The organism is Streptomyces sp. NPDC005017, from assembly GCF_042873115.1.
In the GTDB taxonomy this organism is placed as follows: Bacteria; Actinomycetota; Actinomycetes; order Streptomycetales; family Streptomycetaceae; genus Streptomyces.
Genome location: NZ_JBIALD010000009.1, coordinates 115,343 through 226,395, shown reverse-complemented (window position 1 = coordinate 226,395; position 111,053 = coordinate 115,343). Strand labels below are relative to the sequence as shown.

Below are 111,053 nucleotides of genomic sequence, written 5' to 3'. Positions count from 1 at the left end.
TCCTGCCCATGCAGGACGAGGTGTTCCCGGACCGGGAGCACTTCGGGCGGATCTTCTACAACCAGGCCCGGATGTCCGGCGCCGGCATCCCGCAGATCGCCGCCGTCCTCGGCTCGTGCACGGCCGGCGGGGCGTACGTCCCGGCCATGAGCGACGAAGCCGTCATCGTGCGCAACCAGGGCACGATCTTCCTCGGCGGTCCCCCGCTGGTGAAGGCCGCCACCGGTGAGGTCGTCACGGCCGAGGAGCTGGGCGGCGGCGAGGTGCACTCGCGCGTGTCGGGTGTCACCGACCATCTCGCGGAGGACGACGCGCACGCGCTGCGGATCGTGCGCGACATCGTCGGCACGCTCCCCGCGCGCGGGGCCCTGCCCTGGCAGGTGCGCCCGTCCGCCGAGCCCAAGGTGGACCCCGCCGGTCTGTACGGCGCGGTCCCGGTCGACTCCCGCACCCCCTACGACGTGCGCGAGATCATCGCCCGGATCACCGACGGCTCGCGCTTCGCCGAGTTCAAGGCCGAGTTCGGGCAGACCCTGGTCACCGGCTTCGCCCGGATCCACGGCCACCCGGTCGGGATCATCGGCAACAACGGCATCCTGTTCGCGGAGTCCGCCCAGAAGGGCGCGCACTTCATCGAGCTGTGCGACCAGCGCGGCATCCCGCTGCTGTTCCTCCAGAACATCTCCGGCTTCATGGTGGGCCGGGACTACGAGGCGGGCGGCATCGCCAAGCACGGCGCCAAGATGGTGACGGCCGTGGCCTGCGCCCGGGTGCCCAAGCTGACCGTCGTCGTCGGCGGCTCCTACGGCGCCGGGAACTACTCCATGTGCGGCCGCGCCTACTCCCCCCGCTTCCTGTGGATGTGGCCCAACGCCAAGATCTCCGTGATGGGCGGCGAGCAGGCCGCCTCGGTGCTCGCCACCGTCAAGCGGGACCAGATCGAGGCTCGCGGCGAGGACTGGCCCGCCGAGCAGGAGGAGTCCTTCAAGGCTCCGGTGCGCGAGCAGTACGAACGCCAGGGCAACGCGTACTACGCGACCGCCCGGCTGTGGGACGACGGGGTCATCGACCCGATGGAGACCCGGCAGGTGCTGGGCCTGGCACTGACCGCCTGTGCGAACGCCCCGCTGGGAGACCCCCAGTTCGGCGTCTTCCGGATGTGAAGGGCTTGACGACGATGTTCGACACCGTGCTCGTGGCCAACCGCGGCGAGATCGCCGTCCGGGTCATCCGTACGCTGCGCAGGCTGGGCGTGCGCTCGGTGGCGGTCTTCTCCGACGCCGACGCCGACGCGCGGCACGTCCGGGAGGCCGACACCGCCGTACGGATCGGCCCGGCGCCCGCCGCCGAGAGCTATCTGTCCGTCGAGCGGCTGCTCGAGGCGGCCGCCCGCACCGGCGCGCAGGCCGTCCACCCGGGCTACGGCTTCCTCGCGGAGAACGCCGGCTTCGCGCGGGCCTGCGCCGAGGCCGGGCTGGTGTTCATCGGCCCGCCCGCGGACGCCATCTCCCTGATGGGCGACAAGATCCGCGCCAAGGAGACCGTGAAGGCGGCCGGGGTGCCCGTGGTCCCCGGCGGCCGCGACCCCGAACTGGCCGAGGCCGCGCGGGAGCTGGGCGCCCCCGTGCTGCTCAAGCCCAGCGCGGGCGGCGGCGGCAAGGGCATGCGTCTGGTGCGCGACCTGGGCGTGCTGGAGGAGGAGATCGCGGCCGCCCGCCGCGAGGCCCGCGCCTCCTTCGGCGACGACACCCTGCTGGTGGAGCGCTGGATCGACCGGCCCCGGCACATCGAGATCCAGGTCCTCGCGGACGGCCACGGCAACGTCGTGCACCTCGGCGAGCGCGAGTGCTCCCTCCAGCGCCGCCACCAGAAGATCATCGAGGAGGCGCCCTCGGTCCTCCTGGACGAGGCCACGCGCGCCGCGATGGGCGAGGCGGCCGTGCAGGCCGCCCGCTCCTGCGGCTACCGGGGCGCGGGCACGGTGGAGTTCATCGTCCCCGGCGGCGACCCCTCCGCGTACTACTTCATGGAGATGAACACCCGCCTCCAGGTGGAGCACCCGGTCACCGAGCTGATCACCGGCCTGGACCTGGTGGAGTGGCAGCTGCGGGTGGCGGCCGGTGAGCCGCTCGGCTTCGCGCAGGAGGACGTCTCCCTGACCGGGCACGCGATCGAGGCCCGGATCTGCGCCGAGGACCCCGCGCGCGGCTTCCTCCCCTCCGGCGGGCGCGTGCTCCGGCTCGACGAGCCGCAGGGCGACGGCGTGCGCACCGACTCCGGGCTCAGCGAGGGCACCGAGGTCGGCAGCCTCTACGACCCGATGCTGTCCAAGGTCATCGCGTACGGTCCCGACCGGGCCACCGCCCTGCGCAAGCTGCGCGCGGCCCTCGCCGGGACCGTCACCCTGGGCGTGCAGACGAACGCCGGGTTCCTGCGCCGGCTGCTGGCCCACCCGGACGTGGTGGCGGGCGAGCTGGACACGGGGCTGGTCGAGCGCGAGGTCGACGGGCTCGTGCCCGGCACCGTCCCGGAGGAGGTCTACGAGGCGGCCGCCGCCGTACGCCTGGAGCGGCTGCGGCCCTCCGGCGAGGGCTGGACCGACCCGTTCTCGGTGCCGAGCGGCTGGCGGCTCGGGGGCGAGCCCAGGAAGCAGGGGTTCCCGCTGCGCGTACCGGGACTCGAACCCGTCACTCATGAGCTGCGCGGCGGTCACACCGTCACCGCCGACCGGGTCTCGGTGACCCTGGACGGCGTGCGGCACACCTTCCACCGCGCCGGGGACTGGATCGGCCGCGACGGCGACGCCTGGCAGGTGCGCGACCACGACCCGGTCGAGGCCGCGCTGGACCGGGCCGCCCACGGGGGCTCCGACTCGCTGACCGCGCCCATGCCCGGCACGGTCACGGTGGTGAAGGTCGCCGTCGGCGACGAGGTGATCGCCGGTCAGAGCCTGCTGGTCGTGGAGGCGATGAAGATGGAGCACGTCATCTCAGCCCCGCACGCCGGCACGGTCACCGAGCTGGACGTCACGCCCGGCACGACGGTCGCCATGGACCAGGTGCTCGCGGTCATCGCGCCCCACGAGGAGACGGAACAGTGACCGCCCGGGAACTGCCCATGCCCGTCCCGGCCGCGGGTCTGCCCGCCCGGGTGCGCATCCACGAGGTCGGTGCGCGCGACGGACTGCAGAACGAGAAGGCGACCGTCCCGACCGAGGTCAAGGCCGAGTTCGTCCGCCGCCTCGCGGACGCGGGCCTGACCACGATCGAGGCCACCAGTTTCGTGCACCCCGACTGGGTGCCCCAACTGGCCGACGCCGAGCGGCTGTACCCGCTGGTGAGTGATCTCGAAGGGGTCCGGCTGCCGGTCCTGGTGCCCAACAGGCGGGGACTGGACCGCGCGCTGGCGCTCGGCGCCCGGCGGCTCGCGGTGTTCGCCAGCGCCACCGAGACCTTCGCCAAGGCCAACCTCAACCGCACGCTGGAGGAGTCGCTGGCCGTCTTCGAGCCGGTCGTGAGCCGGGCCAAGGACGAACAGGCCCATGTGCGCGGCTATGTCTCCATGTGCTTCGGCGACCCCTGGGAGGGCGCGGTCCCGGTCCACCAGGTCGTGCACGTCTGCAAGGCGCTGCTGGACATGGGCTGCGACGAGCTGAGCCTCGGCGACACCATCGGCGTCGGCACACCGGGTCATGTGCGCGCGCTGCTCGCCGCGCTCAACGAGAACGGCGTGCCCACCGACGTGATCGGCGTCCACTTCCACGACACCTACGGCCAGGCCCTGGCCAACACCTTCGCCGCCCTGGAACACGGCGTCACCACGGTCGACGCCTCCGCCGGTGGCCTGGGCGGCTGCCCCTACGCCAAGTCCGCCACCGGGAACCTCGCCACCGAGGACCTGGTGTGGATGCTGCGGGGGCTCGGCATCGACACCGGCGTCGACCTCGGCCGCCTCGTCGCCACGAGCGAGTGGATGGCCGGACAACTGGGCCGACCCAGCCCGTCCCGCACCGTCAGAGCCCTCTCCCACCAGGAGCAGTGAACGACATGGACTACCGACTCTCCCCCGAACTGGAAGAACTGCGCCGCACGGTCGAGGAGTTCGCCCACGACGTGGTCGCCCCCAAGATCGGCGACTTCTACGAGCGGCACGAGTTCCCCTACGAGATCGTCCGCGAGATGGGCCGTATGGGCCTGTTCGGGCTGCCGTTCCCGGAGGAGTACGGCGGCATGGGCGGCGACTACCTCGCCCTCGGCATCGCCCTGGAGGAACTGGCCCGCGTCGACTCCTCGGTCGCCATCACCCTGGAGGCGGGCGTCTCGCTGGGCGCCATGCCGATCCATCTGTTCGGCACCGAGGAGCAGAAGCGCGAGTGGCTGCCCCGGCTGTGCTCGGGCGAGATGCTGGGCGCGTTCGGGCTGACCGAGCCGGACGGCGGCTCCGACGCCGGGGCGACCCGGACGACGGCCCGGCTGGACGCCGGGACGAACGAATGGGTGATCAACGGCACCAAGTGCTTCATCACCAACTCAGGCACCGACATCACCGGCCTGGTCACGGTCACCGCGGTCACCGGCCGCAAGCCGGACGGCAAGCCGCTGATCTCGGCGATCATCGTCCCCTCGGGCACGCCCGGTTTCACGGTCGCGGCCCCGTACTCCAAGGTCGGCTGGAACGCCTCGGACACCCGTGAACTCTCCTTCCAGGACGTGCGCGTGCCCGCGGCGAACCTGGTCGGCGAGGAGGGCCGCGGCTACGCCCAGTTCCTGCGCATCCTGGACGAGGGCCGCATCGCCATCGCCGCGCTGGCGACGGGTCTGGCGCAGGGCTGTGTGGACGAGTCGGTCAAGTACGCCAAGGAGCGCCACGCGTTCGGCCGTCCGATCGGGGCGAACCAGGCGATCCAGTTCAAGATCGCCGACATGGAGATGAAGGCCCACACGGCCCGGCTCGCCTGGCGCGACGCGGCCGTCCGGCTGGTGTCCGGCGCCCCGTTCAAGAAGGAGGCGGCGCTGGCGAAGCTGTACTCCTCCACCATCGCGGTCGACAACGCCCGTGAGGCCACCCAGGTCCACGGCGGCTACGGCTTCATGAACGAGTATCCGGTCGCCCGCATGTGGCGCGACTCCAAGATCCTGGAGATCGGCGAGGGCACCAGCGAGGTCCAGCGGATGCTGATCGCAAGGGAGTTGGGCCTCGTGGGCTGATCCGCCCCGGCCCGCGAGGACAGTGCGGGAAGGCCCCGGGAAGGCGGCGCGACGGCGTCGCGCCCGACCCGCCGCCTGGACAAGATCTGAGGTTAGGCTAACCTACCTTTCGACTTGTCCGGCGGGCCTTCCGCCCTGTTCGAAAGCAGCCACAGCCATGTCCAATGCCCGTGCCACCCTCCTGTCCCGCCGCGGCATTCTCGCCGCCGGTGGCGCCCTCGGCCTCGGTGCCGTCCTCACGGCCTGCGGCGACGACAAGAAGAAAAGCCGTGGCTCGGACAGCAAGTCGGCGGCGAAGTCCTCGGGACCCTGGAGCTTCCAGGACGACCGCGGCACGACCGTGAAGCTGGACAAGGTCCCGGCGAACATCGTCGCCTTCACCGGTGTCGCCGCCGCCCTCCACGACTACGGCGTCTCCGTCAAGGGCGTCTTCGGCCCGACCAAGACCCAGGACGGCAAGCCGGACGTCCAGGCCGGCGACATGGACATCACCAAGGTGAAGGTCCTCGGCAACGTCTGGGGCCAGTTCAACGTCGAGCAGTACGCGGCGCTCGCCCCCGACGTCCTGCTCACCACCACCTTCGACGCCACGGGCACCCTCTGGTACGTCCCCGAGGAGTCCAAGGACAAGATCGCCAAGCTCGCCCCGAGCGTCGCCATCTCCGCCTACGACCGCAAGCTCGACGTCTCCCTCGCCCGGATGCTGGAGCTCGCCAAGTCCCTCGGCGGCGACGTCACCTCCGCGAAGGTCACCGACGCCAAGAAGCGCTTCGAGGAGGCCTCCGCGCGGCTGCGCGCCGCCGCCAAGGCCAAGCCGGACATCAAGGTGATGGCCGGCTCCGCGAGCCAGGACCTGTTCTACGTCTCCGGCTCCAACCTCTCCCTGGACCTGGAGTACTTCAAGGCGCTCGGCGTGAACTTCATCGAGCCGTCGGAGAAGGCGAAGGCCGAGGGCGGCGGCTGGTACGAGGGCCTCAGCTGGGAGAACGTCGACAAGTACGGCGCGGACGTCATCATCATGGACGACCGCTCCGCGACGATCCAGCCGGCCGACATCACCGAGGGCACCTGGAAGAAGCTGCCCGCGGTGAAGGCGGGGCAGGTCATCCCGCGCTCGCCGGAGCCGATCCTCTCCTACGACAAGTGTGTCGCCCTGGTCGAGAACCTGGCCGCCGCGCTGGAGACGGCGAAGAAGGTCGCCTGACCCGGTCGCTTCCACCGTGGGGGGTGCGGGCCGGTCGTGGCTGGTCGCGCCCCGCGGCGGTAGCCGCAAAGAGACACAGCCCCGCGCCCCTCAGGTGTTCCCGCCGCCCTCTGATTGATCGGTTCTGGAGTTTTCGTGAGTGACGACGCGCTCGCCTTCCGCTTCTTCTCACTGCATGTCGTGCGGACCGCTTCGCTCGGGCCCTCTCTCGTCCGGGTCACCTTCGGCGGGGAGGATCTCGCGCACTTCGAGTCCGACGGGCTCGACCAGTCGCTGTCCCTCTTCGTTCCGGCGCCCGGGTGTACCGAGCCCGGGGTGCCGGTGGAGGAGGGGGAGAACTGGTACCAGGCCTGGCGGGAGCAGCCCGACGAGACGCGGGCGGTGATGCGGTCGTACACGCTGCGCGCGCTGCGGCGGGAGCCGGACGAGATCGACATCGACTTCGTGCTGCACGGCGTGGAGCCGGGGGCGGCCGTCCCGGCCGGGCCCGCCTCGCGCTGGGCGGCCGACGCGAAGCCGGGCGACAGGGTCCAGCTGATCGGCCCGGCCGTCGCCGACAACCGCGCGATCCGGTTCCGCCCCGCCGAGGACACCGACCTGGTGCTGATGTGGGGCGACGAGACGGCGCTGCCCGCGCTGCTCGCCTGTCTGGAGAGCCTGCCCGCCGGGATGCCGGTCAGGGCCTGGCTGGAGGTCGAGGACGCCGGGAACATCCAGGACGTCGAGACCAAGGCCGACGCCGAGGTGACCTGGCTGGTGCGGGACACCCACCACACCGAGGTCCCCCACGGCCTAGACGGCGTGGGGGATGCCCCCGCCCCCATGGCCCTCGGTCCCATCGCGGCGGCCGAACTCCCGCCCGCCGAGCGGCCGTACGTGTGGCTCGCGGGCGAGTCGGGCTCCATGAGGGAACTGCGCCGCCACTTCGTGGGCGAGCGGGGCGTGGACCGCCGCCGGGTCACCTTCGTGGGCTACTGGCGGCGCGGCCTGACGGAGGAACAGCTGCGTGAACAGGGTGAGTGAACCGCCTTGTTCCGCAGGGCGGTCACGGCCCGAAGCGGAGTGATCGCAGTCACTTGAGGGGCGGAGTATTCCGACTCGAACTTAGGTTAGGCTAACCTAAGTTGGAAGCCGGGGCTCCGCCCCTCTTCTTGTACGTCCCCACGGATTTCCTCACGGTCCATCCCCACCCGGAGGCCCCCCGCATGCGCTCGCACCTGCTCAATGACACGACCGCGGAGCTCTACCGCCGCTCCGTGACCGACGGAGTCGAGCGGGTGGCGGCCAAACTCGCCACCACCGACCGCCCGTTCACCGGTGTGACGGTGGACGCCCTCGCCCCCCGGATCGAGGGGATCGACCTGGACCGGCCGCTGCACGACACCACGGCCGTCCTGGACGAGCTGGAGGACGTCTACCTCCGTGACGCGATCTACTTCCACCACCCCCGCTACCTCGCCCACCTCAACTGCCCGGTGGTCATCCCCGCGGTGCTGGGCGAGGCCATCCTCTCCGCCGTCAACTCCTCCCTGGACACCTGGGACCAGTCGGCCGGCGGCACCCTGATCGAGCGCAAGCTGATCGACTGGACCGCCGAGCGCATCGGCCTCGGCCCCGCCGCCGACGGCGTGTTCACCTCCGGCGGCTCCCAGTCCAACCTCCAGGCGCTGCTGCTGGCCCGCGAGGAGGCCAAGCCGGGGCGGGCAGGGTGGGAGGGAGGGGCCGACCTGGCGAAACTGCGGATCTTCGCCTCCGAGGTCAGCCACTTCAGCGTCAAGAAGTCCGCCAAACTGCTCGGCCTCGGCCCGGACGCGGTCGTCTCCGTCCCCGTCGACCACGACAAGCGCCTGCAGACCGTCGCGCTCGCCCGCGAGCTGGAGCGCTGCCGGGAGGCCGGACTGGTCCCCATGGCCGTCGTCGCCACCGCCGGCACCACCGACTTCGGCTCCATCGACCCGCTCCCCGAGATCGCCGAGCTGTGCGCCCAGTACGGCACCTGGATGCACGTCGACGCCGCCTACGGCTGCGGACTGCTCACCTCGCTCCGGCGCCGCGAGCTCCTCGACGGCATCGAGCGCGCCGACTCCGTCACCGTGGACTACCACAAGTCCTTCTTCCAGCCGGTGAGTTCCTCCGCGCTGCTGGTCCGCGACGCCGCGACCCTGGCCCACGCCACGTACCACGCCGAGTACCTCAACCCGCGCCGCGCGGTGGCCGAGCGCATCCCCAACCAGGTCGACAAGTCCCTCCAGACCACGCGCCGCTTCGACGCGCTCAAGCTGTGGGTGACCCTGCGCGTGATGGGCGCCGACGGCATCGGACAGCTCTTCGACGAGGTCTGCGACCTGGCCGGGGAGGGCTGGCGGCTGCTCGCCGCCGACCCGCGCTACGACGTGGTGACCGAGCCCTCGCTGTCCACCCTGGTCTTCCGCTACATCCCGGCGGCCGTCACCGACCCGGCCGAGATCGACCGCGCCAACCTCTACGCCCGCAAGGCCCTGTTCGCCTCCGGCGAGGCCATCGTCGCGGGCACCAAGGTCGGCGGCCGCCACTACCTGAAGTTCACCCTGCTGAACCCCGAGACGAAGGCGTCCGACATCGCCGCCGTCCTCGACCTGATCGCCGGCCACGCCGAGCAGTACCTGGGAGAGTCCCTTGACCGCGCTTGCTGAATCCACGAACAGGACCTACGACTTCGTGGGTGTCGGGCTCGGCCCCTTCAACCTCGGGCTGGCCTGTCTGACCGAGCCGATCGCCGAACTGGACGGCGTCTTCCTGGAGTCCAAGCCGGACTTCGAGTGGCACGCCGGCATGTTCCTGGACGGCGCCCACCTCCAGACGCCGTTCATGTCGGACCTGGTCACCCTGGCCGACCCGACCTCGCCGTACTCCTTCCTGAACTACCTGAAGGAGAAGGGCCGGCTGTACTCGTTCTACATCCGCGAGAACTTCTACCCGCTGCGCGTCGAGTACGACGACTACTGCCGCTGGGCGGCCGGGAAGCTGGGCAGCGTCCGCTTCGGCACGACCGTCACCGAGGTGACGTACGACGAGAGCGAGGAGCTGTACGCCGTCCGGACGCGGGACGGCGAGGTCTACCGCGGCCGCAGGCTCGTCCTCGGCACCGGCACCGTCCCCTTCGTCCCCGAGGCCTGCCAGGACCTCGGCGGCGACTTCTTCCACAACGCGCAGTACATGCACCGCAAGGCGGAGCTGGCCGGGAAGAAGTCGATCACGATCGTGGGCAGCGGCCAGAGCGCCGCGGAGATCTACCACGAGCTGCTGTCCGAGATCGACGTCCACGGCTACCAGCTCAACTGGGTCACCCGCTCCCCGCGGTTCTTCCCGCTGGAGTACACCAAGCTGACCCTGGAGATGACGTCCCCGGACTACATCGACTACTTCAGCGCGCTGCCCGAGGACACCCGCTACCGGCTGGAGAAGCAGCAGAAGGGCCTGTTCAAGGGCATCAACGGCGACCTCATCGACTCCATCTTCGACCTGCTCTACCAGAAGAACGTCGAGAGCGGCGACCGCCCCGTGCCCACCCGGCTGCTCACCAACTCCACCCTGCACAGCGCCCGTCACGAGGACGGCACCTACAAGCTGGGCCTGCGCCAGGACGAGCAGGGCAAGGACTACGAGATCGACACCGAGGGCCTGATCCTGGCCACCGGCTACCACTACAGGGCCCCGGCCTTCCTGGAGCCGGTCAAGGACCGCATCCGCCTGGACGGCCACGGCCGCTACGACGTGGCCCGCAACTACTCCATCGACACCACCGGCCGCGGCATCTTCCTCCAGAACGCCGGCGTGCACACCCACAGCATCACGTCCCCGGACCTGGGCATGGGCGCGTACCGCAACAGCCTCATCATCAGCGAGCTGCTCGGCTCCGAGTACTACCCGGTCGAGAAGACCATCGCGTTCCAGGAGTTCGCCGTATGAGCGTCATCACCTTCACCTTCCGCCCCCTCGACCCGCTCGGCGACGCCGAGCTGCTGCACGGCTGGGTCACCCATCCCAAGGCCGCGTTCTGGATGATGCGGGACGCCCGGCTGGAGGACGTCGAGCGGGCGTACATGGAGATCGCCGCCGACGAGCACCACCACGCCCTGCTGGGGCTCCAGGACGGCGTACCCGCCTTCCTGATGGAGTACTACGACCCGCGCCACCGTGAGCTGGCCGGGCTGTACGAGCCGCTGCCGGGCGATGTCGGTATGCACTTCCTGACCCCGCCGACGGACACGCCGGTGCGCGGGTTCACCCGGGCCGTGATCACCGCGGTGATGGCCCGCCTCTTCGAGGACCCGGCCGTCGAGCGGGTGGTCGTCGAGCCCGACGTGGACAACAAGGCGGTGCACGCGCTCAACGAGGCCGTCGGGTTCGTGCCCGAGCGCGAGATCGACAAGCCAGAGAAAAGGGCTCTGCTGAGCTTCTGCACCCGCGCGCAGTTCGAGAAGGCGGTGTCCGCGTGAGCCTCGCCGACTCCGTCGCCCACCTCACCCCCGAGCACTGGGACCTGGCCAACCGCCGGCTGATCCGCAAGGCCCTCGCCGAGTTCGCGCACGAGCGGCTGCTCACGCCCGAGCCGGACGGGGAGACGTACACCGTCCGCGGCGACGACGGGCTGACGAGCTACCGCTTCACCGCCGTCCGCCGCGCGCTCGACCACTGGCAGATCGACGCGGACTCCATATCCCGCCACCGCGACGGGACCGAACTCCCGCTCGCGGCGCTGGACTTCTTCATCGAGTTCAAGGACGCGCTGGGGCTCAGCGACGAGGTCCTGCCGGTCTACCTGGAGGAGATCTCCTCCACCCTCTCCGGCACCTGCTACAAGCTCACCAAGCCGCAGCTACCGTCCGCCGAACTCGCCCGCGCCGGATTCCAGGCCATCGAGACGGGGATGACCGAGGGCCACCCCTGCTTCGTCGCCAACAACGGCCGCCTCGGCTTCGGCGTCCACGAGTACCTGGCGTACGCGCCGGAGACCGCGAACCCGGTGCGTCTGGTGTGGCTGGCCGCCCACCGCACCCGCGCCGCGTTCACGGCCGGGACCGGCATCGAGTACGAGTCGTTCGTCCGCCAGGAACTGGGCGAGGACACGGTCGAGCGCTTCGGGCGGCAGCTCACCGACCAGGGCCTGGACCCGGCCGAGTACCTGCTCATCCCCGTCCACCCCTGGCAGTGGTGGAACAAGCTCGCCGTCACCTTCGCCGCCGAGGTCGCCCGCCGGCACCTGGTGTGCCTGGGCGAGGGCGAGGACGAGTACCTGGCCCAGCAGTCCATCCGGACCTTCTTCAACATCTCCCAGCCGGAGAAGCACTACGTCAAGACGGCCCTGTCCGTCATCAACATGGGCTTCATGCGCGGGCTCTCGGCCGCCTACATGGAGGCCACCCCGGCGATCAACGACTGGCTCGCCCAGCTGATCGAGAACGACCCGGTGCTGAAGTCGACCGGTCTGACGATCATCCGCGAGCGCGCGGCCGTCGGCTACCGGCACCTGGAGTACGAGCGGGCGACCGACCGCTACTCGCCGTACCGCAAGATGCTGGCCGCGCTGTGGCGCGAGAGCCCCGTCGCCTCCCTCCGGGACGACGAGTCACTCGCCACGATGGCCTCGCTGCTGCACGTCGACCACGAGGGCCGCGGCCTCGCGGCCGCGCTGATCGCACACTCGGGCCTTGCCCCGGTGGAGTGGCTGCGCCGCTACCTGCGCGCCTACTACGTCCCGCTGCTGCACAGCTTCTACGCCTACGACCTGGCGTACATGCCGCACGGCGAGAACACGATCCTGGTCCTCAAGGACGGTGTCGTCCAGCGCGCGGTCTACAAGGACATCGCCGAGGAGATCGTGGTCATGGACCCGGACGCGGTGCTCCCTCCGGAGGTCACCCGCATCCGCGTGGAGGTGCCCGAGGACCAGAAGCTCCTGTCGGTCTTCACGGACGTGTTCGACTGCTTCTTCCGCTTCCTCGCCGCGAACCTCGCCGCCGAGGACGTCCTCGACGAGGACGGCTTCTGGCGCACGGTCGCGGAGGTCACCCGGGAGTACCAGGAGGCGACCCCCGAACTGGCCGACAGGTTCCGCCAGTACGACATCTTCGCCCCCGAGTTCACCCTCTCCTGCCTCAACCGCCTCCAACTGCGCAACAACAAGCAGATGGTCGACCTCTCCGACCCCTCGGCCGCCCTCCAACTGATCGGCACCCTCAAGAACCCCCTCGCCGACTTCTGACCCACCCCTCCTCCCCCGACAGGGCACCCCTCCGGAGCCACCCTCCGAAGGGGTGCCCACCTTTGTCTTTCAGGGGCACGGGAAACCGCGCGAACAACCCCCACCGCCCTCTAGGGGCGCGGGGAACTGCGCGAACAACCCCCACCGGCCCGCACAGAACAAGAGAGCGAGGCCCCCCGCACACAAAGGGGCGCGGGGAACCGCGCAAGACAGGGGCGCGGGGAACTGCGCAAAACAGGGGCGCGGGGAACTGCGCGAACACCCCCACCACCCCACCGTCGAAGTCCCCACCCAGACCCACCCTCCCCGGTGAAACAATCCCCCCATGGCGGAAATCATCCAGAAGGACGGCACGTGGATCTTCGACGGCGACGCCCTGCGCCTGACCCCCGGCCGAGACAAAACCGTCGGCCTGCTCCGCCGGGAACTGGGTGAACTCCTCGTACCGCTGCGCGCCCTGGCCGGGATCTCGTTCGAACAGGGCAAGAAGACCGGCCGCCTCAGACTCCGCCTGCGCGAGGGCGCCGACCCCCTGCTCCAGGCGACCGGCGGTCGCCTGGCGGAACCGCACGACCCGTACCAGCTGACCGTCGAGTCCGACCGCTACGGCGTCGCCGAGTACTTCACGGACGAGGTCCGCAACGCCCTGCTGCTGGACCAGGTGCCGTCCGACCCGGTGGACCGCTATCTGCTGCCCGGCCCGCGGGTCCCGCTGTCGGCGTCCGCCGGGGACGGCACCGCCGCGTTCGACGGCGAGCGGGTGCGCCTGGAGTGGAACTGGAAGACGGAGGAGGCGAAGTCCTCCGCCGGGAGCCGCACCCTCGCCATGTCCGACATAACGGCCGTGGAGTGGCACCCGGCCGCGGGCCTGGAGAACGGCCACCTGCGCTTCACCGTGCGCGACTTCCCCAGCAAGCTGTCGCCGAAGTACGACCCGCACGCGGTCGAGCTGTGGGGCTTCAAGAAGGACCCGCTGATGGCCCTGGTGGCCGCCGCCGTCCAGGCCCGCCTGCCGCACCCGGCCGCACCCGCCGACGACACCGCCGGGACCCGTCAGATCTCCCCAGCGCCCGCCCCGCCCGAGGACGACCACGACGCCCTGCTGCGGCGGCTGCGCGAACTCGGCGAACTGCACCGCTCGGGCGTGCTGACGGACGACGAGTTCGCGGTGGCGAAGCAGGCGATCCTGAAGAGAATGTGACAAAGCAGCCCATTCGCCACCCCTGACGGCCCCCGCCTGCCCGAAATCGGGCAGGATGGTTGCGTGAGACGTTCCGCTAATCCAGGATCTACGGGTGCACGACGAACTTGTTGATCATCTGACGCGGTCCACGCCCCTGAACCGGGGCGAGGCGCTGCGGGTGGTCCAGGACGTGCTCGCCTTTTTCGACGAGACGACCACCGAGTTCGTCCGTCGCCGCCACCGCGAGCTCCAGGCCCAGGGCCTGCTCAACGCGGAGATCTTCGAACGGATCGAGGCGGACCTGAAATACCGGGCGGTGGCACCGCCGGAGCTCTCGCTCCGGCAGCTGCGCCGCATCGTCTACGGCTAGGAATACGTCTGTATGTGCGGAATCGTCGGATACATCGGCAAGCGTGACGTCGCCCCCCTCCTGCTCGAGGGCCTGCAGCGCCTGGAGTACCGCGGCTACGACTCGGCCGGCGTGGTCGTCTCCTCCCCGAAGACGCCCGCCCTGAAGATGGTCAAGGCCAAGGGCCGGGTGCGCGACCTGGAGGCCAAGGTCCCGGCGCGCTTCAAGGGCACGACCGGTATCGCCCACACCCGCTGGGCCACCCACGGCGCCCCGTCCGACGTGAACGCCCACCCGCACCTGGACGCCGAGGGCAAGGTCGCCGTCGTCCACAACGGCATCATCGACAACGCCTCGGACCTGCGCCGCAAGCTGGAGGCCGACGGCGTCGAGTTCCTCTCCGAGACCGACACCGAGGTCCTGGTCCACCTGATCTCCCGCGCCCAGGCGGAGAAGCTGGAGGACCGCGTCCGCGAGACCCTGCGGGTCATCGAGGGCACCTACGGCATCGCCGTCATGCACGCCGACTTCCCGGACCGTATCGTCGTCGCCCGCAACGGCTCGCCGGTCGTCCTCGGCATCGGCGAGAAGGAGATGTTCGTCGCCTCGGACATCGCCGCCCTGGTCGCCCACACCCGCCAGGTCGTCACCCTCGACGACGGCGAGATGGCCACCCTGAAGGCCGACGACTTCCGCACCTACACCACCGAGGGCACGCGCACCACCGCCGAGCCCACCACCGTGGAGTGGGAGGCCGCCTCCTACGACATGGGCGGCCACGACACGTACATGCACAAGGAGATCCACGAGCAGGCAGAGGCGGTCGACCGCGTCCTGCGCGGCCGCATCGACGACCGCTTCTCCACCGTGCACCTGGGCGGCCTCAACCTGGACGCGCGTGAGGCGCGCCGCATCCGCCGCGTGAAGATCCTGGGCTGCGGCACCTCGTACCACGCGGGCCAGATCGGCGCCCAGATGATCGAGGAGCTCGCCCGTATCCCCGCGGACGCCGAGCCCGCCTCGGAGTTCCGCTACCGCAACGCGGTCGTGGACCCCGACACGCTCTACATCGCCGTCTCGCAGTCCGGTGAGACGTACGACGTCCTCGCGGCCGTCCAGGAGCTGAAGCGCAAGGGCGCCCGGGTCCTCGGCATCGTCAACGTCGTCGGCTCGGCCATCGCCCGCGAGGCCGACGGCGGCATCTACGTGCACGCCGGCCCCGAGGTCTGTGTCGTGTCGACCAAGTGCTTCACCAACACCACGGTCGCCTTCGGTCTGCTCGCCCTGCACCTCGGCCGCACCCGTGACCTCTCGGTCCGCGACGGCAAGCGCATCATCGCCGGCCTGCGCAAGCTCCCCGCCCAGATCGCCGAGATCATGGAGCAGGAGGCGGAGATCGAGCAGCTGGCCAAGGCCTACGCCGACGCCCGCTCGATGCTCTTCATCGGCCGTGTGCGCGGCTACCCGGTCGCCCGCGAGGCCTCCCTGAAGCTCAAGGAGGTCTCCTACATCCACGCCGAGGCCTACCCCGCCTCCGAGCTGAAGCACGGCCCGCTGGCCCTCATCGAGCCGGCCCTCCCCACGGTCGCGATCGTCCCCGACGACGACCTGCTGGAGAAGAACCGCGCCGCCATGGAGGAGATCAAGGCCCGCAGCGGCAAGATCCTCGCCGTGGCCCACCAGGTCCAGGAGAAGGCCGACCAGACGATCGTCGTCCCCAAGAACGAGGACGAGCTCGACCCGATCCTCATGGGCATCCCCCTCCAGCTCCTCGCGTACCACACGGCCCTGGCCCTCGGCCGGGACATCGACAAGCCCCGAAACCTCGCCAAGTCCGTCACAGTGGAATAAGCCCACCCCCTTCTCCAAGGGGCGCGGGGAACCGCGCAATCCTTCAAGGGGCGCGAGGAACTGCGCAATCCTCAAGGGGCGCGAGGAACTGCGCAATCTCTAAGCGCCGCGAAAACCACGCACCCCTCGAGACGAACGCAAGGAACCCCGCACCCCCTCAGGGGGTGCGGGGAACTGCGCAATCTCCAAGGGGCGCGGGGAACCGCGCAATCCTCAAGGGGCGCGGGGAACTGCGCAAACCCAGGAGCGCGAGGACCTGAGCATCCTGAGGGACGCCTGGAACACCACGCTCCCCAAGGCCCGCGAGGAACCACGCGACCACCCACAACGCCCCGCCCGGGCAATGGCACAGAACGGCCCCCCACGTACGCCACCGAACACGTGGGGGGCAGTTCCACAAAGGGGGCAAAGCCAGCGCAGCGCCCCCGCGCTGAACTCAGCCGGCAGCCGTCACACCCCGACCAGCAGCGCGCTTGGAGAACACCGTCGGCCAATGCGCCAGCGCGGCGGTCGCGCCGTACCAGGCAACGGCCCCCGCGGCCACGGCGAACCACCCACCCGCCTTGGCCAGCCCCCCGCTCTCGGCGAAGGCGGCGACAGCCATGAGCACCAGCCCGACGAGGAACAGCCCGTACATGCCCTGCGAGAGCTGGTCCCCGCCCGCGACCGCGAGCGAGAGCACCACGAGGGCGAACAGCAGGTAGAACAGCCCCGCCGCGTTCGCGGAACCCGCGTCGGTCACGGCCCAGGTGAACCAGAGCGCACCGAGCACCGAGAAGGCCGTACCGGTACCGGAGTCCTGCTCGCGGAAGGCGAACAGGCCGGCGACGAAGAGTGCTACGCCGCCTATGTAGTGGGCGATGGACACGGCGTCGGCCGCCGTGACGCCGTCGATCACGTCCGTGGACCCCAGCCCGAAGGCCAACAGGGTGATTCCGAGGGCGAGTCGGCCGGCGATCGAGGTCGTGGTGCTTCCCGCTGAGACGTCGTTGGCCACGGCGGGCTCCCTTCTGACAAGCAGTTGCGCGGTGACCGGTATATGCCCTTCACAAGAGCACAAACACCTCTACGCGCGAGTAGATTCGCGCACCGCCGCAAGGGAGTCGGATCGGCGAACGCCGCATCTCACCTGGGACAAGGCCGAGTTACGGAATGACCACGACCGGCCGCTTGGCCCGCTTGGCGAGCCGTCCGGCGACGGAGCCGAAAATGCGCCCCACGATGCCGTGCGTCGAGCCGACGACTATCGCGTCGGCCTCGTACTCCCGCCCCACCTCCTCGAGTTCGTGGCAGATGTCCCCGCCGCGCTCGACGAGGATCCACGGCACTTCGGCGAGGTAGTCGGCGCAGGCGAGTTCCAGCCCGAGCACCTCGGTGCGGTGGTCGGGCACGTCCACGAAGACCGGCGGCTCGCAGCCTGCCCACACGGTGGTCGGCAGCCGGTTGGCGACATGCACGATGATCAGGCCCGAACCGGAGCGGTGGGCCATGCCGATGGCGTACGCGAGGGCGCGCTCGCTGGAGGTCGAGCCGTCGAAACCGACGACGACGCCGTGCTTGAAGGCGGGGTCGCACGGATGACGTGACTCTTCCGCCGCCAGGGGCTCGGCCGCCGTGGGATCGGCGACGGGCCGCTTGCGGTCCGCGGGTTCGAAGAATTCGTGACCGGCCATGGCTGTCTCGGCGTCGTGATCCTTGTATGGGTGGGGACGAAGTGTGCGGCGGAGCTGTGTCCGGGGAACATCTTCCCGACCCCATACCCCCAAGGGTACGGCGGCACGCCTCCTTAGCCCAGATCCCGCGCCAGCAGCGCAGGAGTTCCAGGGAGCATGCACGAGGGGGCGCCCGGAACGCAACGGTTGCTGCTCTGTACAGGCGCTTCGGTCAGGGTTCAAGTAAATTTCAACCGGCCTCCGCCCGGCGGCCCGGGAAGGCCGTCCCACCCCCGTCCAGCAGGCGCGGACCGTCCGGGCGCGCCCCACGGGCGGCGGCACCGGGAGTGACCGACCGGTCGAACAGGCGTTGACCCCGGTGACCGACTGCACAGGGAGAACGCCATGCCCCCACCTCATCCGTCCCCGCCCGGCGCGGCCCGCGAGTCCTCGACCGACGTGGTCCGCTGGGCGGCGTTCAGTTGCGTCCTCGTCCCGGTGGTCCTCGTCGGGTACGGCACCTCGCTCGCGGGAGCCGCCGGCTCCGCGCTCGGCCTCGCGGCGGTCACGGCGGTGTGCCGGGTGCTGCTGCGCCGCTCCGAGCGCTGCGCGGTGCGGCGCACGGTGCCACCCCCGTGCGGGCCGGCCGACGACGCCCGTCCGGCCGGGCACGCTCGGCATTCGCGCGGTGGCACCGTGTCACATCGGGCAGGTCGCCGCACGGGCGGGATTTCACCGGCCGACTGACCGGTTTTGATACCCCTGCCCACCGGTTTTCAGCCAACTTCTCAAACCCGCCCCACCCCCCGCCCGAACACCCCCTACCCCCCGTTCGACCTGCACGGAAAGGGCCGCGGACCCCTCGCGCACCCTACGGGGATCGGCCACTGGCGGCAGGCGCACTTCCCTGCGCGGCCCGCGAGTGCAACCCTTCGTGATCGAATGCTTTACGCCAAGTTGCCAAGTCGACAATGGGCGGTGTGCCGAGAGTGGTCACCGTGGCACGGCGTGACGCAGTAAATTCGATCTTGTCTTACGGCGGGGGACTCGTGCAGGACCGAGGGGAAACGTGCAGGAGCGACACAACCGAGGAGCCGCGACCACCAAGGGGGGCTTAGCAGTATGAGCCACGACTCCACTGCCGCGCCGGAAGCCGCGGCCCGGAAGCTTTCCGGGCGACGCCGCAAGGAGATCGTCGCGGTGCTGCTGTTCAGCGGCGGCCCCATCTTCGAGAGTTCCATTCCGCTGTCGGTGTTCGGGATTGACCGCCAGGACGCCGGCGTGCCGCGCTACCGCCTACTGGTGTGCGGCGGCGAGGACGGCCCGCTGCGGACCACAGGGGGCCTGGAACTCACCGCGCCACACGGCCTGGAGGCGATCTCACGGGCGGGCACGGTCGTCGTGCCGGCCTGGCGTTCGATCACCTCCCCGCCACCGGCGGAGGCGCTCGACGCATTGCGCCGGGCGCACGAAGAGGGAGCCCGCATCGTCGGACTGTGCACCGGGGCCTTCGTGCTCGCGGCCGCAGGTCTGCTGGACGGCCGGCCCGCGACCACACACTGGATGTACGCACCGACGCTGGCCAAGCGCTATCCGTCGGTGCACGTCGATCCCAGAGAACTGTTCGTCGACGACGGCGACGTGCTGACGTCGGCGGGCACGGCGGCCGGGATCGATCTCTGTCTCCACATCGTGCGGACGGACCACGGCAACGAGGCGGCGGGCGCGCTGGCCCGCCGGCTGGTCGTGCCACCGCGCCGGTCGGGCGGCCAGGAGCGCTATCTCGATCGGTCTTTACCGGAGGAGATCGGCGCCGACCCGCTCGCCGAGGTCGTCGCCTGGGCGCTGGAACACCTCCACGAGCAGTTCGACGTGGAGACCCTGGCGGCACGCGCGTACATGAGCCGTCGTACGTTCGACCGCCGTTTCCGCTCGCTGACGGGGTCCGCCCCGCTGCAGTGGCTGATCACCCAGCGGGTGCTCCAGGCACAACGCCTGCTGGAGACGTCGGACTACTCGGTCGACGAGGTCGCGGGGCGCTGCGGCTTCCGCTCGCCGGTGGCTCTGCGCGGCCACTTCCGCCGCCAGCTCGGCTCGTCCCCGGCGGCGTACCGGGCGGCCTACCGGGCGCGCCGGCCGCAGAGCGAGCGCGTGGACTCCGGTGAGAGCGTGCCGAGCCCGGCGACGGCAGGCGCTCCGATGGGCCCGGGCCAGCTGCTGGCCCCGTCCGCGCCGCCGCACATCCTGCACCCGGACGCCCCCGTCCCGATGCAGGCCCGCCGCACCGCCGCGGGAGCGCTGCCACTGGCGACGCTGCCCGGCCAGCGCACCGGAATGTGATCCACCCGGTACGGCACCGCCGCCCCGGTGCCCCGGCCCTCCCGGCCGGGGCACCGGGGCGGTGCGCTCGCGGCACCCGCGTCCCGCCCGCGTCACGGCTCACGGGCACTCCTCACCCCACCCCGGGCCCCGTAAGGTGAGACGCATGAACGACCGCATGGTGTGGATCGACTGTGAGATGACCGGCCTCTCGCTGTCGGACGACGCGCTCATCGAGGTGGCCGCCCTCGTCACGGACTCTGAGCTGAACGTGCTCGGGGAGGGCGTGGACATCGTCATCCGTCCGCCGGACTCCGCACTGGAGCAGATGCCGGAGGTGGTGCGCCAGATGCACACCGCGTCGGGCCTGCTCGCCGAGCTGCCGAACGGCACGACGCTGAAGGACGCCGAGGAGCAGGTCCTGGCGTATGTGAAGGAGCACGTGAAGGAGCCGGGCAAGGCTCCGCTGTGCGGCAACTCCGTCGGCACCGACCGCGGCTTCCTGCTGCGCGACATGGCGACGCTGGAGGCCTACCTCCACTACCGGATCGTCGACGTCTCCTCCGTCAAGGAGCTGGCGCGCCGCTGGTACCCGCGGGCGTACTTCAACAGCCCGGAGAAGAACGGCAACCACCGCGCCCTCGCCGACATCCGCGAGTCGATCGCCGAGCTGCGCTACTACCGCGAGGCCGTCTTCGTCCCGCAGCCCGGCCCGGACTCGGACACCGCCAAGGCCATCGCCGCCAAGCACGTGCTGCCCGCCCACTGACGGCCGCCGCCGGGCCCCTTGTGGGCCTGGGGCGTCTCTGACGGATCTCCGCGGCGTCGCGACGCCCGGCACGCACTCCCCCACCGCCTCAAGGGCGTGGGAGGTACCCCCAGCCGCACGGTGCGAAGGGACAGGTGGCTCCGCCACATGACCCTCCGCACCGCACGCCGATCGCCCGCACCGAACGCCGCTCCTTCTCCCACGGAGATCCACCAGAAGCGCCCTGGGCGAAAAGCCGTGCGCGAGCACCCCTTCGGACCCTGTACACTTTTTCTCGGCCGGTCAGGGAGGCAACTGATCCAAGAACCGGTCATGGTGGGTGTAGCTCAGTTGGTAGAGCACCTGGTTGTGGTCCAGGTGGCCGCGGGTTCGAGTCCCGTCACTCACCCTGATGCGTCAGGCGGTGATCCTCTCACGAGGGTCACCGCCTGATGCGTTTCCGGGCAGCGCGCCACCCGGTGGGCGAAGGGTCCCCGGGCAGCTGCGGACACGACGGCCCCCGGGCCCGTCGCCCCGGGGAACACCGCGTTCCGGTCCCGGCGCCCGCGCTCAGGACGACGTCCGCGCCACCAGCTCCGTCGGCAGCTCCACCTGCCGCCGCTCCAGCCCCCGCGAGGCCGCCGGACGGCGGTCCGCGATCTCGGCGAGCAGCAGGTCGATCATGTGGCGGCCCATCTCCTCGATGGGCTGGCGGACGCTGGTCAGCGGCGGTTCCATGTGCCGGGCGATGGCCGAGTCGTCGTAGCCGACGAGCGCCACGTCCTCCGGGATGCGCAGGCCCGCGGAACGCAGGGCCTGGCGGGCACCGGCCGCGGTCACGTCCGAGGCGGCGAACACCGCGTCCAGGTCGGGGCAGCGCGCCAGCAGGGCCGTCATCGCCCGCACCCCGCCCTCCTCGGTGAAGTCCCCGGCCTCCACGAGCCGTTCGTCCACCTCGCGGCCCGCGTCGCTCAGCGCGTCCCGGTAGCCGTCGGTACGCCGCTGGGCGCCGTAGACGTCGAGCCGGCCGGTGATGTGCGCGATCCGGCCACGGCCCCGGGATATGAGGTGCTCCACCGCCGAGCGGGCCCCGCCGTAGTTGTCGGAGTCCACCGAGGTCAGGGTCTCCGCCGCGGACCGCGGGCCGCTGATCACGGCCGGGATCTCCAGCTGGGCCAGCAGGTCCGGCAGCGGGTCGTCGGCGTGCACGGAGACCAGCAGTACGCCGTCCACCCGGTGCGCGGCCAGGTACTGGGCGAGCCGGCGCCGCTCCCGGTCGCTGCCCGCGAAGATCAGCAGCAGCTGCATCTCGGTGTCGGAGAGCGCCTGGCCGACGCCCTTCAGCATGTCCGAGAAGTAGGGCTCGGAGAAGAACCGGGTCTCGGGTTCGGGCACCACGAGGGCGATCGCGTCGGTGCGGTTGGCGGCCAGCGCGCGGGCCGCCGTGTTCGGGACGTAACCCAGCTCGGCGACCGCCGCCTCCACCACCGCGCGGGTCGCGTCACTGACCCGGGGCGAACCGTTGATCACCCGGGAGACCGTGCCCCGGCCCACGCCGGCCCGCGCGGCGACCTCTTCGAGGGTCGGCCTGCCGCCACTGCGGCCTCGTGCTCCGTGGCTTGCCATGGGATCCGCCCTCCCGAAACATCACGTCGGCCTGGAATCTAACAGCCTCACCGGACACCACGGTCGCCCCGGATTCCGCTTCGGGGTCCGGACAGCCCGGCCAGGCATCTCTTTCACCTGCCCGGAGCCGGAATCCCATACCCTCGCCGAGGCGAGTGTTTCGTTCCGGTCGCGGTTCCGTGAGGAGGCCCGTGGCCGGGCGGGACCGGCCGTTCCACGAGCGCCGCGGCCCCGCCGCCGTCACCGTACGGCCGGCTTCCCGTCACCGTCCGGGCGCCGGTGCCGCGCACCGGCTCCAGTTAACGTCCCGATAACCGAACGCATCTGACCCCGCCCACTGTCTTGACACCCTCGCCCGTAGCCACGAACCTTCAACACATCACCGATGGGAGCGCTCCCACAGTACCTGGCTCATACACATCCCGCACGTTCCCCGCCCGAGCCGCAGTCAAAGCAACAACGGGCCCTAGCAACACTTTCAGGCCGGGGGGTCGGCACGTCAGGGCAACAGGAGGACGCAATGCGTGCACGTATCGGTACCCGCCGCAGGACGGTGGCCCTCGCAGCTGTCGCGGCGCTGGGCGCCGGCCTGCTGGCAGGCTGTGCCGACGACGGCGACGGCGGCGGTTCGGACTCCCCGAACTCCGGCGGCGGCAAGGGCAAGACCACGATCACCCTGGGACTCTTCGGCACGTTCGGCTTCAAGGAGGCCGGTCTGTACGACGAGTACATGAAGCTCAACCCGAACATCGTGATCAAGGAGAACGTGGTCGAGCGGAACGAGAACTACTACCCCGCACTCGTCAATCACCTCACCACCAACAGCGGCCTGATGGACATCCAGGGCGTCGAGGTCGGCAACATCGCCGAGGTCGTCGGCACCCAGTCGTCCAAGTTGCTCGACCTGTCGAAGTACGGCAAGCAGGCGGACTACCTGGAATGGAAGTGGAAGCAGGCGACCACCGCCGACGGGCAGACGGTCGGGCTCGGTACGGACGTCGGCCCGATGGCCATCTGCTACCGCACCGACCTGTTCAAGGCGGCCGGTCTGCCCACCGACCGCGAGGAGGTCGCGAAGCTCTGGGCGGGTGACTGGCAGAAGTTCGTCGAGACCGGCCGCACGTACAAGAAGAAGGCGCCCAAGGGCACGACCTTCATGGACTCGCCCGGCGGACTGATCAACGCGATCCTCAGCAGTGAGACCGAGCGGTTCTACGACGCCTCCGGGAAGGTCGTCTACAAGGAGAACCCCGCGGTCAAGGCTGCCTTCGACCTGACCGCGGCGGCCGCCGAGGACGGACTGGTGGGCAACCAGACCCAGTTCCAGCCCGCCTGGGACACGACGATCGCCAACAGCAAGTTCGCCGCGATGTCCTGCCCGCCGTGGATGCTCGGCTACATCAAGGGCAAGTCCAAGCCCGAGTCGGCCGGCAAGTGGGACGTGGCCCAGGCGCCGAAGTCCGGCAACTGGGGCGGCTCCTTCCTGGCCGTGCCCAAGGCCGGCAAGAACACCGAGGAGGCCGCCAAGCTCGCCGCCTGGCTGACCGCCCCGGCCCAGCAGTCCAAGCTGTTCGCGGTGCAGGGCAGCTTCCCGAGCACCCCGGGCGCGTACACCTCCGCCGAGGTCACCGGCGCGAAGAACGACATGACCGGTGACGCGCCGATCGGCACGATCTTCGCCGAGGCCGCCAAGAACAGCCCGGTCCAGGTGATCGGCCCGAAGGACCAGATCATCCAGCAGGGCCTCACCGACAACGGCGTGATCCTGGTCGCCCAGGGCAAGTCGCCGAAGGAGGCCTGGGAGACGGCCGTGAAGACCATCGACAACAACCTGGACCAGTGACCCGTATGAGCACCGGGCACGACACCGCCGCCGCGTCCCCCGCCAAGGAGGGGGGCGCGGCCCCGGGCCTGCCGCGCACCGCCCAGGAGGACGAGCACGAGTCGCGCCGCAGGGCCCGGCTGTCCCGCCGCTGGCAGCGGGACGTACGCCTCAGCCCGTACGCCTTCGTCTCGCCGTTCTTCCTGCTCTTCCTGGCCTTCGGCCTGTTCCCGCTGGTGTACACCGGCTGGGCCTCGCTGCACCAGGTGGAGCTGACCGCGCCGACGGACATGAACTGGGTGGGGATGCGCAACTACACGCGCATCTTCGACGACGACTTCTTCTGGAACGCGGCGCGCAACACCCTCACCATCGGGATCATCTCCACGGTCCCGCAGCTGCTGATCGCCCTGGGCATCGCCCACATCCTGAACTACAAGCTGCGCGCTTCGACCTTCTACCGGGTCGCGATGCTCGCCCCCTACGCCACCTCGATCGCCGCCGCTTCGCTGGTGTTCGTGCTGCTGTTCGGCCGTGACTACGGCATGATCAACTGGGCGCTGGGGACCGTCGGCATCGACGCCGTCGACTGGCAGAACGACAAGTGGCCCTCGCAGATCGCGGTGTCCACGATCGTCATCTGGCGGTGGACCGGCTACAACGCGCTGATCTACCTGGCGGCGATGCAGGCCATCCCGCAGGACCTCTACGAGTCGGCCGCCCTGGACGGGGCCAGCCGCTGGAAGCAGTTCCTGCACGTCACCCTGCCCTCGCTGCGGCCGACGATCCTGTTCACGGTCGTGGTGTCGACGATCGGCGCCTCGCAGCTGTTCGGCGAGCCGCTGCTGTTCGACGCCAACAAGGGCGCCTCGGGCGGCAGTCAGCACCAGTTCCAGACGCTCGGCCTGTACCTGTACGAGCAGGGCTGGGTGAACCAGCATCTGGGCCGTGCCTCCGCCATCGCCTGGACGATGTTCCTGATCCTCATCGTGATCGGGATCGTCAACTACGTCATCTCGCGCCGGCTGCGCGCCAGTAGTTAGGAGACCGGCCGTGACGACGACACTGACTCCGACGCCCACACCGCCGTCCGAGGGACCGCCCCGGAAGAAGGTGCGCGGGCCCCGGGCGGCCCGGGCGGGCGGCACCCTGCACGCCGGGCCCGTCGCGTACGTGATCCTCGCCCTGTTCACCCTCGTCTCGCTGTTCCCGCTGGTGTGGACGGCGATCGCCGCCTCGCGGGACAACCAGCGGCTGGCGCAGACCCCGCCGCCGTTCTGGTTCGGCTCCAACCTCTTCGACAACCTCGAACTGGCCTGGACCGACGCCAACCTGGGCGAGGCGTTCCTCAACACCACGCTGGTGGCCGGGATCTCCGCCGCGACCATCGTGTTCCTGTCGACGATCGCCGGGTTCGCCTTCGCCAAGCTGCGGTTCAAGGGCCGCAACGCGCTGATGCTGATCGTGATCGGCACGATGATGGTGCCGCCGCAGCTCAGCGTGATCCCGCTGTACATGATGGTCGCCAAGCTGGACTGGACCGACCAGCTGCAGGCGGTGATCCTGCCCTCGATCGTCAGCGCGTTCGGTGTGTTCTTCATGCGGCAGTACCTGATCCAGGCGCTGCCGGACGAGATCATCGAGGCCGCCCGGGTGGACGGCGCGAGCAGCTGGCGCGTGGTGTGGCACGTGGTGTTCCCGACGGCGCGGCCCGCGATGGCCGTGCTGGGCATGCTGATGTTCGTCCAGACCTGGAACGACTTCCTGTGGCCGTTCCTGGTGCTCACCCAGACCGGCAACCCGACCGTCCAGGTCGCGGTGGCGGGCCTGGGCCGGGGCTACACCCCCGACCAGTCCCTCATCATGGCCGGCGCGCTGCTCGGCACGCTGCCGCTGCTGCTGGTCTTCGCGATCTTCGGCAAGCAGATCGTGGGGGGCATCATGCAGGGCGCGGTGAAGGGCTGAGCCCGCCCGCGGCGCACGGGGGCCGGGGCCCTGACCGCCCTGGTCCCCGCCCGGCCCCGCCGCCCCCGCCCCGTCGGGGCCGGGGCACCTGACGCCCCGGCCCGACGGGGGCAGGACCCCCGGGCCTCTCCTCGGGACGGGCCACCGTCGCCCCGGCCCACGGCCCTCCGCCCTCGTTCCGTATCTCTCCTCTTCTCCTCCACAGGTCTCCACGACCACCGATGGGAGCGCTTCCATGTCCGAGCCCGTTGAGCCGGCGACCCCGGTGACCTTTCCTCCCGCCTTCGTCTGGGGCGCGGCCACATCCGCGTACCAGATCGAAGGGGCGGTACGGGAGGACGGCCGCACGCCCTCGATCTGGGACACCTTCAGCCATACGCCCGGCAAGACGGCCGGCGGCGACACCGGTGACATCGCTGTCGACCACTACCACCGCTTCCGTGACGACGTGGCGCTCATGGCCGACCTGGGCCTGAACTCCTACCGCTTCTCCGTCTCCTGGTCCCGGGTGCAGCCCACCGGCCGGGGCCCCGCCGTCCAGGTCGGCCTGGACTTCTACCGCGCGCTGGTCGACGAGCTGCTGGAGAAGGGCATCAAGCCCGCCCTCACCCTCTACCACTGGGACCTGCCGCAGGAGCTGGAGGACGCGGGCGGCTGGCCGGTGCGCGACACGGCCTACCGGTTCGCCGAGTACGCCCAGATCGTCGGCGAGGCCCTCGGCGACCGGGTGGAGCAGTGGATCACCCTCAACGAGCCGTGGTGCACGGCGTTCCTGGGCTACGGCTCCGGGGTGCACGCGCCCGGCCGTACCGACGGGGCGGCCGCGCTGCGCGCCGCGCACCACCTCAACCTGGCGCACGGGCTGGGCGCCACCGCGCTGCGTTCGGTGATGCCGGCCCGCAACCAGCTCGCGGTCAGCCTCAACTCCGCGGTGGTGCGCCCGCTCTCCCAGGACCCGGCCGACCTCGCCGCGGCGCAGCGGATCGACGACCTGGCCAACGGTGTCTTCCACGGCCCGATGCTGCACGGCGCCTACCCCGAGACGCTGCTGTCGGCGACCTCGTCCGTCACCGACTGGTCCTTCGTCCAGGACGGCGACCTGCGCACCGCGCACCAGCCGCTGGACGCGCTGGGCATCAACTACTACACCCCGGCGCTCGTCTCCGACGCCGCGCACGCCCCCCGCGGCCCGCGCGCCGACGGCCACGGCGTGAGCGAGAGCTCGCCCTGGCCGGGTTCGGAGGACGTGGCGTTCCACCAGACGCCGGGCGAGCGCACGGAGATGGGCTGGACCATCGACCCGACCGGTCTGCACGACCTGATCATGCGTTTCTCCCGCGAGGCGCCCGGCGTCCCGCTGTACATCACCGAGAACGGCGCGGCCTACGACGACAAGCCCGACCCCGACGGCCGGGTCCACGACCCCGACCGCATCGCCTATCTGCACGGCCACCTGGCCGCCGTGCGCCGGGCCATCACGGACGGCGCCGACGTGCGCGGCTACTACCTGTGGTCCCTGATGGACAACTTCGAGTGGTCCTACGGCTACGAGAAGCGCTTCGGCGCCGTCTACGTGGACTACGCGACGCTGGCCCGTACGCCGAAGTCGAGCGCGTACTGGTACGGGCGGGCGGCTCGCAGCGGGGTGCTGCCGACGGTGGACGAGGTCTGACGAGCGGGCACGCCCACGCGCCCCGGCCGGATGGGGGGGAAGACCGGCCGGGGCGCGTTCCCCGTTTTCCTGGTGGGCCTGTGGTGGGCCGTCGGACGAGGGCGCTCAGTGGCGGGCTCGTCCGACGGCCGGCTCTCCGGCGGGCCAGAAGGCGGCGCCGGAGAGCGTCAGTTGTAGGCCGCGAAGGCCTTGGTGAAGGCGAACTTGTCCTGGAGGATCGAGCTGCACGTGGCGTCGGCGGAGTTCTTGGTGCCGCCGGGGCACTGCTGGTCGCGGCCGGACGACCACATGGACAGCCAGCCGAGGCCCTTGGACTTGGCGAAGTTCACCAGCTGGGCGGCGTCGTCGACCTTGAAGATCTCGGTGACGACGTCGTTGACGCCGATCATCGGCGTGACGGCGACGGCCTTCCAGGCGGCGCTGTCGCTGAGGCCGAGGACGCCCTTGATCTGGGCCTGGGTGGCGGTGGCCGCCTGCTCGGCGTAGGTGCCCATGTCGCCGCTGTAGGCGGGGCCGTAGTCCATGGCCATGATGTTCACGGCGCTGATCTTCACGCCGTTCGCCCTGGCGTCGGCGAGGAGGCTGACACCGTCCTGGGTGAGGCCCTCGGGCATGACCGGGAGGGTGAAGGAGACGTCCAGGCCGGGGTTCTTCTTCTGGAGCGTGGCGATGGCCTGGGCGCGGCGGGTGTTGGCCGCGGTGTCGGGCAGCGCGCCGCCCTCGACGTCGAAGTCGACCTTGGTCAGCCGGTAGGCGTCGACGACCTTGGTGTAGGCCGCGGCGAGGGCGTCGGCCGAGGTGCAGGCGGTGGCGAGCTCACGGCCAGCCGCGCCGCCGAAGGAGACCCGGACGTCGCCGCCCTTGGCGCGCAGCGCGCTGATCTGTGCCGCCACGGCGTCGCTCGCCAGGTCGGTGACGCCGCCCCACTTCGGGGTGCAGCCGCCGCCGTCGGTGACGAAGGCGAGGTTGTACTGCTTCACACCGGTCGCCTGGGCGCTCGCCACCAGGTCGAAGGCCGGGTAGAGGCTGGTGTCGACGTAGGGGGCGAAGCCCGCGCCCGCCGGGGTGCCGGTGCCGGTGCTGCCGGAGGGGGTCGGCGTCGGGGTGGGGGTCGGCGTGGCGGTGGCCGTCGGGGTGGGGGTCGCGGACTGCGTCGGGGTCGCGGTGGGGGTCGGCGACTGGGTCGGGCGGCCGGTGGGCTCGGGGGTGGCGCCGCCGTCCGCGGAACAGGGGGCGCCGTCGACGCGACAGCCGGTGGGGTCGGCGGTGCCGTTGACGACGAAGCCGACGGTGACGGACTCCCCGGCGGCCAGTCCGTCGGTGTCCCACTTCGGCGGTGTGGCGGTGACGTGCTGTCCGGCGACGCTCGACTCCGCGTTCCACAGCGAGCCGAGTTTGCTGCCGGCCGGGAGGTCGAACTCCAGCTTCCAGTCGGTCTTGCGGGCGCCGCTGTCGTTGGTGACGACGTACTGCGCGGTGTAGCCGGTCGACCAGTCGCTGGTCCTGGTGTACGCGGCGCCGACACCGGCGGCCTGGGCGGTGCCGGTGAACAGGAACGCCCCGCCGCCCGCCACGGCCGCGGCGACCAGCCCGCCTATCGCCTTGGTCCTGCCGCCGATCCTGCGCCGGTGCGTGCTCATCGCGTGCCTGCCTTCTGCTCTGGGGCGGTGCGTCGGGGCCCTCGGCGGGGTCCCGGTGGGGTGGGGGTGCGGCAGCACGCTAGCGATCCGGAATCGGGCAATGCGCCCGATCCGGACGGGCGTTGACGTTCTTATGGCGGGCTTAAGGAAGGGATCGGGGGCGGTTAAAGGTCGAGACCAGTCGGCCCGGCCGACGGCGTCTCACGGTCCCGCGGTGACCGCGCCGGGGCGGGGCTCCGGCGCGCCCGTCGAGCTGGATCCAGAGCCGCACCTCGGTGCCGCCGAGCACCGACGAGCCGATCCGCACGTCCCCGCCGGTGGCCTCCGCGAGGCGCCGCACGATGTCCAGGCCCAGCCCGGTCGAGCCGTCGCTGCCGGAGCCGCGGCCGCGGGCCATCGCGGTCACGGGGTCGGGTATGCCGGGGCCCGCGTCGGAGACCAGGACGATCACCGCGTCCTCGCCGTTGTGCACGTCGACGGCGAAGGCGGTGCCCTCCGGGGTGTGCCGGAAGACGTTGCCGAGCAGGGCGTCGAGGGCGGCGGCCAGGTCGGCGCGGGCCACGGGGATGCGCACCGGCCGGTCCACCCCGGCGACGCGCCACTTGCGGCCCTCGTCCTCGGCCAGCGCCGACCAGAACTCCATGCGCTCGCGCACCACTTCGGCCGCGTCGCAGCCCGCCCCCGGGCCCGCCGCGGTGGTCTGCGGCTTGGCCTCCCGGGCCGTGCGGATGATGGTGTCCACCTCGCGCTCCAGCTGCTCGACCGCGGCCCGGGTCTGCTCGGCGGCGGGTCCGTCGCCGAGCGAGGCGGCGTTCAGCCGCAGCACGGTCAGCGGGGTGCGCAGCCGGTGGGAGAGGTCGGCGGCCAGCTCCCGCTCGTTGGCGAGGAGTTGCACCACCTGGTCGGCCATCGAGTTGAACGCGACCGCGGCCAGCCGCAGTTCGGTCGGCCCCTCCTCCGGCACCCGTGCGCCCAGCTTGCCCTCGCCCAGTTCGCGGGCGCCCTCCACCAGCCGCTGGGCGGGCTGCACCATGCGCACCCCGAGCCGGTCGGCGACCGCCACCGAGCCCACGATCAGGGCGAGTCCGACCCCGGCGAGCACGGCCCAGGCGGTGCCGACGCCCCTGTCGACGGCGGCGTCGGGGACGTACACCTCGACCACGGCTATCTGGCCCGTGCCGAGCGCGACCGGCTGGAGCAGGACCGAGCCGCCGGGTGCCTGCGCGGTGGAGGCGCGGCCCATCTTCCGGGTCGCCGCGATGTCCTCGGCGGCGGCCCGCCGGCGCCCGATCTCGACGGCCGGGGCACCCCCGCCCTCGGGTATGTGCAGCGCGGTGGCGGCGGCGTCGGACCCGGCCGAGGCGACGAACCGCTCCAGCTGGTCGCGGTCGGTGGTGATGGACAGGGCGGGGGCGATCTCCGCCGCGTCCCGCTCGGCGCCCGAGAACGCCCGGTCGCGCGCGATCTCCCGGATGACCAGGCCGAGCGGCACGGCGAAGGCGACCACCACCATGGCGGTGACCGCGAGCGAGACCTTGACCAGTGCCCACCTCATCGCACGGCCCCCGGCGGTTCGAGCTTCACACCGACGCCGCGCAGGGTGTGCAGATAGCGGGGACTGGCCGCCGTCTCGCCCAGTTTCCGGCGCAGCCAGGACAGATGGACGTCGATGGTCTGGTCGTCGCCGTAGGACTGCTGCCAGACCTCGGCGAGCAGTTCTCGGCGCGGGACGACGACGCCGGGGCGGCCGGCGAGGAAGGCGAGCAGATCGAACTCACGGCGGGTGAGGTCGAGTCGCACACCGTCGAGCTCGGCCTGGCGGCGCAGCGGGTCCAGGGTCAGCCCGCCCACCCGCAGCACCGGTGAGGGCGCCGCCTCGCCCGCCCCGGCCCGGGAGCGGCGCAGCACGGCGGCGATCCGGGCCGACAGGTGGTCGACGGAGAACGGCTTGGTCAGATAGTCGTCCGCGCCCGCGTTGAGCAGCCGGACGACCTCCGACTCGTCGTCCCGCGCGGTGGCGATGATCACCGGGACGTCGGTGATCCCGCGCAGCATCTTCAGGGCCTCGGACCCGTCGAGGTCGGGCAGGCCGAGGTCGAGGATGACCACGTCGAAGCGGTGATGGGCGACCTCGCGCAGCGCCTCCAGCGCGGTGCCGACGCTGCGCACCGTGTGGGCCGCGTCGGTGAGATGCCGGATGAGCGCCGAGCGGACGAACTGGTCGTCCTCGACCACGAGCACACTTGCCATGCGCCGCACCGTACGCCATGCGGCCGAGCCGCAAGAGGCCCTGTGGACAACCCCGGCACTGTGGACGAGTGGGCGACACCCGTGGGACGGGTGAGGCACTATGGCGCGATGCGCAGGGGACTCGTACACGCACTGGCCTGGTCGCTCGCCACGGGCGCCGCGGTCACGCTGTCGCTGTGGGGTGTGCGCACGGTGCTGGACAGCACGGCGTACGACCCGCCGCGGGCGCTGCCGGTGACGGCGGAGGCGACCACGCAGGAGTCGAAGCCGCTGGCCACCTCCGCGAGCACGCACCGCCCCGAGGCGTCGCCCAGTGCGTCGCCCTCCCCTTCGGACAGACCGTCGGCGCCGTCCGCCACGCCTTCCGCCGCCGATCCGTCCGCCACCGCGTCAGGACCCGGCGCCGCCCCCTCCCCCACGACCTCCGGCCAGGTCAGGAGCTATGCCACCGAGGGCGGCCGGGCGGTGTTCGACCTGCGCGGGTCCTACGCGACGCTGGTCACGGCGACCCCGGAGACGGGCTGGTCGATGCAGGTGTGGAAGACGGAGTCGTGGATCCGGGTGGAGTTCAGCTCCGGGGCGGACCGGGTGTCGGTGTTCTGCACCTGGCACGACGGGCCCCCGCGGGTCGAGGTCGGCGAGTACTGAGCCGGGCGGACGCTCAGCGGAACACCGAGGGCGGCGGCGCTGGCGAGGCCACCGCCGCGGCGTCCGTGACCGGTACGGCACCGCCCGCGAAGTCGGTGAGCGGCCGCCCGTGTTCGACCCGGCCCGGGTGCGGGTCGGAGGCGGTGCGGCGGGTCAGTTCGGCCAGCGGCAGCGGCTGGTCGGCGGCGACCAGGACGGCGTTGCCGAAGCGGCGGCCGCGCAGCACGGCAGGATCGGCGATCAGCGCCAGTTCCGCGAACCGGGCGGCGGCGGTGGCGATCTGGCCGCGCAGATGCGTGAGCGGCGGACCGTCGGCGAGGTTGGCGGCGTACAGCCCGCCCGGCCTCAGCGCACGGCGTACGTCGTCGAGGAACTCGGTCGAGGTCAGATGCGCCGGGGTACGGGCCCCGCTGAAGACGTCCGCCACGATCAGATCGGCCCAGCCGTCCGGCACCTTGGCCAGGCCCTCGCGGGCGTCGGCGGAGCGCACCCTGACCCGGGCGTTCGACTCCAACGGCAGCTCTCGGCGGACCAGTTGCACGAGGGCTGCGTCGAACTCGACGACCTGCTGGGTGGACCGGGGCCGGGTCGCGGCGACATAGCGGGCCAGGGTGAAGGCGCCGCCGCCGAGGTGCACGGCGTGTACGGGCCGGCCGGGCGGCGCGACGAGGTCGACGACGTGGCCGAGCCGCCGCTGGTACTCGAAGGACAGATGGGCGGGGTCGTCGAGGTCGACGTGGGACTGCGGCGCCCCGTCGATCAGCAGCGTCCAGGCCCGTGCCCGGTCCCGGTCGGGTATCAGCTCCGCGAGCCCGCCGTCGACAGCCTCGACAACGGGCTCGGCCTCCTCCCGCACCCGCCGAGCGCTCCTGGACTTTCCCATCCCCCCATTCTCCCAGCCCCCACCCCGATCAGCGCGCCCCAGGGTTCACGGCACAGGGGGCGCGGGGAACGACGCAGCCCCCCTGACACCCGCCTTCTGAGGAACGCGGGCAACGACGCCCACCCCTGCACCCACCTTCTGAGGGACACGGGAACTGCGCAAACCCACCCAGCTTCCGAGGGGCGCGGGGAACTGCGCAAATCCACAACGATCCCGTACTCACCTCATAGGGGCGCGGGGAACTGCGCGAAAACCCCAACGCTCCCGCACCCACCCCCCACCCGCACCACAGCCACCCCAAGGAGCGCGGGGAACTGCGCAAACCCCCCAACGCACCCGCACTCACCCCTCAGGGGCGCGGGGAACTGCGCAAAAGACCACCACCGCCCCGCACAGGCACACGCACCCCCACGCAAAGGCACCCCCATACCCCCCTCAAAAACAACTGTCCGCCGCCCTGATCAACCGCGCCGCCTCCCCCAGCGCCGCCCGCAACACCCCGGGATCCGTCACGACCTCCGCCTCCCCCGGCGGCAGCAGCCAGTCGGCTCCCTCGACGGGCGGCTCGGGCGCGACAAGGCTCAGCCCCCGCCCGTCCGTCTCGGTACAGACACTGCCCGGCATGTCCCACCCCGCGGCCGTCCCCGGCGGAACCACGAAGCCGAGCGTGCCGCGACCGTCGTCGTGCAGCACGGGCCCGACCCCCTCACAGGACCCCCGGCGCAGAATGTCGACCGCCTCCAGCCCCTGCCGCGCGGGAACCGTCACCAGGTCCCAGGCGGACGGCGACCCCGACATCGAAGCGTTGGTGTGCGTCCCGGCGTCCACTACGAACCTCCTCGTTCGTGCGGGTCGGGAGTCGGGCTGCTCCCGGCCCACCGGGTTCAACGCGGCGCCTTGTCAACGGCTACGGCGGAAGTACGCCGCAAAGGATGGCAGTTCATGGCAGATCATGGATGAGATATCCGGTTTGTAGCCAAACATCGCATGGCGGCCTTGTCCCAACAGGTACGTTCTTGCCCGCCGGAAACAGGGCACCCCACCGACAAATCGGTCAAGTGGTCCGGGATTCGGCATGGTTCGACGGTTCGTACGAGAGGACCCGGCCATGACGTCGTCCGAGGCGACCTCGTCCCAGCCCCAACGGCCGCCCCGGCCGAACCCCGCCTTCCGCCGGCTGCGCGGCGCCCGCTCCCCGGCCGAGTTCGCCGCGGAGGTACGACGGGCCGCCCGCGAGATCGGCGAGCAGGTCAGCTGTGACGCGCGTTACATCGGCCGCGTGGAGGCGGGCGAGATCCGCTGCCCCAACTACGCGTACGAACGGGTGTTCCTGCACATGTTCCCGGGCCGCACGCTCACCGACCTGGGCTTCTCGCCCCGCTCGGCGGTCCGCGGCCGCGGCTCGCGCGGTGCTCCTGGCCCGGACGAGCACACCCGTCTGGCGAGCCCCGCATATGCCACCAGTGAGACTCGTGGGGCGCACGATCCGTATGACACGCAGGACCCCTACGAGAAGCACGACAACTACGAGGAGAGCGACGTGCTGCGTCGCGCATTCATGACCGGCGGGGGCGCCACGATGGCCGCCGCCTCGCTGGTCCCCTTCGGGCTCACCCTCGACGCCGGCGCCGCGCCGCTGCCCGGCCGCCGGGTCGGCGCGGGCGAGGCCGGCGCCCTGGAGGAGGCCGTCCGCAGGATCCGGCTGCTCGACGACCGGCACGGCGCCGACGGCCTCTACCGCCGCGCGGCCGCCCCGCTGCGCGCCGCCTACGCCCTGCTGGACGCCGGTACGACCCGCCGGACGACCGCCGACCGGCTCCACTCCGGCGCGGGCGAACTGGCCATCTCGGTGGGCTGGCTGGCCCACGACTCGGGCCGTTTCGACGACGCCCGCTCGCACTACGCCGAGGCCCTCGCCACCGCGCGGATGGCCGGGGACGCCGCCCTGGAGGCCCACGCGTTCTGCAACACGGCGTTCCTCGCCCGGGACGCGGGCCGCCCGCGCGAAGCGGTGCGCGCCGCCCAGGCCGCCCAGCGCATCGCCCGGCCGCTGGGCTCCGACCGGCTGATGTCCCTGCTGGCGCTGCGCGAGGCGGGCGGCTGGGCCGGGCTCGCCGACCGCACCGGCTGCGAACAGGCCCTCGCCCGCGCGCACGCCCTCTTCGAGCGGGGCCCCTCGGACGCCGACCCCGAGTGGATGAGCTTCTACGGTGCGGCCGAACTGGCGCTGCTGGAGGCCCAGTGCTGGTCGGCCCTCGGCGACTGGCCGCGCGCGGCCCGGCACGCGGCCAGGGCCGCCCACCTCCAGGACCCGCACTTCACCCGGAACATCGCCCTCTGCACGGCCGAACTCGCCGACGACCTCGCGCGCGGGGGCCGTCCGGACGAGGCCGCGGCCGCCGGCCTGCGCGTCCTGGACCTGCTCGGCGAGGTCCAGTCCTCCCGCGTCCAGACGATGCTGGCGGGCACCGCGCGCGTGCTGCTCCCGCACCGGCGGGCGTCGGGGGTCTCGCAGTTCCTGGAGAAGCACGCCTCCACACCGCGCGTCGGGTGACGGCAGCCCCGTCAGGCCCGGGCCAGGTGCCCCAGGTCGTTCCAGGCCTCGATGGCCGGTTCGCCGTAGGCCCAGCCCAGCACCGACAGCGACGTCGGGTTGAGGCGGATACGGGCGGCGAAGTCGATCGGCAGGCCCAGCCAGCGCGCGCCGATCGAGCGCAGTATGTGCCCGTGGGCGAAGACGAGGACGTCCCGGTCGGCGGCGCGCGCCCAGGCGACGACCTCGTCGGCGCGGGCACTCACCTCGGCGAGGCTCTCGCCGTCCGGGACCCCGTCGCGCCAGATCAGCCAGCCCGGACGGATCGCCTGTATCTGGTCCGGGGTCATGCCCTCGTAGGCGCCGTAGTGGAACTCCATCAGGGTGTCCCAGGTGGTCGCTCGGCCCCCGAACCCGGCGAGTTCGCACGTCTCGCGCGCGCGTACGAGCGGGCTGGTGCGCACCTCGACGCCGGGCAGTCCGTCGTAAGGAGCCCGCAGCAGCCGCTCGCCGAGCAGCTTCGCGCCGCGCCGGCCCTCCTCCAGCAGGGGCACGTCCGTGCGGCCGGTGTGCTTGCCGGACAGCGACCACGCGGTCTGTCCGTGCCGGGCCAGCAGGATGCGCGGTGCCATGAGAGGCCTTTCGGGAGAAACCACAGGCGGAACCCCACCATCATCCCGCACCCTGTGCGCAGGCGGTCCGCACGGGCAACCCGGAGGGCCGGGCTTGCGTCTACAGGGCCGGGGGACCGCGCGGGCGCGGCTCACACGTAAGGTGGCACGACCGGCCAACGGCGCCGAGCGACACAGGGGGAGGACGATCGGATGCCGCAGTCCGAGATAGTGCGTGCTCAGGCGGTCCGGCAGCTCCGACCGCGCTGGTGGTCCGAGCTGCCGCTGATCCTGCTGGTGTACGCCTGCTACTCGGCGGGCCGGCTGCTGGCCCGGGGCGACGCCTCCACGGCCGTGGACCACGGCCTGGCGATCCTGCGCGTCGAGAAGGTCCTCCACCTCAACGCCGAGCATCCGCTGAACCGGCTGTTCACGAGCGAGGCCTGGCTCGGGGTCCCCGCGGACTTCTGGTACGCCTCGCTGCACTACCTGGTGACGCCGGTGCTGCTGGTGTGGGTGTTCCGCTCGCGGGCCCTGCACTACCGGGCGGCCCGCACCTGGCTGATGACCTCGACGTTCCTCGGTCTGATCGGCTTCACGCTGATGCCGACCTGCCCGCCCCGGCTGCTCGACGCGGCGCACGGGTTCGTGGACACCATGGCGCAGTACAGCTCCTACGGCTGGTGGGGCGGCGAGGCGAGCGCGCCGCGCGGCCTGGGCGGTCTGACGAACCAGTTCGCGGCGATGCCCAGCCTGCACGTGGGCTGGGCGCTGTGGTGCGGTGTGATGCTGTGGCGCCTGGGCGGCAACCGTCTCGCGAAGACCGCCGCGGTCGTCTACCCGACGGTGACCACGATCGTGGTGATGGGCACCGCGAACCACTACTTCCTCGACGCGGTCGCGGGCGCGGCCGTGATGGGCGTCGGACTGCTGCTGACCCCGCTGGTGATGCGGGCCGCGGACCGGATCTTCCGGCGCGGCGTCTCCGGTTCCGAGCCCTCCGCACCGGCCTCCGGGGACACAGAGGCCCCGATTGTCAGTGGCGGATGCCAGACTTCCCCGGGTGAGCGAATTCCACGGCAGCGCGAGTCCGCCTTTCCCGCGGCAGCCGGACCGGACTCCTCCCCCTCCGACGCGGACGACGGGGCTCCGGCAGCGGCTCGCTGAGCTGCGCGGACCCGAGGTGGCGGCCCGCGCGCTGGACGCGCGTGCCCTCGCCGCCCTGGCCGCCAACCCGGGATGCAGACGGCGCGCCATCCTCGACGGCGCGGGCGTGCACAAGGCCACGCTGGCGAGCGCGCTGGGCTCCCCCTCGGCCTTCGGGCAGTCCCAGTTCGCCCTCACCAGGGGCAACGCCTTCGAGGCGAAGGTCAAGGCCGACGGCGGCGCCGAACTGCTGCGCCTGGCGCACCGCGTCCTCGCCCCCGGCTCCGAACCGCCGCAGGACGCGGCCGTGCCCGACCTGACGGCCGCCGGCCCCGAGGGGCGCACCGCGCGCACGGCACTGGCCTTGCGCGAGGCCGCCGGGGCGCCCGGCACCTGGACCCTGCTCGACCACCCGATGCTCGCGCTGGACGTCGCCGGTTCGCCCGCCTTCCTGGAGCCGGACGCGGTCGTGGTGCACCCCGACGGCTCCTGGTCGGTCGTGGAGATCAAGTCCTTCCCGATGCTGGACGGTTCGGCGGACCCGGCGAAGGTGGGCGCCGCCGCCCGCCAGGCCGCCGTGTACGTGCTGGCGCTCGAGGAGGTCGCCGCGCGCCTTGAGACCAGCCCGCGCGTGCGCCACCACGTGCTGCTGGTGTGCCCCAAGGACTTCTCCAACCAGCCCACCGCCTCGGCGGTCGACGTCCGCAGGCAGCGGGCCGTCACCCGCCGCCAGCTGGCCCGGCTCACCCGCCTCGACGAGATCGCCGACGCCCTGCCCGAGGGGCTCTGCCTCTCCCCCGAGCTGCCCGCCGAGCAGCTGACGGAGGCCGTCGACGCGATCCCGGCCGCCTACGCCCCCGAGTGCCTGTCCGCCTGCGAACTGGCCTTCCACTGCCGGGCCCGCGCCCGTGCCGACGACGCGGTGACCTCGCTGGGCCGCTCGGTGCGTGCCGAGCTGGGCGCCCTGACCACCGTCACCGAGGTGCTGGCCGCCGCCCGGGGCGAGACCGGCGACCCGGACGACCCGGCGGTGGCGGCCCTGAGAAGGGCGGCCCGGCTGCGCGCGCAGGCGCTGGGCAGGACGGAGGCCGCCGTATGTCGCTGATCGCCACCCTCGCCCGTCTGGAGGCCGTCGACCGCGGGGTCGCCCAGCCGCTGGCCACCGTCCGGCACCGGCACCTCTCGCCGCGCCCGCTGGTGTTCGTGCCGCTCACCACGGCCGGTGAGGCGGGCGCCCCGCTGGGCGCGCTGGTCGGCACCGAGCGCGACGCGCCGCGGCTGCTGGTGGTCCCGCAGCCGCGCGACCGTGACCTGCGCTCCGCGTTCCTCGCCGACCTGGCGGACGTCGTGCTGCCGTACGTCGAGTCGTACGCCGACGACGTGGAGGCCGCCGAGCGCGCCGAGACCGACCCGGAGACCGGCAAGCGGGTGAAGGTCGAGGTCGAGCTGTGCGCGGACGCGCCGCAGCTGATCGTGCCGGGCCGGGCGGGCGTCGAGTACGTCCGGCTGCTGGGCCGCTCGACGCGCTTTCGGCGCACGGCCGAGCAGGACCCGGAGACGCCTTACCCGGCACCTACGCGGGTGCCGCTGCTGGGACGCTGGCTGACCCACTTCGGGGAGCGGGCCAGGGTGCCCGGGTCCTCGCTGCTGCTGGCCCTGACCGAGGTGCTCGGCCGGCACTGGGCGACCGGCCAGTCCACCCTGGAGGACCAGCACCTAGGCGCCCTGCTCGCCTGGATCGACCCACCCCGGGGAGCGAGCGGCGCGGAGGCGGCGCTGCGGGCGGAGCTCGCCCGCGACGAGCAGGGCCAGCTGGAGTGCCCGCCGGCCGGCCCGGCCACCGACCCGGCCTTCGACAACAAGCTGCTCGCCCCCGCCTTGGAGCGCTACGACAAGGCCCGCTCGGCGCTCGCCGCCGCCGAGGACGGCCTCCAGGCCGACGCCCGGCTCGCCGAGCTCAGCGCGGCGGAGCGGCACGTCCGCGATCTGGTCCTCAGCCGCACCCGCCCCACCTGGGACGCCGTCTGGCAGGGCCTGGACCTGCTGCGGACGCTGCCCGAGGCGGCGCACGCGCAGGAGCGCTGGACCCGCGACCGCTGGTCGTTCACCGGGCACCGCGACCGTGTCCGCTCGGGCGAGCCCCCGCAGCCGCGCCGCGACGACGCGGTGACGGCGGCGAACAAGCTGGGCGCGCGCGAGCGCGAGCAGGCCCGCCTCGAGGCGCAGGAGGCGCTCGACGACGAGCTGGTGATGGCGGGACGGCGACTGGCCGGGGAGGCCTTCGCCGGGGAGGTCGTCGACGTCGTCATGGCGTACTCCGAGGGCAGGCGCCCGAGCCCGCGCCCGCTGGTCGTGGTCCGCACCGAGGACCGCCCGCAGCTGGCCGAGCGGGCCCGGGTGTACCGCTCGCTGGACGGCAGACCGCAGACCGCGGAGCTCGTCGGCTTCGAGGACGAGGGAGCCCTGGTCGTGCTGCGCGTCCTGGACAAGATGGGCCGCGGCAAGGAGCCGGAGGCCGGTTCGGTGCCGGAGAAGGGCGACGCGCTCTGTTTCACGGCGTTCGAGCACGACCAGCGCGGCGGCGCGAAGCTGCCCGACCCGGAGAACACGCCGTGGACGCACGGCGGACCGCCGGGCGAGGGGGCCGCCGTGCCGGAGACCGCCGACGCCGTGACCGAGGAGGACGTGCTGTGAGCACACGGACCGTTTTCGACCCGGGCGCCGAGGCGGGCCGGGCCACCGAGGCGATCCTGCGCGACACGCTGCACGGCACGGACCGCGGCGTCGTCGTGGACTCCCCGCCGGGCGCCGGCAAGTCCACCCTGGTGGTCCGCGCGGCGCTGGAGCTCGCCGACGCCGGCCGCCCCCTGATGGTGGTCGCGCAGACCAACGCCCAGGTCGACGACCTGGTGGTACGGCTGGCCGAGAAGAGCCCGGAGCTGGCCGTCGGCCGGCTGCACAGCAGCGACGCCGACCCGTACGACAAGGCGCTGGACGACCTGCCGAACGTACGGAAGTCGGCGAAGGCGGCCGAGCTGGCGGGCCTGCCCGTGGTGATCTCCACGGCGGCGAAGTGGGCGCATGTGAAGGTCGACGAGCCGTGGCGGCACGCGATCGTCGACGAGGCGTACCAGATGCGCTCGGACGGGCTGCTGGCGGTGGCCGGGCTGTTCGAGCGGGCGCTGTTCGTGGGCGACCCGGGCCAGCTGGACCCGTTCTCGATCGTCGGCGGCGAACAGTGGGCCGGGCTGTCGTACGACCCGTCGTCGTCGGCGGTCTCGACGCTGCTCGCGCACAACCCGGGCCTGCCGCAGCACCGGCTGCCGGTGTCCTGGCGGCTGCCGGCCTCGGCCGCGCCGCTGGTGTCGGACGCGTTCTACCCGTACACCCCGTTCCGCAGCGGCACGGGCCACGAGGACCGGCGGCTCGCCTTCGCGGTGCCCTCGGACGGCTCGGGCCCCGACCGGGTGATCGACGAGGCGGCGGAGTCCGGCTGGGGTCTGCTGGAGCTGCCCGCGCGGCACACCCCGCGCACGGACCCGGAGGCGGTCCGGGCGGTCGCGGCGGTGGTGCGGCGCCTGCTGGACCGGGGTGGCGCGGCGATCTCGGAGCGCTCCGAGGACCCGGCCCCGCTCACCGCCGACCGGATCGCCGTCGGCACCGCCCATCGCGACCAGGCGGCGGCGGTCCGCGCCGCCCTCGCGGGCCTCGGCGCGGCGGACGTCACGGTCGACACGGCCAACCGTCTCCAGGGCCGGGAGTTCGACGTCACGGTCGTCCTGCACCCCCTGTCCGGCCGCCCCGACGCCACCGCCTTCCACCTGGAGACGGGCCGCCTGTGTGTCCTGGCCTCCCGCCACCGCCACGCCTGCATCGTGGTCTGCCGGGCGGGCGTGACCGACCTCCTGGACGACTACCCGTCCACGGAACCGGTCCAGTTGGGCACGGTGGTGAAGTTCCCCGACGGCTGGGAGGCCAACCACGCGGTCCTCGCCCGCCTCGCCGAACACCGCATCACCTGGCACCCCTGACCAGCACCGACCGGCCCACCCGCCCGCCGAACGGAGTCCGGCACACCGCCGCAGGCGGCCCGACGACACAGCCCCGACGGCCGGGAGGCCAACCACGCGGTCCTAGCCCGCCTCGCCGAGCACCGCATCGTATGGCGTCCCTGACCAGCACCGACCGGCACAACACCCCGAGCGGCCCACCCGTCCCGCCGACGCCCGAGGCCCTCTTGCGCGGCCGCGCGACAATGGAGGGTGGTCCGCCCCGGGCGGGCCGTCCGGAAACGTACGAGGAGGACACGACATGGCGGAGCCCACGCCGCGCCCGAACGAACCGCGGCTACGCCCCGCGCCCCTGCTCTTCGAACCCGCCGAGGCCGCCGGGGACCCGGAGCACTTCTTCGACCTGGAGTCGATCGACGACCCGCGGGCGCTGCTGGCGCGGGCGACGGAGCTGACGCAGGCCTTCCGCGCGGCGGCCGACCGGGCGATGGAGTTCCAGGCGGTCGCGGCGGCTCAGCTCGCCGACCCGCGGCGGTTCGACCGGCTGACGCACGCGGACATCGCGGAGCGGGCCGAGTGGACCGAGGACTATGCCAAGAAGATGGTCGAGTTCGGCCGCGGCCTGCTGCGCGGCGAGAACGGCAGCGGCCACGCCGACCCGGTCTGAGCATCACGCCCGCCCGGCATATGCCAGGTGGGCGGGCAAGATACTCCTCCGCACCCGCCGCTGTCCCGGTTTCCCCCAACCCCGCGAGGCGGCACGCTCCCGCCCGGTACATCTGTCCGGCATGAGCAGCTTTCGGCACGAACCGACCTACGGCCTGTTCGACGAGGGCCGTGGCAGCGCGGGACTCACCCCGGACGGAGCCGCCTGGCTCGCCTCGGCAGGAACGTATCCGCGCAGCACGCTCGCGCTCTGGCGGGAGCATCCCGACGCCCCCGTGGTGCTGCCCTGCGGCTCCGTGTTCGACGTGGTGAGCGCCCCGGCGGTGTTCGGCCGCCGGATGCTGGACCGGCTGTGGGGGGACGGGCCGGGCTCCGGCCCGGTGGCGGTGTTCCGCGGCCGCACCCTGCTGTTCGCCGCGCCCGGCACGGCACAGCGGCTGCCGTCGCTGCTGGAGTGGGAGGAGTTCGGCTCCCGGGACGGCGGGCGTACGGCGGCCGTGCCGCCCCTGCTGTGCCACGGCACCGGCGACGCCGTGACCGTCCCCGCGCCCGTCGCGGACCCCCGTTCCCGGCTGCCCCTGGGGTCCCGCTGGCTGGTCGGCCCGGACACGCGTCAGCCCTGGTTACCGGGCCCGGAGGTGCTGATCTGGGCGGCCGTGCGGGCGGCACGCGAGGCGGTGCGGATATCGATTTTTCCTCCCGCCGATCAGGATGCTAAGGTCTACGACGTCAGCAGGCGCCGCTAGCTCAGTTGGTTAGAGCAGCTGACTCTTAATCAGCGGGTCCGGGGTTCGAGTCCCTGGCGGCGCACAGCTAAAAGGTCGCTGACCTTGACGAGAGCCCCCGGTTTTCCGGGGGCTCTCGTCGTTCTTCCGCCTCGTGGCCGCGCCGCGGCCCACAGGTCAGGCGGGGACGATCCGCACCGTCCAGGCACCCGCCGGGGTCCGTCCCTCCACCTCGACGCGCACGCCGTCACCCGGCACCGTGAAGGTCTCCCCGACGTCGACGGGGGCGTCCGCGAGCGGCGGGTACACGGAGGTCTCCCAGCAGGCATCGGTGTCGGGGTGGGCGTCGATCACCTCGACCGGGCCGCCGCCGGACACGGCCGAGCTGTTCACCCGGTAGACCAGCACCCCGCTGCGGCAGGCGGCGGCGTCGTTGCCGACGGACCCGCGCGCCTCGAAGGCGAGCGCGCTGTCGGCGCCGGTGCGCACCACCGCGAGCTTGGTGCCGCGGCCGAGCCCGAACGAGGGCGCCCCGGCGGCCCCGGTCACCGGCACCCCGGGCCCGGCCCCGAGCGGCTCCAGCGTCAGCCGGACCGGCCCGGTGCCGCGCACACAGGTCACCTGGCGCGGCTCCAGCCAGCCCAGCTTCCACTTGTGCCAGGCGAAGAGGTCCGGGGCGAGCCCGAACTGGCTGCCCATCAGGTCCCAGTCACCCACATGGGTGTCCCAGTCGCCGGCGCCGTCCACGGGCCGGTGGTACAGATCCGGCAGGTCGAACACATGCCCGGTCTCATGGGCCAGCACCAGCCGGTCCGGCGGATGCTTCTCGAACACCGTGACGAACCGCCGGATGTCCGTGCCGTCCGCCCGCAGCGGGACGTCCAGATTGACGACCTTCGTGGCGTCGGAATCCACGCCGGGCGCGTCCGGATCGGCGACGAAGTACACGACGTCGTACGCCGAGAAGTCCACCTCGCGGTCGGCCGCCGCGAGCGCGTCGCGCAGGTAGGCGGCACGGTGGGCGGCGTTCCAGTCACGACGTATGGCGTACGCCGTGGAGGCGCGGGGCATGGTGATCCACTGCCGCAGCGCGTGCGGGCGCAGGGTGAACCTGCCGTAGGAGGCCCGCTGGAAGAAGTCGCTGGTGGCCGGGAAGTGATCGGCGGTCAGCTCCTGGGGCGTGGTGAGCGGCTCGGCGTCCGGGAAGGACAGGAAGACCAGCACCGCGTCCAGCGAGCGGGTGGGCTTCGGATACGCGGCGTTCCAGGTCGAGACGCCCTCGGAGTGGTGGGCGTCGGTGCGTTCCAGGGCGCAGGGCGCGGCCGAGAAGGACTCGGCGACCGAGGGCGCGCCGATGAAGGAGGTGGCGGCGAGCGCCGACATGGTGGTGAGGACGGCCGCGGGCTTGCGCAGTCGGGGGCGCGGGAGCGGACGCGGCACAGGGACCTCCGGATGCGGTGAAGGTGCCCCCACGCCCTGGAGGCGGTGAGGGAGGGACACCGCAACCCAGCCTGTGCGACTTTCACGTCATATGCCCTGTTTGCCTGCACCGGACGAGTGAGAGATGGGACGCCTGAGGCCCCCGGCCACGCCGCCACGCGCGCGACACCCCCGAACCGCTCACGGTCCGTCACAATCGGTCGACAGCCGAAGAAACCGTCCCAGCCGGGGGCAGAAACGATCCACCAGAAAGACGGGTCGCGCGCCGGTACACGGGGGACACTGGAGAACGGCTGGAAGGGTCAAGGGGCAGCCTCTATGATCGGCACACTTTCCTGACACTTCCTGCCCGGACAGAGATCGAGCAGAGACCCAGCAGATCGAGTGCACTGCGGGAGCGAGCGGTGAGCGGAACGCCCGAAGGGCCGACACCCGCGGCAGACCTCATCGGGCCGGCCGTCACAGAGAGTGATTTCCAAGCGTCTCGTCGTACCGGTACCGAGGCTCCGGACTCCTTTCGGTCCGCCTTCGCCTCGGCCCCCCTGGCGATGGCCGTCGTCGACCGGGAAGGACTGGTCTCGACCGCCAACGACAGCTTCACCCATCTGTTCGGCACCGCCGAACGACCGGTCGCCGGACAGGTCGCGGCCGAACTGGTCGACCTCGCCTCCGACGGCCGTACCTGGCACGCCTATCGCGAGGTCCTGCGCGGGCGCCGCGCCCGGCTGCGCTGCACCCGCCGGATCAAACACCCGGACGGGCACGCCGTCTGGGTGCAGGTCACGGTGTCCCCGCTCGACGAGCACACCGAGGGCGTGCTGGTGTCCGTCGCCGACATCAGCGCCCGCCGCGAACTCCAGGCACGGCTAAGGCACTTGCAGATGCACGACCCGGTGACCCGGCTGCCCAACCGCACCCTGTTCTTCGAGCGGCTGACCGCCGCGCTGGAGGCCGTGCCGGAGGAGCGCGGCAGCACCGGCCGGATCGGGCTGTGCTACCTGGACCTCGACGGGTTCAAGGCGATCAACGACACCCTCGGCCACCGCGTCGGTGACCGGCTGCTGGCGGCCGTGGCCGAACGGCTCAACCGCTGCGCCGACGAGGCCGGTTACGCCCGCGCCAGCGCGCCGCTGGTGGCCCGGCTCGGGGGCGACGAGTTCGCCCTGCTGGTCGAGGACTCCACCGGCACCGACCAGGTGGCCGACCTCGCCGAGTCGGTGCTCCTGGCGCTGCGCGCGCCCTTCGACCTGTCCGGCCGGCGGCTGTCGGTCACCGCGTCCGTCGGCGTGGTCGAGCGTCTCGCCGCCGACACCACCGCGACCGGGCTGATGCAGGCCGCCGACACCACGCTGTACTGGGCGAAGGCCGACGGCAAGGACCGCTGGACCCTGTTCGACCCCGAGCGCAACGCGCACCGCATGACCCGTCAGGCCCTCGCCTCCACCCTGCGGCCCGGCATCGAACGCGGCGAGTTCCGGCTGGAGTACCAGCCCCTGGTCGGCATGGCGGACGGCCGGCTGCGCGGGGTGGAGGCCCTGGTGCGCTGGGACCACCCGCAGTTCGGCACGCTGACGCCGAATCGGTTCATCGGACTGGCCGAGGAGGACGGCGCGATCGTCCCGCTCGGCCGCTGGGTGCTGGCCACCGCCTGCCGTCAGGCGCGCCGCTGGCAGCTCGAACACCCCGGCCAGGAACCCCTGTTCGTCAGCGTGAACGTCGCCGTACGGCAGGTGTGGGACTCCGACCTGGTGGCCGACGTCGACCGTGTGCTCGGCGAGACGGGCCTCGATCCGGGGCTGCTCCAGCTCGAACTGACCGAGTCGGCGGTGATGGGCTCCGCGGGCCGGCCCCTCCAGGTGCTCCAGGCGCTCAGCGCCATGGGCGTCCGGATCGCCATCGACGACTTCGGCACCGGCTACTCCAACCTCGCCTATCTCTCCCGGCTGCCGGTCGACGTGCTGAAGCTCGACGGCTCGTTCGTGCGCGGCTTCCAGTACGAGGGCGAGGGCGCGCCGCCGAACCCGGCCGACGAGGTCGTCGTGGAGGCCATGATCCAGCTCGCCCACCGGCTCGGGCTGACCGTCACGGCGGAGTGCGTGGAGACATCCGCGCAGGCGGAACGGCTGCGGCGGATCGGGTGCGACACGGGGCAGGGCTGGCTGTACTCCCGGCCGGTGGCCCCGGACCGCATCTCCGGGCTGCGGGCACCGGCGTCCTACGCGGGCTGAGGCCGACCGGAGGCACCGGCCTCCCACGCGGGCGGAGGCCGGCCGGGGGCACCGGCCTCCCGGTGTCGAGGCGGGGGCCAGCGGCCTCCCGGCGGGCCCCCGCCACGGGCCTCCCGCGCGCGGACCGGCCCGCGCTACGCGACCGGCTTCGGCAGGCCGTACGCGTCGGCGATCAGTTCGTAGGAGCGCAGCCGGATCTCGCCGCTGTGGGCGTTGGCGGTGAGCATCAGCTCGTCGGCGCCGGTGCGCTTGTGGAGTTCGTCCAGGCCCGCCCGCACCTCGTCGGCCGTGCCGTGGACGACGTTGGCGTTCCAGGAGTCCATGAACTCCCGCTCCAGCGGGCTGAAGTCGTACGCCTCGGCCTCCTCCGGGGTGGGCACCAGGCCCGGCCGGCCCGTGCGCAGCCGGATCATGCCGAGCGCGGCCGCCCTGACCTGGCGGCGGGCCTCGCGCTCCTCGTCCGCGGCGAGCGCGGAGACGCCGATCAGGGCGTAGGGCTCGGCGAGCACGGCGGACGGCTCGAACGACTCCCGGTACAGGTCGAGCGCCGGGACGGTGTTCCGCGCCGAGAAGTGATGGGCGAAGGCGAACGGCAGCCCGAGCACCCCGGCGAGCCGGGCGCTGAAGCCGGAGGAGCCCAGCAGCCAGACCGGCGGGCGGTGCGCGGACTGCACCCCGCCCGGCGAGGTCGCCTGGACCGGGCCGGGAACGGCGTGGACACGGCGGTAGGGGTGGCCGTCGGGGAAGTCGTCGTCCAGGAAGCGGATCAGCTCGGCGAGCTGCTGGGGGAAGGCGTCGGCGGCCTCGTCCAGGGTGTCGGAGCGGCGCAGCGCGGCCGCGGTGGCGCCGTCCGTGCCGGGCGCGCGGCCGAGGCCGAGGTCGATCCGGCCGGGGGCCATCGCCTCCAGCGTGCCGAACTGCTCGGCGATGACCAGCGGGGCGTGGTTGGGCAGCATCACACCGCCCGAGCCGAGCCGGATGCGGTCGGTGTGTGCGGCGAGGTGGGCGAGGATCACGGCCGGGGAGGACGAGGCCACACCGGGCATGGAGTGGTGCTCGGCCACCCAGTAGCGGTGGAAGCCGCGGGACTCCGCGAGCCCGGCGAGCCGCACGCTCGTGCGCAGGGCGTCGGTGGCGGTCCGGCCCGCGCCGACGGTGACCAGGTCCAGTACGGACAGGGGGACGGGGGCCGTTCCGTGGATCGTTCCGCGGATCTCGTCTGCCGTCACGGGTGCCTCCTGTGTGCTGCTCGCCTGGTCCTTCGGGCGTTAACAGGAGACTGTCCCCGTTTTATTTCCGGCCGCCAGGACCCGTCCGGCCCGCGGACCGCCTCCGGGGGCCGACACCGCCTCCGGCCGCCCGACCACCTCCGAGGGCCGAACCGCCTCCGGGGACCGGACCGCCTCCCGCCGCCGGACCGCCTCCGGACGCCGGACCCATCCGGCCCACGGACCACATCCGGCCGCCCGACCACCTCCGGGGACCGAACCGCCTCCGGCCGCCCGACCACCTCCGAGAGCCGAACCGCCTCCCGCCGCCCGACCACCTCCGGGGCCGTGCGCGCGGCTCAGACCTGGACGATCGGCTCCCGGGTGAACAGCGCGCCCAGCCTCGGGGCGTTCACCCTGCGGTCCGTCAGCCGCAGCGCCTCCCAGACGGTCACCTGGTGGGCGGTGAGGACCGGCTTGCCCAGGGCGTCCTCCAGGGCCGGGAGGTGGGCGACCGTGCGCAGGGAGGTGCCGGGGACGAGCACGGCCTCGGCGTCCGGGGTGTCGGCGGCACGGGTGAGGGCGAGCAGACGGGCCTCGTCCCAGCCGGTGGCGGTCTCGGCGTGCACGGCGGTCACCTCCAGCCCGCCCGCCCGCAGGAAGCCGGCGAATTCGGCCGCCTCGGTGCCGGTGTAGGGGGCGGCCACGGCGACGCGGCGGGCGGCCACCTCCGCCGCTGCGTGGACGAACCCGAGGGAGGTCGAGGAGGCGGGCAGCCCCGCGGTCATGGCGAGGGCGCGGACCCGGCCCTGGGCGCCGGTCCACCCCGGGGTGAAGCTCTCCCGGGTGCCGGCCCACACCACCGCCTCCGCCCCGGCCAGCCGCAGCTGCTCCACGGCCCGGGCGAGCGGCTCGGGGTCGTCGATGTCCGCACGGACGACGTCCACCCTGATGTCGCTGCCCAGCAGCTGCTCCAGACGCGGATAGTCGTCGTCGGCCGAGTGACCCGGGTGGAGGATTCCGAGTGCGGTCATGTCCTGTGCCTTCCTGCCGTCGTGGGGCGGTACGGGCCCGGCGGACGGGTACCCCGTGGAGGGGGTGCCCTCACCACGCTCACCCGGTCGGGCGACACCGCCCTCCCGGTCCCGCTCCCAGTCTCCCTCCACGGTTCGCACACCGAGCGGTCACGAATCCGCCGCCCCGTGCCCCGGGTTCCGGGGGCATAACCGGGGCGGCCCCGGGTAGCCGCGCCGCCATGGTTCGATCACACAGCACGTCAAGATCTCGTCGGTCGCTGCTCGCGGGGGTGGCGGCGGCCGGTGCGCTGGGGGTCGCGGGATGTTCGAGGGTGGCCACCGCGTCCGGGGTGCGGGGCGGTGACCTGCTGGCCCGGCTGAGGGCCCAGGGGGTGGTGCGGCTGGGGATAGCCGGGGAGATCCCGTTCGGGTACATCGACACCGACGGCCGTCTCACCGGCGAGGCACCGGAGTTGGCGAAGGTCGTCTTCCAACGGCTGGGCGTGCCCGAGGTGCAGCCCGTGCCCACCGAGTTCGGCTCGCTCATACCCGGACTCAACTCGCAGCAATTCGACGTCGTCGCGGCCGGGATGTACGTCAACCCCGAGCGCTGCGAGCAGGTCCTCTTCGCCGATCCCGACTACCAGATGCTCGACGCGTTCATCGTGCGCAAGGGCAACCCGATGGGCCTGCGCGACTACCGGGACGTCGTCGAGAAGAAGGCCCGCTTCGCCACCGGCACCGGGTACGCGGAGATCGACTACGCGGTCGGGGCGGGATACGAGGAGAGCGACATCCTCATCGTCCCCGACCAGGTCGCCGGGCTGAACGCCGTGGAGGCGGGGCGGGTCGACGTGTTCGCGGGCACGGCGATCACGGCCCGGGAGGTGGTGAAGAAGTCCGCCAAGGCCGAGGCGACGAAGCCGTTCGCGCCTCTCGTGGACGGCGAACCCCATGTGGACGGCGGCGCGTTCGCCTTCCGGCGGGACGAGACACGGCTGCGGGACGCCTTCAACGCCGAGCTGCGGAAGCTGAAGCGCAGCGGTGAACTGCTGCGCGTGCTGCGCCCGTTCGGGTTCACCGAGGCCGAGATGACCGACCTGACCGCGAAGGAGCTGTGCCGCCCATGACCGCGGGACTGTGGGAACTCGTGCTCGAAGGGGCCTGGACCACGCTCCAGCTGCTCGTGCTCAGCGCGCTGCTGGCCGCCGCGGTGTCCTTCGTCGTCGGGGTCGCCCGGGTGCACCGCCGGTGGTTCGTCCGCTTCCTCGCGGGCTTCTACACCGAGGTCTTCCGCGGCACCTCCGCGCTGGTGATGATCTTCTGGGTGTTCTTCGTGCTGCCGGTCGCCTTCGGCTGGCAGCTGGTGCCGCTGTGGGCGGGCACGCTCGCGCTGGGCCTGACCTACGGGGCGTACGGCTCGGAGATCGTGCGCGGGGCGCTGAACGCGGTGGACCCGGCGCAGAACGAGGGCGGCATCGCGCTGAGCTTCACGCCCTGGCAGCGGATGCGGCTGGTGCTGCTGCCGCAGGCGGTCCCCGAGATGGTGCCGCCGTTCTGCAACCTGCTGATCGAGCTGCTCAAGGGCACCGCGCTGGTGTCCGTGATGGGCATGGGCGACCTCGCCTTCAGCGGCAACCTGGTGCGGCTCGCGCTCCAGGAGAGCTCGGAGATCTACGCGTACATCCTCCTGATCTACTTCGCGATCGCCTTCGTGCTCACGCGGCTGATGAAGGGCCTGGAGAACCGGCTGAAGGCAGGGGTGGCCCGATGAACTGGGACTGGAACGCCGTACGGGACTTCATGCCGCACTTCTGGGACGGGCTCCTGGTCACCCTGCAGGCGCTGGCGCTCGGGTCGCTGGTGTCGTTCGCGCTCGGACTGGTGTGGGCGCTGCTGATGCGTACGCCGACCCGGTGGGTGCGCTGGCCGGTGGGGGCGGTCACGGAGTTCGTCCGCAACACCCCGCTGCTGGTGCAGCTCTTCTTCCTCTTCTACGTGCTGCCCGAGTGGGGCCTCGCGTTCTCGGCGCTGACCACCGGCGTCCTCGCGATCGGCCTGCACTACTCGACGTACACGATGCAGGTCTACGGCGCCGGCATCGACGCGGTGCCCCCGGGGCAGTGGGAGGCGGCGACCGCGCTGAGCCTGCCGCGCCGCCGCACCTGGACCGCGGTGATCCTGCCGCAGGCCGTGCGGCGGGTGGTCCCCGCGCTCGGCAACTACGTCATCGCGATGCTCAAGGACACACCGCTGCTGATGACGATCACCGTGCTGGACATGCTGGGCCGGGCGCGGCTGTTCTCGCAGCAGGAGTTCCGCTTCACCGAGCCGCTGACCGTGATCGGCGTGGCCTTCGTCCTCGTCTCCTATCTCGCCTCCGTACTTCTGCGCACCCTGGAGCGACGCCTTGTCCGTTGAGATCAGCAATGTCACGAAGAAGTTCGGCGGCCAGACCGTCCTGGACGGCCTGGACCTGAAGGTGAGGGCCGGCGACCACGTCACCCTGATCGGGCCGTCCGGGTCCGGCAAGACCACGATCCTGCGGATGCTGATGACCCTCACCGAGCCCGATTCGGGCACGATCGCGGTCGACGGGCGGCAGCTGTTCCCGGCCTCCGAGAGAGAGCGCCGCGAGGTGCGGCGGAACATCGGCATGGTGTTCCAGCAGTTCAACCTGTTCCCGCACATGACCGTGCTGCGCAACATCACCGAGGCCCCGGTCACCGTGCTCGGCCAGTCGCGCGAGGAGGCCGAGGAGCGGGCGCGGGAGCTGCTGGACATGGTCGGGCTCGCCGACAAGTGCGACGCGAAGCCGGCCCGGCTGTCCGGCGGCCAGCAGCAGCGGGTGGCGATAGCGCGGGCGCTGGCGATGCGGCCCAAGGTGCTGCTGCTCGACGAGGTGACCTCGGCGCTGGACCCCGAGCTGGTCGCGGGCGTCCTGGACGTCCTGCGGGACGTCGCCCGCAGCACCGACATCACCCTGCTGTGCGTGACCCACGAGATGAACTTCGCCCGGGACGTCTCCGACGAGGTCCTGATGTTCGACGCGGGCCGGATCGTGGAGTCCGGTCCGCCGGAGAAGATCTTCAACGAGCCCGAGCAGGAGCGGACCCGGGAATTTCTCGGCGCGGTCCTGTGACGACAGGGTGTGAACGGCCGGACACTCCAGGTCTCGACAATGGGGCATGACTTCGGCATATGCCAGGGTGCCGGTGTCCCAGTTGAGGGGCTCGTTTCTCGCCAACAACCGCTCCACATCGGCCGTTTGACGGTTATCGTTGAGTGGATCCGACACCCGGATCACGGCCAGGAAAAGCGACCGCAGGGGGAACCGTGGCGCTGAAGCACGAGCCGACCGCGCCGTACCACTCGGCACAGGGCGCCCTGCGCGTCCTGGAGACCGTGGCACGGCACAGCACCGGCGTCACCGACGCCGAACTCGCCCGCGAGACCGGGATCGGGCGGGAGCGACTGACCACGCTCCTGCGGATGCTGCGTCGCGAGGGCTACGTCGAGCAGACCGCCGACGGGGCGTACGTCACCGGCGACGCCCTCGCCCGGCTGAGCTCGGCACACCGGCACGAGGAGGCCCTGCGCGACCAGCTCCAGCGGACCCTGAACCGGCTGCGGGACTCCGTGGGCGCCGCCGTCTACATCAGCCGGTACGTCGACGGCGAGGTGAAGGTCACCCAGTACGCCGACGGGCCGGCCACACCCGCGGTGAACGAGTGGGTGGACTTCCGCCAGTCGGCGCACGCCACCGCGGTCGGCAAGAGCCTGCTGGGCCAGCTCGACCACGACGGCAGGCGCGACCATCTCGCCCGCCACAAGATGGCCCGCCTCACCTCGCGCACGATCACCAGCGACAAGCTGCTGCTCTCGCGCCTGGAGGCCCAGCCGCCGACCGTGCCGGTGCTGGACCTCCAGGAGTACGCGGTCGGTACGGTCTGCGCGGCCGTGCCGATCACCGCGGGCTCCGCGGTCGGCTGCCTCGCGCTGTCCCTGCCGGTGGAGCACGCGCACCGGCTGCGCCAGGCCGCCGATACCCTCAACCGGAACGCGGCCCCGGTGCTGCTGTCACTGGCCATCTGAGGTGCGGGAACGGTCCCGGGGCAGGTGGTCGGGAGCATCCCCCGGGACCGGGTAGTATTTTCTTCGTCGCCGGCCGCGAGAAGCGGAGGGCGAGGGTCATGCGCCGCTAGCTCAGTTGGTTAGAGCAGCTGACTCTTAATCAGCGGGTCCGGGGTTCGAGTCCCTGGCGGCGCACGGACGAAGGGCCTCTCGCGAGAGCGAGGGGCCCTTCCTCGTGCCCGGCGTGAGCGCGTCAGCCGGGAAAGCCCTGGAAGGCGGTCGCGTAGGTGACCATGAAGCCGACGCAGAACGCGACGAACACGCCGAGGAAGACCAGGGTGCCCATGGTGCCCGCCGCCGCCCTGCCGTGCCTCGGGGGCAGCGCCGTGGCCACCACCCGCGGGCCCTCCGCGTAGCGCACGGTGACGAAGTCGCCCTCCACGACGGTCCCCGGGCCACCCTCCTCCTCGAAGCGGACGACGCGGCCGTCGCGGGCGGTGAACTCGTAGACGTGGTGCATCGCCGTGCGCACGGAGGTGTCGCCGCCGCCGTACGTGGTCGTGTACGTGCGCAGACAGCGGGCCTCGGCGGTCAGGCCGCTGTTCCAGGCCGCGCTGAGCTGGAGCCAGCGCCGCACCACGCGGTACCCCATGAACAGGGCGACGGCGATCATGAGGCTGGGAACCAGGAAGAAAAGTACGTCCATCACGCTTCCCCCGAAGTCGTGTCACGCTCCCCTGCGCCGGCACGGTTGTACCGGCGCAGGGGGAACGTACCCGCGGGGGGTCGCGGATTTGCTCAAGTCACCCTCAGAAGGTGACGTCCGAGCACGCGTAGAACGCGTTGGTCGTGTCGGCGACCGTCCAGACCGCCAGGATCACGTGCCGACCGCTGAGCCCGGCCGGAAGCGTGCCGCTGTGCGAGAGCGTGGACGGAGGCCGCTGACCGTTGTAGGGCACGGTCAGGAACGGCGTGAGGTTGAGGTCGGACCGGGACAGGTTGTGGTTCTGGTTCCAGCCCGGCTTGGTCACGTAGTACTTGAAGTCGCTGGTGGCGTGCATCGCGGTGAACTGCCAGCGGAAGGTGTAGCTCTGCCCGCCGGTCACCCTGGTGGCCGGCCAGGCACCGCCGGACGGTGTGCGCGGCGAGCTGAGCGGGGCGAACTGGCCCAGGCCCGCGTTGCAGATCGTCCCGTCGGCGGGACCCGAGGCCGGGAAGCCCTTCGGGCCCTCGACGCTCTGCGGCTCCCACTGGATCTGGCCGCAGCCGGTGACGGTGCCGTTCTGACAGAGCTTCTGCCGACTGATGGGGAGGTCGGTGTAACCGTGACCGCTGGCGCCGCCGGAGGAGAGCACGATCGCTCCCGTGGTGGCCAGACCCACCGCGGCGGCGTACAACTTGGTCTTTTTGCGCATACTGCCGCTCCTGGAGAACGTGGGGAAGTTCAGTGAGCCGTGCAGGTCTAGACCAAGTAGCAGAGTATTCCGGTTAGTTGAACATGTCCATACCAATCACAAACCCGACCTCTCGGGTGCGCGGGGGCGCGGCCCTTCGGGGGCGCGGGGAACTGCGCGATCTTTCGGGGACGCGGGGGCGCGCGGCCCTGGCGCGGGGGGCGCGGCCCTTCAGAGGCGCGGGAGGCGCGGCCCTTCAGGGGCGCGGGAGGCGCGGCCCTTCAGGGGCGCGGGGAACTGCGCGATCTTTCAGGGGCGCGGGGAACTGCGCGATCTTTTAAGGGGCGCGGGGAACTGCGCGACCGGCCACGGACAACCCGCACCCGACATGCCACAGCACACACCCGCGCCCCCGCCACGCGCCCCCGGCCCCTCACCGCCCTCAGGGCTACTGCTCACCACGCCCCGCACAGAACGCAACCGTCAGATCCTTCACCAGGGCCTTGCGTTCGTAGTCGTCCAGCTCCACCAGCCCCCGCATGGTCAACCGCGTCACCGTGTCCTCGACCGAGTCGACAACGGAGGTCAGCACACTCGCACGATGACGCGCGTCCAGCGCCGCGATCCGCCGACGATGCATCGCCGCCGCGACCTCCGGCGCATACTCCACCCGCACCGGCTGCACCGAGAACACCTCCAGCCCCACCGGCGCCGCCTCCCCCACGACCAGCCGGGTCAGCGCCTCCCCCGTCGCCGCCACCGACCCGCCCGCCCCGCCGGGCATCTCCACCGGCACCCGGGCCAGCGCCGCCTCCACGCACTCGCGCAGATACGTCTCGTGGTCCTCCACCCCGAGCACCGCCCGCGCGGTGTCCCGCACCCGCCACACCACCAGCACCGACACCCGCACCGCGACCCCGCTCGCGTCGGCCGCGGGCAGGACCTCGCTGCGCCAGTGCCGCAGCCGGACGTCCACCCGGCGGCGCAGCAGCAGCGGGTTGACCCACATCAGACCGGTGCGCCGGACGGTCCCCCGGTAGCGGCCGAACAGCCCGAGCACCCACGCCCGCCCGGTCCGCCCGCGGGCCAACCCGCCCACGCCGAACAGCCCCAGCGCCCCGGCCCCGGCGTACGCCGCCCACTGCGCGGGGCCGAGCCCGGCCGCCGCCGACACGGGCAGGCCGAGCGCCTCCACCACCGCCGGCGGCAGCGCGCCCGACCACCAGGACGTGGCCGCGCAGCCCGCCGCCCCGCAGGCCCCGGCGAGGACGCCGAAGGCTCCGGGCAGCACCCTGGCGGGCCGTTCGGCCAGCTCGGGATCGACCTGCGGCGCGGGGCGGACCTGCGCCGCGACGGGCCTGCGCACCCGGGGCTGTTCGCCCGTGCCCTGGCGGCGCGCCACCACCGCCGGGCCGAGCGGCACCGGCTCCGGGTCGGGTTCGTCGCGGAACAGGAGGTGGACGGGGATCTCGGTGGTTGCCTCGTTCTGGATGAGCCGGCCCGGCCGGGGCCCGCCGCCCTCGGGCGGCCCGGACTCGGGAGTGGGAGAAGTGGTCGTACTCATGCGTGCCTCCAGCCTCCGCGCCAGATGCGTCATGACAGTGGGTGGTCCCGGGACCCTCGGCCCGGGCAGAGCCGAGGGTCCCCGCTACGCGAACAGCCGCCGCCAGGTCTCCGGCCCCGGGTAGCCGTCCGCCGAACTGCCGCGCCAGCCCTGGGCGCGCTGGAAGGCCTCGACCGCGCGGCGGTCGGCCGCGCTCCAGCGGGGGCCGGGCCCGGTGGTGTAGTACCTGCCGAACCCCTTCTTCACGAGCCGCTGTCCGAGCTGGGTGACGTAGGCGTTGTTCGCGCCGGGCCGGAACACGTCCCGTCCCGGGAACGGGGGGACCCTCGGCGAGGAGGGTGCGGGCGGACCCGCCGCGCCGCCGGTGATGTCCCGTCCCTTTCCGCCGGTCAGCAGGGACCAGGTGTGCGGCCCCGGCAGTCCGTCGGCCTCCGCGCCCTTCCAGCCCTGGGCCAGCTGGAACGCCCGGGTCGCCCGCCGGTCGGAGTCCGACCAGCGCGGGCCGGGCCCGGAGGTGTAGTAGCGGGCCGCTCCGCGCTGGACGAGCATGCGGCCGAGCTGGGTGACGTACTCGTTGTTGGCGCCGGTCCCGAAGTAGCCCGGCCCCGGATAGGGCGACCTCACCTCGGGCTCGGGCTCCGGCTCGGAACCGCCGGTGCCCGTGCCGGGGACGACGCCCTTGTAACGGTAGGCGAGGTACTTGTCGGCGTGGCTCCAGTACGGGTACGGCGTCACCTGTCTGCGGGCGCGCGGCGGCGTCGCCTCGTAGGCGACGTAGTAGCTGTGGGTGTAGTCGGTCCAGCCGCCGAACAGGGTGACGTGCGAGCCGCGCTGCGGGTCGGCCGGGTTGTGGAACAGCAGGATGTCACCTGGCTGGAGCTCCTCCTTCGTGATGCGGTCCGCGTAGCGGTGCAGGCTGCCGGTCCACTCGTTGCCCGGAAGGCCCCAGGCCATCGAGATGAAGCCCGAGCAGTCCTGCCGGTAACCGTCGGGCCAGTAGGCGGTCATGCTGTAGGGGACGCGCGCCGCCGCCCACCGCTTCGCCCGGTCGATGATCTCCGCGCGGGTGATCTCGGGTGTCTGGGGCTCGGTCGGGTCCGCCGGGCTGCCCGCCGGGCCGTACAGCGGGGAGGTGGCGCCCTGCGGGGTCTCGGGCTCGTCGCCGGCGGGAGCGCCGGGGTACTGGGAGGCGTGCGGGGCGGCGACGGCCGGGAGCGCGTGGCCGGCGCCGAGGGCGGCGGAGGCGACCGCGGCCACCGCGAGCACCCGGTGCGAGGCCGGGTGGCGGGCCGCCCCGGACCGCGGCGGGACGCGCCCGGCACAGCCGGGGCAGTCGCAGTCGCTCGCGGGATCGAATTCCTCGAAGACCGGAGCCTCCGGAGTCCCCATGCGATTCTCCTCACACCCCAGGTGGAATTGTCCAGGCCTGTGCACATTGCCCAGTTTCCCAACTGACTTACGGGTGCGCATGCTGACGGTCCGAATGGTGTACCCGGCCCCGCCGGGGCTGCGGCCCCCTCGCAGGTGGTCGGGAGCACGTCCGGTGGTCATGTAGAGTTAACGATGTCAGCAGGCGCCGCTAGCTCAGTTGGTTAGAGCAGCTGACTCTTAATCAGCGGGTCCGGGGTTCGAGTCCCTGGCGGCGCACAGACGAAGAAGGCCCCCCGCAGCTGCGGGGGGCCTTCTTGTGCTGGGCATCTTGCGATCATGCCGAACGGCGTAGAACCCTGGCGGGCAAAGAGGCCGGGGCACAGAACGCGCCACCGGGGACGGCGCGGAAAGCGGTTGCGCGGCGGGCGGGGCGTATGACTCGTTCCCGAACCGTTGCCGAGGGGGGCATCATGCAACCGGAGGGCCAGGTTTCCATGTCTATAAGGTGTGGATGGCGTGGTGACATGGACCCACCACAGACACGCCTGAGCAGGTCGAGGGGGACCGGTCTCAGGCGAAAGGAACCGACAGACACGCGGTGACCTGCGTGTGGGGGGATGACTCATGACGTCGACGCCTGCGGGCGCCCACGGGAACTCCGACCCGTCCCAGACCACCCAGCTCAGGGCGGTCTCACATCGGACGGGCAACACCGGCGCCTTCCGCCGGATCAAGAAGACGCTCCCGCGCTACGACTACGAGCACTACAGCAGGCTGGCGGGCCCCCTCACCCAGCCGGACCCGAACAAGCCGTACCGCGTGCAGTACCGCTCGCTCATATCCCAGGAGCCGCACCGCATCCGGGTGGCCCTGATGCTCATGGCCGCGCCGGTGCTCTCGCTGGTGCTGCTGTTCTGGCTGCTCCAGCCCGAGCACTGGACGGAACGCGACTACCCGGCCTACGACTTCCTGCCGGCCCTCGACATCGTCATGCTCGTCTCGATCGGCCTGATCGAGACCTTCCGCTGCATGAACGTGGTGTCCAACGCGCACGCCACCATGGTCGCCCGCGACCCGATCCCGGTCGTTCCCGAGACCGGCACCCGCGTCGCCTTCCTCACCTCCTTCGTGCCCGGCAAGGAGCCGCTGGAGATGGTGACGAAGACCCTGGAGGCGGCCGTCAAGATCCGCCACCGGGGCCTGATGCACGTCTGGCTGCTCGACGAGGGGGACGACCCCGAGGTCAAGGAGGTGTGCGCCCGGCTCGGCGTGCACCACTTCTCCCGCAAGGGCGTCGCCAAGTGGAACCAGGCCAAGGGCCCGCACCGCGCCAAGACCAAGCACGGCAACTACAACGCCTGGCTCGAGGCGCACGGCGACGACTACGACTTCTTCGCCTCGGTCGACACGGACCACATCCCCCTGCCCAACTACCTGGAGCGGATGCTCGGCTTCTTCCGCGACCCGGACATCGGCTTCGTCATCGGCCCGCAGGTGTACGGCAACTACGACACGTTCGTCACCAAGGCCGCCGAGTCGCAGCAGTTCCTCTTCCACGCCCTGATCCAGCGCGCGGGCAACCGCTACGGCGCCCCGATGTTCGTCGGCACCTCCAACGCCGTACGCATCAAGGCGCTCAAGCAGATCGGCGGCCTGTACGACTCGATCACCGAGGACATGGCGACCGGGTTCGAGATCCACCGCCACAAGAACCCGGCGACGGGCCGCAAGTGGCGCTCCGTCTACACGCCCGACGTGCTCGCCGTAGGCGAGGGCCCGAGCGCGTGGACCGACTTCTTCACCCAGCAGATGCGCTGGTCCCGGGGTACGTACGAGACGATCCTCAAGCAGTACTGGAGGGGCTGGGGGACGATGCCCCCCGGCAAGCTCTTCAACTACACGATGATGATCATCTTCTACCCGATCTCGTCCCTCAACTGGATCCTCGCGGCCCTGAGCTGTGCGCTGTTCCTGGGCCTCGGCGCCTCGGGTGTGAACATCGACCCGACCGTGTGGCTGATGCTGTACGGCAACGCCTCCGCGCTCCAGATCGGCCTGTACATCTGGAACCGCCGCCACAACGTCTCGCCGCACGAGCCGGAGGGCTCCGGCGGTGTGGCCGGCATGGTGATGTCCGCGCTGTCGGCGCCGCTCTACGCGAAGGCGCTCATCGACTCCGCGCTGCGCCGCAAGAGCAAGTTCGTGGTCACCCCCAAGGGCGACTCGGCGAGCCCGGACCGGTGGTTCGGCACCTTCCGCTACCACTGGTACTTCATCGCCATCTTCGGTGGCTCGATCGCCGCCGGCTTCGTCTTCGGCCACGCCCATCCCGCGATGATCATCTGGGCGTGCTTCGCGCTGCTGATCACCGCCACGCCGATCTTCGTCTGGCGCTACGAGCTGCGCCAGGCCGCGAAGCCGCCCGCCACGGGCGCACCGGACGCCGGGCCCGCGCACACCGCTCCGCACCCGCCCCAGCAGGGCTGGCCCGCGGCGCACGGGGGCACCGACCAGACCATGCAGATCGCCCTTGGGGGACGTAAGGAATGAACGACCGTGCAGGCCGCCGTCGGGCCCGTCGACTCGCGATAGGCACGGCGGTGGTACTCGCGCTGGCCGGGATGAACGGGCCGTGGCTCTACCGCTTCGGCACCGAGAAATACCACCAGTACCAGATCGACAAGCCCGAGTACAAAGCCGCCAACGGCCGCTGGGAGATCGTGGAGTTCCCGGAGGAGTACCGGCAGAACACCATCCACGCGGCGCTGCTGCGCACCGGCAAGATCCTGCTGGTCGCGGGGTCCGGCAACAACCAGGACAACTTCGACGCGAAGAAGTTCGACACCCGGATCTGGGACCCGGTCAAGGGGACCATCAAGAAGGTGCCGACGCCGAGCGACCTGTTCTGCACCGGGCACACCCAGCTCGCCAACGGCAATCTGCTGATCGCGGGCGGCACCAAGCGGTACGAGAAGCTCAAGGGTGACGTCACCAAGGCCGGCGGCCTGATGATCGTCCACAACGAGAACCCGGACAAGCCGATCACGCTGCCTGCGGGCACCAAGTTCACCGGCAAGGCGAACGGCAAGACCTTCGTCTCCAAGGACCCGGTGCTGGTGCCGCGCGCCAAGAAGGTCTTCGACCCGGTCACGGGCGAGTTCCTGCGCAACGACCCCGGTCTCGGGCGTATCTACGTCGAGGCCCAGCGCAGTGGCGCCAAGCACGAGACCGGCACGCAGGACAACTACCGCGTGCAGGGCCTGAGCGGCGCCGCCGCGCGCAACACGTACGGCATCGCGCAGAAACTCGCCCTGGACAAGAAGGACTTCCAGGGCATCCGGGACGCCTACGAGTTCGATCCGGTCGCCGAGAAGTACATCAAGGTCGACCCGATGAACGAGGCGCGCTGGTACCCGACGCTCACGACCCTGAGCGACGGGAGGATCCTCAGCGTGTCCGGGCTCGACGACATCGGACAGCTGGTGCCGGGGAAGAACGAGATCTTCGACCCCGAGACCAAGAAGTGGACGTACACGGAGAAGGTGCGTCAGTTCCCGACGTACCCCGCGCTGTTCCTGATGCAGAACGGCAAGGTCTTCTACTCCGGCGCCAACGCGGGGTACGGGCCCGACAACGTGGGGCGTGAGCCCGGCGTCTGGGACGTGGACACCAACAAGTTCACGAAGATTCCCGGGCTGAGCGACGCCGACCAGATGGAGACGGCCGGGACCGTGCTGCTGCCTCCGGCGCAGGACGAGAAGTACATGGTGATCGGGGGCGGGGGTGTCGGCGAGTCCCGGGAGTCCTCCAGGCGGACCCGGATCGTCGACCTCAAGGCCGACGACCCGAGGTTCGTGGACGGGCCCTCGATGGAGAAGGGCACGCGGTACCCGCAGGCCTCGGTCCTGCCGGACGACACGGTGCTGGTGTCGGGCGGATCGGAGGACTATCGCGGGCGCGGCGGGTCCGACATCCTCCAGGCCCGGATCTACCACCCGGACTCGAACACCTTCGACCGGGTCGCCGACCCGCTGGTGGGGCGCAACTACCACTCCGGGTCGATCCTGCTGCCCGACGGGCGGGTGATGTTCTTCGGGTCCGACTCGCTTTACGCGGACAAGGGGAACACGAAGCCGGGGAAGTTCGAGCAGCGGGTGGAGATCTACACGCCGCCGTATCTGTACCAGGGGGCGCGGCCGGATCTGTCCGGCGGGCCCGAGTCGATCGAGCGGGGTGAGTCGGGGACGTTCACGTCGCGGGACGCGAAGTCGGTCAAGACGGTGCGGTTGATCCGGCCGTCGGCGTCCACGCATGTCACGGACGTGGATCAGCGGTCCATCGCGCTGGACTTCTCCGTGTCCGGGGACGAGGTGACGGTGACCGTGCCGAAGAACCGGAATCTGGTGCAGGCCGGGTGGTACATGCTGTTCGTCTCCGACGGGGAGGGTGTGCCGTCCGAGGCCCGGTGGGTACGGGTTCCCTAGCCGGGGGCTGGGTCTGTGACGTGGCTGTCCGCTCCCGCGGGTTCGCTCCGCGGGGGTGGGCGGTTGGCGGTTTGCCGCCGCGGCGGCGGCGCGGGGACGCTGCCCTTCGCTCCCGCGTGCCTGTTGCCGGGTGCGGGGCCGTCGTGTCTGGTCGCGGCCGCGCGGCGGAGCCGCACATCGACACAGCCGCGCGTCCCTGAAAGCAGCTTCCGCGTGCCTGTTGTCGGGTGCGGGTCCGTCGTCGCTTCTCGCGCAGTTCCCCGCACCCCCTAAAGACGTGCGGGTGCGGGGTCGTCGTGACTGGTCGCGCCCGCGCGGCGGAGCCGCACATCGACACAGCCCCGCGCTCCTGGAGACGTGCTTCCGCACGTCTGTTGGCGGGTGCGGGTGGTTCGTGGCTGATCGCGCCGTTCCCCGCGCCCCTGGAGGCGCGCTTCCGCGCCTCCTTCAAGGGCGCGGGGAGCCGCGCATCCTCTGGGGGCGCGGGGAACTGCGCGGTCTTTTAGGGGCGTGGGGAACTGCGCGGTCTTTTGAGGGGCGGGCAACTGCGTGGGGGGTCAGCCCTTGGCGAGGGTCAGGGCGTAGGTGGTCCACCATTCGCCTGCCTTGGGGCCGCCCTTGCATTCGCCGTCGGATTCCCCGGGGCGCTTGACCCAGAGGTAGGCGTCCACCTGGGGGTCGGCCGTCTTCGTGGTGGGGGTTTCGCCGAGGGCCCGGCCCGGGGGGTTGCACCACCGTTCGGACTCGTCGCCCTCGGCGTAGGGACCGTTGCCGTTGCGGCTGGTGTCGATGACGAAGGGCTTGTTGCCGACCTTGGCGGAGAGCTGCTTGCCGTAGGCGATGGAGTCCTGCGTGGTGTAGAAGTTCGACACGTTGACGGCGAAACCGTCGGCCTGGTCGATCCCGGCCCACTTCAGGGGCTCGAAGATCTGGTCGGGGTGGCCCCAGCCGGCGTTGCCCGCGTCGAGGTAGACCTTGGTGGCGGGCAGGGCGCCCAGCTTGCCGAGGGCGTACTTGAGGAGGTCGTAACGCTCCTCGTGGAACTCGTCCGGGGTGCAGCCGTCGACCAGGTGGAGCACTGCGTCAGGCTCCAGGACGACCGTGGCGGGCCGGTCCTCGATGCCCTTGGCGACGCCGTCGATCCACTCGCGGTAGGCGTTGCCGTCGGCGGCGCCACCGCCGGAGTACTGGCCGCAGTCGCGGTGCGGGATGTTGTAGAGGACGAGCAGGGCCGTGCGGTCGGCCTTCTCCGCCGCCTCGGTGTAGCCGCGCGCCTCGGCCTCCGGGCTCTCCGGGCTGATCCACTCGCCCATCGGCTGCTCGGCGATCTTCCGGATGCCCTCGGCCTCGGTCTTCTTGCCGTCCTTCTCGAGCGACGCGAGCTCCCCGGCGGCCTTGCTGTCCGGGTTGACCCAGAACGGGTTCGCACCCTTGGGCTGCTGGGTTATCCGGGCCGTGCCCGGGTCGTCGCCGGAGTCCCCGCCGTCCCCGGAGGAGCAGCCCGCGACGAGCAGCGCCGCCCCCAGCGCCGCCGCGGACAGCCGCGCTCCGGAGGCGTGACGGTGCCCCGCCCCCCTCTTGCCAGACATCGAACTCCCCCTCGGAGTGCCTTGTTCCAAGGCTCAATCCTGACATAGGAGCCGGGAGGGTCACGAGGTCGGACGGGTCTTGTCCATGACCCGTTACACCGAGGTGGGCAGGTCATGCGCCGGTTCCCGTGAGGTAGGCGGAGACGACGACGTTGGCGGTGTAGCTGCGGCTCGCTTTGTCGAAGGTGCCGCCGCAGGTGATCAGCCGCAGTTCGGCGCGGCCCTTCTCCCGTACGCCGTAGGCCTGTTGGGCGTCGAAGTGGTCGCGGGCGACGACGTCGATGTCGTCGACGGTGAACTCGGCGACCGTGCCGTCGTCGCGGACCACGCGGACCGTCTCGCCCGGCACGAGGGCGCTGACCTTGTAGAAGACGGCCGGGCGGGTCTCGGTGTCGACATGGCCGACGAGTACCGCGGCGCCGGGCGCCCCGGGCGCGGCGCCGCCCGCGTACCAGCCGACGACGCCGGGCTGGTCGAACGGCGGCGGGTCCACGGCCCCGTCCCCGTCGAGGCCGCGGGCCACGACGGGGGCCTGGATGCCGAGGCCGGGGATGTCGACGCGCTGCGGGAGGGCGTCGCCGAGGGGTTTCACCGCGGCCGGCAGGTCGTCCTGCGGAGGGCGGCCGACCGCGGCCATGTCGCCGGTGGCGGGGGCCGCGGTGCCGTTGCGGACGCCGGTGATCTGCTGGCCCCACAGCCACAGGGCGAACAGCAGGACCGCCCAGGCCAGCCCCGTCAGGAACCGGCCGGTGCCGGAGGCGCGTTCTGGACCGGACATGGCGGTCACTTCCGTCCGCGGCTCCGCCGGGCCTCGGAGGTCCTGCCGGAGCGGGCGAAGCCGAGGGCGCGGGGCAGCAGGACGACGGCCGCGGCGGCGCTGCCCGCGAGGAGCAGCCCCGTGATCGTCTCGGCGACGCCGGGACCGTCCGCGGTACGGGCGTCGACGGACGCGAGGCCCGATGACGCCCCGCCGCCGCCCGCGCGCACGGGGGCGATCGGGGAGGCGGGGGCGGACGGGTGGGCGGTGACGGTGACCGAGCCCTTGCCGCGGATGTCGCCGCAGATGATCGTCACGTCGTAGGAGCGCGGTTCGGCGTCGGAACGCACCTTGGTCTCACCGGTGAGGGTGCCCTCGGAACCGGTGAGGCGGGCGTCGGAGACGAAGGCGAAGGAGCTGGCGGTGCCGGTCTTGCCGGAACAGCCGGTGACCTTGAACGCGATCTCGCCGCCGGGCGCCGGGGACTGGGGTCGGATCGAGACGCCCGGGTCCGCCGCGTGGGCGGCCGGGATGCCGAGGGCGGTGAGGCCGAGGACCGCCGCACAGAAAGTGATGCGCAGGTGACTCATCGTGGAACCTCCAGATATCTGGAGACTCCCCCGCCGGGCCGGACCCCGCATCCTCGGAGGGGGTCCGGCTGCTCCGAACGGGTGTGTTCGCCCGCCGGGCGGGTTTCAGATCCGCTCGACGAGGTCCGCGATCGAGTCGACGACCCGGGACGGGCGGTACGGGAAGTTCTCGATCTGCCCGGGTCCGGTCAGCCCGGTGAGGACCAGGTAGGTCTTCATGCCGGCCTCGATGCCCGCCAGCACGTCGGTGTCCATGCGGTCGCCGATCATGGCGCTGGTCTCGGAGTGGGCGCCGATGGCGTTGAGGCCGGTCCGCATCATCAGGGGGTTGGGCTTGCCCGCGAAGTACGGCTGCTTGCCGGTGGCCTTGGTGATGAGCGCGGCGACGGCGCCGGTGGCCGGGAGCGGGCCCTCGGTGGATGGGCCGGTCTCGTCGGGGTTGGTGCAGATGAACCGGGCGCCGCCGTTGATCAGGCGGACGGCCTTGGTCATGGACTCGAAGGAGTAGGTGCGGGTCTCGCCGAGGACGACGTAGTCCGGGTCGTGGTCGGTGAGGACGTAGCCGATGTCGTGCAGGGCCGTGGTCAGACCGGCCTCGCCGATGACGTAGGCGGTGCCGCCGGGGCGCTGGTCGTCGAGGAACTTCGCGGTGGCGAGCGCGGAGGTCCAGATGTTCTCCACGGGGACGTCCAGGCCCATGCGGTCCAGCCGGGCGTGCAGGTCGCGCGGGGTGTAGATGGAGTTGTTGGTCAGCACCAGGAAGGGCTTGCCGGACTCGCGGAGCTTCTTCAGGAACGCGTCGGCGCCGGGGATCGGGACACCCTCGTGGATCAGGACGCCGTCCATGTCGGTGAGCCACGACTCGATGGGCCTGCGGTCTGCCATGTTGCTCGGTCTCCTGGCGTTGCGTACGGGCATTGCTGGGGGCGCCGGAACCACGGCGTACCGACGCCCACAGCCTAACTAGGCGCTGGTGATCCGGACCCCGTCGATCACCCAGTACCAGTTGTTGCCCGCGGTGTAGCGGAAGCGGACGCGGGCGGTGGTGGCGCCGGCGGGGACCTGGAGGGTGATGGTCTCGGTGCGGGAGGGGACGTCCGCGGTGTAGGTGCGGACGAGGACCGGGGCGGCGCCGTCGTAGGAGACGGACACCTCGCCCTTCTGCGGGGCCTCCTGACGGTAGTACGTGGTGTGGGTGAGGGTGGCGGGACGGCCGCCGGTGACCGGGTGGGCCGGGCTGACGAGGGTGGAGTCGAAGGTGCCCGTGACGGCCTTGTCGTGCCATTCGTCGCCGTCGGCGAGCGCGAAGACGCCGCGGGCCCGGACGTTGGACTCGCGCTGCTGGTCGCGCTGGGCCTGGGTCCAGAACTCGTCGGTGGTGAAGGACCAGCCGCGCCACTCGGTGACCCCGCCGCCGCCCATCGCGGAGTTGTCGACCGACCAGCCGGCCGGCGGGGTGCGGGTGTAGCCGAGGAGGGCGGCCGGGATGCCGGTCTCGTCGGTGCGGGTGGCCAGTTGGGGCCGCAGGGTGTCGAAGTCGTCGGGCCGGGGCTGCTGGAGCGGGCGGCCGTCCAGGTTCCAGGCGGGGTCGAGGGCGACGCCCAGGTGGGCCAGGGCGGTGGCGGCCACGTCCGGCATCTTCACGTCGTGGCGCGTCGAGCCGGGGGTGATGCCGGGGCCGGTGGCGATCAGGAGCTCACCCGTTCAATCGTCGGCGAGCGGCACGCGCTCCATGTGCCAGACGGGTTCGCCGGGCCGCCCGGTTCCGGGGGCTCAGCGGCGGCCCCGGCTTCTGGCCATGACGGCGGCGCCGGCCGCCAGCAGCAGGGCGGCGCCGGCCGCGAGCAAGGTGGGCAGGGAGGCGAGGCCGGTGCTGGCCAGCTCCGCGGACAGCGGGAACCGGTCCGTGCGGGGGCGGGCCGAGGGGTCGGCGGGGCCGGTCGGCGCGCCGGAGGCGGGCGGGGACGCCGGGGCGGCCGTGGGGTCCGCCGTGCCCTCCGGGTCGGCCGGGTCCCTGGGGCTGTCCCGGACGGTGAAGCGGTAGTCGTTCGAACGGCCCACCCATTCGCCGTCGTCGTCCTGCCGCTGTACGACGGCCGCGGTGGCGGTCACCTCGTTGGGTACGGCGTCCTCGGCCAGGGTGAGACGGACCTTCACGGTGACCGTCCTTCCCGGGCCGACGCTGAACCCGGCGAACCCGGCCGCGTCGTCAGCGAACGCCCCCACCAGTTCGTCCTCGTCGGTGGTCTCGAAGCGGACCGGGTGGGGGCGGCCGTCGGCGTAGAACTCCAGCCGTGGCTGGGCGGTGCGCAGGGCCCGTTCCTCGTCGGCCAGCACGACGACCGGGTGGACGCCGGTGCAGGGGCGGTCGGTGGTGTTCGTCAGGTCGACGTACCAGACACCGGCTCCGCCGCCGGGGGCGTAGGTCTCGGGACCGCCGTGGATACGGGTGGCCAGGGGGAACGCGGTGCCGCCTTCGGCGGTGCAGGAGTTGGCTCGCGCGAGGGCGGTGAGGGGGGTGGCTGCCGCCGTGGCCGGCGGGGCGAGGAGGGGGGTGGCCGCGGCTGCGGCGAGGCAGAGGGTGGTGGGGGTGGGCAATTTGAGCCTGGGTCGTCCGGGGGACTTGGGCAGTCGCATAAACACATGAGCATCACGGGTGGGGCGGGGGTGTGGGGGTGCCGCACCGTGGGGCGGGCCAACACCGCCCGATCAGCGGACGGGCGCGTCTGCCGGGGGGCGGTTGTGCGCCGACTTTCCGTACGGGGTGGATGGTCGCGCAGTTCCCCGCGCCCTGTGGGATGCCGACCTTCCGTACGCCGTGGCCGCTCGCGCCCACGCGGCGGAGCCGCACATCGACACCGCCCCACGCCCCTTGGGGCGGTTGGCGGCCGGACGTCGGGAGGACGCGGGCGTTGGGGTGGGGTGCGTCTGCCGGGGGCTGTGCGATGCCGACTATCCGTACGTCGTGGCCGATCGCGCCCACGCGGCGGAGCCGCACATCGACACCGCCCCGCGCCCCTTGGGGCGTGTGGCGGCCGGGGGTCAGGGTGACACGGGTGGGTGCCCATACGGTGGGGACGCCGACCCGTACGCCCAGGCCCCGAGATGACGACCGCCCTAGGGGCGCGGGGAACTGCGCGAACACCCACCACGCACGGGCAGCCGACACACGAACAGCCCCGGCACCCGCACCCCCCGCCCCGGAACCCTCAGTGTTCCGGTCGGTTGAAGAGGGGCGCGAGAAGAAGCTGGGCCGCGCCCTCGGCGATACCGCGCATGCCGTTGGGCGCGATGAGGACGGGCACGGGCGTGTCCTGGTCGCTGGAGCGCAGCGCGTGCGCCGCGAGCACCGCACCGACCCCCCGCACGAACGCCCCCGGCGCGGAATCGACCGTGCGCCCACCGAGCAGCACCGCGTCGATGTCCAGCAGCCCCACGAGATTCGCGGCACCGACCCCCAGCACACGCGCCGCCTCGGCGATGTCGCCGCGCGCGACGGCGGTCAGGCACAGCACCTCCACACAGCCACGGTTGCCGCAGCTGCAGAGCGGCCCGTCCAGGGCCAGCACCTGATGCCCGAACTCCCCCGCCCCCGTACGCGCCCCCCTATGCACGGTTCCGCCGATCACCAGCCCCGCCCCGAGCCCCGTACCGAGGTGGAGATACGCGAAGGAGCCGCCCGCCCCGGCCACGGAGAGTCCGAGCGCGGCGGCGTTGGTGTCCTTGTCGACGACGACCGGCACACCGAGTCGTTCCGCCAGCACGTCCCGCAGCGGGAACCCGTCCCACTCCGGGAACCCCGTCACCCGGTGCAGCACGCCGTGCGTGTGGTCGAGGGGCCCGGGCAGCGCGATGCCGAGCCCGAAGAGGGTACGGGCGTGGGAGAGCAGGCCGGGCCGGTCGTCGGCCGCCCCGGCCTCCGGGGAACGGTCGGCGCCATGAACCGACGGCCCCTGCTCCCGCAGCAGCGAATCGGCCTCCCGCCCCACCACGTCCAGTACGGCCTCCGAGCCCGCGCCCAGGTCCAGCGGGGCCCCGCGTTCGGCCACCACCTCTCCCGCGAGGTCGACCAGGACCACGCGGAGTTCGTCGCGGTCGAGGTGGACTCCGAGGGCATGGCCCGCGGCGGGCACGAGGCGCAGGACGGTACGCGGCTTGCCTCCCGTGGAGGCCCTGCGGCCCGCTTCCTCGGCCAGTCCCTCCGTACGCAGCCGTGCCGTGATCTTGCTGACGGCCTGCGGGGTCAGCCCCGTACGGTCCGCGAGCTCCAGCCGGCTGATCCCGTCCGCCCCGGCCGATCTCAGCAGCCCGAGGACGAGCGCGGTGTTGTGGCTGCGCAGGTCGGGAAGGTTCGCCCCGGCGGACGCGCGTGAACCGCCGCCCGCGCGGCCGGGCCCGGCGGCACGGGAGGCGGTGACACGGCGGCCGGGGCCCAGCGCGCGGGTGGCGCCGATACCGCGTGCCGGGCCGCCGGAGCCCCGCGCGGCGGCGGCCGCCTCGCCGGGGGCCGACCCGGAGCTCCTCGGCGGGAGGCGGCCGGGGCGCGCGGTCCCGGCCACGCCGGGGCCACCGCGCGGGGCACGCACGGCCCGCGGCGGATCGGCCCTGGTCTCCGCCACCGAGTCCCCGGCCGCGCCCGGCCCCCGCCCGGCGCCGGTCCTGCCGTGCTCGCCGTCCTCGCCGCGTTCGTCGGCCGCGTCCGCCCTCGCCGTGTTCACCCGCCCATTCTCCCCCGCGCTTGCACTTTCGCAACAGCGTTGCGAAAGTGGCTGCATGACTGGCACTGGCACCACTCCCCTCGGCGGCCCCTCCGGCAGCCCTTCAGGCCCCCTGCGCGTCGGCCTCGTCGGATACGGCCTGGCCGGTTCCGTGTTCCACGCGCCGCTGATCGCGGCCACCGAGGGCCTCACTCTCGACACCGTCGTCACCTCGAACCCGGAGCGGCAGCAGCAGGCCCGCACGGAGTTCCCGGACGTCCGGATCCTGGCCACCGCCGACGAACTCCTCGACCGCGCCGGCGAACTCGACCTCGTCGTCATCGCCTCCCCCAACAAGACGCACGTCCCGCTGGCCACGGCCGCCCTGAAGGCGGGCCTCGCGGTCGTCGTGGACAAGCCGATCGCGGGCACCGCGGCCGAGGCCCGCGAGCTGGCGGCCCTCGCCGAGGAGCGCGGCCTGCTGCTGTCGGTCTTCCAGAACCGCCGCTGGGACAACGACTTCCTCACGCTGCGGGGGCTGATCGCCGAGGGCGCCCTCGGCGACGTGTGGCGCTTCGAGTCGCGCTTCGAGCGCTGGCGCCCTCAGACCAAGGGCGGCTGGCGGGAGTCCGGCGACCCCGCCGAGATCGGCGGTCTGCTCTACGACCTCGGCAGCCACGTCGTCGACCAGGCGCTGGTCCTCTTCGGCCCGGCGGTGTCGGTGTACGCCGAGGCGGTCGTACGGCGTGAGGGCGCGCGGACGGACGACGACACGTTCATCGCGCTGACCCACGCGAACGGCGTCCGCTCCCACCTCTACGTCTCCGCGACGGCCGCCCAGCTCGGCCCCCGCTTCCGGGTCCTCGGCTCGCGGGCGGGCTACGTCAAGTACGGCCTGGACCCGCAGGAGGCGGCCCTGCGCGAGGGCGCCCGCCCCGGCGACGGCTCGGCCTGGGGCGTGGAGCCCGCGGACCAGTGGGGCGCGCTCGGCGCCGGAGAGTCCCCGCCGACCGGCGGCGGCAGCCCCGTGGAGACGCTCCCGGGCGACTACCCCGCGTACTACGCTGCCGTGGCCGCCGCGCTGCGCGACGGCGCCGCGAACCCGGTGACCGCGTCGGAGGCGGCCGCCGCCCTCGACGTCCTGGAGGCGGCTCGCCGTTCGGCCCGAGACGGAGTGGTGGTGTCCCTGTGACCGGCACGCACAGGACGGCGTCCGTGACGCCGAAGATCGCGCCCGAGCTGACGCCGAGCGTGGCGGAACTGGAGGCGCAGGAACGGCGCCTGGTATTCCCCGAGTTCACCCCCGACGACGCCTGGCGCCTCGGCTGCCTGCTGGTGGAGCTGGCCCGGGAGCGCCAGGCCCCCGTCGCCGTCGACATCCACCGCGCCGGGCAGCAGCTGTTCCACGCCGCCCTGCCGGGCGCCACGCCCGACAACGCCGCGTGGATCGCCCGCAAGCGCCGCGTCGTGGAGCGCTATCACGCCTCGTCCTACCTGGTCGGCACCCGTTTCCGCGCCAAGGGCACGACCTTCGAGGACTCCTCCCGCCTCGACCCCGACACCTACGCGGCCCACGGCGGCTCCTTCCCCATCACCGTCGAGGGCGTGGGCGTGATCGGCGCGGTCACCGTCTCAGGCCTCCCCCAACTCCAGGACCACCGCATGGTGGTAGAAGCCCTGGAGACCTACCTGAAGCCGTAGGCCCGGGTGCCAGCACCCCCAAGACGCCCCGCGTCCACAACCGCCCCGAGGGGCGCGGGGCTGTGCCCGATCCCCGCCTGTCGCCCCGCGTCCGCAACCGCCCTCAGGAGCGCGGGGCTGTGCTCGACATGCGGCTACCGCCGCGCGGGCGCAACCAGCCACACCGGGCCGGCACCCACGAACGAAGCGCACCCCGTGCCCCCGCCAGCACTCCCAAGACGCCCCGCGTCCGCAACCCTCCTAGGGGGCGCGGGGCTGTGCTCGACATGCGGCTACCGCCGCGCGGGCGCAACCAGCCACAACGAGCCCGCACCCACAAACGAAGCACACCCCCGCACCCCACCAGCACCTCCAAGACGCCCGCGTCCGCAACCCCCTAAGGGGCGCGGGGAACTGCGCGACCAGCCACAACGAACCCGCACCCAAAACCCAACCGCGGAACCCCACACCCCCCGCAAAACCCCCGGAGGGCTACGCCCCCTTCACCTCCTGCCGCTGTCGCCCCAACCCCTCCACCTCCAGCTCGACCACGTCCCCGCCCCGCAGATACGGCTTCGGCTCAGGCCGCCCCATGGCAACCCCCGCAGGCGTCCCCGTGTTGACGACATCACCGGGGTACAGGGTCATGAACTGACTGACGTACCGCACGACCTCCCCCACGGGAAAGATCTGCTCCGCCGTGGACCCGTCCTGCTTCAACTCCCCGTTCACCCACAGCCGCAGGGACAGCCGCTGAGGATCGGGCACCTCGTCCGCCGTCACCAGCCACGGCCCCAGCGGGTTGAACGTCTCGCAGTTCTTGCCCTTGTCCCACGTACCGCCCCGCTCGATCTGGAACTCCCGTTCCGACACGTCGTGCGCCACCGCGTACCCGGCGACATGCGCGAGCCCCTCCTCCGCCGACCCCAGATAGCGGGCCGTACGGCCGATGACGACGGCGAGCTCGACCTCCCAGTCGGTCTTGCGGGACCGCCGCGGCACGAGCACGTCGTCGTACGGCCCGACCACCGTGTCCGGCGCCTTGAGGAAGACGACCGGCTCGGCGGGCGGCTCGGCGCCCGTCTCGCGGGCGTGGTCGTGGTAGTTCAGCCCGATGCACACGATCTTGCCGATCCGCCCCACCGGCGGCCCGACCCTCAGCCCCGTCGCGTCCAGCACGGGCAGCTCGCCGGACGCCTCGGCGGCCCGGATCCGGCCCAGCGCGGCGTCGTCGGCGAGCAGCGGCCCGTCGATGTCCGGGACGAGCCCGGAGAGGTCCCGCAGGGCCCCGTCGGCGTCCAGCAGCGCGGGGCGCTCCACTCCGGCCGTACCGACACGCAGCAGCTTCATGGTCACCGTCTCCCTCGATCGCGTACGCCCCGCCGATGTGTGCGGTCATCCCAGGACTGGTCGATCCTCCAAGGAGGCGGTCCACTCCGCAAGACCCCGTTCACGTACTGGACCGCCGTACTAGGCCGGGTACAGCAGCGCCCGCTCCGCCGCACTCCACGCCGTACTGGTCACGACGTACAGCGCGGCCGCGAGCGGTACGACGGCCACGGTGATCAGCGTGAAGAAGGACAGGTACGGCATCACCTTGGCGACGGCCCCGGCCCCGGGCGCGTCGACGGGCGCGCCGCCGGCGAGGGAGACCCTGGACCGCCGGAAGTTGAAGACGGCGACGGCCACGACGACCGCGAACAGCGCGAGGTACACGAGCCCGGCGCCCCCGAACGGCCCGCCGCCGGCCAGCGCGTCGGCCCAGCGGTCACCGAGGGGCGCGGCCAGGAGCTGGTGGCCGAGCAGGGCGTTGGGCTCGCCGCCGATCTCCGAGCTGGAGAACAGGTGGTAGAGCAGCAGGAACGCGGGCGCCTGGAACAGGCTCGGCAGACAGCCCGACAGCGGCGACACCTTCTCCCGTGTGTGCAGGTCGAGCACGGCCCGCTGAAGCCTCTCGGGGTCCTTCGCGTGCTTCGCGCGCAGCTCGGCGATCCGCGGCTGGAGCGCCGCCCGGGCGCGGGCGCCACGGGCCGAGGCCCGGGACAAGGGGTGGACGAGCAGCCGTACCAACGCGGTGAACAGGACGATGGCGGCCGCGGCGGCCGAGCCGTGGAACAGGGGCTGGAGCAGATCGGCGAGTTGCTCCACCAGCGTGGCGAAGACGGACATGGGTGAGCCCTCCGGGGGTCTCGTCGTGCCGGATGAGGACATGGCGGCATGACGACCCGAGCGCGCGGGATTACGGGTGATCTACGCGACGGTCGCCGGGAGGGCGTGTCCGGGTGCTCGTGGCCTGCGGCGGCCCCGGGCGTCGGGATCGCGCTGCGGCAGGAACGCCGTACGCCGGTCGCGGTCGCGGATCGCCGTACGGACGCGGGTGCGCGGTACGGACGGCGCGCAGCGCGCGGCGATGACGGCACAGAAGGCGAGCGCGGCCCCCGCGGCGGCGGTGGCGGCGAGCGCGACGGTGGCGAACAGGCCACCGGAGTCCAGAAGGGCGGCACCGAGCAGAAGGAACAACAGCAGACTGGCCGACCGCTGGGTCGTCATCGGCTGCTCCTCTCCCCCTCGTGCTGGTACCGGCTGCCCCCACGCTACTTCACGCAGCCGGACCGAGGTCGGCTTTCCCCACACCACGAGGCGGTACGCCGACGAACAGGCGGGTGTGCAGGTGGTGAGCGTGAGGCAGTACCCGGGTTCCCGGTACCCGCGGCCGGGGTGGACGAGGCCGACGGGCACCGGCCGCAGGACGCCGGAGTCGCGCGGGGAGGTGCGCGGCAGGGTCCGGTCGACGGTGTACGCGTACACGGCCGCGGCCGTCTCCACGAGGACCCGGTCGCCGCGCCTCAGGCGGTCGGGGTGCCGGAAGGGCTCGCCGTGGGTGTTGCGATGCCCGGCGAGCGCGAAGTCGCCCGCCGGGCCGGGCCGTCGGGTGCCGGGGTGGTGGCCGGCGTACCCGAGGTCGAGGACGTCGGCCTCGCGGATGCCTTCGGCGACGGGGACGCGGAGATCCAGGCGGGGGAAGGTGAGGATGGCGTAGGCGGGGTGGGTGCCGCGGGAGGGAGCCGCCGTCCGGCCGGGCGCGGGCTCCCCGGCGGGACGGGCCGGGACTCCTCGTCGCCGCCCCGGCCGCCCGGCGGCGCGCCCCCGGAAGCCGGTCCGGCGGGCGGCCGGGGCGTCCCGCTCCCCTCCCACTCCCGTTCCAGGGCGTGGAGCTGGCGCTCGGGGGCGGCGCGGGCCTGCCGGTTGGTCCACCACAGCTGATGGACGACGGGGAGCAGCGGGACGACCCCGAGGGTGACGAGGACCTCCCCGCCGCCCCACAGGACGTCCGGCGCCGGGCGCGCCGGCGCAGGGTGCGGTGCTGGACGACGGGCACGCGCATGAGGCCTCCCCGGACGGGACCGCCCGCACGGTAAGAGGGCGGAGGCGAAGACCACCAGGCCCGTGCGGCGACCGAGTGGGGGGATGCCTCTCCTTCGGGGGCGCCCGGCGCTACGGTGTTGACCATGCGCCCCGACACGCCTGCCGAGAACGTCGACCACTCCGCCGAAGCGGCACGCCTGGAGCGAACCGCCGACCTGTACCCCGAGGACGCCGAGGCCCTGCTGCTGCGCGCCGCGGCCCACCTGGAACTCGCCGGCGAGCGCCCCGCGGCGTCCGCGCTCTACGACCGCCTGCTCGCGACCGAGGACGACCTGGACAACCCTCCCCTGGTCCGCGCGCTCAAGGCGTCGAACCTGTGGGAGTACGGCCATGAGGCGGAGGCCAGAGCGATCATCGAGGGCCTGCGGACCTCGGCGCCCCGGGACCCGGCGCCCTGGGTGATCGTCGCGGAGGCCCTGGAGTCGCACGACGAACTGGAGGCGGCGCAGGAGGCGTTCACGTCGGGGGTGCGGCTCCTGATCGCGGACGGCGAGGCCGACCCGGCCCGGTCGACGCACCCGCTCCTCTTCGGCCGCCACCGGGTGCGGCGGATGCTGGGTCTGCCGCACGACGAGTGGGACTCGCTCGCGGACACGGTCCACTCCTCGCCGGTCTCCCTGGACGAGCTCCACGACCCCAAGCGGGTGTGGTCCCTGGGCTCCGACAACCCGGCGGAACTGGTGGCGGAGATCACCCGCCTCCGCGCCGAGCTGGGCACCTACCGGGAGGCCCTGTCCCGCCCCTTCCCGGTCGCCGTCCTGCACTGGCCGGCCCTCGAACTCTCCGAACTGGTCGAGGCCTACCCGTCCCTCTCCGCGGAGTACCCGTCCCACCCCGAGCACCTGTCGACCATAGAGGCCTCCCTCCGCGAGCTCTCCGCCTCCGGCACGGGCAACCTCGGCATCGTCACGGGCACGGTCCCCTCCTACGAGGCCTTCGCCGCCTCCGAGGGCACCTCCCCCTCCGACACGTCCCTCCTCCCCCAGTACGCGACGACCCTCGCCGCCCGCGGCCGAGCGGTGGCGTGGCCGCCCCGGGACAACGCGACCTGCTGGTGCGGGTCGGGGCGGGGGTATGGGGGGTGTCATGGGGTGAACGCGTAGCGATCAACTCCGGACGGCGGACAGTCGCTTGTCAGTGCCGGCTGTTACAACTGCTCCAGCGCTGCACGCGCCATCGGGTGTGAGAACCATGAAAAGTCGAAGGAGCGGTCGTAGTGGAATCGGGGGGCCAGGCCGAGCCGGTCGCAGGTGTCTACGAAGAGTTGATCACGGATAACCTGCACGACTGGATAAGGGGTCTCGAAGCCTCCGGCTGGAAGGCTATCGACGCTGAGGTCAGCGACGAGTCTGCGCCGCATGTGTTGGCTCGATTCATCGGTGATGCGGTCGCGCAGCGGCTGAGCCAGTTGCCACGCAAGGACCAGGTTTCCGCCGCCAATGACATCATGAAGTCACTGGCCTCCAGCGCGCCCGACCCGGAGGCGGTCGTAAGCGCCATCGCTGACGGCCCGCGACAACTACTCGGCCTGGCACAGCCCGAAGCACCTGGCGTCTACGCAATCCGCCCGCTCACGCCGCTGTCCGAAACCTCGTTGATCACCAATGCGCCAGACGACCCGAACCTGGGCGCAGAACTCCGCGCCGAGCTCGCAACGGCCGACCGCATCGACCTGCTCTGCGCGTTCGTGAAGTGGCACGGCATAAGAGTGCTGGAAGATGCTCTGCGCGCCGCCAGGGCGCGTAACGTCGAGATTCGAGTCATCACCACTACGTACATCGGAGCCACCGACCGGAAGGCCGTGGACCGCCTTGTACGCGAATTCGGCGCCAAGGTTAAGGTCAACTACGAGATCCGCTCGACCAGGCTGCACGCCAAAGCGTGGCTGTTCCGCCGGAGGACCGGATTCGATACAGCGTATGTCGGTAGCTCCAACCTATCGAAGGCGGCCCTCCTCGACGGCTTGGAGTGGAACGTACGGCTGTCGTCCGTAGCAACCCCCAGGGTGCTCGACAAGTTTGAGGCCACCTTCGACGCCTACTGGGAGGACCAGGCTTTCGAGCTGTACGACCCGGACGAGGACGGGACGCGCCTTGACGAAGCGTTGGCCCTCGCAGGAGGCAAGGGGGCTACCGAGGAACTGAAGATCAACCTCTCTGGCCTCGAAGTACGCCCCTTCCCTCATCAGAGCGACATGCTGGAGCGCCTCCGCATCGAGCGTGAGATCCATCAACGGCACGAAAACCTGCTGGTCGCAGCGACGGGCACCGGCAAGACCGTGATGGCGGCGCTGGACTATCGCTCACTCGTCAAAAAGCGTGGCGGAGAGCTCCCCCGGCTGCTCTTCGTCGCCCATCGCAAAGAGATCCTCAAACAGTCTCTGCGCACCTACCGCGAAGTACTCGCCGATGGCTCCTTCGGAGAGCTCTTCTATAACGGCGAGGAACCCAAGGATTGGACACATGTCTTCGCGAGTGTTCAATCGCTCAACCTGAACCGCCTGGAAAAGTTCGATCCAAGCCACTTCGACGTCATCGTCATCGATGAGTTCCATCATGCGACGGCGAACACATATCGACGCATCCTCGACCACTTCAAGCCGGTCGAACTACTGGGCCTCACCGCCACTCCCGAGCGGATGGACGGGCTCAATGTGCAGGACGAGTTCTTCGGTGGTCGAATTGCAGCCGAAATGCGCCTCTGGGAGGCTCTGGAGAACGACCTCCTATGCCCGTTCCATTACTTCGGGATTCCAGACAACACGGACTTGTCTCAGATCAGTTGGAGGTCTGGCTCTTACGACCGGGACGAGCTGAACAACGTCTACACGGCCAGTCACGCCCGAGCGCTCATCGTCATCAAGCAGGTGAGGGATAAGATCTCCGACCCAGCCAAGATGAGAGCACTGGGATTCTGCGTTACGCGAGCACACGCCCGTTTCATGGCTGAGCGATTCCGTGAGGCGGGACTCCAGGCCGCTGCCCTCGACAGCGAGTCAAGCTCCGCTGAGCGTCAAAGGACCCTGGACGACCTCAAGGCCGGCCGTGTCCAGGTGATCTTCTCCGTCGATCTCTTCAACGAAGGCCTCGACATCCCGGACGTCGACACACTCTTGCTCCTGCGCCCCACGAACAGTGCGACCGTCTTCCTTCAGCAGTTGGGCCGGGGTCTGCGCCGAACAGCCGACAAGCCTGTATTGACCGTGCTTGACTTCATCGGTCAACACCGGGCCGAGTTCCGTTTCGAGGAGCAGTTCCGCGCCCTGACCAACCTCTCCCGGAACCGACTCGTCGACAGCATCGAACGTGACTTCCCGCTGCTTCCGTCGGGGTGTCAGATAATCCTTGAGGGCAAGTCCAAGGATCTCGTTCTCGACAACATTCGCACGCAACTCAAAGCCAATGTCAACACATTGGCCAAGGAGGTGCGGGACTACAGCACGCCCACCCTCGAGGCATACCTGCGCGAGAGCCGAAGAGAGATCAAGGAGCTCTACAAGAGCAGCAATTCGTGGACCGGGGTGCTGCGCAAGGCGGGGATCGTTCGGGAGTCGCCACTCGCCGGAGAGGAGGCCCTCCTCAAGCGGGTGCATGCCTTCCTTCACGTCGACGATCCTGATCGCGCCGATGCGTACCTGCGCCTGCTGGCAGATGACGCCCCCGACTACGGCTCCCTCACTCCGGCAGAGCAGATGTATGGCCGCATGCTCTTCTTCAATCTGTGGGACAAGGCAGGCGGCTTCGACAGCTACCAGGCCGGACTCGGATCGCTCAGCGAACAGCGCCTCGTCCGTGACGAGTTGCGTCAAGTACTGTCCTACGTGCGAAACCGCATTGAGCATTTTCCCATCCGCCTGGACGCGCCTCTCAGCCATCTCCCCTTGAAGATCCACAGCTCCTACAACCGCTCGGAGATTCTCGCGGCGCTCGGTGTCGCCAGGCTTGGCGGACAGATGCCGGGAGACTTCGGACAGGGCGTCCGGTGGATCGAAGAACTCCAGACCGATGCCTTGCTCATCACTCTGGAGAAGAACGAGCGGGACTTCTCTCCCAACGTTCGGTACAAGGATTACGCGCTCACCCCGACCCGCTTCCACTGGGAATCCCAGCGCGACACTCCTGAGAGCTCACCGACCGGCCTTCGGTATCAGAACCATAAACAGCTCGGCAGCCACGTGCTGCTCTTCCTCCGTCGCTACAAGAGCAACAGCATCGGCAAGGCCGAGCCTTGGATGTTCCTCGGCCCTGGCAGGTACGAGACACACACCGGAAGCAAGCCCATGGCTATTACTTGGGAGCTTGAGCATGAGCTTCCGGCGGATGTGTGGACCTACACGACGATCGCTGCGGGCTGACACCTCGGGACACGCCTGGCCGAACGTCCTGGCCCGCCCGAGGGGGCAGGCCTCACCCCGCCACCTCCCCCTCGAACCGTCCCTGCGCCAGATCAAGCACCTCGTCCCCGTCCCAACCGTGGGCGCGGAGCCAGTGGAGGAAGTCCGTGACGGCGTCGATCACGGCCTCCCTGGCGAGGGTCGCGCCCAGGCGGCCCGGGTGGGAGGCGTCGTGGGGCCACGCCTGGGCGTAGAGGCCCAGGACGGATTCCGCCCGGGTGACGCGGGGGCTGTCGACGTGGCCGTCGGGTGAGGTGAGGCCCGTCGACAGCTCGCACCACGTCACCTTGCGGTCGAGGTGGAGCCGCACGCCCCAGTGCTCGGCGACGGCGTCGACGAGGGCCATGCCGCGGCCGTGTTCGGCGTCTACGTCAGCGGCGGTGAGGGCGGGGAACGCACGGGTCTCCGGGTCGTGGACCTCGACGCGCAGACGCGTGCCGCGCATGGCGACGGCGAGGGTGGCCGGGGTGCCGGGACCCACGTGCTCGATGACGTTGGTGACCAGTTCGGACACGCAGAGCTGCGCCTCGTCGACGACCCCGTGCAACCCCCAGGCGCTCAGGTGCAGCCGCATGATCCGGCGGAGGGCGGCGACCTCCTCACGGTCGGCGGTGAAGGCGATGTCCCACGGCTTGCGCGACATGCACGCCTCCTGGCTCATGCGGACCCCTCTCGTCGTGGTCGCCGGGTCGGCGGTGGAGCGTTCGCGAGCACTCACGGTGAGTTGCTCCATGGCAACAGAATGTGGCCGGCTCGTCCCGCCGTGCAATGTGCACGGCGGGATTCCCACTTCCGAGTGATTGGCATCCCCGACTCTTGGCGCGAGACTGAACGCCCGTTACGGGAAAGAGGGTTGGGATGCCCGGATCACCGACGGCCCGCCGTCGCCGCCTCTCGTTCGAGCTGAAGCGGCTCCGGGAGCAGAGCGGGCTCACCTGCGCCCAGGTCGGTACGGCACTGGACTGGAGCGGCTCCAAGGTCAATCGGATGGAGACCGGGAGCGGGCGGGTCCAGCCCTCGGACATCGACGCCCTGTGCCGGTTCTACGACACCGGCGACGAACTGCGCGAGTTCCTCAAGTCGCTGGCGCGACAGGCCAAGGTCCGCGGCTGGTGGCAGACGCACGGGGCCGGGGTGCCGGAGTGGTTCAACATCTACATCGGCCTGGAACAGGGTGCCTCCACGTTCCGCCAGTACCAGTGCGAACTGGTCCCCGGGCTCATGCAGTCCGAGGCGTACGCCGGTGAACTGCACCGATCCGGTGGGCACATGTCCGCGCAGGACATCGTCCGGGCCGTGCGGGTGCGGATGGAGCGACAGGCCATGCTGCGGCAACCGGACGGACCGGACGCCTGGTTCATCGTCAACGAGGGCGCCCTGCGGCATGTCATCGGCGACCGTTCGGTGATGCGGGACCAGCTCGACCGGGTCCTGGAGGCCGCGGAGCTGCCGAGCGTCACCCTTCAGGTGCTGCCGTTCGACGCGGGCACCTATCCGGCCACCGGGCCGTTCACCATGCTGGGCTTCCCCGCCCCGGAGGATCCCGACCTCGTCTACCGGGACGGCATCACCGACGCCGTGTACCTGGAGGGCGAGCATCATGTCCGTGAGTACACGAGGGCGTTCGACGGTCTACGGGCCGCGGCCCTGAGCCCTCAGCGCTCGGCCCGGTTGATCGAGACGATCCGGAAGGAGTACACGAGTTGAGCATGGCGGAAGCAACCGATCCCGAGTGGGTCACGTCGTCGTACAGCAACGGGGCGGGCGGCGAATGCGTCCAGTGCGCATTCGCCGACGGCGGAACGCTCGTACGTGACTCGAAGAGCGTCGACGCCGGTGTGGTCACGGTCACCGTCGTCGCCTGGCACGCCTTCGTGCGGGCGCTGCCGCACGTCGACGGGACGGGCAGCGCCGCCCGCCAGTGATCCACCCGCACCACGGCCATTCCGACCTGCCCGTCCCCCTCCACGTACTCGTGCGCCCGCACGATCCCCCCGTTCGAACACCCGCGTCAGACTTCGACGGCAATCGAACGAGGAACGTTTCTCCGGCGGCCGTTTCAGCGGGTCAGGTCCGTCGGCGCAGGTCGGCTCGGCCGAAGAGCAGGGCGTAGCCGTGCGGGAGGGCGAGGAGGAGGCGGCTGGTCAGGCCGTTGCCGATGACGGGAGGCAGCGAACCCAGCACCGAGCTGACGTCCCAGCGGGCGGTCGCCGGGGTCGCGCCCTCGACGCGGGCCGCGACCGAGTCGACGAAGCGGGGCGCGGTGAGCGGCTGCGCGACCGGGATCTGCGCGGCCACCAGCCGGGCCGCCTCGTCGGGCAGCCGCCCGGCCAGGGCCACGCGCTCGTCGCCGGTGACCTGCGCGCCGAGCAGGGACAGCACGATCCGGGTGACGCGTTCCGCCTCGTGTCTCGTGGCGTACTGCCCGGACTCCCGCACGGACTCGACCAGCCGGGACCAGCCTCCGTGGTCGGCCGCCTCGGGCCGCGGCTCGCCCTCGGTGCTGTTCCGCTCCGGCATCATGGTGCTCATCTACGGACTCCTCCTCGCCGAATGCTCATACGCCACTGCACTCAGTCACCCGGCGCGCGGAAGTCAAACCTGCGGCGCTCGGCAACGGTCGCCTTCGGGGCGTACGAGCGCGGGTGCGAGTGACCCACGGGCGGTGTGAGGCTGAAATCCAGACGATCCCGGACCCGGGTCCGGGGGGCCGTGCGACACGCGCGTAGCTTGGGGGCGGGATGTGACCCGTTCCCGTCCCCAACGGCTCAGTCACAGGAGGCAGTCATGGCCCAGGTCCCCAGCGCGCTCGTCGCCGCGAGCGGTCTCGTCGGCGGATACGCCGTGGCCCGGTGGACCAGGAAGCGGCAGCTCGGCGGGGTCGTGCTGGCCGCCGCGGGGGTCGCCGCGGCCCAGCGGTGGCGGCGGCAGGCGGGCGTTCCGGCGGCCGGTGCGCTGAGCGCCGCGTACGTCGCCGCGTTCGCGGGCTCGCACCCGCTGGCGAAGAAGGTCGGGGCCTGGCCGGCGGTGTTCGGGGTGGCCGGGGCCATGGCGGTGGCGTCCTGGGCGGTGGCGGACCGGCGGGGCTGAACCGAACTCTTCCTCGAACGCCCCACGGCGGCAGCCAGCCTCACAACACCCCCCGAAGATCCACCACCCCCCGCTCCTCCCCCGCGTCCCGGACGAGGTACCCGCGGCTGCGGCCCTCCGCGAAGAGGTCGCGGAGGAACATGCCCGGGTGGTCCAGGGGCTCCGTGCGGGCGGTCAGGGCGACGCGGGCCCGGAGGCGGGTGTCGCCGTCGAGGAGGAGGACGTCGCAGTGGCCGGGCTCCGGGGCGTCGAGGCCCCGCACGGTGATGTGGTCCTCGGCCATCACGCCGATCCAGGCCGCGAGGTCGTCCAGGAGCCAGGCGAGGTTCATCCAGGCGGGGGCGTCGGCGGCGGGCTGCCAGTCGTACGTGCGGCGGCCCCTGCGGTCGGTCGCCGGGGGTTCGCCCTGCTCGTAGACGGGCGGCGGCAGGGGCTCCTCGGTCTGTGCGAACTCGATGCGCCGGGCCGCGACGTCCAGGGCGCGCAGGCGGAAACGGTCGCGACCGAGGTCGAAAACCACCTCCGAGGCGTGGCTGAGGAATTCGCTGTCTCCGGCAGCCATGGCGGGCCTCGCTCCTCTCCGTTCTTCGTCCCGGCCGTTCCGGCCGCCCTGTGTGGCGAGGGCGGCCGGAACGGGCGGTGTCACCGGTCGGGTCGTCCGGTCGCGGGCCGGCGGGACGTACGGGCCGGCCTACGGTGACGCTCCTGGACCGTCGGCAGCGTCCACTCTGCCAGGCGGTCCCGTCCCCGAAGCCCCGGCCGGGGCCGGCGGGCGCCTACGGCGTCAGCGACGCGGCGGACTCCGACGCGCCGAGCGGCGCGTACGAACGCGAGTACCTCTCCTCGGTCCCGGGGCTCAGGTCCCTGGAGCCGTCCGGGTCCGCCGGGCCGTTCTCGTCGACGAGGTCGGCCTCGTCCACGATCTCGTCCTCCGGCGCGACGCTGTTGTCCGGCGCCTGGTCCTCCGGGACGGTCTGGTCGTCCTCGGGGGCGAGGGAGCGGTTCGCGTCGGCCAGCGCCTTGCTGACCCAGTTCGGGCAGCGGACGGTCCCGACGCAGTACATCGTGATGACGCCCTTGTCCTGGCCGTCGTACTGCACCTTCTCGTTGACCGAGAGGATCATCTTGTACTGCTTGACCAGCCTGCACACGCCGTTGCGGCACTCGTACTTACCCGCGTAGCCGGTCATGTGGTACGTGGTCGTGTTCCCGACGCGGTCGCGGTTCGGGGACTTCGCGACGTACTCGACCGCCGAGTACTTCGTGATGTTGTGCTTCTTCTTCACCTTGTTCCAGCCGAAGCCCTTGTCCCTGTCGCGGTCGTAGTAGCCGACCCGCAGGGAGGCCTTGCCCGGCCCGGAGTAGTCGAGGTGCTTCAGGACGCGGTACGCCGGATTGGGCGCCGCCGCCGCGGGCTCGCTGTCCGCCAGGACGGCGGCCGGGGCTATGAGCGCGCCCAGGAGCGCCGTGGTCCCGACGGCACCCAGACTCTGCTTGATTCCACGCACGGTGGGTGTTCCCCCTTCTCGTAGTTACCGACTGGTCAGGTCGGTACGAGAGGGGACGCTAGGCGCGGTCGTGATCAACGGGCAAGGGGATTCGGGTTGGTTGGGCCTGTTTCAGCCTCTCTCGGGGGCGGCCATCGCACCGTCCCTCCGATGGCCGCCGCCTCCCTCGCGCTACAGCTCGGCACCCGCCCGGAACGCCCTCCGATACCCCTGCGGGCTCACCCCCACCACCCTCCGGAACCGTTCCCTGAACGCCGTCGGGGAGCCGAACCCCGAGTCCAGTGCGACGCGTTCGACGGGGGTGTCGGTGGTCTCCAGGAGGTGCTGGGCGTGGTGGACGCGGGCGCGGTGCAGCCACCGGAGGGGCGTCGTGCCGGTCTGGTCGCGGAAGCGGCGGTTGAGGGTGCGGGTGCTCATGCCCGCCTCGCCGGCGATGTCGGCGAGGGTCAGGTCGCGGGCACAGTTGGCGGAGAGCCAGGCCAGAAGGGGTTCCAGGGTCGCGCCCGCGGGAGCAGGGGGCAGGTCCTGGACGATGAACTGGGCCTGGCCGCCCTCGCGTTCCAGGGGCATCACCGACATCCGGGCCGTGTGCGCCGCCACCGCCGAGCCGTGGTCCGCGCGGACCATGTGCAGGCACATGTCGAGCGCCGCGGCCGCGCCCGCCGAGGTGAGGAACTGGCCGTTGTCGACGTAGAGGACGTTCGGGTCGACGGTCACCTCCGGGTGGCGGGCGGCCAGGTCGGGGGCCGCGAGCCAGTGGGTCGTCGCACGCAGGCCGTCCAGCAGCCCCGTCGCCGCGAGGACGAACGCGCCCACGCACACCGACGCGATCCGCGCGCCCCGCCCCGCCGCCTCGCGCAGCGCCTCCGCGACGCCCGGAGGCAGTTCCTCCGGGGGATCCTGCACACCCGGCAGGATGATCGTGTCCGCCTCCGTCAGCAGCTCCAGGCCGTGCGGCGCCCGTACCGTGAACGCGCCCGCCCGCACCTCCCCGCCCGGGACCGGTGAGCAGACCCGCACGTCGTACGGCCGCCGGCCGTCCGGCAGCCGCGCCCAGCCGAAGGTGTCGATCGGGGCGGAGAGGTCGAAGGGGATCACACCGTCGAGTGCGAGTACGGCCACCAAGTGCATGGTCCGAGGGTAGGGGCGGCCCCTGACGGCGGGCGCACGCGCATAAGGGCCGCCCTACGGGCAGGCGCACGCGCGTAGGAGCCTCCCCCACGGACAGGCGCACGCGCGTAGGGGCCGCCCCCTACGGGCAGGCGCACGCGCGTGGGCACCGCACCTACGGGAGGGTGTACACGTCTGGCGAGAATCCGTCGGCCCGTGGCACTCCTGCCACTTCTGGCCCGGCTTCGTCCCGCCTAGCGTCACGGTCGTGATCAAGTTCCTGCTCGCCGTCCACGTCCTGGCCGCCATCGTCGCGATCGGCCCCGTCACCGTCGCCGCCAGCATGTTCCCGCCCGCCGCGCGCAGGGCGCTGGCCGCGCCCGAGGACGTCCGGGCCGCCGAGACCGTACGGCTGCTGCACCGCATCTGCCGGGTCTACGCCGTCGTCGGCGTCGCCGTGCCCGTCTTCGGCTTCGCGACCGGCAGCGCGATGGGCGTGCTCGGCGACACCTGGCTGATCGTGTCCATCGCGCTGACCGTGCTGGCCGCGCTGGTCCTCGGCGGGCTGGTGCTGCCCCGACAGGAGGCGCTCGCGGAAAACCGGGGATCACGGGAGGCCACCGTGCGGCTCGCCATGGTGACCGGGGTGTTCAACCTGCTGTGGGCGACGGTGACGGTGCTGATGATCGTGCGGCCGGGGTCCAGCACCGGGGCCTGAGAGACCCGGGCTGGCCCTGCCGCCGGACCCCCACCGGCCCCCGCGGCAGCCGGTGGATCCGCTGGAGCCGGTGGACCTCTCCGGGCACGGCACTACGCCATCCGGCGCTCCCGCCCGGGCTGCCGCACCCGCTCCTTCGCCGCCGTCAGCGGCCGGGCGACGTCCTCCAGGGAGCGGCGCCCGGCCTTGACCGCGAGGAAGGCGGCGACCAGGCCCGCGGGCGCACCAGCGGCGGTCGGCGCCACGCGCCGTCCCGTCCGGTCCGCGCGCCAGGCCGGGCGGGTCCGCCCGGCCGAACGCCGGAGGCTACGCGCCCATCGCCCGGGACACCGTGTAGATCAGCAGTCCCGCGAGCGAGCCCACCACCGTGCCGTTGATGCGGATGAACTGGAGGTCGCGCCCGATGTTCGCCTCGATCTTGCGGGTGGTGTGCTCGGCGTCCCAGCCGGCGACCGTGTCGGTGATCAGGGAGGTGATCTCCTTGCGGTACGTCGTCACCACGTGCACGGCCGCGCCCTCGACCCAGCGGTCCACCTTCTCCTGCAGCCGCGGCTCGGTCGCCATCCGGGTGCCCAGCGACAGCAGCGAGGCCCGGACCCGCAGCCGCAGCTCGCTGCGCTCGTCGTCGGCCGCCGCGACGATCATCGACCGTACGGCGGTCCAGGCGGAGGCGATCAGGTCCTGCACCTCGCCGCGGCCCAGCACCTCGCCCTTGAGCCGCTCGACCCGCGCCCGGGTGTCGGTGTCGGACTGGAGGTCGGAGGCGAAGTCGCCGAGGAAGCGGTCCAGCGCGCCGCGCGCCGGGTGGGACGGCATGTCCCGCATCTCGGCGCAGAAGCGCAGCAGCTCCTTGTAGACCCGCTCGCCGACCTTCTTGTCGACGAACCGCGGGGTCCAGCCGGGCGCGCCGCCCTGCACGGCGTCCATCACGGAGTCGCCGTGCAGCACCAGCCAGTCGTGGGCGCGGGACACCACCAGGTCGACGACGCGCCGGTGACCGCCGTCGGCGACGACCTTCTGGAGCATCTTGCCGATGCCGGGCGCGATCTCCTGCGCATCGGCCCGCCGGGTGATCGCCTCGCCGACGACCGCCTGCACGTCGGAGTCGCGCAGCACGGTCAGCGCGCCGCGCAGCGCGGTGGCCAGCTCGGCGGTGACCCGGTCGGCGTGCTCGGGCTCGGCGAGCCAGGCACCGAGACGGCTGCTGATGCCGACGGACCTGAGGCGTCCGCGTACGACGTCCTCGGAGAGGAAGTTCTCGCCGACGAACTCGCCGAGCGAGACGCCCAGCTGGTCCTTCTTGGTGGGGATGATCGCGGTGTGCGGGATGGGCAGGCCCAGGGGGTGCCGGAACAGCGCGGTGACGGCGAACCAGTCGGCGAGCGCGCCGACCATGCCCGCCTCGGCGGCGGCGGCCACATAGCCCGCCCAGGCGCCCGCGCCCTCGTGGGAGGCCCATTCGGCGAGGACGTAGACGACGGCGACGAACAGCAGCATGCCGGTCGCCGTCAGCTTCATCCGGCGCACTCCGCGCCGCTTGTCCTCGTCCGCGGCGCTGAACACGTTCATCGCGCGCGCCGGGCGCCCGCCCGCCGCGCCCGGCCGCCTCGGCCCCCCGGAAATTTCCCGGGCCGTCGCACCGGGTTCATCCAGTCCCGTATCGCCGGTGTCATCCGGTCTCGTACGTTCCATGCACTCCACCCGTTCACGAGCGCCGACTTCGTCATTGTCCCTTCCTGACCGACTCCTGGAACGGAACAAGAGTTCCCGGCGTTTGTCACAGTGATCGCACCGGAGCCCTCGCGCGGCTCCCCCGTCCGAGGAGAACCACGACCGCATGACCAGGCGCCAACGCGGTGGTGCGCTGCTCGCCGCGCTCATCGCGCTGATCGTGGCCCTGTCGGCCGCCATCTACTTCGCCGTCGCACTCGACGACGGCACCCGCGCCCGTACGGGCGACGGCGGCCAAGTGCGCGGCTCCGCGGTGCCGGAGTCGACGGGCCTCTGGGTCGGCACCTGGTCGGCCTCCCCGGTGGCCGCCGAGCCCGGCACACGGGCGTCGGGGCTCGCGGGACGCTCGGTGCGCAACGTCGTGCACACCAGCGTCGGGGGTACGAGTGCCCGCGTGACGCTGTCCAACCTCTTCGGGCGGGCACCGCTGACCCTCACCCACGCCTCGGTCGCGCTGGCCGCCGACGGCGCGGGCGCGGCGGCCGAGCCCGGGACGATGCGCCGGCTGACCTTCGGCGGCCGCACCACGGTCGTCGTGCCGCCCGGCGGGCAGGCGGTCAGCGACCCGGCCGCGCTGACCGTGCCGTACGACGCCGACGTGCTGGTCACCACGTACTCGCCGACCCCGTCCGGGCCCGTCACCCACCATCCGCGCGCCCGCCAGATCAGCTACGCCGCGGCCGGGAACCGCGTCGGGGACCTCACCGGCACCGCGTTCACCGAGCAGGTCGACGCCTGGCGCTATCTGACCGCGCTGGACGTGCTCACCGACCAGGCCGACGGCACGGTCGTCGCCCTCGGGGACTCCCTCACCGACGGCTTCTCCTCCAGCGTCGGCGAGAACCGCCGCTGGACCGACGTGCTCGCGCGGCGGCTGCGCGAGGCCGCCGAGGACGGGCGGGACGTGCCGCGCTACGGCGTGGCCAACCAGGGCATCAGCGGCAACCGCGTGCTCGCCGACGGCCTGGTCGGCCAGGTGACGAGCCCGGTCGGCGAGGGCCGTCCCGGGGTCGGCACGGACGGCTTCGCCGTCGACAACCCCAGCGGGCTCAACCGCTTCGAGCGGGACGTCCTCGGCCGCGCCAACGTCCGGGTGGTGGTCGTGGACCTCGGGGTGAACGACATCCTGCGCGACCCCCGCCTCGCCGACCCGGACCGGATCCTCGCCGGCCTGCGCGCGATGGCCGGCCGGGCACACGGGCACGGCGTCAAGGTCGTCGGGGCCACCCTGATGCCCTTCGGGGGCCACCCCGGCTACACCGACGCCCGCGAGGAGGTACGGCAGCGGATCAACGCCGGGATCCGCGGCGGGCGGGTCTTCGACGCGGTCGCCGACTTCGACGAGGCGCTGCGCGATCCGTACGACCCGCGTCGGCTCGCCGCCGAGTACGACTGCGGCGACCATCTCCATCCCAGCGACCGCGGCTACGCCCGCATGGCCGACGCGCTGGACCTGACGACCCTCTCGCCACCGCCGCCGTAGCAACCGGTGACTGTTCGGGTGCGGGCCGCCCACGGCCGGTCGCGCAGTTCCCCGCGCCCCCAGGCACCCCGTCGCCCCGCCGGTGACGGGCCCGACCCAGCGACCACCCCTCACCCACGGCCGTTCGCCGAAAGAGTGCGGGCCGTCCGTGGCCGGTCGCGCAGTTCCCCGCGCCCCTGAGCACCCCGTCGCCCCCAGCACCGCGGGGAACGCCGCGTTCACCCCACCCCGAGCGCACCACCCGCCCCTAGGGGCGCGGGGAACTGCGCGACCAGCCCACGACCACCCGCACCCGACACCCCCGAGGGCACACCACCCCCAAGGGGCGCGGGGAACTGCGCGAACAACCCGCGACCACCCGCACCCGGCGATGGGCAGAAACCCCGCGGGGCGCGCCGTCAGGCGTCGTCGCGGCGTCGGCGGTCCCGCATCAGGTCACGGTGTCCGTCGAGCATCCTGCGATGCGCGTTCTCGACGTCCTCGCGAAAGTCGTCGCGCAGCTCACGCATCGCCGCCTTACGGTCCTGCTTCGCCTGCCGCCGCTCCGCCCGCTCCGCACGGGTCAGCTTGCGCTCGACGCCGACACCGCCCCAGAAGGCGAACCCGGTGATGACCACGCGCGGGGCACCGGGGTCGCCCGGCACGCCCTCCTCGCTGTGGTCGAAGCCGCCCATCACACCGACGCCACGGACCACGACCTCGACGCCGGACGGCACCGTCACCTGCACCCCGCCCATGATCGCCACGCATCTGATCTCGACCTCGCCGTCGGCGAAGTCCGCCTCGCGCAGATCGATCTCCCCACCGCCCCAGAACGTGAACGCGGTGAACCGCCGCGGCACCGTCCACCGCCCCTTGCGCTGGAAACCGCCCATGATCGCGAAGGCACCGTTGGAGGACCCCTCGCCGCCGACGATCCGCGCCGCCCAACTGCCCGGCTCCGCCGCCCCCTTGGTCAGGGACACCGAGGGCGGCGACACGCCCGGCGCGGGCAGGTCACGGGTGATGGGGGCGAGTTCACCGTAGGTCCGCGCGCTGAACGTGGCTTCCAGCCGCTCCTCGAACTCCGGCATGTCCAGCCGGCCCTCCGCGAGGGCGTCCCGCAGGACTTCGGCGACCTGCTCACGGTCCGCGTCTGAGGCCCGCAGCTCAGGGGCATCGTCCGTCATGGGATCAGCCTACGAGTTCCAGACGCCGTACGGTATGCCGCGCACCGTCCGCCCGGGCCCGCCGCGCGAGATCACCGCGGCCCGTTCCCCCGCGTGCACCCGGGATTACGCCGGGGCCCGCCCCGCGTACATCTTCGCGATCACCGCCTCGATGTCCGGCTCCCGCACCGACAGGTCGACCAGCGGATAGCGCGCGGCGATCTCCGCCACCAGCGGGGCCGCCGACTGCGAGGCGGGGAACGCCAGCCACTGGCGCGGGCCCTCCACCCGGACGACCCGGGCGGGCGAGGCCTCGATCGGCGGCAGCTCCCGCTCCAGGTCGACCACCAGGGTCCGCTCGCTCTCCCCCGCCTCGTGCAGACCGGAGAGCGCGCCGTCGTACATCAGCCGGCCGTGGTCGATGACCATCACCCGGGAGCACAGCTGCTCGATGTCGGTCAGATCGTGCGTGGTCAGCAGGACCGTCGTGCCGCGCTCGGTGTTCAACTCCCGCAGGAACTCCCGCACCTTGGCCTTGGAGATCACATCCAGCCCGATCGTCGGCTCGTCGAGGTAGAGCACCTCCGGATCGTGCAGCAGCGCCGCCGCGATGTCGCCGCGCATCCGCTGGCCGAGCGAGAGCTGCCGCACGGGCACCTCCAGCAGGTCCGAGAGATCGAGGAGTTCGACGAGACGGTCCAGCCGGGCACGGTAACGGTCGTCGGGGATGCGGTACATGCGGTGCATCAGCCGGTAGGAGTCGATCAGCGGCAGATCCCACCACAGGGTGGTGCGCTGCCCGAACACCACCCCGATGCGGTGCGCCAGCCGGACCCGCTCACGGGACGGGTCGATGCCGGCCACCCGCAGCCGGCCGCCGCTGGGGGTGAGGATGCCGGTCAGCATCTTGATCGTGGTCGACTTCCCGGCGCCGTTCGGGCCGATGTAGCCGACCATCTCCCCGCGCCCCACCGTGAAGGACAGCGAGTCGACCGCCCGCACCTGCCGCCGCTCCCGCTTCAGGAACCCGGTCCTGCGGTACACGTCGAAGACCTTCTCCACACCGTCCAGCTCGATGAACGCCCCCGACCCGGACCCGTCCTCGACCCCAGCCACCCGCCTCAACTCCCCGTGCTCCGATACGACCTCAGACCCGCCCGCCACGCCACCCCGGCCAGCACACAGCACCCCACCGCCACCAGCGGCGGGGCGAACGCCGCCGACTCAGGCAGCCCGACCGGGTACGGCCGCCCCAGGACGTAGGAGGCGGGCACCCAGTTGACGAAGGCCAGTGGCAGCACGAAGGTCACCGCCCGCACCAGGTCCTTCCCGAACACGCTCGGCGGGTACTGGAGCAGCGTGCTGCCGCCGTAGGTGAACGCGTTCTGCACCTCGGCCGCGTCCTGCGCGAGGAACTGGAAGGCCGCGCCCGCCACGAACACCGCCCCGAAGACCACCGCCCCGCTGATCACCATCACCGGCAGCAGCACCACCTTCACCGGCGTCCAGTCGGCGTCCACGGCGAACAGCCCGTACACCAGCACCAGCGTGCCCTGCGTGATCCGGCCCAGGCGGCGCAGCGCGAAGTGGTCAGCGCCGACCTGGGCGAGCACCGGCACGGGCCGTACCAGCAGGGTGTCGAAGGAACCGTCTCGGATACGGGCGCCCAGCGCGTCCATCGAGCCCAGCAGCAGGTCGGCGATCCCGAACGAGGTCGCCGACAGCCCGTAGAGGAAGGCGACCTCGGGCAGGCTCCAGCCGCCCAGGGAGTCGACCTGCGAGAACATCAGCAGGACGCCGACGAAGTCCAGCCCGGTCAGCAGCAGATTGCCGACGACCGTGAGGGCGAAGGAGGTGCGGTAGGTCACCGTGGAGCGGATCCACATCCCGGCGATCAGCCGGTAGGCGCGCAGCCCCTCGCCGAGCCGGGCCGCCCTGCCCCCGTCCCCGGGCCACGCCCCGGCCTCCGCGTCCCGCGGACTCCACGCCCCGGACTCCGTGTCACCCGCGTCGTCCGCCGTCCGCGCCCCGGCCTCCGCGTCAGCCACCCTGGACCACCACCCGCCGCGTCGCCGCCGACTGCACCAGCCGGCCCGCCGCCAGCAGCGCCACCGCCCAGCCCGCCTGGAAGGCGTACGCCGCGAGGAGGCCGGTCTCCCCCATCAGCACGTCCGCCGGCACCTGGAGCTGCGCCGCCCAGGGCAGCGCCCGCACCACGTCGGCGAACGCGCCGGGGAAGGCGCTGAGCGGCAGCAGCATGCCCGAGAAGAACACCCCGCTGACCATGACGGCCTGCGAGACACCCCGGTCGTCCATGATCCAGAACACGCTCAGCGCGGCCAGATACCGGATGCCGAAACTCACCAGCATCGCCAGCACCAACGCGATCAGGAACGCCGCCCAGGTGAGCACGTCCGAGGGCAGCGCCATGTCGAACACCAGCGCCCCGAACGCGAACGGGATCAGTCCCCGGCCCAGCACCTGGAACAACGACCGGCCCAAGTCCGTCGCCAGCCACCACAGTTGGAGATCGGCCGGACGATACAGATCGATCGCGATCTCACCCGTGCGGATGCGGCCCATCAGGTCCTTCTCCGCACCACCGCCCTGCAGCGCCAGCGTCGAGTACAACGCCTGCCCGAGCCACGCGTAGGTGACCGCCTGCGACTGGTCGTACCCCCCGAGGTGGGGTTTCTCGTCCCACAACGCCAGATACGTGGAGACGATGATCACGCCGAACACGGTGTTCGTGAACACGCCCGCGGCGGTGGCCGCCCGATAAGTGGCGTACCGTCGGAATCCCCCCGTCGCGACGGCCGTGTACAACCGTGCCGCGCCCACACGCACCGCCCTCCGCGTTCCGCCCGCACACCGAAGCGACGGAGCCTACCGGCGGCGCGCGACGGCCCGCCACGCAAAATCCGACGAACGCGTGCCGCTCGGCGGGAACGGAACGCATGGTGCGAGAGTCTTCGTCTGGGGGCGCAGAAGGCGTACGAGGGCGTACGGGAACGTACGACGCGAAACAGGAGTCCGTGCACGAGATGAGCGACGAGCCGCAGCCGCAGCAACCGGACGAGGGCTGGGCATCCAGAACCGGGCCGGAGTCGCCGGAGGGGGAGGCCGTGGACGAGGGCAGGCAGAAACGGCCGGGGCGAACGGGCTGGCGCCGGCTGGTACCGACCTGGCGGATGGTGCTGGTCGCCTTCGTCATGGGGGCCGTGCTGCTGGGAGGCCTGTTCTTCCTCGGCTACTCGCTGGTCAAGATCCCTCCGGCGAACGCCCTCGCGACCAAGCAGAGCAACGTGTATCTGTACGCCGACGGCAGCCAACTGGCCCGCGACGGCGAGATCAACCGGGAGAACGTCTCCCTCGCACAGGTCTCCAAGGACGCCCAGCACGCCGTACTCGCCGCCGAGGACCGCGACTTCTACACCGAGTCCGCCGTCGACCCCAAGGCGATGGTGCGCGCGGCCTGGAACACCGCCACCGGCAAGGGCAAGCAGTCCGGCTCCACGATCACCCAGCAGTACGTGAAGAACTACTACCTCGCCCAGGAACAGACGGTCACCCGCAAGGCGAAGGAGTTCTTCATCGCGATCAAGCTGGACCGCGAGGTGACCAAGGACGAGATCCTCCAGGGCTATCTGAACACCAGCTACTTCGGCCGCAACGCCTACGGCATCCAGGCCGCCGCACAGGCCTACTACGGCATCGACGCCACCCGGCTCGACGCCGCCAAGGGCGCCTACCTCGCGGCGCTGCTCAACGCGCCCAGCGAGTACGACGTGGTGGCGCACCCGGAGAACCGCCGCGGCGCCGAGGCCCGCTGGAACTACGTGCTCGACGGCATGGTCAAGAAGGACTGGCTGACCGAGTCCGCTCGGCAGGGCATGAAGTTCCCGATGCCCAGGGAGGCCACCGTCGCGATCGGCCTGTCCGGGCAGCGCGGTTACGTCGTGGACGCGATCAAGCAGTACCTGACCGAGCACAGGATCCTGGGCCCCGAGGAGCTGGAGGCCGGCGGCTACCGCATCACGACCACGCTCCAGAAGCCCAAGCAGAACGCCTTCGTCAAGGCCGTCGACGACCAGCTGATGTCCAAGCTGGACAAGAAGAACCGCAAGGTCGACAACTACGTCCGCGCGGGCGGCGCCGCCGTCGACCCGAAGACCGGCGAGGTCGTCGCGATGTACGGCGGCATCGACTACGTCAAGCAGTACACCAACGGCGCCACCCGCCGGGACTTCCAGGTCGGCTCCACGTTCAAGCCGTTCGTGTTCACCTCGGCCGTGCAGAACGGCTCCGTCACCCAGGACGACCGCGAGATCACACCCAACACCGTCTACGACGGCACCAGTTCCCGTCCGGTGGAGGGCTGGGACGGCGGCTCCTACGCCCCCGAGAACGAGGACCACGTCGACTACGGCCCCATCAGCGTGCGCGAGGCCACCGACAAGTCCGTGAACGCCGTGTACGCGCAGATGGCGGTCGACGTCGGCCCGGAGCGGGTGAAGAAGACCGCGATCGGCCTCGGCCTGCCGGCCGACACCCCCGGGCTCCAGGACTCCGGGCCCTCCGTCGCCCTCGGTGTCGCACAGGCCAGCGTGCTGGACATGGCGGAGGCGTACGCGACCCTCGCCAACCACGGCAAGCACGGCACGTACACCCTGATCAAGAAGCTCACCAAGGACGGCAGCGAGGAGATCGCGCTGCCCGCGCGCCGGATCCGGCAGGCCGTCAGCCGCGAGGCCGCCGACACCACCACCTCGATCCTCCAGAGCGTGGTCGACAACGGCACCGCGTTCGCCGCGCAGGAGGCGGGCCGCCCGGCCGCCGGCAAGACCGGCACGGCCGAGGAGGACAAGGCGGCCTGGTTCGCGGGCTACACCCCCGACCTGGCCACCGTCGTCGCCGTGATGGGCCAGAACCCCGAGACTGCCGCGCAGGAGCCGCTGTACGGCGCCCTGGGACTGGACCGCGTCAACGGCGGCGGGCCGCCCGGCGAGATCTGGGCCCAGTTCACCCGCGACGCGCTCGAGGGCGTCCCGGACAACGACTTCGACCTCTGGGTCCAGGAGGAGCCCGTCTGGGAGATGCCGGAGATCACGCCCACCGAGGAGGACCCCTCCGACGAGCCGACCCTCCCGGGCCCCACCGACACCCCTGACACCGGTGGCCAGGACGGCGGCACCACCGACGGCGGCACGACCGACGGCACCGACACGGGTGGCACCACCGACGGCGGCACGACGGACGGCACCACCGGCGGCACCGACACCGGCGGCGCCACCGACGGAGGCACGACCGACGGAGGCACCACGGACGGCGGCACCACCGGCGACCCGGGCGGCGGCACCACCGACGGCGGCGACCTGGGCGGCGTGCTCACCGGCGGCGCGGAACCCCGCGCCAACCGCCGCGAGTGAGACGCGCCGGGCAGGTGGTCAGTGACCCGAGGTCGCCTTCAGACCCACCACGGCGACCAGCAGCAGACAGATGAAGAAGATCCGGGCGGCGGTGGCCGGCTCACCGAGCACCACCATGCCGAGCACCGCCGCACCGGCCGCGCCGATACCGACCCACACGCCGTACGCGGTGCCGATGGGCAGGGAACGGGCGGCGTAGGACAGCAGCACCATGCTGGCGACGATTCCGGCACCGGTGAGCAGACTCGGCACCAACCGGGTGAAGCCGTCGGTGTACTTCATCCCGACCGACCAGCCGACCTCCAGCAGACCGGCGACGACGAGCAGAACCCAGGCCATGGGAGCACCTCCGCGAGACAGACCTCTTCAGGGCGGTGCGTCGTCTTTGCGTCCCACCCCCGGTGCGGGCGGCCCCGGTACGGCGCGTCTCGTCGGGCTCCTTCGAATCTAGCAAAGAAACGGGAGCGGGGCCGGTGACAGTGGTCACCGGCCCCGCTCCCGAGCAAGGAATCGTAAGGCGCGTCAGAGGTAGAGCCCCGTGGAGTCCTCGGACCCCTCGAACCGGTCGGCCGCCACCGCGTGCAGATCGCGCTCGCGCATCAGCACATAGGCCGTGCCGCGCACCTCCACCTCGGCCCGGTCCTCCGGGTCGTACAGGACACGGTCGCCGGGCTCCACGGTCCGTACGTTCTGACCCACCGCGACGACCTCGGCCCAGGCCAGCCGACGGCCCACGGCCGCGGTGGCGGGGATGAGGATGCCGCCGCCCGAGCGCCGCTCGCCCTCACTGGTGTCCTGCCGCACGAGGACGCGGTCGTGCAGCATGCGGATGGGCAGCTTGTCGTGCGGGATGCTGTCGTTCCTGTTGGCGCTCACGCCTCGAACCTACCTGTCTTCGGCATGCCGGGCCCCGCGGGGTCAGCGCCTGCGGCGCCGGGTGCCCAGGGCGAGCACCCCGACCAGGCCGACGGCGACGAGGGCGACCGGCAGCACACGCTCCAGACGCGGGGCGCCCTCGTCGTCCACGAACTGGGCCCGCACGTCCGTCACGGCCCGGTTGACCTGGACGTAGGCCCTTCCGAGGGTGTGATCGACATTGGCGACGACCTTGGCCTTCACATCGCCGACGATGGTCTTCGGGTGTACCCGGACCCCGATCTCGTCGAGCGTCTCGGCCAGCACTGCGCGGCGGCGCTTGATGTCCGCCTCGATCTGCGCCGGGGTTCTGGTGTCCGACGTCTCCGCCACCGTACGGCCTCCGTGTCTGCTGATGCTGTTCCGAACAGTCTGTCAGCTCTTGTCGCGGCCGCACGGCCAGGACCCCCAGTGAGGGCCTGTCCGGCACATTCCCGCCTGCCGGACGACGCCCGGCCCGCCCTGCGGGCGGACGACGGGAATGTGCCGGACAGGCCCTACGCTCGATGCCATGACTGAACGACTCCAGCCCGGGGACCCGGCCCCCGCCTTCTCCCTGCCCGACGCCGACGGCAACGAGGTCTCGCTGGCCGACCACAAGGGCCGCAAGGTCATCGTGTACTTCTACCCGGCCGCCCTCACGCCCGGCTGCACCAAGCAGGCCTGCGACTTCACCGACAACCTCGACCTCCTGGCCGGCGCCGGCTACGACGTCATCGGCATCTCCCCCGACCAGCCGGAGAAGCTCGCCAGGTTCCGCGAGAAGGAGCACCTGAAGGTCACCCTCCTCGCCGACCCGGAGAAGACCGTCACCGAGTCCTACGGCGCCTACGGCGAGAAGAAGAACTACGGCAAGACGTACATGGGCGTCATCCGCTCCACGATCGTCGTCGACGAGGAGGGCAACGTCGAACGAGCCCTCTACAACGTCCGCGCCACCGGCCACGTAGCCAAGATCATCAAGGACCTGGGGGTCTGACCGCACCCGCCCCGTCAGACCGAGCGTGACCGTCCGGCGATCAGATCGCTGATCCGCACGAGGGGGGAACGCCCGGTCCGACCGGAGGGGACACGGGCGTCAAGCCCGCCTGTGCACGCAGCACCCTCACATCAGCCGACAGCCCGCACCATCGGCATCCCGGACGACGACCGCTCCCGTGCCGCACCGGGCAGCACGCTTCGAGAAACTCCGCCACCCCTGCCCGAACTGCCATGCGCCGACAGCGACATGGTGTCGCCGGAACCCCGACACAGCGAGAGCGGTCACCCCCGTACACTGTGAACACCCGACGGCACCGAGCGATCGAATGTCCGTTTTGGGGCGGTCGTGGCGAAATAGGCGATACGCGCGGGTTTTAGGTGCCCGTGGGAGAAATCCCGTGTGGGTTCGAGTCCCACCGACCGCACTTCGGCGCCGCCCCGGTGATCCGGCTTCCTCCGGGTCACCGGGGCGGGCTTTTGTCAGCTGCCCAGCAGCTCCCGCACCACCGGCACCAGCGCGCGGAACGCCTTGCCGCGGTGGCTGATCGCGTTCTTCTCCGCCGGGGTCAGTTCCGCGCAGGTGCGGGTGTCGCCGTCCGGCTGGAGGATCGGGTCGTAGCCGAAGCCGTTGGTGCCGGAGGGGGCGTGGCGCAGGGTGCCGGTCAGGCGGCCCTCGACGACGCGTTCGGTGCCGTCGGGGAGGGCGAGGGCGGCCGCGCAGGCGAAGTGGGCGGCGCGGTGCTCGTCGGCGATGTCGCCGAGCTGGGCGAGCAGCAGGTCGAGGTTGGCGCGGTCGTCGCCGTGGCGGCCGGCCCAGCGGGCGGAGAAGATGCCGGGGGCGCCGTTGAGGACGTCGACGCAGAGGCCGGAGTCGTCGGCGACGGCGGGGAGGCCGGTGGCCTGGGCGAGGGCGTGTGCCTTGAGCAGGGCGTTCTCGGCGAAGGTGACGCCGGTTTCCTTGACGTCGGGGATGTCGGGGAAGGCGTCTGCGCCCACCAGCTCGTGGGGAAGGCCGGCTTCGGCGAGGATCGCCTCGAGCTCGGTGATCTTTCCGGCGTTGCGGGTGGCGAGGATCAGGCGGGTCATGGCGTCCAGTATCGCGGGACGCCGATGGCCCGCCTGCCCCCCGGCCGTGGTTACGGCGTGCAGACCTTGGTGAGTTCGCCGGCGGCGTCGGTGACGGGGCCGATGTCGGGCGTGGCGTCGCCGTTCTCGACGGCGGTGCGGACGTTGGTGATGGCCTTGCCGAGGTCTTCGACGGCCTTCTCGACGTCGGCGTTGTCGGTCTTGTCCTTGATCTCGCCGAGGTTCTGGTCGATGGAGTCGAGGGACTCCTCCAGCTGGGCCGGGTCGTTCGAGGCGCTTTCGACCGCCTGCTGGAGGTCGGTGACGCTGTCGGCTATGGCGTCTGCGGTCTGGACGCAGTCCAGCGCCTTGTTCACGGCGTCGCAGCCGGTGGTGAGGCCGGCGGTCAGCACGGCAGCCACCAGGGCGGCGGCGACGGTGGTGGTGCGGCGTCGGCGGCTCGCGGCCATGGAACGGTTCCCTCCCTCTGGGCCTTGTCGGCCCTCCTGTGACCGGGCGCGCGGCGGTGAGCCGTGCGCCCGTACTACTGGTGACGCGGCGGCGGGCGGCCACGGTTGCCCGTGCCGCCCGCCTTGTGGCCCGGCTGTTACCGCGCGAGCGATGTGGCCTGGAGTGCGGCGAGGTCGGTGCAGCCCGCGACGGCGAGGTCGAGCAGGGCGTTGAGTTCGTCGCGGGCGAAGGGCTCGGCCTCGGCGGTGCCCTGGACCTCGACGAAGCGGCCGTCGCCGGTGCAGACGACGTTCATGTCGGTGTCGGCGCGTACGTCCTCCTCGTAGCGGAGGTCGAGGAGGGGGACGCCGTCGACGATGCCGACGGAGACGGCGGAGACGCTGCCGGTGAGGGGCTTGCGGCCGGGCTTGATGAGTTTCTTGCCCTGGGCCCAGGTGATGGCGTCGGCGAGGGCGACGTAGGCGCCGGTGATGGCGGCGGTACGGGTGCCGCCGTCGGCCTGGAGGACGTCGCAGTCGAGGACGACGGTGTTCTCGCCGAGGGCCTTGTAGTCGATGACGGCGCGCAGGGAGCGGCCGATGAGGCGGGAGATCTCGTGGGTGCGGCCGCCGATCTTGCCGCGGACGGATTCGCGGTCGCCGCGGGTGTTGGTGGCCCGGGGCAGCATGGCGTACTCGGCGGTCACCCAGCCTTCGCCGGTGCCCTTGCGCCAGCGCGGGACGCCTTCGGCGACGGAGGCGTTGCAGAGGACCTTGGTGTCGCCGAAGGAGACGAGGACGGAGCCCTCGGCGTGCTTGCTCCAGCCGCGTTCGATGGTGACGGGGCGGAGCTGTTCGGGGGTGCGGCCGTCGATGCGAGACATGGGGAGGAGCCTAGTGCCCCTGGCGGAGGGGTCGGCCCGTAGGTGCGGGGGCGGAGGCCTGGGACGGCGGGATGTGTGAGGGGCCCCTTCCCGTGGTCGGGAGGGGGCCCCTCGGGTGGGCCGTGACGGCTCACATCATGTCTTCGATCTCCGCGGCAATGGGGTCGGCGTCGGTGCCGATGACGACCTGGATGGCGGTGCCCATCTTCACCACGCCGTGGGCGCCGGCGGCCTTGAGGGCGGCATCGTCGACCAGCGAGGGGTCGTTGACCTCGGTGCGCAGACGGGTGATGCAGCCCTCGACCTCCTCGATGTTGTCGATGCCGCCGAGCCCGGCAACGATCTTCTCAGCCTTGCTGGCCATGTCCTTCTCCCTGATCCGACCTGATGTGAAGGGGCGCGAGCCGCTTTGTCGCAGTAACCCACAATTGGCCCAACTTCGCGAGCGTTCGGGCCGTATGGGCCGCAGGATGACGGCACGGCTCCCAATCGTCCGTGACTGGTCTACACCACCTGACGGACGGTCGCCAAACCGCCCGGAAGGACGCCCATGAGTGAAGAAGCCGTCAGTCCCGGACGCGCCCGCTGGAACACGCTGTTCCAGGGGCTCCAGAAGATGGGGCGCAGCCTGCAGCTCCCCATCGCCGTGCTGCCGGCGGCGGGCATCCTCAACCGGCTCGGGCAGCCGGACGTGTTCGGCGACGAGGGGCTCGGCTGGACCGATGTGTCCAAGGTCATGGCGGGTGCGGGCGGGGCGCTGCTGGACGGTTCGCTCGGGCTGCCGCTGCTGTTCTGTGTGGGTGTGGCCATCGGTATGGCGAAGAAGTCGGACGGTTCCACGGCCCTCGCGGCGGTGGCGGGCTTCCTCGTGTACTACAACGTGCTGCGCCAGTTCCCCGAGGACTGTCCGCCGGACAGCCTGGCGATTCCCAACGTGGGCTGTCTGGCGCCCGCCGAGGACACGGCGGCGGGGTTCACGTACCAGAATCCGGGTGTCTTCGGCGGCATCGTGATCGGTCTGCTGACGGCGTACTTCTGGCAGCGCTATCACCGCACGCGGCTGGTGGACTGGCTGGGCTTCTTCAACGGGCGCCGGCTCGTGCCGATCATCATGTCGTTCGTGGCGATCGCGTTCGCGGCGCTGTGTCTGTGGATCTGGCCGCCGATCGGTGACGGGCTGGAGAACTTCAGCGACTGGCTGAGCGACGCGGGTTCGTGGGGTGCGGGCATCTTCGGTGTGGCCAACCGCGCGTTGCTGGTGATCGGTCTGCACCAGTTCCTGAACGTGCCCATCTGGTTCCAGTTCGGGACGTACGTGAAGCCGGACGGGACCGAGGTGCACGGCGACATCAACATGTTCCTGGCGGGGGACCCGGACGCGGGGCAGTTCCTGTCGGGCTTCTTCCCGATCATGATGTTCGCCCTGCCGGCGGCCGCGCTGGCGATCACCCACACCGCGCGGCCGGACCGCCGCAAGGAGGTCGGCGGTCTGATGCTGTCGGTGGCCCTGACGTCGTTCGTGACGGGCATCACCGAGCCGATCGAGTACTCGTTCCTGTTCGTCGCGCCGGCGCTGTACGCGATCCACGCGGTGCTGACGGGTGTGTCGATGGCGGTGACCTGGGGGCTGGGAGTGCACGACGGCTTCAGCTTCTCGGCGGGTCTGATCGACTACGTCATCAACTGGAACCTGGCGACGAAACCGTGGGCGATCATCCCGATCGGCCTGTGCTTCGCGGCCGTGTACTACGTCGTGTTCCGGTTCGCGATCACCAAGTTCGATCTCAAGACGCCCGGCCGGGAGCCGGAGGAGGAGCACGAGGACGTCACCAAGGCCTGAACTCCCCCTCTCGCAGGGCCCCTCGGACCGTCGGTCCGGGGGGCCTTCGTCGTGCCTGATCACGGGCACGGGGCGTAGTGATTTCGTCGCAGGAATGACGGGTTCCTTATGCGTCCCTCACGTGCTAGAAACAGGTCTACACCACTGAGTGGTGTAGACCATCACCCCGATGGAGGACAGTATGAGCACCGCCACCGCATCGGCGGCCCCCGCGAAGAAGCGGGGATCCGGCCTGTTCCAGGGCCTGCAGAAGGTCGGCCGCAGCCTGCAGCTGCCGATCGCCGTACTCCCGGCGGCGGGCATCCTGCTGCGCCTCGGCCAGGCCGACGTGTTCGGCGCCGACGGCCTCGGCTGGGACAAGGTCGCCTCCGTGTTCGCCACCGCAGGCGGCGCGGTCTTCGACAACCTGCCGCTGCTGTTCTGCATCGGCGTCGCCATCGGCTTCGCCAAGAAGTCCGACGGCTCCACCGCCCTCGCGGCGCTGGTCGGCTACCTCGTCTACGCCAACGTCCTGAAGGCGTTCCCGGTCACCGACGCCGTCGTCAACACCACCGCGAACAAGGGTGTCGACGTCGCCGCGACGTACAACAACCCGGGCGTCCTCGGCGGCATCGTCATGGGCCTGATCGCCGCGACGCTCTGGCAGCGCTTCCACCGCACCAAGCTGGTGGACTGGCTGGGCTTCTTCAACGGGCGCCGCCTGGTGCCGATCATCATGGCCTTCGTCGGCACCGCCGTCGGTGTCTTCTTCGGCCTGGTCTGGGAGCCGATCGGTGAGGGCATCTCCAACTTCGGCGAGTGGATGACCGGCCTCGGCGCCGGTGGGGCGGGCCTGTTCGGTCTGATCAACCGCGCGCTGATCCCGGTCGGCATGCACCAGTTCGTGAACACCGTCTCCTGGTTCCAGATCGGCGACTTCACCAACGCCGCGGGCGAGGTCGTGCACGGCGACCTGAACCGCTTCTTCGCGGGTGACCCGGACGCCGGCCTCTTCATGACCGGCTTCTTCCCGATCATGATGTTCGGCCTCCCGGCCGCCGCCCTGGCCATCGCGCACGCGGCCCGTCCCGAGCGCCGCAAGGCCGTCATGGGCATGATGATCTCGCTGGCCCTGACCTCGTTCGTCACCGGTGTGACCGAGCCGATCGAGTTCTCCTTCATGTTCATCGCCCCGGCGCTGTACGCGATCCACGCGGTGCTCACCGCCGTGTCCATGGCCGTCACCTGGGCCCTCGGCGCCCACGCGGGCTTCACGTTCTCGGCGGGTCTGATCGACTACGCCCTGAACTGGAACCTCGCCACCAAGCCATGGATGATCATCCCGGTCGGCCTGGTGTTCGCGGCGGTCTACTACTCGGTCTTCCGCTTCGCCATCGTGAAGTGGAACCTGCCCACCCCGGGCCGCGAGCCCGAGGAGGAGGTCGAGGACCTCACCAAGGCGTGAGCCACGGTGTGACGGCGTCCTGACCCGTCCCGAACGACGGCGAGGCCCCCCGGAATCCGCTCCGGGGGGCCTCGCCGTGTCGTGCTCGTTCGGTGTGCCGGTTCGGTGTGCCCGTTCTCCGCACGCGTCCTCGGACGTCAGATCTCGTACGACGTCCTCGGTACGGCCAGTTCCACGGGGCCGGCGTAGGCCTCGCGCGCGTCGGCCAGGTTGACCTGCGGGTCCGTCCACGGGGGGATGTGGGTCAGGACCAGGCGCCGCGCTCCCGCACGGGTCGCGGTCTCGCCGGCCTCACGGCCGTTGAGGTGCAGGTCGGGGATGTTCTCCTTACCGTGCGTGAAAGCGGCCTCGCACAGGAACAGGTCGCTGTCGCGGGCGAGTTCGTCCAGCACGGGGGTGACGCCGGTGTCGCCGGAGTACGTCAGCGACCGGCCGCCGTGCTCGACCCGGATGCCGTACGCCTCCACCGGGTGGGCGACCCGTTCGGTGTGCACCGTGAACGGGCCGACCTCGAAGGTGGACGGCTTGACCGTGTGGAAGTCGAAGACCTCGCTCATCGAGGAGGCCGACGGGGTGTCGGCGTACGCGGTGGTCAGACGGTGCTCCGTGCCCTCCGGACCGTAGACCGGGATGGGGGCGCAGCGGCCGCCTTCGTGCCGGTAGTAGCGCGCGACGAAATACGCGAGCATGTCGATGCAGTGGTCGGCGTGCAGATGGCTCAGGAAGATCGCGTCGAGGTCGTAGAGACCGCAGTGGCGCTGCAACTCGCCGAGGGCGCCGTTGCCCATGTCGAGAAGCAGCCGGAAGCCGTCGGCCTCGACGAGGTAGCTCGAGCAGGCCGATTCCGCGGACGGGAACGACCCCGAGCAGCCGACGACGGTGAGCTTCATGAAGCAGAAACCTCCGCTGGCGGGATGTTGTAGACGGGGGTCGTGCGGTTCGTCGAGCGTAAGGCGCAAAACGTCCGGTCGCTCCTCCGCCAGGGGCCGTTGTGGGGGAACTCACCTGTGCTGTCACCGGTTCGGCTGGACCTGGGGTGCGTGCGGGGTACGGGAGGGCGCGCGGGGTGGGGTGTGCGCCGGTACGGTTCTCCGTATGGACACGTCCTGGTGGCTGGCGCTCGCGGCGGTGGTGTTCCTGGCGCTGGTCGCCGCGGTCGTGGACGGGTGGGGGCGGCGGCGTCCCGCGGGGCGGCGGACGCGGCCTCCCGGGCGGGCCGGGGCGGTCGGTGTCCGGCCTCGGCCGGCGGAGATCTGGTGGGCGAACGTGCCCTTCGAGGACCGGCCCGGGGCGAAGGACCGGCCGTGTCTGGTGCTGGCGGTTCGGGGGCGGCGGGTGGTCGTCGCGAAGATCACGAGCCGGTTCCACGACGGGCGGGCGGGGGTTGTTCCGCTGCCTCCGGGGGCGGTGGGTGACGCCCGTGGCCGGGCCAGCTTTCTGGAGACGGACGAGCTTCGTGAGGTCGCCCTGTCCGACTTCCGCCGTCGTGTGGGGGTGGTCGATCCGACCCTCTGGGACCAGGTTCGCCACCTGACGACGTAGCCGCGGCTTTCACCCGTCGTCGACCGTCGCCGCGCTATCGCCTTGCCCGCCGCCACGGCTGTGGCTTGTCGCGCAGTTCCCCGCGCCCCTGCGGACGGGCTGGCGCCCGTCCGTTGTCGCCTGACTCGCCGTCGTGTGGTCTGCGCAGTTCCCCGCGCCCCTAAGAACGTGCCGGGATCCGTTCGTCATCGGCTTGCCCGCCGTCGTGGCCGTTCGCGCAGTTCCCCGCGCCCCTGAGGGCGCGCCCGGAGCCGTTCGTCATCGGCTTGTCCGGGGTTGTGGTTGCTCGCGCAGTTCCTCGCGTCCCTTGGGGGGCCGGGAGCCGTTCGTTGTCGTCCCTTTGGACGTGCCGGGGCGTTGTGCCCTCAAGGGGCGCGGGGAACTGCGCGAACGGTTTCTGCCACCCGGCAGAACTTCTCGGGGTCGGGTGCGGCCCAACGCCCCAAGAAGGGGCGCGGGGAACTGCGCGAACGGCTTTGCCGCCCGGCCCGGGGAGGGACGCTGCCCGGGGGTCAGGCCCAGAGCTGGCCCTGGAGGGTTTGGATGGCCTCTTCCGTGGTGGGGGCGGTGTAGACGCCGGTGGAGAGGTACTTCCACCCGCCGTCGGCGACGACGAAGACGATGTCGGCCTGCTCACCCGCCTTGAGGGCCTTGCGGCCGACACCGATCGCCGCGTGCAGCGCGGCCCCGGTGGAGACGCCCGCGAAGATGCCCTCCTGCTGGAGCAGCTCCCGGGTACGGGTGACCGCGTCGGCGGAGCCGACCGAGAACCGGGTGGTGAGGACGGAGGCGTCGTAGAGCTCGGGGACGAAGCCCTCGTCGAGGTTGCGCAGGCCGTAGACGAGGTCGTCGTAGCGCGGCTCGGCGGCGACGATCTTGACGTCCGGCTTGTTCTCGCGCAGGAAGCGCCCCACGCCCATCAGCGTGCCGGTGGTGCCGAGTCCGGCCACGAAGTGGGTGATGGAGGGAAGGTCCGCGAGGATCTCGGGCCCCGTCGTGGCGTAGTGCGCGCCCGCGTTGTCCGGGTTGCCGTACTGGTAGAGCATCACCCAGTCGGGGTGCTCGGCGGAGAGCTCCTTGGCGACGCGTACGGCGGTGTTGGAGCCGCCCGCCGCCGGGGAGGAGATGATCTCGGCGCCCCACATGCCGAGCAGGTCCCGGCGTTCCTGGGAGGTGTTCTCGGGCATGACGCACACCATGCGGTAGCCCTTGAGCTTGGCCGCCATGGCCAGGGAGATGCCGGTGTTGCCGGAGGTGGGCTCGAGGATGGTGCAGCCCGGGGTCAGCCGGCCGTCCTTCTCCGCCTGCTCGATCATGTGCAGGGCGGGGCGGTCCTTGACCGAGCCGGTGGGGTTGCGGTCCTCCAGCTTGGCCCAGATCCGCACGTCCTCGGACGGCGAGAGCCGCGGCAGGCGCACCAGAGGGGTGTTGCCCACCGCGGCCAGCGGGGAGTCGTAGCGCATCGCCGGTCAGGACCCTCAGGCCATGCCGCCGGCCACGGCCGGCAGGATCGTGACGTTGTCGCCGTCGGCCAGCTTGGTGCTGATGCCGTCGAGGAAGCGGACGTCCTCGTCGTTCAGGTAGACGTTGACGAAGCGGCGCAGTTCACCGCCGTCCACGATGCGGGCGTGGATGCCCGCGTGCCGGGTCTCCAGGTCGGTGAAGAGGTCGGCGAGGGTGTCACCGCTGCCCTCCACCGCCTTCTGACCGTCGGTGTACTGCCGGAGGATGGTGGGGATGCGGACCTCGATGGCCATGGCTGAGGGCTCCTGTCGGGTGTAGTGACGTCGGTGGGCGCGCGGCGGCGCATCCGGTGCGGGGTGGTGCGGTGAGCGCCGCGGCTCCACGGCCGTGCGGCGGCAGGGCAGCGTCAACAGATGGAGCTGGCGAGCCTGCACAGGTCGACGTGCAGCCGCGCCACGAGCAGCATGCCCGGCGTCTTGTCGCTCACGTCGTTCAGAACCATGGGCTCATCGTATCGATTCCCGGCCGGGGTCCTGGAATGTGATTCCGCATGCCGGACCGATTTCGTCCGGCATACGAGACCCACGGGGCTCGGGGTGGGGACCGGCCGGAGTCAGTAGGCCTCGACGACCTCGACCTCCTCCTCCGTCACCTCGCCCTCGACGATCCGGAAGGAGCGGAACTGGAAGTCGCCGAGGCCGTCGGTGTCGGCGGTGGAGACCAGGACGTAGTGGGCGCCGGGCTCGTTGGCGTAGGAGATGTCGGTGCGGGAGGGGTGGGCCTCGGTCGCCGTGTGGGAGTGGTAGATGACCACCGGCTCCTCGTCGCGGTCGTCCATCTCGCGGTAGAGCTTGAGGAGATCGCCGGAGTCGAACTCGTAGAACGTGGGCGACATGGCGGCGTTCAGCATGGGGATGAAGCGCTCGGGCCGGTCCGTGCCCGCCGGGCCCGCGACGACGCCGCACGCCTCGTCGGGGTGGTCCTTGCGCGCGTGCGCGACGATCTGGTCGACGAGGGCCTGCGTGATGGTCAGCATGTCCGTCAGGATAGACAGAGGGCCGCCCCGTACCGAAGAGTGGTACGGGGCGGCCCATATGCCGGACGTGGGTACGTCCTCGGGGTGTGGACGTCCTGAGCGGCGGCCGCGGGGGCGCCACGAGTGCCCCCGGCGACGGGACGTCCACGGTCCCTGGGTCAGCCGACCTTTTCGAGCTCCGGCTCGCCGTCGCGGTCGCCGAGCTGCGGGTTGCGGCGCTTGAGGACCGCCCAGCCGACGCCCAGGGCGACGGCCCAGCCGGCCGCCACGTACAGGCAGACCCGCGCGTCCTTGTCGTACGCGATCATGAAGGTCACGCCGATGAGGAAGAGGAGCGCGACCCAGCTGAAGAGCGCACCGCCGGGAGCCGGGAAGGACGAGGCGCGCAGCCGGCCCGCGTCGACCGCCGCACGGTAGCGGATGTGGCTGACGAGGATCATCATCCAGGTCCAGATGCCGGCCGCGGTGGCGACGGAGGTGACGTAGAGGAACGCCTTCTCCGGGACGACGTAGTTCAGGACGACGCCGATGCCCATGAGCGCGACGGAGACCGTGATGCCGACGGCGGGCGTCTTGCGGGAGTTGAGCTTGCCGAACGCCTGCGGGGCCTCGCTGTTGGCGGCCAGGTCGCGCAGCATGCGGCCGGTCGAGTACATGCCCGAGTTGCAGGAGGAAAGGGCCGCGGTGAGCACCACGAAGTTCACGATGCCCGCGGCGAGCGGGATGCCGATCTTGCCGAAGGCGTGCACGAACGGGCTCTCGCCGGCGGAGAACTCGGTCCACTTCACGACGGAGAGGATCACCAGCAGCGCGCCGACGTAGAAGACGATGATGCGCCAGGGCAGGGTGTTGATGGCCTTGGGCAGGGTCTTCTCGGGGTTCTCGGACTCGCCCGCGGTAACACCGACGAGCTCGACGGCGAGGTAGGCGAACATGACGCCCTGGAGCGTCATCAGGCTGGAGCCGATGCCGTTCGGGAAGAAGCCGTCGTGCGACCAGAGGTTGGAGACGGTGGCGGTGTCACCGGCGTCGGAGAAGCCGAGGGTGAGTACGCCGAGGCCGATGACGATCATGCCGATGATGGCCGTGACCTTGATCATCGAGAACCAGAACTCGACCTCGCCGAAGAGCTTGACGGAGATCAGGTTCACACCGAAGAGCACCACCAGGAACACCAGGGCGCTGACCCATTGCGGGATCTCGGGGAACCAGAAGTGGATGTAGATCGCGGCGGCCGTGAGCTCGGCCATGCCGGTGACCACCCACATGAGCCAGTACGTCCAGCCCGTGACGAAGCCGAAGAAGGGGCCGAGGAACTCTCGGGCGTACTCGGCGAAGGAGCCGGAGACGGGCCGGTAGAGGAGCAGCTCGCCCAGGGCCCGCATGATGAAGAAGATGACGACGCCCGCGAGGGCGTACATGAGGATGATGCTGGGGCCGGCCTTGGCGATGTTCGCCCCGGCGCCCATGAAGAGGCCGACGCCGATGGCGCCGCCGATGGCGATCATCTGGACCTGACGGCTGCCGAGGCCTCGCTCGTAACCCTCTTCGGGTGCGTCGGTGACCTGTGCAGAGGTCATGTGTGGTGCGCCTTTCTCCACTGCCGACCCGGGCCTCTCGTGGGCCTCGGATCGGGTCTCGATCCCCCCGGACTGATGGAGCTGGGCGGACTTCGCGGGGCCCGCCCGTGCCTGGCCGGCGGTCGCCGGCTCGGTGGCGCACCCGGCGGGCATGGGTGGTGCTCGCCGGGCGGTCGTGAAGATCTATCACGGCCGCGACATTGATCGCCGTGCCCGCTTGTGACGCACCGCACAGGAAGAAGCGGACCAACGGGACATAAGCAGGACGTAAGAGGCCGACTCGGTAACTCGATCGTTATCCGGATCTGAGCGTCCGTTGAGCGAACGCCCAGAAGTGTCATACCGGGATGATCACGGCATGAGTGTGGCGACGAGCGTCTCCTGGAGGGTGCCGAGCCAGAGGTAGGCCATCGCGAGCGGCTTGCGCCGGTCCTCGTCCGGCAGTCGGTACAGCAGCTCGATGTCGTCCTCGTCGGTGATCTCCAGCCGGGTGGCGATGGCCAGCCGCAGGTCGTTGAGCGTGCCGAGCCATTGCTGCGACTGCCCGGGCGACACCTCCAGCACCGCGCCGCCGTCCCCGGCCGGGGTCAGGGCGTTCAGGGAGGCGATCACGGCGAGGGCGTTCTCGCGCCGGCCGGCCCTGAGGTCGTTCTCGGTGTAGCGGCGGAACTCCGCGGAGTGGGCCTGCCGCTCCTCGGCCTCGGCCGGCGAGCCGGGGGCCTTCTCGGGGTCGCCGTAGGCGTCCGGGAACAGCCGGCGCAGCACGGGGTCGGACGGGGGCTCGCTCGGCCCCTCGGCGAACAGCTCGGCGAGCGGGTCGTCCGGGGCGTCCTCGGCCGGGCCGGGCCCGATGAGCTCCAGGAGCTGCACGGCCAGCGACCGGATGATGGAGATCTCGGCGTCGTCGAGGGCGACGGCCGCGCCGCCGCCGGGGAGCGGTTCGAAGGTTCCTGGCATGGAGATGGTCGCTACTTCCCGCTACTTCCGGTCGTGCTGGAGGGTGGCCCACAGACCGTAGCCGTGCATGGCCTGCACATCGCGTTCCATCTCCTCGCGGGTACCGCTGGAGACGACCGCCCGGCCCTTGTGGTGGACATCGAGCATGAGCTTGCGGGCCTTGTCCTTGGAGTAGCCGAAGTACGCCTGGAACACGTACGTCACATAGCTCATGAGGTTGACCGGGTCGTTGTGCACGATCGTGACCCAGGGGACGTCCGGCTCGGGGACGGCCGAGACCTCCTCCGCCGACTCGGTGCGTTCGATCTCGATGGGAGCGGCTGACGTCACGACTCCCATGCTGCCATGCTCGCGATAAATCGTCACACTGACGAAATGGGAGTACGATCCGTTGCCGTACCGCATTTCCCGGGGGGTGATCCCGGGATCTCGGCCGTTTCCGGCGTGCCCGGAGACCCGGCCCGACATGACGAGGAGAGCTTTCGTGGGCGTAGCGGACCTTGGGCTGCCGGTGGACGTTCCCTCGACGGCGCTGTTCACCGACCAGTACGAGCTGACCATGCTCCAGGCCGCCCTGAAGGCGGGAACCGCCGACCGCCGGTCGGTCTTCGAGGTCTTCACCCGCAGGCTGCCGGACGGGCGGCGCTACGGCGTGGTCGCGGGCACCGGGCGGGTCCTGGACGCCGTGGAGAACTTCCGCTTCGACCCCGCCGTGCTGGGTTTTCTGCGCGAGCGGGGCATCGTCGGCGAGGAGACGCTCGACTGGCTGGCCGGTTACCGCTTCTCGGGTGACATCTGGGGCTATCCGGAGGGCGAGGTGTACTTCCCAGGCTCGCCGATCATGCGGGTGGAGGGCTCCTTCGCGGAGTGCGTGCTGCTGGAGACGGTGGTCCTGTCGATCCTGAACCACGACTCGGCGATCGCCGCGGCGGCCTCCCGGATGTCCTCGGCGGCCGGGGACCGCCCGCTGATCGAGATGGGGGCCCGGCGCACCCACGAGCTGGCCGCGGTCGCCGCCTCGCGCGCCGCCTACCTCGGCGGCTTCGCCTCCACCTCGGACCTCGCCGCCGGTTTCCGCTACGGCATCCCGACGGTCGGCACCTCCGCGCACGCCTTCACCCTGCTGCACGACCGCGAGCGCGACGCCTTCCAGGCCCAGGTGAACTCGCTGGGCCGCGGGACGACCCTGCTGGTGGACACGTACGACGTCGCCGAGGCGGTGCGTACGGCCGTGGAGGTCGCCGGGCCCGGGCTGGGCGCGGTGCGCATCGACTCCGGCGATCTGCTGCTGGTCGCGCACCGGGTGCGGCAGCAGCTGGACGACCTGGGGGCGCGGGACACGCGGATCATCGTGACCTCGGACCTCGACGAGTACGCGATCGCCTCGCTGGCGGCCGCGCCCGTGGACGCCTACGGGGTGGGCACCCAGCTGGTGACCGGCTCGGGGCATCCGACCTGCTCGATGGTCTACAAGCTGGTCGCGCGGGCCGAGTCCGCCGCCCCGTCCGCTCCGCTGGTGGCGGTGGCGAAGAAGTCGACCGGGGGCAAGACCTCCGTCGGCGGGCGCAAGTGGGCCGCGCGACGGCTGGACGCGGAGGGGGTCGCCGAGGCCGAGGTCGTCGGCACCGGGGCCGTCCCGGCCGCACTGGCCGGCCGGCAGCTGCTGGTGGAGCTGGTCAGGAAGGGTGAGGTGGTGGGCCGTGAGCCGCTGGACGCCGCCCGTGCCCGCCACGCCGCGGCCCGTGACAGCCTCCCCCTGTCGGCCACCCAGCTCTCCCGCGGGGAGCCGGTCCTGGCGACCGAGTACACGCACT

At 71.6% G+C, this 111,053-nt stretch carries 103 protein-coding genes and 5 tRNA genes (2 of these 108 running past the window's edge); 56 read left to right on the top strand and 52 right to left on the bottom strand.

Annotated elements, in window-relative coordinates; translation table 11 throughout:
• From ACFYR0_RS16590 to glmS, 13 genes are all read left to right on the top strand, one after another.
• Window positions 1-1,163, top strand: partial view of a carboxyl transferase domain-containing protein gene (locus ACFYR0_RS16590; RefSeq protein WP_389327580.1) — the 3' portion only. The gene continues 454 nt to the left of window position 1, outside the view; only the last 1,163 of its 1,617 coding nucleotides appear in the window; its start codon lies off the left edge, out of view; the stop codon is at window positions 1,161-1,163.
• Between the two features lie 14 nt (window positions 1,164-1,177).
• Window positions 1,178-3,100, top strand: coding sequence for a biotin carboxylase N-terminal domain-containing protein (locus ACFYR0_RS16585; RefSeq protein WP_389327760.1), 1,923 nt, complete (start codon window positions 1,178-1,180; stop codon window positions 3,098-3,100).
• A 17-nt stretch (window positions 3,101-3,117) separates the two neighbouring features.
• Window positions 3,118-4,041 carry a hydroxymethylglutaryl-CoA lyase gene (locus ACFYR0_RS16580; RefSeq protein ID WP_389327757.1) on the top strand — a complete coding sequence of 308 codons (924 nt, stop codon included), beginning with the start codon at window positions 3,118-3,120 and terminating at the stop codon, window positions 4,039-4,041.
• 5 nt (window positions 4,042-4,046) lie between these two features.
• A complete protein-coding gene (locus tag ACFYR0_RS16575) occupies window positions 4,047-5,207 on the top strand; it encodes an acyl-CoA dehydrogenase family protein (protein WP_389327577.1) in 1,161 nt (386 codons plus the stop codon).
• Between the two features lie 157 nt (window positions 5,208-5,364).
• Window positions 5,365-6,411, top strand: a complete 1,047-nt coding sequence (locus tag ACFYR0_RS16570) for an ABC transporter substrate-binding protein (RefSeq protein WP_389327574.1) — start codon at window positions 5,365-5,367, stop codon at window positions 6,409-6,411.
• Window positions 6,412-6,546: 135 nt separating this feature from the next.
• Window positions 6,547-7,434 (top strand): siderophore-interacting protein, encoded by an 888-nt coding sequence (locus ACFYR0_RS16565; RefSeq protein WP_389327571.1) that lies wholly within the window; start codon window positions 6,547-6,549, stop codon window positions 7,432-7,434.
• A gap of 182 nt (window positions 7,435-7,616) precedes the next feature.
• A complete protein-coding gene (gene desA / locus ACFYR0_RS16560) occupies window positions 7,617-9,083 on the top strand; it encodes a lysine decarboxylase DesA (protein ID WP_389327568.1) in 1,467 nt (488 codons plus the stop codon).
• Complete coding sequence (locus ACFYR0_RS16555; RefSeq protein ID WP_389327565.1) at window positions 9,067-10,359, top strand: lysine N(6)-hydroxylase/L-ornithine N(5)-oxygenase family protein; 1,293 nt, start codon at window positions 9,067-9,069, stop codon at window positions 10,357-10,359. The genes desA and ACFYR0_RS16555 overlap by 17 nt, the downstream gene beginning before the upstream one ends.
• Window positions 10,356-10,889 carry a GNAT family N-acetyltransferase gene (locus tag ACFYR0_RS16550; RefSeq protein WP_389327563.1) on the top strand — a complete coding sequence of 178 codons (534 nt, stop codon included), beginning with the start codon at window positions 10,356-10,358 and terminating at the stop codon, window positions 10,887-10,889. The genes ACFYR0_RS16555 and ACFYR0_RS16550 overlap by 4 nt, the downstream gene beginning before the upstream one ends.
• A complete protein-coding gene (locus tag ACFYR0_RS16545) occupies window positions 10,886-12,655 on the top strand; it encodes an IucA/IucC family protein (protein ID WP_389327561.1) in 1,770 nt (589 codons plus the stop codon). The genes ACFYR0_RS16550 and ACFYR0_RS16545 overlap by 4 nt, the downstream gene beginning before the upstream one ends.
• 325 nt (window positions 12,656-12,980) lie before the next feature.
• The gene (locus ACFYR0_RS16540) at window positions 12,981-13,856 is read left to right on the top strand and encodes a DUF4429 domain-containing protein (protein ID WP_389327558.1); all 876 of its coding nucleotides are present in this window, start codon (window positions 12,981-12,983) and stop codon (window positions 13,854-13,856) included.
• 94 nt (window positions 13,857-13,950) lie between these two features.
• A complete protein-coding gene (locus ACFYR0_RS16535; protein WP_386382889.1) occupies window positions 13,951-14,208 on the top strand; it encodes a hypothetical protein in 258 nt (85 codons plus the stop codon).
• A gap of 12 nt (window positions 14,209-14,220) precedes the next feature.
• On the top strand, window positions 14,221-16,038 hold the full coding sequence (gene glmS, locus ACFYR0_RS16530; protein ID WP_389327555.1) for a glutamine--fructose-6-phosphate transaminase (isomerizing): 1,818 nt from the start codon (window positions 14,221-14,223) through the stop codon (window positions 16,036-16,038).
• A gap of 436 nt (window positions 16,039-16,474) precedes the next feature.
• Here the strand turns inward: glmS and ACFYR0_RS16525 are convergent, their stop codons facing one another.
• Window positions 16,475-17,035, bottom strand: a complete 561-nt coding sequence (locus ACFYR0_RS16525) for a GPR1/FUN34/YaaH family transporter (RefSeq protein ID WP_389327552.1) — start codon at window positions 17,033-17,035, stop codon at window positions 16,475-16,477.
• Between the two features lie 148 nt (window positions 17,036-17,183).
• On the bottom strand, window positions 17,184-17,711 hold the full coding sequence (locus ACFYR0_RS16520; RefSeq protein ID WP_389327549.1) for a universal stress protein: 528 nt from the start codon (window positions 17,709-17,711) through the stop codon (window positions 17,184-17,186).
• A gap of 384 nt (window positions 17,712-18,095) precedes the next feature.
• Here ACFYR0_RS16520 and ACFYR0_RS16515 point away from each other — a divergent pair, with 384 nt between their 5' ends.
• The 4 genes from ACFYR0_RS16515 to ACFYR0_RS16500 all read left to right on the top strand — a co-directional run bounded on the left by ACFYR0_RS16515 (window position 18,096) and on the right by ACFYR0_RS16500 (window position 21,166).
• Complete coding sequence (locus ACFYR0_RS16515) at window positions 18,096-18,437, top strand: hypothetical protein (protein ID WP_389327546.1); 342 nt, start codon at window positions 18,096-18,098, stop codon at window positions 18,435-18,437.
• A 375-nt stretch (window positions 18,438-18,812) separates the two neighbouring features.
• A complete protein-coding gene (locus ACFYR0_RS16510; RefSeq protein WP_389327543.1) occupies window positions 18,813-20,030 on the top strand; it encodes a helix-turn-helix domain-containing protein in 1,218 nt (405 codons plus the stop codon).
• Window positions 20,031-20,175: 145 nt separating this feature from the next.
• Window positions 20,176-20,778: an oligoribonuclease gene (gene orn / locus ACFYR0_RS16505; protein ID WP_389327540.1), complete on the top strand. Its 603-nt coding sequence runs from the start codon at window positions 20,176-20,178 to the stop codon at window positions 20,776-20,778.
• Window positions 20,779-21,093: 315 nt separating this feature from the next.
• A tRNA-His gene (locus tag ACFYR0_RS16500) sits at window positions 21,094-21,166 on the top strand.
• Between the two features lie 161 nt (window positions 21,167-21,327).
• On the opposite strand, the gene ACFYR0_RS16495 is transcribed toward ACFYR0_RS16500, so the two are convergent.
• Window positions 21,328-22,383: a LacI family DNA-binding transcriptional regulator gene (locus ACFYR0_RS16495; protein ID WP_389327537.1), complete on the bottom strand. Its 1,056-nt coding sequence runs from the start codon at window positions 22,381-22,383 to the stop codon at window positions 21,328-21,330.
• 520 nt (window positions 22,384-22,903) lie between these two features.
• On the opposite strand from ACFYR0_RS16495, the gene ACFYR0_RS16490 reads away from it, so the two are divergent.
• From ACFYR0_RS16490 to ACFYR0_RS16475, 4 genes are all read left to right on the top strand, one after another.
• Window positions 22,904-24,226, top strand: coding sequence for an extracellular solute-binding protein (locus ACFYR0_RS16490; RefSeq protein ID WP_389327534.1), 1,323 nt, complete (start codon window positions 22,904-22,906; stop codon window positions 24,224-24,226).
• Window positions 24,227-24,231: 5 nt separating this feature from the next.
• Window positions 24,232-25,248, top strand: coding sequence for a carbohydrate ABC transporter permease (locus tag ACFYR0_RS16485; RefSeq protein ID WP_386383047.1), 1,017 nt, complete (start codon window positions 24,232-24,234; stop codon window positions 25,246-25,248).
• 10 nt (window positions 25,249-25,258) lie between these two features.
• Window positions 25,259-26,170 (top strand): carbohydrate ABC transporter permease, encoded by a 912-nt coding sequence (locus ACFYR0_RS16480; RefSeq protein WP_389327531.1) that lies wholly within the window; start codon window positions 25,259-25,261, stop codon window positions 26,168-26,170.
• A gap of 235 nt (window positions 26,171-26,405) precedes the next feature.
• Complete coding sequence (locus ACFYR0_RS16475; RefSeq protein WP_389327528.1) at window positions 26,406-27,842, top strand: GH1 family beta-glucosidase; 1,437 nt, start codon at window positions 26,406-26,408, stop codon at window positions 27,840-27,842.
• Window positions 27,843-28,009: 167 nt separating this feature from the next.
• On the opposite strand, the gene ACFYR0_RS16470 is transcribed toward ACFYR0_RS16475, so the two are convergent.
• The 3 genes from ACFYR0_RS16470 to ACFYR0_RS16460 form a co-directional block, all read right to left on the bottom strand.
• The gene (locus tag ACFYR0_RS16470) at window positions 28,010-29,482 is read right to left on the bottom strand and encodes a cellulose binding domain-containing protein (protein ID WP_389327525.1); all 1,473 of its coding nucleotides are present in this window, start codon (window positions 29,480-29,482) and stop codon (window positions 28,010-28,012) included.
• Between the two features lie 142 nt (window positions 29,483-29,624).
• Entirely contained in the window at window positions 29,625-31,037 is a 1,413-nt protein-coding gene (locus ACFYR0_RS16465; RefSeq protein ID WP_389327522.1) for a sensor histidine kinase, read from the bottom strand.
• Window positions 31,034-31,732, bottom strand: a complete 699-nt coding sequence (locus tag ACFYR0_RS16460; RefSeq protein ID WP_389327519.1) for a response regulator transcription factor — start codon at window positions 31,730-31,732, stop codon at window positions 31,034-31,036. The genes ACFYR0_RS16465 and ACFYR0_RS16460 overlap by 4 nt, the downstream gene beginning before the upstream one ends.
• Window positions 31,733-31,840: 108 nt before the next feature.
• On the opposite strand from ACFYR0_RS16460, the gene ACFYR0_RS16455 reads away from it, so the two are divergent.
• Window positions 31,841-32,380: a hypothetical protein gene (locus ACFYR0_RS16455; protein ID WP_389327516.1), complete on the top strand. Its 540-nt coding sequence runs from the start codon at window positions 31,841-31,843 to the stop codon at window positions 32,378-32,380.
• 13 nt (window positions 32,381-32,393) lie between these two features.
• On the opposite strand, the gene ACFYR0_RS16450 is transcribed toward ACFYR0_RS16455, so the two are convergent.
• Together ACFYR0_RS16450 and ACFYR0_RS16445 are read right to left on the bottom strand one after the other, a co-directional pair.
• Complete coding sequence (locus tag ACFYR0_RS16450) at window positions 32,394-33,263, bottom strand: spermidine synthase (protein WP_389327513.1); 870 nt, start codon at window positions 33,261-33,263, stop codon at window positions 32,394-32,396.
• A 435-nt stretch (window positions 33,264-33,698) separates the two neighbouring features.
• Window positions 33,699-34,061, bottom strand: a complete 363-nt coding sequence (locus tag ACFYR0_RS16445) for a hypothetical protein (protein WP_389327753.1) — start codon at window positions 34,059-34,061, stop codon at window positions 33,699-33,701.
• A 310-nt stretch (window positions 34,062-34,371) separates the two neighbouring features.
• On the opposite strand from ACFYR0_RS16445, the gene ACFYR0_RS16440 reads away from it, so the two are divergent.
• Complete coding sequence (locus ACFYR0_RS16440) at window positions 34,372-35,817, top strand: hypothetical protein (protein WP_389327510.1); 1,446 nt, start codon at window positions 34,372-34,374, stop codon at window positions 35,815-35,817.
• Between the two features lie 11 nt (window positions 35,818-35,828).
• On the opposite strand, the gene ACFYR0_RS16435 is transcribed toward ACFYR0_RS16440, so the two are convergent.
• Entirely contained in the window at window positions 35,829-36,428 is a 600-nt protein-coding gene (locus ACFYR0_RS16435) for a histidine phosphatase family protein (protein WP_389327507.1), read from the bottom strand.
• Between the two features lie 192 nt (window positions 36,429-36,620).
• Between ACFYR0_RS16435 and ACFYR0_RS16430 the strand changes: the two genes are divergently transcribed.
• The 7 genes from ACFYR0_RS16430 (at window position 36,621) to ACFYR0_RS16400 (ending at window position 43,039) form a co-directional block, all read left to right on the top strand.
• A complete protein-coding gene (locus ACFYR0_RS16430; RefSeq protein WP_389327505.1) occupies window positions 36,621-37,574 on the top strand; it encodes a phosphatase PAP2 family protein in 954 nt (317 codons plus the stop codon).
• The gene (locus tag ACFYR0_RS16425; RefSeq protein WP_389327502.1) at window positions 37,471-38,658 is read left to right on the top strand and encodes a hypothetical protein; all 1,188 of its coding nucleotides are present in this window, start codon (window positions 37,471-37,473) and stop codon (window positions 38,656-38,658) included. The genes ACFYR0_RS16430 and ACFYR0_RS16425 overlap by 104 nt, the downstream gene beginning before the upstream one ends.
• The gene (locus tag ACFYR0_RS16420; RefSeq protein WP_389327499.1) at window positions 38,649-40,247 is read left to right on the top strand and encodes a hypothetical protein; all 1,599 of its coding nucleotides are present in this window, start codon (window positions 38,649-38,651) and stop codon (window positions 40,245-40,247) included. Before ACFYR0_RS16425 ends, ACFYR0_RS16420 begins: the two co-directional genes overlap by 10 nt.
• Window positions 40,244-41,584: an AAA family ATPase gene (locus tag ACFYR0_RS16415; protein WP_389327496.1), complete on the top strand. Its 1,341-nt coding sequence runs from the start codon at window positions 40,244-40,246 to the stop codon at window positions 41,582-41,584. The genes ACFYR0_RS16420 and ACFYR0_RS16415 overlap by 4 nt, the downstream gene beginning before the upstream one ends.
• 280 nt (window positions 41,585-41,864) lie before the next feature.
• A complete protein-coding gene (locus tag ACFYR0_RS16410) occupies window positions 41,865-42,230 on the top strand; it encodes a hypothetical protein (RefSeq protein WP_389327493.1) in 366 nt (121 codons plus the stop codon).
• 121 nt (window positions 42,231-42,351) lie between these two features.
• Window positions 42,352-42,975: a bifunctional DNA primase/polymerase gene (locus tag ACFYR0_RS16405; RefSeq protein WP_389327490.1), complete on the top strand. Its 624-nt coding sequence runs from the start codon at window positions 42,352-42,354 to the stop codon at window positions 42,973-42,975.
• Window positions 42,966-43,039, top strand: a tRNA-Lys gene (locus ACFYR0_RS16400). The genes ACFYR0_RS16405 and ACFYR0_RS16400 overlap by 10 nt, the downstream gene beginning before the upstream one ends.
• Before the next feature lie 92 nt (window positions 43,040-43,131).
• Here the strand turns inward: ACFYR0_RS16400 and ACFYR0_RS16395 are convergent.
• The gene (locus ACFYR0_RS16395; RefSeq protein ID WP_389327486.1) at window positions 43,132-44,394 is read right to left on the bottom strand and encodes a M6 family metalloprotease domain-containing protein; all 1,263 of its coding nucleotides are present in this window, start codon (window positions 44,392-44,394) and stop codon (window positions 43,132-43,134) included.
• A gap of 404 nt (window positions 44,395-44,798) precedes the next feature.
• Here ACFYR0_RS16395 and ACFYR0_RS16390 point away from each other — a divergent pair, with 404 nt between their 5' ends.
• Complete coding sequence (locus tag ACFYR0_RS16390) at window positions 44,799-46,622, top strand: putative bifunctional diguanylate cyclase/phosphodiesterase (protein ID WP_389327483.1); 1,824 nt, start codon at window positions 44,799-44,801, stop codon at window positions 46,620-46,622.
• Window positions 46,623-46,756: 134 nt separating this feature from the next.
• On the opposite strand, the gene ACFYR0_RS16385 is transcribed toward ACFYR0_RS16390, so the two are convergent.
• Both ACFYR0_RS16385 and ACFYR0_RS16380 read right to left on the bottom strand, forming a co-directional pair.
• Window positions 46,757-47,851 (bottom strand): LLM class flavin-dependent oxidoreductase, encoded by a 1,095-nt coding sequence (locus ACFYR0_RS16385; protein WP_389327480.1) that lies wholly within the window; start codon window positions 47,849-47,851, stop codon window positions 46,757-46,759.
• A 338-nt stretch (window positions 47,852-48,189) separates the two neighbouring features.
• Window positions 48,190-48,864 carry a decarboxylase gene (locus tag ACFYR0_RS16380; protein WP_389327477.1) on the bottom strand — a complete coding sequence of 225 codons (675 nt, stop codon included), beginning with the start codon at window positions 48,862-48,864 and terminating at the stop codon, window positions 48,190-48,192.
• A gap of 221 nt (window positions 48,865-49,085) precedes the next feature.
• Between ACFYR0_RS16380 and ehuB the strand changes: the two genes are divergently transcribed.
• The 6 genes from ehuB (at window position 49,086) to ACFYR0_RS16350 (ending at window position 53,115) form a co-directional block, all read left to right on the top strand.
• Window positions 49,086-49,976 (top strand): ectoine/hydroxyectoine ABC transporter substrate-binding protein EhuB, encoded by an 891-nt coding sequence (gene ehuB, locus ACFYR0_RS16375; RefSeq protein WP_389327474.1) that lies wholly within the window; start codon window positions 49,086-49,088, stop codon window positions 49,974-49,976.
• Complete coding sequence (gene ehuC / locus ACFYR0_RS16370) at window positions 49,973-50,620, top strand: ectoine/hydroxyectoine ABC transporter permease subunit EhuC (protein ID WP_389327471.1); 648 nt, start codon at window positions 49,973-49,975, stop codon at window positions 50,618-50,620. The genes ehuB and ehuC overlap by 4 nt, the downstream gene beginning before the upstream one ends.
• Complete coding sequence (ehuD, locus tag ACFYR0_RS16365) at window positions 50,617-51,267, top strand: ectoine/hydroxyectoine ABC transporter permease subunit EhuD (protein ID WP_386379670.1); 651 nt, start codon at window positions 50,617-50,619, stop codon at window positions 51,265-51,267. Before ehuC ends, ehuD begins: the two co-directional genes overlap by 4 nt.
• Window positions 51,257-51,988 (top strand): ectoine/hydroxyectoine ABC transporter ATP-binding protein EhuA, encoded by a 732-nt coding sequence (ehuA, locus tag ACFYR0_RS16360; RefSeq protein ID WP_389327468.1) that lies wholly within the window; start codon window positions 51,257-51,259, stop codon window positions 51,986-51,988. Before ehuD ends, ehuA begins: the two co-directional genes overlap by 11 nt.
• Before the next feature lie 194 nt (window positions 51,989-52,182).
• Window positions 52,183-52,941, top strand: a complete 759-nt coding sequence (locus ACFYR0_RS16355) for an IclR family transcriptional regulator (protein ID WP_389327465.1) — start codon at window positions 52,183-52,185, stop codon at window positions 52,939-52,941.
• A 100-nt stretch (window positions 52,942-53,041) separates the two neighbouring features.
• Window positions 53,042-53,115, top strand: a tRNA-Lys gene (locus tag ACFYR0_RS16350).
• Between the two features lie 58 nt (window positions 53,116-53,173).
• Here ACFYR0_RS16350 and ACFYR0_RS16345 read toward each other — a convergent pair.
• The 4 genes from ACFYR0_RS16345 to ACFYR0_RS16330 all read right to left on the bottom strand — a co-directional run bounded on the left by ACFYR0_RS16345 (window position 53,174) and on the right by ACFYR0_RS16330 (window position 57,267).
• Window positions 53,174-53,626 carry a hypothetical protein gene (locus ACFYR0_RS16345; protein ID WP_389327462.1) on the bottom strand — a complete coding sequence of 151 codons (453 nt, stop codon included), beginning with the start codon at window positions 53,624-53,626 and terminating at the stop codon, window positions 53,174-53,176.
• A gap of 103 nt (window positions 53,627-53,729) precedes the next feature.
• Entirely contained in the window at window positions 53,730-54,335 is a 606-nt protein-coding gene (locus ACFYR0_RS16340) for a lytic polysaccharide monooxygenase (RefSeq protein WP_389327459.1), read from the bottom strand.
• Window positions 54,336-54,762: 427 nt separating this feature from the next.
• Window positions 54,763-55,878, bottom strand: a complete 1,116-nt coding sequence (locus ACFYR0_RS16335; RefSeq protein WP_389327456.1) for an SPFH domain-containing protein — start codon at window positions 55,876-55,878, stop codon at window positions 54,763-54,765.
• A gap of 84 nt (window positions 55,879-55,962) precedes the next feature.
• Entirely contained in the window at window positions 55,963-57,267 is a 1,305-nt protein-coding gene (locus ACFYR0_RS16330; RefSeq protein WP_389327453.1) for a peptidoglycan-binding protein, read from the bottom strand.
• Between the two features lie 184 nt (window positions 57,268-57,451).
• Between ACFYR0_RS16330 and ACFYR0_RS16325 the strand changes: the two genes are divergently transcribed.
• The 3 genes from ACFYR0_RS16325 (at window position 57,452) to ACFYR0_RS16315 (ending at window position 61,733) form a co-directional block, all read left to right on the top strand.
• A tRNA-Lys gene (locus tag ACFYR0_RS16325) sits at window positions 57,452-57,525 on the top strand.
• Window positions 57,526-57,873: 348 nt separating this feature from the next.
• Entirely contained in the window at window positions 57,874-59,799 is a 1,926-nt protein-coding gene (locus ACFYR0_RS16320; protein WP_389327450.1) for a glycosyltransferase family 2 protein, read from the top strand.
• Complete coding sequence (locus ACFYR0_RS16315; RefSeq protein WP_389327447.1) at window positions 59,796-61,733, top strand: galactose oxidase-like domain-containing protein; 1,938 nt, start codon at window positions 59,796-59,798, stop codon at window positions 61,731-61,733. Before ACFYR0_RS16320 ends, ACFYR0_RS16315 begins: the two co-directional genes overlap by 4 nt.
• Before the next feature lie 557 nt (window positions 61,734-62,290).
• On the opposite strand, the gene ACFYR0_RS16310 is transcribed toward ACFYR0_RS16315, so the two are convergent.
• The 7 genes from ACFYR0_RS16310 to ACFYR0_RS16280 form a co-directional block, all read right to left on the bottom strand.
• The gene (locus ACFYR0_RS16310; RefSeq protein ID WP_389327444.1) at window positions 62,291-63,322 is read right to left on the bottom strand and encodes a glycoside hydrolase family 6 protein; all 1,032 of its coding nucleotides are present in this window, start codon (window positions 63,320-63,322) and stop codon (window positions 62,291-62,293) included.
• A gap of 112 nt (window positions 63,323-63,434) precedes the next feature.
• Complete coding sequence (locus tag ACFYR0_RS16305) at window positions 63,435-64,100, bottom strand: class F sortase (RefSeq protein ID WP_389327441.1); 666 nt, start codon at window positions 64,098-64,100, stop codon at window positions 63,435-63,437.
• Window positions 64,101-64,105: 5 nt separating this feature from the next.
• Complete coding sequence (locus tag ACFYR0_RS16300) at window positions 64,106-64,669, bottom strand: hypothetical protein (protein ID WP_389327438.1); 564 nt, start codon at window positions 64,667-64,669, stop codon at window positions 64,106-64,108.
• Window positions 64,670-64,774: 105 nt separating this feature from the next.
• Window positions 64,775-65,554: an HAD-IIA family hydrolase gene (locus tag ACFYR0_RS16295; RefSeq protein ID WP_389327435.1), complete on the bottom strand. Its 780-nt coding sequence runs from the start codon at window positions 65,552-65,554 to the stop codon at window positions 64,775-64,777.
• 78 nt (window positions 65,555-65,632) lie between these two features.
• On the bottom strand, window positions 65,633-66,298 hold the full coding sequence (locus tag ACFYR0_RS16290) for a hypothetical protein (protein WP_389327432.1): 666 nt from the start codon (window positions 66,296-66,298) through the stop codon (window positions 65,633-65,635).
• Between the two features lie 144 nt (window positions 66,299-66,442).
• The gene (locus ACFYR0_RS16285) at window positions 66,443-67,267 is read right to left on the bottom strand and encodes a hypothetical protein (RefSeq protein WP_389327429.1); all 825 of its coding nucleotides are present in this window, start codon (window positions 67,265-67,267) and stop codon (window positions 66,443-66,445) included.
• A gap of 611 nt (window positions 67,268-67,878) precedes the next feature.
• A complete protein-coding gene (locus tag ACFYR0_RS16280) occupies window positions 67,879-69,105 on the bottom strand; it encodes an ROK family protein (RefSeq protein ID WP_389327750.1) in 1,227 nt (408 codons plus the stop codon).
• Window positions 69,106-69,442: 337 nt separating this feature from the next.
• On the opposite strand from ACFYR0_RS16280, the gene ACFYR0_RS16275 reads away from it, so the two are divergent.
• Window positions 69,443-70,558, top strand: a complete 1,116-nt coding sequence (locus ACFYR0_RS16275; RefSeq protein ID WP_389327426.1) for a Gfo/Idh/MocA family oxidoreductase — start codon at window positions 69,443-69,445, stop codon at window positions 70,556-70,558.
• Window positions 70,559-70,581: 23 nt separating this feature from the next.
• Window positions 70,582-71,067 (top strand): heme-degrading domain-containing protein, encoded by a 486-nt coding sequence (locus ACFYR0_RS16270; protein ID WP_389327423.1) that lies wholly within the window; start codon window positions 70,582-70,584, stop codon window positions 71,065-71,067.
• Between the two features lie 471 nt (window positions 71,068-71,538).
• Here the strand turns inward: ACFYR0_RS16270 and ACFYR0_RS16265 are convergent, their stop codons facing one another.
• The 3 genes from ACFYR0_RS16265 to ACFYR0_RS16255 all read right to left on the bottom strand — a co-directional run bounded on the left by ACFYR0_RS16265 (window position 71,539) and on the right by ACFYR0_RS16255 (window position 74,241).
• On the bottom strand, window positions 71,539-72,396 hold the full coding sequence (locus ACFYR0_RS16265; RefSeq protein WP_389327420.1) for a fumarylacetoacetate hydrolase family protein: 858 nt from the start codon (window positions 72,394-72,396) through the stop codon (window positions 71,539-71,541).
• Window positions 72,397-72,516: 120 nt separating this feature from the next.
• Window positions 72,517-73,215: a membrane protein insertase YidC gene (gene yidC / locus ACFYR0_RS16260; RefSeq protein WP_389327417.1), complete on the bottom strand. Its 699-nt coding sequence runs from the start codon at window positions 73,213-73,215 to the stop codon at window positions 72,517-72,519.
• 81 nt (window positions 73,216-73,296) lie between these two features.
• Window positions 73,297-74,241 carry a sortase gene (locus ACFYR0_RS16255; RefSeq protein ID WP_389327414.1) on the bottom strand — a complete coding sequence of 315 codons (945 nt, stop codon included), beginning with the start codon at window positions 74,239-74,241 and terminating at the stop codon, window positions 73,297-73,299.
• Window positions 74,242-74,555: 314 nt separating this feature from the next.
• On the opposite strand from ACFYR0_RS16255, the gene ACFYR0_RS16250 reads away from it, so the two are divergent.
• A complete protein-coding gene (locus ACFYR0_RS16250) occupies window positions 74,556-75,575 on the top strand; it encodes an SEC-C domain-containing protein (protein ID WP_389327411.1) in 1,020 nt (339 codons plus the stop codon).
• A 113-nt stretch (window positions 75,576-75,688) separates the two neighbouring features.
• Entirely contained in the window at window positions 75,689-78,826 is a 3,138-nt protein-coding gene (locus ACFYR0_RS16245) for a DUF3427 domain-containing protein (protein WP_389327409.1), read from the top strand.
• Between the two features lie 52 nt (window positions 78,827-78,878).
• Here ACFYR0_RS16245 and ACFYR0_RS16240 read toward each other — a convergent pair whose 3' ends face one another.
• On the bottom strand, window positions 78,879-79,526 hold the full coding sequence (locus ACFYR0_RS16240; RefSeq protein WP_389327747.1) for an ATP-binding protein: 648 nt from the start codon (window positions 79,524-79,526) through the stop codon (window positions 78,879-78,881).
• A 197-nt stretch (window positions 79,527-79,723) separates the two neighbouring features.
• Between ACFYR0_RS16240 and ACFYR0_RS16235 the strand changes: the two genes are divergently transcribed.
• Both ACFYR0_RS16235 and ACFYR0_RS16230 read left to right on the top strand, forming a co-directional pair.
• Complete coding sequence (locus ACFYR0_RS16235) at window positions 79,724-80,572, top strand: helix-turn-helix domain-containing protein (protein WP_389327406.1); 849 nt, start codon at window positions 79,724-79,726, stop codon at window positions 80,570-80,572.
• Between the two features lie 2 nt (window positions 80,573-80,574).
• Window positions 80,575-80,790, top strand: a complete 216-nt coding sequence (locus ACFYR0_RS16230; RefSeq protein WP_389327403.1) for a DUF397 domain-containing protein — start codon at window positions 80,575-80,577, stop codon at window positions 80,788-80,790.
• A gap of 142 nt (window positions 80,791-80,932) precedes the next feature.
• Here ACFYR0_RS16230 and ACFYR0_RS16225 read toward each other — a convergent pair whose 3' ends face one another.
• Window positions 80,933-81,397 carry a DUF2267 domain-containing protein gene (locus ACFYR0_RS16225; protein ID WP_389327400.1) on the bottom strand — a complete coding sequence of 155 codons (465 nt, stop codon included), beginning with the start codon at window positions 81,395-81,397 and terminating at the stop codon, window positions 80,933-80,935.
• Between the two features lie 255 nt (window positions 81,398-81,652).
• Here ACFYR0_RS16225 and ACFYR0_RS16220 point away from each other — a divergent pair, with 255 nt between their 5' ends.
• Window positions 81,653-81,955, top strand: coding sequence for a hypothetical protein (locus ACFYR0_RS16220; RefSeq protein WP_389327397.1), 303 nt, complete (start codon window positions 81,653-81,655; stop codon window positions 81,953-81,955).
• 40 nt (window positions 81,956-81,995) lie between these two features.
• On the opposite strand, the gene ACFYR0_RS16215 is transcribed toward ACFYR0_RS16220, so the two are convergent.
• The 3 genes from ACFYR0_RS16215 to ACFYR0_RS16205 all read right to left on the bottom strand — a co-directional run bounded on the left by ACFYR0_RS16215 (window position 81,996) and on the right by ACFYR0_RS16205 (window position 84,594).
• Window positions 81,996-82,517 (bottom strand): hypothetical protein, encoded by a 522-nt coding sequence (locus tag ACFYR0_RS16215; RefSeq protein WP_389327394.1) that lies wholly within the window; start codon window positions 82,515-82,517, stop codon window positions 81,996-81,998.
• 214 nt (window positions 82,518-82,731) lie between these two features.
• Complete coding sequence (locus ACFYR0_RS16210; protein ID WP_389327391.1) at window positions 82,732-83,463, bottom strand: hypothetical protein; 732 nt, start codon at window positions 83,461-83,463, stop codon at window positions 82,732-82,734.
• A gap of 171 nt (window positions 83,464-83,634) precedes the next feature.
• Window positions 83,635-84,594, bottom strand: coding sequence for a GlxA family transcriptional regulator (locus ACFYR0_RS16205; protein ID WP_389327388.1), 960 nt, complete (start codon window positions 84,592-84,594; stop codon window positions 83,635-83,637).
• 247 nt (window positions 84,595-84,841) lie between these two features.
• On the opposite strand from ACFYR0_RS16205, the gene ACFYR0_RS16200 reads away from it, so the two are divergent.
• The gene (locus tag ACFYR0_RS16200) at window positions 84,842-85,291 is read left to right on the top strand and encodes a hypothetical protein (RefSeq protein WP_389327385.1); all 450 of its coding nucleotides are present in this window, start codon (window positions 84,842-84,844) and stop codon (window positions 85,289-85,291) included.
• 92 nt (window positions 85,292-85,383) lie between these two features.
• Here ACFYR0_RS16200 and ACFYR0_RS16195 read toward each other — a convergent pair whose 3' ends face one another.
• Window positions 85,384-85,536 (bottom strand): hypothetical protein, encoded by a 153-nt coding sequence (locus ACFYR0_RS16195; protein WP_389327763.1) that lies wholly within the window; start codon window positions 85,534-85,536, stop codon window positions 85,384-85,386.
• Between the two features lie 61 nt (window positions 85,537-85,597).
• Window positions 85,598-86,983 (bottom strand): DUF445 domain-containing protein, encoded by a 1,386-nt coding sequence (locus ACFYR0_RS16190; RefSeq protein WP_389327382.1) that lies wholly within the window; start codon window positions 86,981-86,983, stop codon window positions 85,598-85,600.
• Between the two features lie 145 nt (window positions 86,984-87,128).
• Here ACFYR0_RS16190 and ACFYR0_RS16185 point away from each other — a divergent pair, with 145 nt between their 5' ends.
• Window positions 87,129-88,505 (top strand): SGNH/GDSL hydrolase family protein, encoded by a 1,377-nt coding sequence (locus tag ACFYR0_RS16185; protein ID WP_389327380.1) that lies wholly within the window; start codon window positions 87,129-87,131, stop codon window positions 88,503-88,505.
• A gap of 398 nt (window positions 88,506-88,903) precedes the next feature.
• Here the strand turns inward: ACFYR0_RS16185 and ACFYR0_RS16180 are convergent, their stop codons facing one another.
• From ACFYR0_RS16180 to ACFYR0_RS16165, 4 genes are all read right to left on the bottom strand, one after another.
• Window positions 88,904-89,674, bottom strand: coding sequence for a DUF1707 domain-containing protein (locus ACFYR0_RS16180; RefSeq protein ID WP_389327378.1), 771 nt, complete (start codon window positions 89,672-89,674; stop codon window positions 88,904-88,906).
• A 105-nt stretch (window positions 89,675-89,779) separates the two neighbouring features.
• Window positions 89,780-90,769, bottom strand: a complete 990-nt coding sequence (locus tag ACFYR0_RS16175) for an ATP-binding cassette domain-containing protein (RefSeq protein ID WP_389327375.1) — start codon at window positions 90,767-90,769, stop codon at window positions 89,780-89,782.
• 5 nt (window positions 90,770-90,774) lie between these two features.
• Entirely contained in the window at window positions 90,775-91,539 is a 765-nt protein-coding gene (locus tag ACFYR0_RS16170) for an ABC transporter permease (RefSeq protein ID WP_389327744.1), read from the bottom strand.
• A gap of 154 nt (window positions 91,540-91,693) precedes the next feature.
• The gene (locus ACFYR0_RS16165; RefSeq protein ID WP_389327372.1) at window positions 91,694-92,494 is read right to left on the bottom strand and encodes an ABC transporter permease; all 801 of its coding nucleotides are present in this window, start codon (window positions 92,492-92,494) and stop codon (window positions 91,694-91,696) included.
• 203 nt (window positions 92,495-92,697) lie between these two features.
• Between ACFYR0_RS16165 and ACFYR0_RS16160 the strand changes: the two genes are divergently transcribed.
• Window positions 92,698-95,082 (top strand): transglycosylase domain-containing protein, encoded by a 2,385-nt coding sequence (locus ACFYR0_RS16160; RefSeq protein ID WP_389327369.1) that lies wholly within the window; start codon window positions 92,698-92,700, stop codon window positions 95,080-95,082.
• An 18-nt stretch (window positions 95,083-95,100) separates the two neighbouring features.
• On the opposite strand, the gene sugE is transcribed toward ACFYR0_RS16160, so the two are convergent.
• From sugE to ACFYR0_RS16145, 3 genes are all read right to left on the bottom strand, one after another.
• On the bottom strand, window positions 95,101-95,421 hold the full coding sequence (gene sugE / locus ACFYR0_RS16155; protein WP_386379706.1) for a quaternary ammonium compound efflux SMR transporter SugE: 321 nt from the start codon (window positions 95,419-95,421) through the stop codon (window positions 95,101-95,103).
• Window positions 95,422-95,604: 183 nt separating this feature from the next.
• Window positions 95,605-95,907 (bottom strand): co-chaperone GroES, encoded by a 303-nt coding sequence (locus tag ACFYR0_RS16150; protein ID WP_203634995.1) that lies wholly within the window; start codon window positions 95,905-95,907, stop codon window positions 95,605-95,607.
• 93 nt (window positions 95,908-96,000) lie between these two features.
• Window positions 96,001-96,330 (bottom strand): DUF3618 domain-containing protein, encoded by a 330-nt coding sequence (locus ACFYR0_RS16145; RefSeq protein ID WP_389327366.1) that lies wholly within the window; start codon window positions 96,328-96,330, stop codon window positions 96,001-96,003.
• Between the two features lie 178 nt (window positions 96,331-96,508).
• Between ACFYR0_RS16145 and bcp the strand changes: the two genes are divergently transcribed.
• Together bcp and ACFYR0_RS16135 are read left to right on the top strand one after the other, a co-directional pair.
• Window positions 96,509-96,976 (top strand): thioredoxin-dependent thiol peroxidase, encoded by a 468-nt coding sequence (gene bcp / locus ACFYR0_RS16140; RefSeq protein WP_389327363.1) that lies wholly within the window; start codon window positions 96,509-96,511, stop codon window positions 96,974-96,976.
• 342 nt (window positions 96,977-97,318) lie between these two features.
• A tRNA-Leu gene (locus tag ACFYR0_RS16135) sits at window positions 97,319-97,403 on the top strand.
• Window positions 97,404-97,458: 55 nt separating this feature from the next.
• On the opposite strand, the gene rdgB is transcribed toward ACFYR0_RS16135, so the two are convergent.
• The 4 genes from rdgB to ACFYR0_RS16115 all read right to left on the bottom strand — a co-directional run bounded on the left by rdgB (window position 97,459) and on the right by ACFYR0_RS16115 (window position 99,755).
• Entirely contained in the window at window positions 97,459-98,064 is a 606-nt protein-coding gene (gene rdgB, locus ACFYR0_RS16130; protein ID WP_389327359.1) for an RdgB/HAM1 family non-canonical purine NTP pyrophosphatase, read from the bottom strand.
• Window positions 98,065-98,114: 50 nt separating this feature from the next.
• A complete protein-coding gene (locus tag ACFYR0_RS16125; RefSeq protein WP_389327356.1) occupies window positions 98,115-98,513 on the bottom strand; it encodes a hypothetical protein in 399 nt (132 codons plus the stop codon).
• A gap of 137 nt (window positions 98,514-98,650) precedes the next feature.
• Window positions 98,651-99,376: a ribonuclease PH gene (gene rph / locus ACFYR0_RS16120; protein WP_389327353.1), complete on the bottom strand. Its 726-nt coding sequence runs from the start codon at window positions 99,374-99,376 to the stop codon at window positions 98,651-98,653.
• Between the two features lie 130 nt (window positions 99,377-99,506).
• A complete protein-coding gene (locus tag ACFYR0_RS16115) occupies window positions 99,507-99,755 on the bottom strand; it encodes a glucose PTS transporter subunit EIIB (protein ID WP_389327741.1) in 249 nt (82 codons plus the stop codon).
• A gap of 171 nt (window positions 99,756-99,926) precedes the next feature.
• On the opposite strand from ACFYR0_RS16115, the gene ACFYR0_RS16110 reads away from it, so the two are divergent.
• Window positions 99,927-101,216, top strand: coding sequence for a PTS transporter subunit EIIC (locus tag ACFYR0_RS16110; RefSeq protein ID WP_389327350.1), 1,290 nt, complete (start codon window positions 99,927-99,929; stop codon window positions 101,214-101,216).
• 181 nt (window positions 101,217-101,397) lie between these two features.
• Window positions 101,398-102,660 carry a PTS transporter subunit EIIC gene (locus tag ACFYR0_RS16105; RefSeq protein ID WP_389327347.1) on the top strand — a complete coding sequence of 421 codons (1,263 nt, stop codon included), beginning with the start codon at window positions 101,398-101,400 and terminating at the stop codon, window positions 102,658-102,660.
• A 137-nt stretch (window positions 102,661-102,797) separates the two neighbouring features.
• Here ACFYR0_RS16105 and ACFYR0_RS16100 read toward each other — a convergent pair whose 3' ends face one another.
• Window positions 102,798-103,550, bottom strand: coding sequence for an MBL fold metallo-hydrolase (locus tag ACFYR0_RS16100; RefSeq protein ID WP_389327344.1), 753 nt, complete (start codon window positions 103,548-103,550; stop codon window positions 102,798-102,800).
• Between the two features lie 205 nt (window positions 103,551-103,755).
• On the opposite strand from ACFYR0_RS16100, the gene ACFYR0_RS16095 reads away from it, so the two are divergent.
• Entirely contained in the window at window positions 103,756-104,202 is a 447-nt protein-coding gene (locus ACFYR0_RS16095; protein ID WP_389327341.1) for a type II toxin-antitoxin system PemK/MazF family toxin, read from the top strand.
• Window positions 104,203-104,714: 512 nt separating this feature from the next.
• Here the strand turns inward: ACFYR0_RS16095 and ACFYR0_RS16090 are convergent.
• From ACFYR0_RS16090 to clpS, 7 genes are all read right to left on the bottom strand, one after another.
• On the bottom strand, window positions 104,715-105,665 hold the full coding sequence (locus ACFYR0_RS16090; protein ID WP_386379716.1) for a PLP-dependent cysteine synthase family protein: 951 nt from the start codon (window positions 105,663-105,665) through the stop codon (window positions 104,715-104,717).
• A gap of 15 nt (window positions 105,666-105,680) precedes the next feature.
• Complete coding sequence (locus tag ACFYR0_RS16085) at window positions 105,681-105,959, bottom strand: MoaD/ThiS family protein (RefSeq protein ID WP_389327338.1); 279 nt, start codon at window positions 105,957-105,959, stop codon at window positions 105,681-105,683.
• 113 nt (window positions 105,960-106,072) lie between these two features.
• Window positions 106,073-106,168: a putative leader peptide gene (locus ACFYR0_RS16080; protein ID WP_343234080.1), complete on the bottom strand. Its 96-nt coding sequence runs from the start codon at window positions 106,166-106,168 to the stop codon at window positions 106,073-106,075.
• Window positions 106,169-106,279: 111 nt separating this feature from the next.
• Window positions 106,280-106,702 (bottom strand): Mov34/MPN/PAD-1 family protein, encoded by a 423-nt coding sequence (locus tag ACFYR0_RS16075; protein WP_389327335.1) that lies wholly within the window; start codon window positions 106,700-106,702, stop codon window positions 106,280-106,282.
• 158 nt (window positions 106,703-106,860) lie between these two features.
• Window positions 106,861-108,282: an amino acid permease gene (locus tag ACFYR0_RS16070; protein WP_389327332.1), complete on the bottom strand. Its 1,422-nt coding sequence runs from the start codon at window positions 108,280-108,282 to the stop codon at window positions 106,861-106,863.
• 351 nt (window positions 108,283-108,633) lie between these two features.
• Window positions 108,634-109,239 carry a DUF2017 domain-containing protein gene (locus tag ACFYR0_RS16065; RefSeq protein ID WP_389327329.1) on the bottom strand — a complete coding sequence of 202 codons (606 nt, stop codon included), beginning with the start codon at window positions 109,237-109,239 and terminating at the stop codon, window positions 108,634-108,636.
• Window positions 109,240-109,260: 21 nt separating this feature from the next.
• Entirely contained in the window at window positions 109,261-109,578 is a 318-nt protein-coding gene (clpS, locus tag ACFYR0_RS16060; RefSeq protein WP_386379721.1) for an ATP-dependent Clp protease adapter ClpS, read from the bottom strand.
• 145 nt (window positions 109,579-109,723) lie between these two features.
• Here clpS and ACFYR0_RS16055 point away from each other — a divergent pair, with 145 nt between their 5' ends.
• Window positions 109,724-111,053 carry the 5' portion of a nicotinate phosphoribosyltransferase gene (locus ACFYR0_RS16055; protein WP_389327326.1) on the top strand. The gene runs 2 nt beyond the window's last position, so 1,330 of the gene's 1,332 nt are visible here — the first part of the coding sequence; its start codon is at window positions 109,724-109,726; only part of the stop codon is in view: it crosses the right edge, with 1 base visible at window position 111,053.

What these genes read in the sequence shown, in the direction of transcription:
- ACFYR0_RS16410 (WP_389327493.1), top strand. Translation starts at nt 41,865, where the DNA reads ATGGCGGAGCCCACGCCGCGCCCGAACGAACCGCGGCTACGCCCCGCG.
- ACFYR0_RS16585 (WP_389327760.1), top strand. Translation starts at nt 1,178, where the DNA reads ATGTTCGACACCGTGCTCGTGGCCAACCGCGGCGAGATCGCCGTCCGG.
- ACFYR0_RS16220 (WP_389327397.1), top strand. Translation starts at nt 81,653, where the DNA reads ATGGCCCAGGTCCCCAGCGCGCTCGTCGCCGCGAGCGGTCTCGTCGGC.
- ACFYR0_RS16235 (WP_389327406.1), top strand. Translation starts at nt 79,724, where the DNA reads ATGCCCGGATCACCGACGGCCCGCCGTCGCCGCCTCTCGTTCGAGCTG.
- ACFYR0_RS16520 (WP_389327549.1), bottom strand. Translation starts at nt 17,711, where the DNA reads ATGGCCGGTCACGAATTCTTCGAACCCGCGGACCGCAAGCGGCCCGTC.
- ACFYR0_RS16440 (WP_389327510.1), top strand. Translation starts at nt 34,372, where the DNA reads ATGACGTCGTCCGAGGCGACCTCGTCCCAGCCCCAACGGCCGCCCCGG.
- ACFYR0_RS16515 (WP_389327546.1), top strand. Translation starts at nt 18,096, where the DNA reads ATGCCCCCACCTCATCCGTCCCCGCCCGGCGCGGCCCGCGAGTCCTCG.
- ACFYR0_RS16580 (WP_389327757.1), top strand. Translation starts at nt 3,118, where the DNA reads ATGCCCGTCCCGGCCGCGGGTCTGCCCGCCCGGGTGCGCATCCACGAG.
- ACFYR0_RS16540 (WP_389327558.1), top strand. Translation starts at nt 12,981, where the DNA reads ATGGCGGAAATCATCCAGAAGGACGGCACGTGGATCTTCGACGGCGAC.
- ACFYR0_RS16090 (WP_386379716.1), bottom strand. Translation starts at nt 105,665, where the DNA reads ATGCGCTACGACTCCCCGCTGGCCGCGGTGGGCAACACCCCTCTGGTG.
- ACFYR0_RS16075 (WP_389327335.1), bottom strand. Translation starts at nt 106,702, where the DNA reads ATGCTGACCATCACGCAGGCCCTCGTCGACCAGATCGTCGCGCACGCG.
- ACFYR0_RS16160 (WP_389327369.1), top strand. Translation starts at nt 92,698, where the DNA reads ATGAGCGACGAGCCGCAGCCGCAGCAACCGGACGAGGGCTGGGCATCC.
- ACFYR0_RS16105 (WP_389327347.1), top strand. Translation starts at nt 101,398, where the DNA reads ATGAGCACCGCCACCGCATCGGCGGCCCCCGCGAAGAAGCGGGGATCC.
- ehuD (WP_386379670.1), top strand. Translation starts at nt 50,617, where the DNA reads ATGAACTGGGACTGGAACGCCGTACGGGACTTCATGCCGCACTTCTGG.
- ACFYR0_RS16310 (WP_389327444.1), bottom strand. Translation starts at nt 63,322, where the DNA reads ATGTCTGGCAAGAGGGGGGCGGGGCACCGTCACGCCTCCGGAGCGCGG.
- ACFYR0_RS16185 (WP_389327380.1), top strand. Translation starts at nt 87,129, where the DNA reads ATGACCAGGCGCCAACGCGGTGGTGCGCTGCTCGCCGCGCTCATCGCG.
- ACFYR0_RS16320 (WP_389327450.1), top strand. Translation starts at nt 57,874, where the DNA reads ATGACGTCGACGCCTGCGGGCGCCCACGGGAACTCCGACCCGTCCCAG.
- ACFYR0_RS16150 (WP_203634995.1), bottom strand. Translation starts at nt 95,907, where the DNA reads ATGCTGCACGACCGCGTCCTCGTGCGGCAGGACACCAGTGAGGGCGAG.
- ACFYR0_RS16490 (WP_389327534.1), top strand. Translation starts at nt 22,904, where the DNA reads ATGCGTGCACGTATCGGTACCCGCCGCAGGACGGTGGCCCTCGCAGCT.
- ACFYR0_RS16550 (WP_389327563.1), top strand. Translation starts at nt 10,356, where the DNA reads ATGAGCGTCATCACCTTCACCTTCCGCCCCCTCGACCCGCTCGGCGAC.
- ACFYR0_RS16295 (WP_389327435.1), bottom strand. Translation starts at nt 65,554, where the DNA reads ATGGCAGACCGCAGGCCCATCGAGTCGTGGCTCACCGACATGGACGGC.
- ACFYR0_RS16170 (WP_389327744.1), bottom strand. Translation starts at nt 91,539, where the DNA reads ATGTGGATCCGCTCCACGGTGACCTACCGCACCTCCTTCGCCCTCACG.
- ACFYR0_RS16205 (WP_389327388.1), bottom strand. Translation starts at nt 84,594, where the DNA reads ATGCACTTGGTGGCCGTACTCGCACTCGACGGTGTGATCCCCTTCGAC.
- ACFYR0_RS16455 (WP_389327516.1), top strand. Translation starts at nt 31,841, where the DNA reads ATGCGCAGGGGACTCGTACACGCACTGGCCTGGTCGCTCGCCACGGGC.
- sugE (WP_386379706.1), bottom strand. Translation starts at nt 95,421, where the DNA reads ATGGCCTGGGTTCTGCTCGTCGTCGCCGGTCTGCTGGAGGTCGGCTGG.
- ACFYR0_RS16125 (WP_389327356.1), bottom strand. Translation starts at nt 98,513, where the DNA reads ATGGCCGCGAGCCGCCGACGCCGCACCACCACCGTCGCCGCCGCCCTG.
- ACFYR0_RS16070 (WP_389327332.1), bottom strand. Translation starts at nt 108,282, where the DNA reads ATGACCTCTGCACAGGTCACCGACGCACCCGAAGAGGGTTACGAGCGA.
- ACFYR0_RS16110 (WP_389327350.1), top strand. Translation starts at nt 99,927, where the DNA reads ATGAGTGAAGAAGCCGTCAGTCCCGGACGCGCCCGCTGGAACACGCTG.
- ACFYR0_RS16570 (WP_389327574.1), top strand. Translation starts at nt 5,365, where the DNA reads ATGTCCAATGCCCGTGCCACCCTCCTGTCCCGCCGCGGCATTCTCGCC.
- ACFYR0_RS16100 (WP_389327344.1), bottom strand. Translation starts at nt 103,550, where the DNA reads ATGAAGCTCACCGTCGTCGGCTGCTCGGGGTCGTTCCCGTCCGCGGAA.
- ACFYR0_RS16470 (WP_389327525.1), bottom strand. Translation starts at nt 29,482, where the DNA reads ATGAGCACGCACCGGCGCAGGATCGGCGGCAGGACCAAGGCGATAGGC.
- ACFYR0_RS16330 (WP_389327453.1), bottom strand. Translation starts at nt 57,267, where the DNA reads ATGGGGACTCCGGAGGCTCCGGTCTTCGAGGAATTCGATCCCGCGAGC.
- ACFYR0_RS16300 (WP_389327438.1), bottom strand. Translation starts at nt 64,669, where the DNA reads ATGAGTCACCTGCGCATCACTTTCTGTGCGGCGGTCCTCGGCCTCACC.
- ehuB (WP_389327474.1), top strand. Translation starts at nt 49,086, where the DNA reads ATGGTTCGATCACACAGCACGTCAAGATCTCGTCGGTCGCTGCTCGCG.
- ACFYR0_RS16575 (WP_389327577.1), top strand. Translation starts at nt 4,047, where the DNA reads ATGGACTACCGACTCTCCCCCGAACTGGAAGAACTGCGCCGCACGGTC.
- ACFYR0_RS16460 (WP_389327519.1), bottom strand. Translation starts at nt 31,732, where the DNA reads ATGGCAAGTGTGCTCGTGGTCGAGGACGACCAGTTCGTCCGCTCGGCG.
- ACFYR0_RS16265 (WP_389327420.1), bottom strand. Translation starts at nt 72,396, where the DNA reads ATGAAGCTGCTGCGTGTCGGTACGGCCGGAGTGGAGCGCCCCGCGCTG.
- ACFYR0_RS16275 (WP_389327426.1), top strand. Translation starts at nt 69,443, where the DNA reads ATGACTGGCACTGGCACCACTCCCCTCGGCGGCCCCTCCGGCAGCCCT.
- ACFYR0_RS16485 (WP_386383047.1), top strand. Translation starts at nt 24,232, where the DNA reads ATGAGCACCGGGCACGACACCGCCGCCGCGTCCCCCGCCAAGGAGGGG.
- ACFYR0_RS16475 (WP_389327528.1), top strand. Translation starts at nt 26,406, where the DNA reads ATGTCCGAGCCCGTTGAGCCGGCGACCCCGGTGACCTTTCCTCCCGCC.
- ACFYR0_RS16230 (WP_389327403.1), top strand. Translation starts at nt 80,575, where the DNA reads ATGGCGGAAGCAACCGATCCCGAGTGGGTCACGTCGTCGTACAGCAAC.
- ACFYR0_RS16435 (WP_389327507.1), bottom strand. Translation starts at nt 36,428, where the DNA reads ATGGCACCGCGCATCCTGCTGGCCCGGCACGGACAGACCGCGTGGTCG.
- ACFYR0_RS16250 (WP_389327411.1), top strand. Translation starts at nt 74,556, where the DNA reads ATGCGCCCCGACACGCCTGCCGAGAACGTCGACCACTCCGCCGAAGCG.
- desA (WP_389327568.1), top strand. Translation starts at nt 7,617, where the DNA reads ATGCGCTCGCACCTGCTCAATGACACGACCGCGGAGCTCTACCGCCGC.
- ACFYR0_RS16335 (WP_389327456.1), bottom strand. Translation starts at nt 55,878, where the DNA reads ATGAGTACGACCACTTCTCCCACTCCCGAGTCCGGGCCGCCCGAGGGC.
- ACFYR0_RS16430 (WP_389327505.1), top strand. Translation starts at nt 36,621, where the DNA reads ATGCCGCAGTCCGAGATAGTGCGTGCTCAGGCGGTCCGGCAGCTCCGA.
- bcp (WP_389327363.1), top strand. Translation starts at nt 96,509, where the DNA reads ATGACTGAACGACTCCAGCCCGGGGACCCGGCCCCCGCCTTCTCCCTG.
- ACFYR0_RS16215 (WP_389327394.1), bottom strand. Translation starts at nt 82,517, where the DNA reads ATGGCTGCCGGAGACAGCGAATTCCTCAGCCACGCCTCGGAGGTGGTT.
- ACFYR0_RS16345 (WP_389327462.1), bottom strand. Translation starts at nt 53,626, where the DNA reads ATGGACGTACTTTTCTTCCTGGTTCCCAGCCTCATGATCGCCGTCGCC.
- ACFYR0_RS16420 (WP_389327499.1), top strand. Translation starts at nt 38,649, where the DNA reads ATGTCGCTGATCGCCACCCTCGCCCGTCTGGAGGCCGTCGACCGCGGG.
- ACFYR0_RS16180 (WP_389327378.1), bottom strand. Translation starts at nt 89,674, where the DNA reads ATGACGGACGATGCCCCTGAGCTGCGGGCCTCAGACGCGGACCGTGAG.
- ACFYR0_RS16510 (WP_389327543.1), top strand. Translation starts at nt 18,813, where the DNA reads ATGAGCCACGACTCCACTGCCGCGCCGGAAGCCGCGGCCCGGAAGCTT.
- orn (WP_389327540.1), top strand. Translation starts at nt 20,176, where the DNA reads ATGAACGACCGCATGGTGTGGATCGACTGTGAGATGACCGGCCTCTCG.
- ACFYR0_RS16450 (WP_389327513.1), bottom strand. Translation starts at nt 33,263, where the DNA reads ATGGGAAAGTCCAGGAGCGCTCGGCGGGTGCGGGAGGAGGCCGAGCCC.
- ACFYR0_RS16495 (WP_389327537.1), bottom strand. Translation starts at nt 22,383, where the DNA reads ATGGCAAGCCACGGAGCACGAGGCCGCAGTGGCGGCAGGCCGACCCTC.
- glmS (WP_389327555.1), top strand. Translation starts at nt 14,221, where the DNA reads ATGTGCGGAATCGTCGGATACATCGGCAAGCGTGACGTCGCCCCCCTC.
- ACFYR0_RS16065 (WP_389327329.1), bottom strand. Translation starts at nt 109,239, where the DNA reads ATGCCAGGAACCTTCGAACCGCTCCCCGGCGGCGGCGCGGCCGTCGCC.
- ACFYR0_RS16380 (WP_389327477.1), bottom strand. Translation starts at nt 48,864, where the DNA reads ATGACCGCACTCGGAATCCTCCACCCGGGTCACTCGGCCGACGACGAC.
- rph (WP_389327353.1), bottom strand. Translation starts at nt 99,376, where the DNA reads ATGTCTCGCATCGACGGCCGCACCCCCGAACAGCTCCGCCCCGTCACC.
- ACFYR0_RS16405 (WP_389327490.1), top strand. Translation starts at nt 42,352, where the DNA reads ATGAGCAGCTTTCGGCACGAACCGACCTACGGCCTGTTCGACGAGGGC.
- ACFYR0_RS16465 (WP_389327522.1), bottom strand. Translation starts at nt 31,037, where the DNA reads ATGAGGTGGGCACTGGTCAAGGTCTCGCTCGCGGTCACCGCCATGGTG.
- ACFYR0_RS16240 (WP_389327747.1), bottom strand. Translation starts at nt 79,526, where the DNA reads ATGAGCCAGGAGGCGTGCATGTCGCGCAAGCCGTGGGACATCGCCTTC.
- clpS (WP_386379721.1), bottom strand. Translation starts at nt 109,578, where the DNA reads ATGGGAGTCGTGACGTCAGCCGCTCCCATCGAGATCGAACGCACCGAG.
- ACFYR0_RS16190 (WP_389327382.1), bottom strand. Translation starts at nt 86,983, where the DNA reads ATGGAACGTACGAGACCGGATGACACCGGCGATACGGGACTGGATGAA.
- ehuC (WP_389327471.1), top strand. Translation starts at nt 49,973, where the DNA reads ATGACCGCGGGACTGTGGGAACTCGTGCTCGAAGGGGCCTGGACCACG.
- ACFYR0_RS16340 (WP_389327459.1), bottom strand. Translation starts at nt 54,335, where the DNA reads ATGCGCAAAAAGACCAAGTTGTACGCCGCCGCGGTGGGTCTGGCCACC.
- ACFYR0_RS16225 (WP_389327400.1), bottom strand. Translation starts at nt 81,397, where the DNA reads ATGAGCACCATGATGCCGGAGCGGAACAGCACCGAGGGCGAGCCGCGG.
- ACFYR0_RS16080 (WP_343234080.1), bottom strand. Translation starts at nt 106,168, where the DNA reads ATGGTTCTGAACGACGTGAGCGACAAGACGCCGGGCATGCTGCTCGTG.
- ACFYR0_RS16305 (WP_389327441.1), bottom strand. Translation starts at nt 64,100, where the DNA reads ATGTCCGGTCCAGAACGCGCCTCCGGCACCGGCCGGTTCCTGACGGGG.
- ACFYR0_RS16445 (WP_389327753.1), bottom strand. Translation starts at nt 34,061, where the DNA reads ATGTCGGGGTCGCCGTCCGCCTGGGACCTGGTGACGGTTCCCGCGCGG.
- ACFYR0_RS16095 (WP_389327341.1), top strand. Translation starts at nt 103,756, where the DNA reads ATGGACACGTCCTGGTGGCTGGCGCTCGCGGCGGTGGTGTTCCTGGCG.
- ACFYR0_RS16085 (WP_389327338.1), bottom strand. Translation starts at nt 105,959, where the DNA reads ATGGCCATCGAGGTCCGCATCCCCACCATCCTCCGGCAGTACACCGAC.
- yidC (WP_389327417.1), bottom strand. Translation starts at nt 73,215, where the DNA reads ATGTCCGTCTTCGCCACGCTGGTGGAGCAACTCGCCGATCTGCTCCAG.
- ACFYR0_RS16315 (WP_389327447.1), top strand. Translation starts at nt 59,796, where the DNA reads ATGAACGACCGTGCAGGCCGCCGTCGGGCCCGTCGACTCGCGATAGGC.
- rdgB (WP_389327359.1), bottom strand. Translation starts at nt 98,064, where the DNA reads ATGACCCGCCTGATCCTCGCCACCCGCAACGCCGGAAAGATCACCGAG.